This window comes from Mesorhizobium sp. WSM4884, assembly GCF_029625675.1.
GTDB lineage: Bacteria > Pseudomonadota > Alphaproteobacteria > Rhizobiales > Rhizobiaceae > Mesorhizobium.
In genome coordinates this window covers 454923-569170 of the sequence record NZ_JARTVO010000001.1, presented here as the reverse complement: position 1 = coordinate 569170, position 114248 = coordinate 454923, and the positions used below count along the sequence as shown (strand labels likewise).

General features: G+C 63.9%; 100 protein-coding genes, 3 tRNA genes and 2 pseudogenes (1 of these 105 only partly in view). 51 read left to right on the top strand and 54 right to left on the bottom strand.

Annotation, left to right across the window (positions count from 1 at the left end):
- The 5 genes from P9236_RS02600 to P9236_RS02580 form a co-directional block, all read right to left on the bottom strand.
- On the bottom strand, positions 1–271 hold the 5' portion of the coding sequence (locus P9236_RS02600; protein ID WP_278073059.1) for a ScpA family protein. The gene continues 530 nt to the left of window position 1, outside the view; 271 of the gene's 801 nt are visible here — the first part of the coding sequence; it begins with the start codon at positions 269–271; its stop codon lies off the left edge, out of view.
- 62 nt (positions 272–333) lie between these two features.
- Positions 334–1353 (bottom strand): beta-N-acetylhexosaminidase, encoded by a 1020-nt coding sequence (gene nagZ / locus P9236_RS02595; protein WP_278073027.1) that lies wholly within the window; start codon positions 1351–1353, stop codon positions 334–336.
- A gap of 133 nt (positions 1354–1486) precedes the next feature.
- Positions 1487–5101 (bottom strand): SPOR domain-containing protein, encoded by a 3615-nt coding sequence (locus P9236_RS02590; RefSeq protein ID WP_278073026.1) that lies wholly within the window; start codon positions 5099–5101, stop codon positions 1487–1489.
- A gap of 103 nt (positions 5102–5204) precedes the next feature.
- On the bottom strand, positions 5205–6962 hold the full coding sequence (gene argS, locus P9236_RS02585; RefSeq protein ID WP_278073025.1) for an arginine--tRNA ligase: 1758 nt from the start codon (positions 6960–6962) through the stop codon (positions 5205–5207).
- 61 nt (positions 6963–7023) lie between these two features.
- A complete protein-coding gene (locus P9236_RS02580) occupies positions 7024–8241 on the bottom strand; it encodes a deoxyguanosinetriphosphate triphosphohydrolase (protein WP_278073024.1) in 1218 nt (405 codons plus the stop codon).
- Positions 8242–8311: 70 nt separating this feature from the next.
- Between P9236_RS02580 and erpA the strand changes: the two genes are divergently transcribed.
- The 4 genes from erpA (at position 8312) to P9236_RS02560 (ending at position 10245) form a co-directional block, all read left to right on the top strand.
- A complete protein-coding gene (erpA, locus tag P9236_RS02575; RefSeq protein WP_278073023.1) occupies positions 8312–8659 on the top strand; it encodes an iron-sulfur cluster insertion protein ErpA in 348 nt (115 codons plus the stop codon).
- Between the two features lie 9 nt (positions 8660–8668).
- Entirely contained in the window at positions 8669–9061 is a 393-nt protein-coding gene (locus P9236_RS02570; protein WP_278073022.1) for a VOC family protein, read from the top strand.
- Between the two features lie 7 nt (positions 9062–9068).
- The gene (gene xth / locus P9236_RS02565; protein ID WP_278073021.1) at positions 9069–9863 is read left to right on the top strand and encodes an exodeoxyribonuclease III; all 795 of its coding nucleotides are present in this window, start codon (positions 9069–9071) and stop codon (positions 9861–9863) included.
- Between the two features lie 82 nt (positions 9864–9945).
- Positions 9946–10245, top strand: a complete 300-nt coding sequence (locus P9236_RS02560; RefSeq protein WP_278073020.1) for a hypothetical protein — start codon at positions 9946–9948, stop codon at positions 10243–10245.
- 43 nt (positions 10246–10288) lie between these two features.
- Here P9236_RS02560 and P9236_RS02555 read toward each other — a convergent pair whose 3' ends face one another.
- The 9 genes from P9236_RS02555 to P9236_RS02515 all read right to left on the bottom strand — a co-directional run bounded on the left by P9236_RS02555 (position 10289) and on the right by P9236_RS02515 (position 21604).
- A complete protein-coding gene (locus tag P9236_RS02555) occupies positions 10289–11116 on the bottom strand; it encodes a tetratricopeptide repeat protein (protein WP_278073019.1) in 828 nt (275 codons plus the stop codon).
- Positions 11103–12827 (bottom strand): dihydroxy-acid dehydratase, encoded by a 1725-nt coding sequence (gene ilvD / locus P9236_RS02550; protein WP_278073018.1) that lies wholly within the window; start codon positions 12825–12827, stop codon positions 11103–11105. Before ilvD ends, P9236_RS02555 begins: the two co-directional genes overlap by 14 nt.
- 289 nt (positions 12828–13116) lie before the next feature.
- Positions 13117–14346: an OmpP1/FadL family transporter gene (locus P9236_RS02545; RefSeq protein ID WP_278073017.1), complete on the bottom strand. Its 1230-nt coding sequence runs from the start codon at positions 14344–14346 to the stop codon at positions 13117–13119.
- A gap of 358 nt (positions 14347–14704) precedes the next feature.
- Positions 14705–17488 (bottom strand): valine--tRNA ligase, encoded by a 2784-nt coding sequence (locus P9236_RS02540; protein ID WP_278073016.1) that lies wholly within the window; start codon positions 17486–17488, stop codon positions 14705–14707.
- A gap of 179 nt (positions 17489–17667) precedes the next feature.
- Positions 17668–18501 carry a PopZ family protein gene (locus P9236_RS02535; protein WP_278073015.1) on the bottom strand — a complete coding sequence of 278 codons (834 nt, stop codon included), beginning with the start codon at positions 18499–18501 and terminating at the stop codon, positions 17668–17670.
- 237 nt (positions 18502–18738) lie between these two features.
- Positions 18739–20121, bottom strand: coding sequence for a TolC family outer membrane protein (locus P9236_RS02530; RefSeq protein ID WP_278073014.1), 1383 nt, complete (start codon positions 20119–20121; stop codon positions 18739–18741).
- Between the two features lie 185 nt (positions 20122–20306).
- A complete protein-coding gene (locus tag P9236_RS02525) occupies positions 20307–20981 on the bottom strand; it encodes a protein-L-isoaspartate O-methyltransferase (protein ID WP_278073013.1) in 675 nt (224 codons plus the stop codon).
- A 114-nt stretch (positions 20982–21095) separates the two neighbouring features.
- A tRNA-Cys gene (locus P9236_RS02520) sits at positions 21096–21169 on the bottom strand.
- A 174-nt stretch (positions 21170–21343) separates the two neighbouring features.
- Entirely contained in the window at positions 21344–21604 is a 261-nt protein-coding gene (locus P9236_RS02515) for a hypothetical protein (RefSeq protein WP_278073012.1), read from the bottom strand.
- Positions 21605–21810: 206 nt separating this feature from the next.
- Between P9236_RS02515 and P9236_RS02510 the strand changes: the two genes are divergently transcribed.
- Positions 21811–21885: transfer RNA gene (locus P9236_RS02510), tRNA-Asn, on the top strand.
- Between the two features lie 600 nt (positions 21886–22485).
- Here P9236_RS02510 and P9236_RS02505 read toward each other — a convergent pair.
- On the bottom strand, positions 22486–22809 hold the full coding sequence (locus tag P9236_RS02505) for a hypothetical protein (RefSeq protein ID WP_278073011.1): 324 nt from the start codon (positions 22807–22809) through the stop codon (positions 22486–22488).
- A 1975-nt stretch (positions 22810–24784) separates the two neighbouring features.
- Here P9236_RS02505 and P9236_RS02500 point away from each other — a divergent pair.
- Positions 24785–26521, top strand: coding sequence for a hypothetical protein (locus P9236_RS02500; RefSeq protein WP_278073010.1), 1737 nt, complete (start codon positions 24785–24787; stop codon positions 26519–26521).
- A 168-nt stretch (positions 26522–26689) separates the two neighbouring features.
- Here the strand turns inward: P9236_RS02500 and P9236_RS02495 are convergent, their stop codons facing one another.
- Complete coding sequence (locus tag P9236_RS02495; protein WP_278073009.1) at positions 26690–27292, bottom strand: hypothetical protein; 603 nt, start codon at positions 27290–27292, stop codon at positions 26690–26692.
- A gap of 288 nt (positions 27293–27580) precedes the next feature.
- Between P9236_RS02495 and P9236_RS02490 the strand changes: the two genes are divergently transcribed.
- Positions 27581–28012, top strand: coding sequence for a cupin domain-containing protein (locus P9236_RS02490; protein ID WP_278073008.1), 432 nt, complete (start codon positions 27581–27583; stop codon positions 28010–28012).
- Positions 28013–28076: 64 nt separating this feature from the next.
- Here P9236_RS02490 and P9236_RS02485 read toward each other — a convergent pair whose 3' ends face one another.
- Positions 28077–28532: a carboxymuconolactone decarboxylase family protein gene (locus P9236_RS02485; protein WP_278073007.1), complete on the bottom strand. Its 456-nt coding sequence runs from the start codon at positions 28530–28532 to the stop codon at positions 28077–28079.
- A gap of 234 nt (positions 28533–28766) precedes the next feature.
- Between P9236_RS02485 and P9236_RS02480 the strand changes: the two genes are divergently transcribed.
- The 3 genes from P9236_RS02480 (at position 28767) to P9236_RS02470 (ending at position 30597) form a co-directional block, all read left to right on the top strand.
- Positions 28767–29528: a copper homeostasis protein CutC gene (locus tag P9236_RS02480; RefSeq protein WP_278073006.1), complete on the top strand. Its 762-nt coding sequence runs from the start codon at positions 28767–28769 to the stop codon at positions 29526–29528.
- Positions 29528–30040 (top strand): GNAT family N-acetyltransferase, encoded by a 513-nt coding sequence (locus tag P9236_RS02475; RefSeq protein WP_278073005.1) that lies wholly within the window; start codon positions 29528–29530, stop codon positions 30038–30040. Before P9236_RS02480 ends, P9236_RS02475 begins: the two co-directional genes overlap by 1 nt.
- A 68-nt stretch (positions 30041–30108) precedes the next feature.
- Positions 30109–30597 carry an SRPBCC family protein gene (locus tag P9236_RS02470; protein WP_278073004.1) on the top strand — a complete coding sequence of 163 codons (489 nt, stop codon included), beginning with the start codon at positions 30109–30111 and terminating at the stop codon, positions 30595–30597.
- Positions 30598–30674: 77 nt separating this feature from the next.
- Here the strand turns inward: P9236_RS02470 and P9236_RS02465 are convergent, their stop codons facing one another.
- From P9236_RS02465 to P9236_RS02450, 4 genes are all read right to left on the bottom strand, one after another.
- Positions 30675–31697 carry an acyltransferase gene (locus P9236_RS02465; protein ID WP_278073003.1) on the bottom strand — a complete coding sequence of 341 codons (1023 nt, stop codon included), beginning with the start codon at positions 31695–31697 and terminating at the stop codon, positions 30675–30677.
- Between the two features lie 199 nt (positions 31698–31896).
- Entirely contained in the window at positions 31897–32694 is a 798-nt protein-coding gene (locus P9236_RS02460) for a xanthine dehydrogenase family protein subunit M (RefSeq protein WP_278073002.1), read from the bottom strand.
- A gap of 115 nt (positions 32695–32809) precedes the next feature.
- Positions 32810–35158 (bottom strand): xanthine dehydrogenase family protein molybdopterin-binding subunit, encoded by a 2349-nt coding sequence (locus tag P9236_RS02455; RefSeq protein ID WP_278073001.1) that lies wholly within the window; start codon positions 35156–35158, stop codon positions 32810–32812.
- Between the two features lie 112 nt (positions 35159–35270).
- On the bottom strand, positions 35271–35771 hold the full coding sequence (locus P9236_RS02450; RefSeq protein ID WP_278073000.1) for a (2Fe-2S)-binding protein: 501 nt from the start codon (positions 35769–35771) through the stop codon (positions 35271–35273).
- On the opposite strand from P9236_RS02450, the gene P9236_RS02445 reads away from it, so the two are divergent.
- Both P9236_RS02445 and P9236_RS02440 read left to right on the top strand, forming a co-directional pair.
- Entirely contained in the window at positions 35697–37223 is a 1527-nt protein-coding gene (locus P9236_RS02445; RefSeq protein WP_278072999.1) for an FIST signal transduction protein, read from the top strand. The genes P9236_RS02450 and P9236_RS02445 overlap by 75 nt on opposite strands.
- Positions 37224–37229: 6 nt before the next feature.
- Complete coding sequence (locus P9236_RS02440) at positions 37230–38570, top strand: hybrid sensor histidine kinase/response regulator (protein WP_278072998.1); 1341 nt, start codon at positions 37230–37232, stop codon at positions 38568–38570.
- 9 nt (positions 38571–38579) lie between these two features.
- Here the strand turns inward: P9236_RS02440 and P9236_RS02435 are convergent, their stop codons facing one another.
- Positions 38580–39263: a response regulator transcription factor gene (locus P9236_RS02435; protein WP_278072997.1), complete on the bottom strand. Its 684-nt coding sequence runs from the start codon at positions 39261–39263 to the stop codon at positions 38580–38582.
- A 206-nt stretch (positions 39264–39469) separates the two neighbouring features.
- On the opposite strand from P9236_RS02435, the gene P9236_RS02430 reads away from it, so the two are divergent.
- From P9236_RS02430 to P9236_RS02420, 3 genes are read left to right on the top strand one after another with little or no spacing between them, the layout of a single operon-like run.
- The gene (locus tag P9236_RS02430; RefSeq protein WP_278072996.1) at positions 39470–40168 is read left to right on the top strand and encodes a fumarylacetoacetate hydrolase family protein; all 699 of its coding nucleotides are present in this window, start codon (positions 39470–39472) and stop codon (positions 40166–40168) included.
- Positions 40169–40172: 4 nt separating this feature from the next.
- On the top strand, positions 40173–40823 hold the full coding sequence (gene maiA / locus P9236_RS02425; protein ID WP_278072995.1) for a maleylacetoacetate isomerase: 651 nt from the start codon (positions 40173–40175) through the stop codon (positions 40821–40823).
- Between the two features lie 12 nt (positions 40824–40835).
- Positions 40836–41876, top strand: coding sequence for a zinc-dependent alcohol dehydrogenase family protein (locus tag P9236_RS02420; protein WP_278072994.1), 1041 nt, complete (start codon positions 40836–40838; stop codon positions 41874–41876).
- A gap of 15 nt (positions 41877–41891) precedes the next feature.
- Here the strand turns inward: P9236_RS02420 and P9236_RS02415 are convergent, their stop codons facing one another.
- The gene (locus P9236_RS02415) at positions 41892–42788 is read right to left on the bottom strand and encodes a DMT family transporter (protein WP_278072993.1); all 897 of its coding nucleotides are present in this window, start codon (positions 42786–42788) and stop codon (positions 41892–41894) included.
- Between the two features lie 102 nt (positions 42789–42890).
- On the opposite strand from P9236_RS02415, the gene P9236_RS02410 reads away from it, so the two are divergent.
- Complete coding sequence (locus P9236_RS02410; protein ID WP_278072992.1) at positions 42891–44297, top strand: PLP-dependent aminotransferase family protein; 1407 nt, start codon at positions 42891–42893, stop codon at positions 44295–44297.
- Positions 44298–44327: 30 nt separating this feature from the next.
- Here P9236_RS02410 and P9236_RS02405 read toward each other — a convergent pair whose 3' ends face one another.
- From P9236_RS02405 to P9236_RS02395, 3 genes are all read right to left on the bottom strand, one after another.
- The gene (locus P9236_RS02405) at positions 44328–44825 is read right to left on the bottom strand and encodes a MaoC family dehydratase (protein WP_278072991.1); all 498 of its coding nucleotides are present in this window, start codon (positions 44823–44825) and stop codon (positions 44328–44330) included.
- 198 nt (positions 44826–45023) lie between these two features.
- Positions 45024–45452 carry a phasin family protein gene (locus P9236_RS02400; protein WP_278072990.1) on the bottom strand — a complete coding sequence of 143 codons (429 nt, stop codon included), beginning with the start codon at positions 45450–45452 and terminating at the stop codon, positions 45024–45026.
- A 68-nt stretch (positions 45453–45520) separates the two neighbouring features.
- Entirely contained in the window at positions 45521–46816 is a 1296-nt protein-coding gene (locus tag P9236_RS02395; RefSeq protein WP_278072989.1) for a DUF445 domain-containing protein, read from the bottom strand.
- A gap of 203 nt (positions 46817–47019) precedes the next feature.
- Here P9236_RS02395 and rirA point away from each other — a divergent pair, with 203 nt between their 5' ends.
- Entirely contained in the window at positions 47020–47481 is a 462-nt protein-coding gene (rirA, locus tag P9236_RS02390) for an iron-responsive transcriptional regulator RirA (RefSeq protein WP_278072988.1), read from the top strand.
- Between the two features lie 103 nt (positions 47482–47584).
- Here rirA and P9236_RS02385 read toward each other — a convergent pair whose 3' ends face one another.
- The 5 genes and pseudogenes from P9236_RS02385 to hemP all read right to left on the bottom strand — a co-directional run bounded on the left by P9236_RS02385 (position 47585) and on the right by hemP (position 50943).
- Complete coding sequence (locus tag P9236_RS02385) at positions 47585–48373, bottom strand: heme ABC transporter ATP-binding protein (RefSeq protein WP_278072987.1); 789 nt, start codon at positions 48371–48373, stop codon at positions 47585–47587.
- 7 nt (positions 48374–48380) lie between these two features.
- Complete coding sequence (locus P9236_RS02380; RefSeq protein WP_278072986.1) at positions 48381–49481, bottom strand: iron ABC transporter permease; 1101 nt, start codon at positions 49479–49481, stop codon at positions 48381–48383.
- Positions 49482–49487: 6 nt separating this feature from the next.
- Complete coding sequence (locus P9236_RS02375; RefSeq protein WP_278072985.1) at positions 49488–50381, bottom strand: hemin ABC transporter substrate-binding protein; 894 nt, start codon at positions 50379–50381, stop codon at positions 49488–49490.
- Positions 50382–50392: 11 nt separating this feature from the next.
- Positions 50393–50593: pseudogene (locus P9236_RS02370) on the bottom strand (ChuX/HutX family heme-like substrate-binding protein); the annotation flags it as partial.
- A 143-nt stretch (positions 50594–50736) separates the two neighbouring features.
- The gene (gene hemP, locus P9236_RS02365) at positions 50737–50943 is read right to left on the bottom strand and encodes a hemin uptake protein HemP (RefSeq protein ID WP_278072984.1); all 207 of its coding nucleotides are present in this window, start codon (positions 50941–50943) and stop codon (positions 50737–50739) included.
- Positions 50944–51193: 250 nt separating this feature from the next.
- Between hemP and P9236_RS02360 the strand changes: the two genes are divergently transcribed.
- From P9236_RS02360 to P9236_RS02345, 4 genes are read left to right on the top strand one after another with little or no spacing between them, the layout of a single operon-like run.
- The gene (locus P9236_RS02360) at positions 51194–53332 is read left to right on the top strand and encodes a TonB-dependent hemoglobin/transferrin/lactoferrin family receptor (RefSeq protein WP_278072983.1); all 2139 of its coding nucleotides are present in this window, start codon (positions 51194–51196) and stop codon (positions 53330–53332) included.
- A 6-nt stretch (positions 53333–53338) separates the two neighbouring features.
- Positions 53339–53803 (top strand): hypothetical protein, encoded by a 465-nt coding sequence (locus P9236_RS02355; RefSeq protein ID WP_278072982.1) that lies wholly within the window; start codon positions 53339–53341, stop codon positions 53801–53803.
- Between the two features lie 2 nt (positions 53804–53805).
- Positions 53806–54894, top strand: a complete 1089-nt coding sequence (locus P9236_RS02350) for a TonB family protein (RefSeq protein ID WP_278072981.1) — start codon at positions 53806–53808, stop codon at positions 54892–54894.
- Positions 54895–54951: 57 nt separating this feature from the next.
- The gene (locus tag P9236_RS02345; RefSeq protein WP_278072980.1) at positions 54952–55266 is read left to right on the top strand and encodes an antibiotic biosynthesis monooxygenase; all 315 of its coding nucleotides are present in this window, start codon (positions 54952–54954) and stop codon (positions 55264–55266) included.
- Positions 55267–55306: 40 nt separating this feature from the next.
- Here the strand turns inward: P9236_RS02345 and putA are convergent, their stop codons facing one another.
- On the bottom strand, positions 55307–58915 hold the full coding sequence (gene putA / locus P9236_RS02340; RefSeq protein ID WP_278072979.1) for a bifunctional proline dehydrogenase/L-glutamate gamma-semialdehyde dehydrogenase PutA: 3609 nt from the start codon (positions 58913–58915) through the stop codon (positions 55307–55309).
- Positions 58916–59079: 164 nt separating this feature from the next.
- Here putA and P9236_RS02335 point away from each other — a divergent pair, with 164 nt between their 5' ends.
- Positions 59080–59532, top strand: coding sequence for an Lrp/AsnC ligand binding domain-containing protein (locus P9236_RS02335; RefSeq protein ID WP_278072978.1), 453 nt, complete (start codon positions 59080–59082; stop codon positions 59530–59532).
- Here P9236_RS02335 and P9236_RS02330 read toward each other — a convergent pair.
- Positions 59533–60731 (bottom strand): annotated as a pseudogene (locus tag P9236_RS02330) (cytochrome c peroxidase). It lies immediately after the preceding gene.
- Positions 60732–60738: 7 nt separating this feature from the next.
- A complete protein-coding gene (locus P9236_RS02325; protein WP_278072976.1) occupies positions 60739–61182 on the bottom strand; it encodes a FixH family protein in 444 nt (147 codons plus the stop codon).
- 155 nt (positions 61183–61337) lie between these two features.
- Here P9236_RS02325 and P9236_RS02320 point away from each other — a divergent pair, with 155 nt between their 5' ends.
- Entirely contained in the window at positions 61338–62258 is a 921-nt protein-coding gene (locus P9236_RS02320) for a sugar kinase (RefSeq protein WP_278072975.1), read from the top strand.
- On the opposite strand, the gene P9236_RS02315 is transcribed toward P9236_RS02320, so the two are convergent.
- The 3 genes from P9236_RS02315 to P9236_RS02305 form a co-directional block, all read right to left on the bottom strand.
- Positions 62255–63283, bottom strand: coding sequence for an aldose epimerase family protein (locus tag P9236_RS02315; protein ID WP_278072974.1), 1029 nt, complete (start codon positions 63281–63283; stop codon positions 62255–62257). The two genes, P9236_RS02320 and P9236_RS02315, sit on opposite strands and share 4 nt — an antisense overlap.
- A 102-nt stretch (positions 63284–63385) precedes the next feature.
- The gene (locus tag P9236_RS02310) at positions 63386–64843 is read right to left on the bottom strand and encodes an NAD-dependent succinate-semialdehyde dehydrogenase (RefSeq protein WP_278072973.1); all 1458 of its coding nucleotides are present in this window, start codon (positions 64841–64843) and stop codon (positions 63386–63388) included.
- 162 nt (positions 64844–65005) lie between these two features.
- A complete protein-coding gene (locus tag P9236_RS02305) occupies positions 65006–65956 on the bottom strand; it encodes an AEC family transporter (protein WP_278073058.1) in 951 nt (316 codons plus the stop codon).
- Between the two features lie 164 nt (positions 65957–66120).
- On the opposite strand from P9236_RS02305, the gene P9236_RS02300 reads away from it, so the two are divergent.
- The gene (locus tag P9236_RS02300; protein WP_278072972.1) at positions 66121–66669 is read left to right on the top strand and encodes a histidine phosphatase family protein; all 549 of its coding nucleotides are present in this window, start codon (positions 66121–66123) and stop codon (positions 66667–66669) included.
- Here P9236_RS02300 and P9236_RS02295 read toward each other — a convergent pair.
- Positions 66666–67133, bottom strand: coding sequence for an SRPBCC family protein (locus P9236_RS02295; protein WP_278072971.1), 468 nt, complete (start codon positions 67131–67133; stop codon positions 66666–66668). The two genes, P9236_RS02300 and P9236_RS02295, sit on opposite strands and share 4 nt — an antisense overlap.
- Positions 67117–67398, bottom strand: coding sequence for a hypothetical protein (locus tag P9236_RS02290; RefSeq protein ID WP_278072970.1), 282 nt, complete (start codon positions 67396–67398; stop codon positions 67117–67119). Before P9236_RS02290 ends, P9236_RS02295 begins: the two co-directional genes overlap by 17 nt.
- A 287-nt stretch (positions 67399–67685) precedes the next feature.
- Between P9236_RS02290 and P9236_RS02285 the strand changes: the two genes are divergently transcribed.
- The 7 genes from P9236_RS02285 to P9236_RS02255 all read left to right on the top strand — a co-directional run bounded on the left by P9236_RS02285 (position 67686) and on the right by P9236_RS02255 (position 74451).
- A tRNA-Ile gene (locus tag P9236_RS02285) sits at positions 67686–67753 on the top strand.
- Between the two features lie 349 nt (positions 67754–68102).
- Positions 68103–69248, top strand: a complete 1146-nt coding sequence (locus P9236_RS02280; protein ID WP_278072969.1) for a slipin family protein — start codon at positions 68103–68105, stop codon at positions 69246–69248.
- 177 nt (positions 69249–69425) lie between these two features.
- A complete protein-coding gene (locus P9236_RS02275; protein WP_027167184.1) occupies positions 69426–69707 on the top strand; it encodes an acyl carrier protein in 282 nt (93 codons plus the stop codon).
- Between the two features lie 113 nt (positions 69708–69820).
- Positions 69821–71008 (top strand): beta-ketoacyl-ACP synthase, encoded by a 1188-nt coding sequence (locus P9236_RS02270; RefSeq protein WP_278072968.1) that lies wholly within the window; start codon positions 69821–69823, stop codon positions 71006–71008.
- A gap of 17 nt (positions 71009–71025) precedes the next feature.
- Positions 71026–72297: a beta-ketoacyl-ACP synthase gene (locus P9236_RS02265; RefSeq protein WP_278072967.1), complete on the top strand. Its 1272-nt coding sequence runs from the start codon at positions 71026–71028 to the stop codon at positions 72295–72297.
- Positions 72298–72438: 141 nt separating this feature from the next.
- Complete coding sequence (locus P9236_RS02260; protein WP_278072966.1) at positions 72439–73467, top strand: zinc-binding dehydrogenase; 1029 nt, start codon at positions 72439–72441, stop codon at positions 73465–73467.
- Positions 73468–73473: 6 nt separating this feature from the next.
- Positions 73474–74451, top strand: a complete 978-nt coding sequence (locus P9236_RS02255; RefSeq protein WP_278072965.1) for a lipid A biosynthesis lauroyl acyltransferase — start codon at positions 73474–73476, stop codon at positions 74449–74451.
- Positions 74452–74534: 83 nt separating this feature from the next.
- Here the strand turns inward: P9236_RS02255 and P9236_RS02250 are convergent, their stop codons facing one another.
- On the bottom strand, positions 74535–74966 hold the full coding sequence (locus P9236_RS02250; RefSeq protein WP_278072964.1) for a L,D-transpeptidase: 432 nt from the start codon (positions 74964–74966) through the stop codon (positions 74535–74537).
- Between the two features lie 272 nt (positions 74967–75238).
- On the opposite strand from P9236_RS02250, the gene P9236_RS02245 reads away from it, so the two are divergent.
- The 5 genes from P9236_RS02245 (at position 75239) to P9236_RS02225 (ending at position 81572) form a co-directional block, all read left to right on the top strand.
- A complete protein-coding gene (locus P9236_RS02245) occupies positions 75239–76516 on the top strand; it encodes an acetylornithine deacetylase/succinyl-diaminopimelate desuccinylase family protein (RefSeq protein WP_278072963.1) in 1278 nt (425 codons plus the stop codon).
- A gap of 116 nt (positions 76517–76632) precedes the next feature.
- A complete protein-coding gene (locus P9236_RS02240; protein WP_278072962.1) occupies positions 76633–78111 on the top strand; it encodes an ABC transporter substrate-binding protein in 1479 nt (492 codons plus the stop codon).
- 28 nt (positions 78112–78139) lie between these two features.
- The gene (locus P9236_RS02235) at positions 78140–79087 is read left to right on the top strand and encodes an ABC transporter permease (protein WP_278072961.1); all 948 of its coding nucleotides are present in this window, start codon (positions 78140–78142) and stop codon (positions 79085–79087) included.
- On the top strand, positions 79084–79953 hold the full coding sequence (locus P9236_RS02230) for an ABC transporter permease (RefSeq protein ID WP_278072960.1): 870 nt from the start codon (positions 79084–79086) through the stop codon (positions 79951–79953). Before P9236_RS02235 ends, P9236_RS02230 begins: the two co-directional genes overlap by 4 nt.
- Positions 79950–81572, top strand: a complete 1623-nt coding sequence (locus tag P9236_RS02225; RefSeq protein ID WP_278072959.1) for a dipeptide ABC transporter ATP-binding protein — start codon at positions 79950–79952, stop codon at positions 81570–81572. Before P9236_RS02230 ends, P9236_RS02225 begins: the two co-directional genes overlap by 4 nt.
- Before the next feature lie 74 nt (positions 81573–81646).
- Here the strand turns inward: P9236_RS02225 and P9236_RS02220 are convergent, their stop codons facing one another.
- Positions 81647–82078 (bottom strand): TerB family tellurite resistance protein, encoded by a 432-nt coding sequence (locus P9236_RS02220; protein WP_278072958.1) that lies wholly within the window; start codon positions 82076–82078, stop codon positions 81647–81649.
- 107 nt (positions 82079–82185) lie between these two features.
- Between P9236_RS02220 and P9236_RS02215 the strand changes: the two genes are divergently transcribed.
- From P9236_RS02215 to P9236_RS02200, 4 genes are all read left to right on the top strand, one after another.
- The gene (locus tag P9236_RS02215; RefSeq protein WP_278073057.1) at positions 82186–82971 is read left to right on the top strand and encodes a TSUP family transporter; all 786 of its coding nucleotides are present in this window, start codon (positions 82186–82188) and stop codon (positions 82969–82971) included.
- Positions 82972–83023: 52 nt separating this feature from the next.
- The gene (locus P9236_RS02210) at positions 83024–83194 is read left to right on the top strand and encodes a hypothetical protein (RefSeq protein WP_126093321.1); all 171 of its coding nucleotides are present in this window, start codon (positions 83024–83026) and stop codon (positions 83192–83194) included.
- 84 nt (positions 83195–83278) lie between these two features.
- A complete protein-coding gene (locus P9236_RS02205) occupies positions 83279–84112 on the top strand; it encodes a helix-turn-helix domain-containing protein (protein WP_278072957.1) in 834 nt (277 codons plus the stop codon).
- An 89-nt stretch (positions 84113–84201) separates the two neighbouring features.
- Entirely contained in the window at positions 84202–84621 is a 420-nt protein-coding gene (locus tag P9236_RS02200; RefSeq protein ID WP_278072956.1) for a VOC family protein, read from the top strand.
- Between the two features lie 265 nt (positions 84622–84886).
- Here P9236_RS02200 and P9236_RS02195 read toward each other — a convergent pair whose 3' ends face one another.
- Together P9236_RS02195 and P9236_RS02190 are read right to left on the bottom strand one after the other, a co-directional pair.
- Positions 84887–86359 carry a cobyric acid synthase gene (locus P9236_RS02195; RefSeq protein ID WP_278072955.1) on the bottom strand — a complete coding sequence of 491 codons (1473 nt, stop codon included), beginning with the start codon at positions 86357–86359 and terminating at the stop codon, positions 84887–84889.
- Positions 86359–86964 (bottom strand): dimethylsulfonioproprionate lyase family protein, encoded by a 606-nt coding sequence (locus tag P9236_RS02190; RefSeq protein ID WP_278072954.1) that lies wholly within the window; start codon positions 86962–86964, stop codon positions 86359–86361. Before P9236_RS02190 ends, P9236_RS02195 begins: the two co-directional genes overlap by 1 nt.
- Before the next feature lie 139 nt (positions 86965–87103).
- Here P9236_RS02190 and P9236_RS02185 point away from each other — a divergent pair, with 139 nt between their 5' ends.
- The 3 genes from P9236_RS02185 (at position 87104) to mmsB (ending at position 89613) form a co-directional block, all read left to right on the top strand.
- Complete coding sequence (locus P9236_RS02185; RefSeq protein ID WP_278072953.1) at positions 87104–88273, top strand: isobutyryl-CoA dehydrogenase; 1170 nt, start codon at positions 87104–87106, stop codon at positions 88271–88273.
- A 6-nt stretch (positions 88274–88279) separates the two neighbouring features.
- Positions 88280–88648, top strand: a complete 369-nt coding sequence (locus P9236_RS02180) for a four helix bundle protein (RefSeq protein WP_278072952.1) — start codon at positions 88280–88282, stop codon at positions 88646–88648.
- Positions 88649–88728: 80 nt separating this feature from the next.
- Positions 88729–89613: a 3-hydroxyisobutyrate dehydrogenase gene (gene mmsB, locus P9236_RS02175; protein WP_278072951.1), complete on the top strand. Its 885-nt coding sequence runs from the start codon at positions 88729–88731 to the stop codon at positions 89611–89613.
- A 336-nt stretch (positions 89614–89949) separates the two neighbouring features.
- Here mmsB and P9236_RS02170 read toward each other — a convergent pair whose 3' ends face one another.
- Entirely contained in the window at positions 89950–91329 is a 1380-nt protein-coding gene (locus P9236_RS02170; protein WP_278072950.1) for an aspartate aminotransferase family protein, read from the bottom strand.
- A gap of 206 nt (positions 91330–91535) precedes the next feature.
- A complete protein-coding gene (locus P9236_RS02165) occupies positions 91536–93605 on the bottom strand; it encodes a prolyl oligopeptidase family protein (RefSeq protein WP_278072949.1) in 2070 nt (689 codons plus the stop codon).
- Between the two features lie 212 nt (positions 93606–93817).
- Between P9236_RS02165 and P9236_RS02160 the strand changes: the two genes are divergently transcribed.
- The 5 genes from P9236_RS02160 to P9236_RS02140 all read left to right on the top strand — a co-directional run bounded on the left by P9236_RS02160 (position 93818) and on the right by P9236_RS02140 (position 101592).
- The gene (locus tag P9236_RS02160; RefSeq protein ID WP_278072948.1) at positions 93818–95395 is read left to right on the top strand and encodes a trimethylamine methyltransferase family protein; all 1578 of its coding nucleotides are present in this window, start codon (positions 93818–93820) and stop codon (positions 95393–95395) included.
- 139 nt (positions 95396–95534) lie between these two features.
- A complete protein-coding gene (locus P9236_RS02155) occupies positions 95535–96020 on the top strand; it encodes a DUF559 domain-containing protein (RefSeq protein ID WP_278072947.1) in 486 nt (161 codons plus the stop codon).
- On the top strand, positions 96017–98599 hold the full coding sequence (locus P9236_RS02150) for an FAD-dependent oxidoreductase (protein WP_278072946.1): 2583 nt from the start codon (positions 96017–96019) through the stop codon (positions 98597–98599). Before P9236_RS02155 ends, P9236_RS02150 begins: the two co-directional genes overlap by 4 nt.
- Before the next feature lie 113 nt (positions 98600–98712).
- On the top strand, positions 98713–100230 hold the full coding sequence (locus P9236_RS02145; RefSeq protein ID WP_278072945.1) for a glycosyltransferase family 39 protein: 1518 nt from the start codon (positions 98713–98715) through the stop codon (positions 100228–100230).
- 15 nt (positions 100231–100245) lie between these two features.
- Entirely contained in the window at positions 100246–101592 is a 1347-nt protein-coding gene (locus tag P9236_RS02140) for a Xaa-Pro peptidase family protein (RefSeq protein WP_278072944.1), read from the top strand.
- Here the strand turns inward: P9236_RS02140 and P9236_RS02135 are convergent.
- A complete protein-coding gene (locus P9236_RS02135; RefSeq protein ID WP_278072943.1) occupies positions 101554–102399 on the bottom strand; it encodes a PhnD/SsuA/transferrin family substrate-binding protein in 846 nt (281 codons plus the stop codon). The genes P9236_RS02140 and P9236_RS02135 overlap by 39 nt on opposite strands.
- A gap of 75 nt (positions 102400–102474) precedes the next feature.
- On the bottom strand, positions 102475–103485 hold the full coding sequence (locus P9236_RS02130) for a fatty acid desaturase (protein ID WP_278072942.1): 1011 nt from the start codon (positions 103483–103485) through the stop codon (positions 102475–102477).
- 229 nt (positions 103486–103714) lie between these two features.
- Between P9236_RS02130 and P9236_RS02125 the strand changes: the two genes are divergently transcribed.
- Entirely contained in the window at positions 103715–104572 is an 858-nt protein-coding gene (locus P9236_RS02125) for a helix-turn-helix transcriptional regulator (protein ID WP_278072941.1), read from the top strand.
- A gap of 116 nt (positions 104573–104688) precedes the next feature.
- Positions 104689–105711 carry a betaine--homocysteine S-methyltransferase gene (gene bmt, locus P9236_RS02120; RefSeq protein ID WP_278072940.1) on the top strand — a complete coding sequence of 341 codons (1023 nt, stop codon included), beginning with the start codon at positions 104689–104691 and terminating at the stop codon, positions 105709–105711.
- Positions 105712–105720: 9 nt separating this feature from the next.
- On the opposite strand, the gene P9236_RS02115 is transcribed toward bmt, so the two are convergent.
- Together P9236_RS02115 and P9236_RS02110 are read right to left on the bottom strand one after the other, a co-directional pair.
- Positions 105721–105999: a hypothetical protein gene (locus P9236_RS02115; RefSeq protein WP_278072939.1), complete on the bottom strand. Its 279-nt coding sequence runs from the start codon at positions 105997–105999 to the stop codon at positions 105721–105723.
- 189 nt (positions 106000–106188) lie between these two features.
- A complete protein-coding gene (locus tag P9236_RS02110; RefSeq protein WP_278072938.1) occupies positions 106189–106407 on the bottom strand; it encodes a hypothetical protein in 219 nt (72 codons plus the stop codon).
- Between the two features lie 166 nt (positions 106408–106573).
- On the opposite strand from P9236_RS02110, the gene P9236_RS02105 reads away from it, so the two are divergent.
- A complete protein-coding gene (locus P9236_RS02105) occupies positions 106574–108034 on the top strand; it encodes a winged helix-turn-helix domain-containing protein (protein WP_278072937.1) in 1461 nt (486 codons plus the stop codon).
- Positions 108035–108183: 149 nt separating this feature from the next.
- Here P9236_RS02105 and P9236_RS02100 read toward each other — a convergent pair whose 3' ends face one another.
- The 5 genes from P9236_RS02100 to P9236_RS02080 all read right to left on the bottom strand — a co-directional run bounded on the left by P9236_RS02100 (position 108184) and on the right by P9236_RS02080 (position 114245).
- On the bottom strand, positions 108184–110316 hold the full coding sequence (locus P9236_RS02100) for a VWA domain-containing protein (RefSeq protein WP_278072936.1): 2133 nt from the start codon (positions 110314–110316) through the stop codon (positions 108184–108186).
- A gap of 2 nt (positions 110317–110318) precedes the next feature.
- Positions 110319–110882, bottom strand: a complete 564-nt coding sequence (locus tag P9236_RS02095; protein WP_278072935.1) for an RNA polymerase sigma factor — start codon at positions 110880–110882, stop codon at positions 110319–110321.
- 178 nt (positions 110883–111060) lie between these two features.
- Entirely contained in the window at positions 111061–111789 is a 729-nt protein-coding gene (locus tag P9236_RS02090; RefSeq protein ID WP_278072934.1) for a dienelactone hydrolase family protein, read from the bottom strand.
- A 102-nt stretch (positions 111790–111891) separates the two neighbouring features.
- Entirely contained in the window at positions 111892–112581 is a 690-nt protein-coding gene (locus tag P9236_RS02085) for a hypothetical protein (RefSeq protein ID WP_278072933.1), read from the bottom strand.
- Positions 112582–112670: 89 nt separating this feature from the next.
- Positions 112671–114245: a trimethylamine methyltransferase family protein gene (locus P9236_RS02080; protein ID WP_278072932.1), complete on the bottom strand. Its 1575-nt coding sequence runs from the start codon at positions 114243–114245 to the stop codon at positions 112671–112673.
- Between the last annotated feature and the right edge of the window lie 3 nt (positions 114246–114248).

Genomic DNA, 114248 nt, shown 5'->3' with positions numbered 1-114248 from the left:
GGATCAAGAGCTTCGACTTGAGGAAGGCGAGCCATGCCGCCATCACCAGGTAGTCGGCGGCGAGCTCCAGTCTTAGCACCCTCACCTTCTCGATGAAGGCCAGATACTGCTCAGCCAAAGCCAGGATGGAAATGCGTGCCAGATCGACCTTCTGGTTGCGGGCAAGATGTAGCAGAAGATCGAGTGGGCCCTCGAAGCCGGCCACGTCGACCACCAGCGACGGATCGCCGGTCAGACGTGAATCGTCGTTCTCGGCCCACAGACGGTCCATCGGTGCGGCCTTCGCGGCCTTGCTGTCCAATGTCTCCGCCACTTGCCTTTCTTTCCTTCGGTTTAGGCCACCGCTTCGAAATAGGTGGCGAATTCCGCGCGTATCGCACCTTCGTCGGCGACGTCGCGGCTCTTGATATAGGTCAGCGCCCGCTCCGCTCTCGCCAGGGACTTGCCCTCGAGCGCCGTCGTGCGCGACGCGATCCCCGACATTTCCTCGAAAACGCCGTTGCAGTGAAGGACGAGATCGACGCCGGCCGCAAGGATCGCGGCCGCCTTTGTCGGGAAATCCCCAGAAAGTGCCTTCATCGACGTGTCGTCGCTCATCAAGAGCCCGTCGAAGCCGATCTCGCCGCGGATCACCTCGTTGACGACCTTGGCCGAGGTCGTTGCCGGATTGTCCGGGTCGACGGCGCTGTAGACGACATGCGCCGTCATCGCCATCGGCAGATGGTTGAGCGCCTTGAACGGGGCGAAATCATGTCCCCGCAATTCGGCAAGCGGCGTGTCGACCGTCGGCAGCGCGAAATGCGTATCGGCGAAGGCACGGCCGTGGCCGGGAATATGCTTCATGACCGGCAGGACGCCACCCGACATCAAGCCTTCGGCCGAAGCCCGGCCAAGCTCGATCACGGCCTCGGGCTCCTCGCCATAGGCACGCGCGCCGATGACGTCGGAGGCACCTTCGACCGGCACATCGAGCACCGGCAGGCAATCGGCGGTGATCCCGTGGCGCAGCAGATCGAAGGCATGCAGCCGCGCCAAGAGCCAGGCCGCGCGGCGGCCGGCCTCGCGGTCGTCGCGCCAAAGGGCGCCGAGCGCGCCGCCGGCGGGATAATTAGGCGCCAGCGGCGGACGCAGCCTCTGCACTCGGCCGCCTTCCTGATCGATGAAGACCGGAGCATCCGGACGCCCGACGCAGTCGCGCATCGAGGCGACCAGGTCGCGGATCTGCCCGGTCTCACCGATGTTGCGGGCAAACAGGATGAAGCCCCATGGCCGTTCATCGCGATAGAAGCGGATTTCCTCTTCAGTGAGGGATTTCCCGGCGCAGCCGAGGATCATGGATTTTGATTCGGTCATGGATGAAACCTTAAAGCTTTGGCCAAGCAAAGGGAATCACCCCTGCCCGACGGTGCCCGCAAGCCGTGAACCGTCCACAACGAAAAGCCGGCGCGACCTTGCGGCGGCGCCGGCTTTGAGATGTTCGAAACGGTCAGCGTGAGACGAAGCAGGTACCGCCGGCCGCCTTGTAGCTGGTGCACAGGTTGATCGCGTCATTGCGTGACTGCGCCGGAACGCGGACGCGGTAGAACGTGCCCTTGCCGGCGATCTCCGCCTTGACGATGTTGGCCTTGCGCCCGGAAAGCACGCTGCCGTAGCGACGCTGCAGGTCCTGATAGGTCGACTGGGCGCCTTCAACCGTCGGCTGCGAGGCGACCTGCATCGACCACGAGCCGCCGCCTGCAGCAGCAGGATCGATGGAGGCGACCTTGTCGGGCTTGACCTCGCCGACGATGTCGACCGGCTGGTCGGACGGGCGCGGCGGCGCCACCGGCACCTTCGCCGGCGTGTTGGTCGACTGAGCCTTGGCCTCAGCCTTCGGCGCGGCAGCGGGTTTCGCCGGCTTGGCGGTCTCGTCCTGACCGGAATCGACCTGATCGGCTGTCTGATCGGTCGCCGGCGTGACGGTTCCCGTCGGCTGGGCGTCGCCCTGCCCTGCCGGAGCCACGTGCTGCGGCACCGGATCGGCTGGTTCGGTCGCCGCGACTTTCGGCGCGACGGGAGCCGGATCCTCGTGCGGAACCAGCGAGCCGTCAGCCTTCACCATCATGGTCTTGACCTTGCGCGGCGCAACGGCGACGACATCGTTGTTGGTCCCTTTGTCGGCCTCCTGCAGCACCTGGGCGATGCGGTCCTCCGACTTCGGCGCCGGGACGACCGGCTGCGCGCTCTTGGGCGCACCCGCTTGCGCACCAACTGGCGCCACTGCGTTCGGAGCCGGCGCGACTGCGTCCGGAGCCGGTGCAACCACGTCCGGAGCCGGCGCAGCCGCGTTCGCATTGCCCGCTGCGTCCGTGCCCGGCGCGGCATCGGTGTCATCAGGCGAAAGGTCGACGATCCGGCTCTGCGGCGGCTCCTTGGACGCCACGTCGATCGGCTCCTCGACATTTGTCACCAGTTTCTGCTGCACCGGCTCGGCGGGCTTGGCCGCACCACCCTTGGCCACGGCGTCATAGACCTTGTTGTCCTGGTTCGGCACCACGGCGCCACCTGGATTTTCCGGCTTGACCTTGATCGGCGAATTGTCGGCCTTGACGATGACCGGTGCCTCGCCGCCGCCCTTGCCGCCGAAGGAGAAGGCAAGAGCACCTAGACCGCCGGCAATCACCGCGGCACCGACGAGCGCGGCCACCATGAAGCCGCGGCTGCGCGGCTTTGCGGCTTCGCGCTCGGCAAGGCCCGGCACGGTCATCGCCTCATCGAGCTCGGGATCGTAGTCGAGCTCGTCGACTGCAAAGTCGTCAGCCTGCGAAACCGGACGGCTGCCGGGCAAATCATCGGCATCGAACTCGCTCGCGGCCGCGGCATGGGACGCAGCCGCCGGAGCGGCGGTCGTCTCCGCACGCAACTCGCGACGATCGTAGCCGGTCTTGAATCCGGTATTGTAGGAATCGTCGTCATAACCCCGGCTCTGCACCGGAGCCGCTGCGATCTCGGTCGCGTTCATCTCGTTGAGCAGGCCCGCAAACTCGGCATCGAGATCATCATAGGCGGGTGCCGCCGGCTGATCTTCCTCGAAGCTGAGTTCCGGGATATCGAGATCGTCGGCCAGCGCCACGACGCGCTCCGGCACGTCGACTATCTCGACATCGGGCATTTCCTCCTGATGGCGAGGCTGCCGCGCCGAGGCTGGCTTGGCGTAAGCGGTGTAGTCCTTCGCCGGCTCGTCGCGATAGGCAGGCGCTGCCATCTGCGGCGACGAAGCGGGTTTGGCGTAGGCGGAATAGTCCTTCACCGGCTCGTCGCGATAGGCGGGATCCGCCATCTGCGGCGACGAAGCCGTTTGCGGTTGCGGCGCGAACGACGCTTGCGCCGGCGCGGCGACCGGCGTCACGCGGCTCCACGACCGGTCCGGCTCGGCGGGCGCGACCGGCGCGTCCTGCTCTATGCCCTTGGCGAAGGCGGCATCGAATGCCTCGTCGTCGAAATCGATGCTCGGCTCGGCATTCTGTTCGGCCGCCGTGTCTTCGAAGCCCTGCTGATCGAGTTCGCCGGCGAGCAGCCCATCGAGATCGGCAGGCCGGGCGGTCTGCTCGTCGCGCGCCGGCTCATGCTCATCGAGGTCCCAGTCGAGATCGTCGGCGACAGCAGCCTGCGGGCCGGCGTGGCTGGCCGGCTGCGGTGCCGGAGCGGGTTCCTTGACGACCGGAGCGGGGGCGGCCGGAACAGGCGCAACCGGGATAGGCCGCGCGGTCATGGCACCGAGCAGCGCGTTGAGCTCGTCTTCCAGGCTTCGCTCGGCAGAGGTTGCAACCGGCTTAGCCGGTTCGACTGCGGCGACCGACGGAACCGGGGCCGAGACGGCCGGAGCAGGATCCTCGAATGACGGCTCAGCCGCGGCGACGGATCCGGCAGCGGAAACTTCCGGCTTCTCGGCAAGAGCGTCACCGAAGTTGAGTTCGAAATCGTCTTCGAAGGCCTGATCGGTTGCGGTCTGGTGATCGGCGACCGGTTCAGGATTGGCGGCGGAGGCTTCCGGCTCCTCGGCAAGGGCGTCACGGAAGCTGAGCTCGAAATCGTCTTCGATGACCTGCTCCGCCGCTGCTTCGTGATCGGCAACGGGCTCGGGATCGGCGGCGAAACGCGCTGTCTCTACAGGTGCTTCGACGGCCTGCGGCTGATCGTTCGAGACAGCCTGCGGCTGCTCGTTCTCGACCGACAGTTCCCGTTGCAGGGTCAGGTCGTGCGGCTGATCGAAATCCATGTCGACATCGGCCACTTCCTGATCAAACTGAGCCTGATCGAAGTGGCTGTCGAAATCCTCGGCGGCGATCGGCTGGTCGGCGGCGTGAGCTTCGACCGGTTGAACGTCAGCGGACCCGGTCTGCTCGATCTTGCGATCATCGAACGCCAGCTCGTCCTCGAGCGACATCTGGACCGCGTTGTCGAAATCGGCATCGAATGCCGCCTCGGCCGCAGGCTCGACTGCCGCGACGGCGCCGTGGCCCGCATCGGCCTCGTGATGGCCGGACCGGAAGCCATCATCCAGCGAGGCTGCCATTTCCTGGTCGATGGAAAGGTCTTCCTCAAGAGGCGAAACCTCGTTCTCAAGAGGCGAAACCTCGTCCTCAAGCGGCGAAACCTCGTCCTCAAGCGGCGAGACTTCCAAGGAGCCCGCGACCGCCTTGTCGAAATCATCGTCGAAGTCAATGTCGGCGGCAGGCTCCGGCGCGCGGGGCGCGGCAAAGTGCGCGTGATCGGCCGCGTCGTCAAAGACGAAGTCCTGCTCGAAAGAAGCGGCAAGCTCGTCGCCAGTGAGAGCGGCGGTGGCGGCGTCGTAAGCCGGCTCGTGCTGGACCGCCTGTTGCGCGACCGGCGCGCTTTCCTCGGCAACGTCGAATTCGCCCATCAGCTCCTTTTCGAGGTCGATGTCGAAATCTGTGTCTTCCGCAGCCTGGTTTGCCGGCGCAGCCTTCGCGACCGCCGGCGTCTGTGGCCTGACCGGCTGACGCGGATCGAAACCCATGATCCGGGTTAGTTCCGCGAACGGATCGTCGTCAGCGATGCGGTTGTTTTCGGCTACTTTCAGCTGGGTTCTGTCTGCCATTATTGTTCCCAAACTCGCACACAGTCGGACGCCATGGACGTCGCGCAGGGTTGGCCCTTACCAGCGCAATGTGGGCAAAAGGTGACAGGTTTTTTAGTCAAACCTAACGCATTTCGGTAGGCGCATCAGCTCCTATCAGCGTCAGGCCGGAGGTCAAAACATCCGAAACAGCCTGCACCAGCCCTAGTCTGGCATACGTCAATTGTGGGTCGTTAACCTTAACAAAACGTAAGTCTGGGTTGTCGGTGCCCCGATTCCAGTGTGCGTGGAAGCTGGAAGCCAGATCGTAAAGGTAGAATGCCAGCCGGTGCGGCTCCAATGCAAGTGCCGCGGATTCGATTAGCCGTGGATATTCAGCCAGCTTCCGGATCAGGCCGATTTCGCCCTCATCCGTCAGCGACGCGACGGAGGCCACGAGCCGGTTTCGATCGAAATTCGCCTCGCCCAGTTGCTCGCTCGCCTGCCGGAACACAGAGTGGCAGCGCGCCGAGGCGTACTGCACGTAGAACACCGGATTGTCCTTGGACTGCTCGGTGACCTTGGCGAAGTCGAAATCGAGCGGCGCATCGTTCTTCCGGTAGAGCATCATGAAGCGGATCGGGTCGCGGCCGACCTCTTCCACCACGTCGCGCAGCGTGACGAAATCGCCCGACCGTTTCGACATCCTGACCGGTTCGCCGTCGCGGAACAGCTTCACCAGCTGGCAGAGCAGCACCGTGAGCTTCACCCTGTCGCCAGCGACCGCGCGCGCCAGCGCTTCCAGCCGCTTGACGTAGCCGCCATGGTCGGCGCCGAGCACATAGATCAGATCGACGAAGCCGCGCTCGACCTTGTCCTTGAGATAGGCGACGTCGGCCGCGAAATAGGTGAACGAGCCGTCCGACTTCACCAGAGCCCGGTCCATGTCGTCGCCGACGGCGGTCGAGCGGAACAGCGTCTGCTCGCGGTCCTCCCAATCGTCCGGCTTCTCGCCCTTGGGCGGCGGCAGCTTGCCCTTGTAGATATGCCCTTTGAGCGTCAGGTCGGCGATCGCCGCCCGGATCTTCTTGGCGTTGTCGGCATGCAGCGTGCGCTCGGAGAAGAACACGTCGTGATGCACGTTGAGCAGCGCCAGATCCTCGCGGATCATCGCCATCATCGCGTCGACGGTGCGGTCCTTGACGATCGGCAGCGCTTCCTCTTCCGGCATCTCCAGCAGTCCGAGGCCGAACTCCTCGGCCAGCGCCTGGCCGACAGGGACCAGATAGTCGCCTGGATAGAGACCGGCCGGGATCTCGCCGATGTTTTCGCCGAGCGCCTCGCGATAACGCAGCATGGCCGAGCGTCCAAGCACGTCGATCTGCGAGCCGGCGTCGTTGATGACATATTCTTTGGTTACGTCGTAACCGGCGAACGCCATCAGGTTGGCCAAAGTGTCGCCGACGACGGCGCCGCGGCAATGGCCGACATGCATCGGGCCGGTCGGGTTTGCCGAGACATATTCGACATTGGCCTTGCGGCCGCCGCCGACCTTCGAGCGTCCATAGTTGCGGCCCTCGCCGAGCAGCACCGCGAGATGCGTCTGCCAGAACCCATCCTTCAGCCTGAGGTTGACGAAGCCCGGGCCGGCGATGTCGGCCGACGCGATGTCGGCATCGGCGCGCAGGGCCTCGGCCAGCTTTTCCGCCAGCGCGCGCGGGTTCTGCCCGGTGGGCTTGGCCAGCACCATCGCCGCATTGGTGGCGAGGTCGCCATGGCTCGCATCGCGCGGCGGCTCGACCGCGATGCGCGACAGGTCCGGCGACACGCCATCCTTGTCTTTCAGATCAAGGGCTTCGACAGCTTTTACGATCCGCGCGTTGAAATCGGCGAAGATATTCATCGGGTGTGCTCTGGGCTTTAAGAGGCGACCGGCTGCTTGGCCGGCAAAATCGTGGCTCGCCCTAGCTCAAATCGGGCGTGTGGTCAAACAGACGCCTATGCTCCTTGAGCGCATAGGTGTCGGTCATGCCGGCCAGGAAATCGGCAACGCTGCGTGCCTTGATGCGATCCTGCGCCCTGTCGAGCCCTTCGCGCCATCCGTCGGGCATGGCGCGCGGGTCGGCGAAATAGGCATCGAACAGATCGCGGACGATCTGTTCGGCGTCCGTCCGCACGCGCATCACTTCGGAATGCCGGTAGAGATGCTTGTAGAGGAAGGCCTTCAGTTCCTTTTCGGCCGCGGCCATATCGGCCGAGAAGGTCACCATCGTCTCGCCCGCCGCCCGCACCGCATCGGCGCTGCCCGGCTTGAGGCGCTCGATATTGGCTGCGGCGGAAGCAATGACATCCTCCACCATCAAAGTGATCTGCCGGCGCATCAACTCGTGGCCGGTGCGAACGTCGTCTAGCTGCGGATAGCGGGCGCGCACGCCCTTCAGGATCGAGCCCGGCAGGCCGACGTCATCGAGCATTTCAAGCGTCAGGAAGCCGGAGCGCAGGCCGTCGTCTATGTCATGCGTGTTGTAGGCGATGTCGTCGGCGATCGCGGCGCACTGCGCCTCGATGCCGGCGAAGCGATCGAGCTCGAGGTCGTGCAGTTCGGAATAGTCGCGGATCGCCTGCGGCACCGGGCCTTTCAGTCCCTTCCCGCTTGCATCGGTGAGCGGCCCATTATGCTTGACCAACCCCTCCAGCGTCTCCCAGGTAAGGTTCAGCCCGTCGAAATCGGCATAGCGCCGCTCGAGCCTGGTGACGATGCGCAGCGACTGCGCATTGTGGTCGAAACCGCCCCAGGCGGCCATTTTCTCGTTCAGCGCCTCCTCGCCCGTATGGCCGAACGGCGTGTGGCCGAAATCGTGCACCAGGGCGACGGCTTCGGCGAGATCCTCGTCGCCGCGCAGCGCCCGCGCCAGGGCTCTCGCGATCTGCGCCACCTCGATCGAATGCGTCAGCCTGGTGCGATAGTGGTCGCCCTCATGCGCGACAAACACCTGCGTCTTGTGCTTCAGCCGGCGGAAAGCGGTGGAGTGGATGATGCGGTCGCGGTCGCGCTGGAACGGCGTGCGGGTCGGGCTTTCCGGTTCGTCGAACAGCCGGCCGCGCGAGCGCGCCGGATGGCTCGCATAGACGGCGCGCGGCCGGTAGCCGAATCCGATATCGCCGAGAGCATCCTTGCCCATTCACCCACCAGTTGACTTGCCCGCGCCCGCTTCATACCTATCATGGGAAACCGAAAGCAAGGTGACGCCGATGGGCGCGGATGCCAAGACTGCCATGAAGGTCGAGATGACCGAAGCGGCCGCGAAGCGGATCGCCAGGATCCTGTCCGGCGAGCCGGGCAAGACGGCGCTGCGCGTTTCCGTCGAAGGAGGCGGCTGCTCGGGCTTTTCCTACAAGTTCGATCTGGTCGACAGTCGCAACGACGACGACGTCGCCATCGAAAAGGATGGCGCGACGATCCTGATCGACGACCTCTCGCTGGTCTATATGGGCGGTTCGGTGATCGACTTCGTCGACGACCTGATGGGCCAGTCCTTCCAGATCAGGAACCCCAACGCCGTCGCCTCCTGCGGCTGCGGCACCAGCTTCTCCGTCTGACGAACTCCGATGCCTGCGATCGGCGCGGTCCGCCAGGTCGCGCTGTCGGCAGGGCGCGATCTCGATGCGACGCTGGCCTTTTGGCAGGGCGTGCTCGGCATGAGCGTGCATGCGCGTTACGATCCGCCGGGCATCGCTTTCATCATGGCCGGCGATGTGCGGCTGCTCTTCACCGACGGTATTCCGCCGGGCACCGTCTATCTCGACATCGCCTGTCTCGAGGCCTTCCACGCCGAGGCGAAAGCCGCCGGTATCCCTTTCACCGCTCCGCCCACGCTCGTGCACCGCGACACCGAAGGCCGCTTCGGTCCGGCGGGGGAAAGCGAATGGATGGCCTTTCTAAAGGACCCCGCAGGCAATACGATCGGCCTCGTCGAGCGCCTTGCGCCGGAAGAAGATTGAGGTCCGCATGAAGATCGTCACCTGGAACATCAACGGCGTCCGCGCCCGCATCGGCAATCTCACCCACTGGCTGACCGAGAGCGCGCCGGACATCGTCTGCCTGCAGGAGATCAAGACCCTCGACGATCAGTTCCCGCGCGCCGAGATCGAAGCGCTCGGCTACAATGTCGAGACCAACGGCCAGAAGAGCTTCAACGGCGTCGCCCTCCTGTCGAAGCTCCCCTTCGACGAGGTCAATCGCGGTCTGCCCGGAGACGATGCCGACGACCACGCGCGCTTCATCGAAGGCGTCTTCTCGACCGATAAAGGCGCCTTGCGCGTCGCCTCGCTCTATCTGCCGAACGGCAATCCGATCGATGACGAGCGGAAGTTTTCCTACAAGCTGTCGTGGATGGCGCGGTTGGAGCGCTGGGCGGAAGAGCGGCTGAGGCTCGAGGAAGCGCTGGTGCTGGCCGGCGACTACAATGTCATCCCCGAGCCCGCCGACGCCAGGTTCCCCGAAAACTGGCGGAACGACGCGCTGTTCCAGCCGCAGACGAGGCAGGCCTTCCGCCGCCTGAAGAATCTCGGCTTTACCGAGGCCGTGCGCGCCGTGACCGACTCGCCCGATGTCTACACCTTCTGGGACTATCAGGCCGGTGCCTGGCAGAAGAACAACGGCATTCGCATCGACCACCTCTTGCTGTCGCCCGAAGCCGCCAACCGCTTTTCCTCGGCCTCGGTCGAAAAACATGTGCGCGCCTGGGAAAAACCCTCCGACCATGTGCCGGTGGCGATCGATCTCGACTTGCAGCCGGCCTGAAAGCACCAGCTGCAGGCGGCTTTCGTAAGACCCCGATATCGCCACAAATTGCGCGTTTGATGCGCATTGTTGCGGGGGTTCGATGGCTGTCCGATTTGTCCTTTGCCTGGCCGGCCTTGCGCTGGCGTTTGCCGCGCCGGCGTCGGTGGCGGCCGCGCAGGCATGCCTTGCCAACGGCAAATCCTTCAAGGTCGGTGAGACGGCCTGCCTGACCGTTGCCGGCGAAAGTCACCTCGCGCGCTGCGACATGGTCCTCAACAACACGTCGTGGACGAAGGTCAAGGATGAGTGCCCAGGCGAGAGCCAGGCGCCGAAATTGCACCCGACCTCGATCTCGACGCCGGCGCCCAGCCTGATGCCGACGGAGCCGACCGAGAACTGAGGAGCTGCTGATCTCCCCTCTGAGGGGGGAGGTCTGGCCCCGCTTACTGGTCGCCGTTGTTGCCCTTTGTCAGGATGTCGTCGGCCAGCGAAATCGCCGTGCGGCGGTCGGCTTCGCCGGCGGCGGCGAAGGCCTCTTCCTGCATGCTGCGGATCCAGGGCTGATCGGCGGGCGGAGCACGCTCGAGTGCGGCCGTCATCATCGCCAGGCCGCGCACGACCTTGCCGCTCTGGAACAGCAGATTGCCGAGCGTCGCCTGCGCGCCGGCATGGCCTTTTTCAGCCGCCAGCTGCAGCCAGCGCCCGGCCTGCTTGACGCTGGCCTTCACGCCGCCCTCGCCCTTGAGGAACATCTGGCCGATCTCGAACTGCGCGTTCGGATTGCGGTAGTTGGCGGCGGCGCGCATGTAGTATTCCTGCGCGGCGACCTCGTTTTCCTCGACCGGGCTGCCCGGGATGCCTTTGCGTAGATAGTCGCCGAGCGCGACAAGGGCGTCCGAGACATAGCTTTCCTCCGGCGAGCCGGGCTCGACGTCCTGGTCGACGATCTCCGAGAAGAACTTGAAGGCCGCATAATCGTCGCGCGCCACGCCGTCGCCTTCGGCATACATGCGCGCAAGCTTCCAGGTGGCGCCGATCTGGCCGTTCTCGGCGGCATATTTATAGGCCTCGACCGCCTGGTCCTTGTGGCCATTCTTGTAGGCGGAGAAGCCGAACTGGAACACCGCCCACGGGCTCGACTGCGGCTTCACCCCGGTCTTGTCGTCGAACACCTTGTCGTCGAAGGCCATGGCCTGCCCGACGGCGCCCAAGATCGCTACCGCGACCAGTGCCGAAAGGACCGACGACCTCAACACCTCAAATGTCCGCATAGCAGTGTGTTTCTTTCGCACCGCCCGGATGGGTGACCGCGCCGTCGCGAGCCGACCCTACGGTCTGCGCATATTTCCAGATCGCGCCGGACTGATAGTCGGTCTCGCGCGCCTTCCATTCCTTTGCCCGTGCCGCGAGTTCCGCATCCGAAAGTGCCACCTCGATCGTGCCTTTCACGGCGTCGATCGAGATCACGTCGCCATCCTTGATGAGCCCGATCGGTCCGCCGACCGCCGCCTCCGGCCCGACATGGCCGATGCAGAAGCCGCGTGTGGCGCCTGAGAAGCGCCCGTCGGTGATCAACGCCACCTTGCCGCCCATGCCCTGGCCGTAGAGCGCTGCCGTCGTCGACAGCATCTCGCGCATGCCCGGCCCGCCGCGCGGCCCTTCATAGCGGATGACGAGAACCTCGCCTTCGCGGTAATTGCGCTGCGTGACCGCTTCGAAACACTCCTCTTCCGAATCGAAGCAGCGCGCCGGGCCTGAGAATTTCAGTTCCGACATGCCGGCGACCTTCACGATCGCGCCTTCGGGGGCAAGGTTGCCCTTCAAGCCCACGACGCCGCCCGTCTTGGTGATTGGCCGATTGGCGGGACGGACCACATCCTGGCTGTCATTCCAGGCAACGTGCTCCATATTTTCGGCCAAAGTGCGGCCGGTGACCGTCATGCAGTCGCCGTGCAGATAGCCGTGGTCGAGCAGCGTCTTCATCAGGAGCGGAATGCCGCCGGCTTCGAACATGTCCTTGGCGACATATTTGCCGCCGGGCTTGAGATCGGCGATGTAGGGCGTCTTCTCGAAGATCGCCGCCACGTCGAAAAGGTCGAATTTTATGCCGGCCTCATGCGCGATGGCCGGCAGGTGCAGCGCCGCGTTGGTCGAGCCGCCGGTGGCCGACACGACGGTCGCCGCGTTCTCCAGCGCCTTGCGGGTGACGATGTCGCGCGGCCGGATGTTCTTGGCGATCAGCTCCATCACCTTTTCGCCGGAAGCGAAATTGAAGCGGTCGCGCATTTCGTAGGGCGCCGGCGCGCCGCAGGAATAGGGCAAGGCAAGGCCGATCGCCTCGGCGACGGTCGCCATCGTGTTGGCGGTGAACTGGGCGCCGCAGGAACCCGCCGACGGACAGGCAGCCTGCTCGATCTCCAGCAGCTCGTCATCGCTGATCGTGCCGACCGAATGCTGGCCGACCGCCTCGAACACATCCTGCACGGTGATCTGCCGGCCGCGATAGCTGCCGGGCAGGATCGAGCCGCCATAGATGAAGATCGACGGCACATTGAGCCGCACCATCGCCATCATCATGCCGGGCAGCGACTTGTCGCAGCCGGCAAGCCCGACCAAAGCGTCATAGCAATGGCCGCGCATGGTGAGCTCGACCGAATCGGCGATGACCTCGCGCGACACCAGCGACGACTTCATGCCCTGGTGGCCCATGGCGATGCCGTCGGTGACGGTGATGGTGCAGAATTCGCGCGGCGTGCCGTTGGCGGCCGCCACGCCCTTCTTGACCACCTGCGCCTGGCGCATCAGCGAAATGTTGCAGGGCGCCGCCTCGTTCCAGCAACTGGCGACGCCGACCAGCGGCTGCGCGATCTCGGTCGCCGACAATCCCATTGCATAGAGGTACGAGCGATGCGGCGCGCGCGCCGGACCTTCGGTCACGTGGCGGCTGGGCAGCTTGGCCTTGGAGATCACCCTGGCGTCCATACTCGTCCTTGCCGCACACCCCGCGGCCGGTCCCATCGCCGCGCCAACCTGGCACGCATCCCGAGACCTATCCGGGTTGCTCCGGGTTTATGGCGGGAAATAGGCAGTTCCCTCGGCGAGACTTCTAGAGCGGGGGTTGTTCATAAACTGTTGCCAAAACGTCACAATCGTAAAGGGCGGTTGTGATGAGAATCTGCAACATAGGGTCGGCCAATCGGACATGACCATTGATTGCACAACGAAAAAAGGCTGGGCGATGCCCGGGCCTTTCTCGTGGAATTGCGAACGCTTAGAACTTGATCTTGACACCGCCCGAAATCGCCGTGACCAGATCGTTGCCGAAGTCATAGCTGACATCGGTGCCAGCCGTGTAACCGTTCTTGTCAGTCAGCGTGCCGGAGTGCCCGCTGGTCATGACACCGATCGCGCCAGCCAGACGAACTTCGATATTCGGCTTCGGCGTGTAGGCAACGCCGCCACCAAGCGTCCAGGTGTCGGTCTGCGAACCATAACCATGCGAGGTACCGCGGTCCCACGTGAGTTGACCAGCGGCGCTCCACTGATCATTGAACTTGTGACCGATGCCGCCGGAAACGGTCCAGCCGTCGCGATACATCAGGTCAAGCGAAGTTGGCCTGATGCTTGGATTCGTCACTCCGCTGTTACAAGCGAAGCCGAACGCCTTCGAGGCATCCGTACAAATCGGAACAATCTGCAGAACGCTCCAATTCACCCATTTGATCGAACCGAAGGCAAGCCAACCTGGCGCGATACCAGATTGCAGTTTCAGTTCCAGTGAATCCGGCATGGACTGGGTTGGAGCATAAATGTTGGTAACAACACCACCAACGTTCAGCGTCCCGTCGATATTGTCCAGCCTTACCTGAGAGTTGTAGACGAGGCTGGCGCGAAGAGCGATATCTGGGATCTCGTAAGCAATACCCGCGCGCCATCCCCAGCCGCTGCTGTCCAAATCCACGCGGCCAACGATTGTACCCAGAAGTGGGCTCGCATAGCTTTCCTTGAAGCCATAGACTTCCTGGTAGAACACGCCACCGATAAACCGAAGTTGGCCCTTGCCGGCATCCATTTTGTAGGAGCAGGTCGCGGCGTAGTTGTTACTCTTGATATCGGTTTCGATGTTTGAGTACGAGCCGTTCCAGATGCCGGGGGCAGTATGTGCACCCCAAGGTTGCGAATAATCGACCATGCAGTCGACGCCCTGGACGATTTGGGCTTTTGCGCCGATCCGCGGCACCCAATAGTTCTCGCTGTCGTCCGCCGTGCTGCCGACTGTGAGGCCAGCACCGCTGGTGTCGACCGCATTTTTGAGCTTGCGGTTCGGCATCACGTATGTCGCTTCCGCTTCCGTCGCGAACGGCGCCGGATCGAACAGCAGGTCGATGTCGTAGCCGCCGCGCTCCAGGCCGCCGGCTTGCGCCGGGTGCATCGCCGCGCCGACCAAAGCCAGCGAAAAGCACCCTATCCCCAGCAGCGCTTTAAGACGCAAAACGTTCATGGAAATCCCTCCCCGAAATACGCGGGATCAGCTAGAGCCAATTCGGGTTAACGGCGCAACTACGAATTCAAGAGTTGTACACGTACACCTTGACAGCACGCATTTTCGCCATCGTGCCCGGCCGCGAAATCGAGCCCAATCGCGGCTTGACAGGCATCGAATGGCAGAAAAAAGCTGCAAAAACCTTTCAATAAGGCCCAAAAACAAGCCATTTTGCGGGAAAAGGGGCCCATTGTTACATTATGGCAACAATGGGGCGCAAAGTTTCCGTTTACGTCAAAATTAACGCAACGGCATGGCTGTATCCACAGCGGGTGACGCTGGGAAAGCGGCCTTCCGGCGAGGGCGAATCTTGCCCTCAGCCGGCGTCGCGAACCCTGGTCAGGGCGACCGAAAGCTTCTCTTGCGCCTCGCGATATTCGGCAAGCTTTTCGCGCTCGGCCTCCACCACTTCTTCGGGCGCGTTGGCGACGAACTTCTCGTTCGAGAGCTTCTTGTGCAGGCGAGCGATCTCCTCGGTCACCTTCGCCAGTTCCTTCTGCAGGCGCGCAGCCTCGGCCGCAAGATCGATCAGGCTGCCGAGCGGCAGGCAGACGGTCGCTTCGTTGAGGACGATCTGAGCCGAGCCCTTGGGCGGCGTTCCCGCCAGCGATATGTTGCCGACGCGGGCCAGGCGTTTGATTGCCTGATCATGGCGTTCGAGCCTCTCGCGCGTCGTTGCGTTGGCGCCGATCACCGCCAAGGGCGCGATCGCCGCCGGCGGCACGTTCATTTCCGAGCGCACCGAGCGGATGCCGGAAACGAGGTCGACCAGCCAGTTGATGTCGGTGGCCGCGTCGTCGTCCTCGAAATCGGGCGACGGCCAGGTAGCATGGCAAAGCAGTGACTCCCGCTCCTTGCCCTCCCCCGACGTCTGCGCCCAGAGCTCCTCGGTCATGAACGGCATCATCGGGTGGAGCAGCTTGTAGATCTCGTCCAGCACGAAAGCGACGCAGGCCCGGCTTTCCGCCTTGGCGGCTTCGTCCGTGCCCGTGAACACCGGCTTCAGCAACTCCAGATACCAGTCACAGAACTGGTTCCAGACGAAGCGGTAAGCGGCGCCCGCCGCCTCGTTGAAGCGGTATGAGGTGATGCCCTCGGTGATCGCGCGCGCCGCCCGCGTCAGCTCGGTCAGGATCCAGCGGTTGACCGCGAGCTTGGCATCGTTCAGCCAGAAGTCGTCGTTCCTGGCGACCTCGTTCATTTCGGCGAAGCGTGTCGCGTTCCAGAGCTTGGTGCCGAAATTGCGATAGCCGGCGATGCGCGCCGGGTCGAGCTTCACGTCGCGTCCCTGCGCCGCCATCACGGTCAAGGTGAAGCGCAGCGCATCGGCGCCATACTCGTCGATCAGGTCGAGCGGGTCGATGACGTTGCCTTTCGACTTCGACATCTTCTGCCCGTTCTTGTCACGCACCAGCGCATGGACATAGACCGTGTGGAACGGTTCCTCGTCCATGAAGTGCAGGCCCATCATCATCATGCGGGCCACCCAGAAGAAGATGATGTCGAATCCGGTCACCAGCACGTCGGTCTGGTAGTAGGTCTTGAGCTCCGGCGTCTGGTCGGGCCAGCCGAGTGTGGAGAACGGCCACAGCGCCGAGGAGAACCAGGTGTCGAGAACATCCTCGTCACGCGTCAGTATCTCGCCCGGCTGGAAATTCTCCAGTCTGTCCTCGACCCAGGCCTTCCACGGCCCTTCCAGCGCCAGATAGTATTCGATCGCCGCGGCTAAAGCCTCTTCCTCGGTTTTCTCGACGAAGACGCGACCGTCCGGCCCGTACCAGGCTGGTATCTGGTGACCCCACCACAGCTGCCGCGAGATGCACCAGGGCTGGATGTTCTCCATCCAGTCGAAATAGGTCTTCTCCCAGTTCTTCGGCACGAAATTGGTCCGGCCCTCGCGCACCGAGGCGATCGCCGGCTTGGCGAGCTCGGCCGCGTTCACGTACCACTGGTCGGTCAGGAACGGTTCGATCGGCACGCCGCCGCGGTCGCCATGCGGCACCGTGTGGCGATGCGGCTCGACCTTGTCGAGGAAGCCGCCTGCTTCCATCAGTTCGACGATGTTCTTGCGCGCGGCGAAGCGGTCCAGCCCGTCGAGCTCATCCCAGACGGCCTGCCGCTCCGGCGTCACTTCAAGACCGGCGAGGAAGTCCTCGTTGTCCTTGAGCTTGACGGCGGCATCGACGGTCAGGATGTTGATCGCCGGCAGCTTGTGGCGCTTGCCGACCTCGAAATCGTTGAAGTCGTGCGCGGGCGTGATCTTGACCGCGCCTGAGCCTTTCTCCGGATCCGAATATTCATCGGCGACGATGGGGATGCGCCGGCCGACGATCGGCAGGATGACGTTCTTGCCGACCAGATCGCGAAACCGCTCGTCATCGGGATGCACGGCCACAGCGGTGTCGCCGAGCATGGTTTCGGGGCGGGTCGTCGCGACCGTGATGAAGGTCTTCGGGTTCTCGGGGTCGAACACCGCCCCCTCGACCGGATAGCGGAAATGCCACAAATTGCCGTTGACCTCGTGCTGCTCGACCTCGAGGTCGGAAATGGCCGTCAACAGCTTCGGATCCCAGTTCACAAGGCGCTTGTCCTTGTAGATCAGGCCCTCCTTGTAGAGCGTGACGAAGACCTCCAGAACCGCCTTGGACAGGCCCTCGTCCATGGTGAAGCGCTCCCGGCTCCAGTCGGCCGAGGCGCCGAGCCGCTTCAGCTGGTTGAAGATCGCGCCGCCGGATTCGGCCTTCCACTCCCAGACTTTTTCGATGAACTCCTCGCGCGTCAGGTCGCGGCGATGGATCTGCCTTTCCATCAGCTGGCGCTCGACCACCATCTGAGTGGCGATACCGGCATGGTCCATGCCGGGCTGCCAAAGCACGTTCTTGCCGCGCATGCGCTCGAAGCGCACCAGTATGTCCTGCAGCGTGTTGTTGAGCGCATGGCCCATATGCAGCGAGCCGGTGACGTTCGGCGGCGGGATGACGATGGTGAAGGCTTCCGCCCCTTCCTCCGCGCCGGCGCCGGCGCGGAACGCGTCGGTCTCTTCCCAGATTTTGGCGATCTTCGGCTCGACGGTCTTGGCGTCGTAGGTTTTATCAAGCATGGAGGAAGTCCGAACTGTCGGTAACAAGCGTCCGGTGTAAATCGGAAGCTCTTGGCCGAGTCAACCGCGAGAAGGATAGGCCTGCCTGGCCCAGATAGGCTTGCCGCGATCGACGGCAATCCCGCAGCCGCATTTCCCGCCCGACGGCGGCGCCTTTTACTTCCAACGGCCGGGCGAAATCACTGCGCGCCGCGCGCCACGCGCTCGATTTCCTCGCGCACGAGCCGTTCGACCAGCGTCGGCAGATTGTTGTCGAGCCAATCCTGCAGCATCGGCCGCAGCATCTCCTCGGCCATCTCGTCGAAGGTCTTCTTGCTGCGGCTGGCGAAGGCGTCGGAAAGCTCGCCGAATGCCGCCGCGACCTGACGGCCGGCATGCTCGGACAGGATCGCCGGCCGTGCCGGCGGCAAGTCGGTCGAGGACGGCCCGGAAACCTTACCGGGCGCTGCGGTTTCGGCCTTTGGCTCGGCAACATCCTCCTCATCGATCTCGACTTCGGGGATCTCGACTTCGGGCGCCACTTCCGGAGGACGGGTTGCCACCTTCGCCTTGACGGAGCTTCCGCCAACGGCAGCGATCTCGCGCCGCCAGTCGGCAACGATGGTATCCGCACTTTGCGGCACGCTCGCCGCCGCCCCTGCAACCGCCGGCGTGTCGGGCTCGGCGGTGATCCTGGCCCCGACTTCCGCCAGGGTGGTGGGTGCAGATGCGGTCTTCATCGGTTCGGAGCGCGTCTCGGCGCGCGCGGCCGCCGGATCGGACGCCGCAAGCTGGGCTTGAATCTCCGCAAGACTCACCGGCTTCCGGGGAGCGGATTCCGCGTTCAGCTCTGAACGGAAGGCGTCAACATCGGCGACCGGCGCCGCCGGCGTCGGCTGGAGGTCCTGGCGCACGTCACCGCCTTCGGCCGCCGGTTGCTTGCGGCCGGTGTCGCTGTCCTCGATGATCCTTCGGATGGAAGCGAGAATCTCTTCCATGGAAGGTTCGCGCTGTGCGCTGCTTGCCGTCGCCATCGTCACATCCGCCGCCCTTGTGACCCATTGCAGATTTCCATTCCGGCCGGCCGGAATTCGAATCAATGGCGACAGCGTAACCGACCGATCGTCATCCGAGAATCCCCAATCTGGGGAGACATTGGATTTCAACAGATTAGCCGCTTCCGGCGCCAGCAGCCGACAGGTTGGCTTTCAAATGCAAAAACGCCGCGCATCCATCGGATACGCGACGCTTTTGGAAGTTTACAGGAAGGATCAGCGGCCGTCCGGCGTGCGCAGCCCAATCCACTTGTCCTTGACGGCGTTGTAGTGCTCTTCCGGCTTGTACTTGGTGACCGCCAGACCGAGCCGGTCGACCGACAGGCGGCCGATCGCCGACAGGATCGCATAGCTCGCTACCACCACGTCGTGCTCCGAGCTCGCCTGATTGATCTTGGCCGTGATCACCGCGTTCTGCGCGTTGAGCACGTCGAGCGTGGTGCGCTGGCCGACATTGCGCTCCTCGATGACGCCGTTGAGCGCCAGTTGCGCGGCGGCGATCACCTGCCGGTTGGCGTCAACATTTTCGCGGGCAGCGGTGTACTGCGTCCACGCCGACGCCACAGCCTGGCGCACCTGGTCGCGGCTGACGTCGACTTCGATGCGCGCTTGGCTGAGCGATTCCTTGTTCTGCCGCACGATCGCCGAGGTCCGGCCGCCGGAATAGATCGGAATGGTCAGCGTGGCGCCGATATTGGCGGACGTCGAGCTGCCGTTGGGGTTGGTGAGGGAGGTAGGAACGGTGTGGCTGTAGTTGTCCGAAATGCCGGCGGAAGCCGAGACCTGCGGCAGCAGCGCGCCTTCCGCCGATTTCACCGAAAACGCCGCGGCGTCGACGAGATGTTCGGTGGCAAGGATGGCCGGATGCTCGGCAGCGGCGATGGTGAAGGCCGAATCGATGCTTCCCGGCAATAGCTTGCCAAGCGGCGCGGCAGCCTTGAGCTTGCCCGGCTCGTCGCCGACGATCTGGTGATAGGTCGCGGCACTGGCCAGAGCCGTCGCGCGGGCGCTGGCGAGCTGCGCCACCGCCGTCGCTCGCGAAGCGTCGGCCTGGGCGACGTCGGTGCGGGTTCCCTCGCCGACCTCGAAGCGCGACCGTGCGGCGCGCGCCTGCTCGGTCAGGAATTGCAGGTTCTGCTCGGTCAGTACCGCGATCTGGCGATCGCGGATCACGTCCATATAGGCGCTTGCCGCGTTGAACAGGATGTTCTCTTCGGTGTTGCGCAGGCTCTCGACCGAAGCCTTCACCTGCGATTCGGCGGCGGCGACGTTGTTCTTGGTCTGAAAGCCGTCGAACAGCAGCTGGTTGATTTGAATGCCGAAACTGCCGGTCGTTATTCTCCTGCTGGAACCAAATCCGTGCGTATTGGTGTAATCGATGCTGCCGGAACCGGTGACGGTCGGCCGGTAGCCCGACTTGGCGATGGCCACGCCTTCATCTGTGACGCGCACGCCGGCGCGGGCGGAATTCAGCTGGGAGTTGTATTGATAGGCCTTGGCGAGCGCGCCGGTGATGGTTTCTGCCGATGCGGCCAATGGCGAAAGCGCTGTCGCCGAAACGAGCATGGCTGTTAGAAAAGTCTTGCGTAGGGGCGGCACGTATTATCCCTCATTCGTTTTGCATGGGAACCACGCCACGCAGCCTCTCCTTTCGGGTCAGCCCGCGTCGCGTTGTTATCGTTCCCCCGCTGACCGCCCCCCGAAAATCCCCGGTCAGGCAAATCAGCAACGATTGTTCAAGCGCAAGCGATCATGACAGCGCCTTCGCCGCAAGGCAAAAACGCTTAAAATTCGAACGCATGGATACGTTCGAACCCCGGTAGTGGCTTAATTGCCGCATTGAAGGCGCGTCTTCCGGTTACAACCCCCCCAGCCTTGAAAAATAGCCGGGCCACGCCAGAGTTGCCCCGCCCTTCGACCACAACCAGCCGTCCATCCTCCGCGAGCTGGTCGAGCAATGCCGCCGGCACCTCCTCGACGCTGCCGCCGACGAAGATGACGTCATAGGGCGCCTTGGCGGCATGACCTTGCGGCAACGGCCCGATCACCACCGTCACGTTCTGGCAACCAAGTGTCGAAAGTGTCGACTTCGCGGCCTCCGCCAGCGCCGGATCGCTCTCCAATGCAACCACCGATTTCGCGATTCGGGAAAGCAGGGCGGCCGAATAGCCGGTACCGCAACCGACATCGAGCACGGAATCGCTATCGCTGATCTCAGCCAGCTGCAGGAGCTTGGCGAGCGGCGAGGGTTCCATCAGGTAGCGGGCGCCGCCGCCATTGACGCCGTCGGAAATACGGATGTCTTCGTCGATATAGGCCAGATCGCGTTGGCTGGCGCCGACAAAGACTTCGCGCGGCACGGAGAGCATCGCTTCGATCAGCGGCGCGCTGGTCACGTCGGTGGTGCGGATCTGGCCATCGACCATCCTCACGCGGCGTTCGGAGAAATCAGCGTTCATGTCCCAACCAACCCGCTCCCCGCGCCAATTCACCACCCGCGCCCGATCCAAGGTCCGCGAGCGAATTCGACCGGAACCTGACGCTCCGGCGCCACGGCGCCGGAGTCCGGGCATTGGAGGCCTCGCCCGGAATCGAACCGGGGTGCAAGGATTTGCAGTCCTCTGCGTAACCACTCCGCCACGAGGCCTTCCATGCTCCCGGCGTTCCGAGCGAACTCATTATGTTGGCGGTGGAAGGTCGTCAAGCACCGGCAGGTCATTCCCGGCGCTTTCCATGCGTCATCGCAGACAAGTGGTTGCCGATCGCTTGCGGCCGTCCTCGGCAGCGTCGCCGGAGCTTGATGCCGCCTCCTGGCAGGCTCTCAATCGGGCCGGCGGCGGCGTTCCCACCAGACGACGAAGCGCCGCCTGTGGCGACGCACCAGCGCGAATTCGTAGGATAGGACCAACAGGCCCAGCGGAATCATCCAGAAACCGAGAATCGGCAGAAAGCCCAGAATCCCGCCGACGGTGAGCAGCACGCCGATCGCGATCCGCAGTCCGCGCGAGCGCGGCATCGCGAACTCGCGGCCCAAGACCGTGATCCTCCGCGCCGGTGCATTGTCGTCGTCAGCTGCCGTCATTCAAACCAGATCCATCTGCGTCATCGGTACCAAAGGCAACAACCGGCCGCTTTGTTCCGTGCCAGTGTGAAGCCGTTCATATGTGGGCACGCCGAAACGATGCCACAAATGGCCGCACGAAAAACTGGAGAAAAATTGCGAATTGCTGCTTTGCAAAGCCGAAAGGTGTTTGCTATAGGCTGCGCCACTCACATCAGAGCCTCCGTTCCCCGGTAGCTCAGTGGTAGAGCAACCGGCTGTTAACCGGTTGGTCGCTGGTTCGAATCCGGCCCGGGGAGCCAACAATTCTCGATAATTTTGCTGGGAAGCCGATCCTGCCACTCTGCCGGCACGGTCACTCTTGGGGCGACAATCCGGGCTACATCGCATTGGCCTGAACTTCGCTTACAACCCACTTGTCATGCTCCCGGGCCCCGTATCATGTTCCCGGGCCTCGGCGAATTTTGCCTCCGCGGCCAGAAGCTCGGCCTCGAGCCACGGCAACTCCGGATTTCCGATGCTGACGGTGTGGCAATGGATGTCGGGATCGCCGCACGCGCGCTGAGGGTCGTCTGGCCATATTGTGTTGCTGGCCGAAAGGCATCGTCCGTATGGATGCGTCCCGGCCGTTCTTTGGATGTGTTCCGGTCACATTAGCGACAAAGTATAGAAGGAACTCGCCGGGCGAGACCCCAACTCCCTCAAGCCCGGCGAGCCTACTACCTGACCAGAGTACGCGATCAGGACCGGGATCAACCGGCAAGCTGTGCCGTGCAAGACAGATGCCAGGGATCTGTTCTGAAATGAGACGAGTGACCCTGCGTCAAGACTCAGCTATGGCTGCGCGTGCGCACTCCCTGGCCGGCGCCAGCGTTCAGGCAACCTCCACCGAGAGGCGCCGGTCATTTTTCGGCAGAGGTTTCTGGAGGACCTGTTTCTCTCTTCCTCTCCAGTTCCAATAGGATGCTGAATACCGAAGCAAAGGCCCCCGCATTGTTCGAGTCCTTGCTCCGTAGGTGGAAATACGGCAGAGCGAACGCCAAAATCATCGTGACGATGGTCGCTCCTGTCATGTGGCTGCTGCCGACAAGCCAGCAAAAAAACGCGACCACGCCACCGGCTATCGTCGCCCCAAGCGCACCTGCCAGCAAAGGATTGTATCTAGGCGGTGGCGCTACCGAGTCTGCCCAGCGCTTGGCCTCTAGGTAAATGCGCAGCGGATCCATACGACACTCCCCGATGTGGGCGAGTCTTAGCAATTTCTGATGAACCGGCTAAGGGCCATACGTGGCATTCGACCCTGCGACCGACGTCCCTGCCCGCTGATATCACGGTGGGACATTGGTCCGTGACGTCGCCGGAAATCGTTCCTTCGTTCGACTGCGGGCGTGGCACGGTTCTTGCGGTCGTAATTTCAGGCACGCCGGGAATTTAGGCACTGTTCCATATCAACACCGGCGTGTGCGAGGTTGGGACAATGACGAAGCGTAAGGTTCTGTTTGGCCTTCCCGCAGCATTTTTGGCCACGGCCCTCGGGATAGCCTTCTTTTCGTCCGAGACCGCATGGAGACTTGTGACAGCAATCCAATCCCATTCAGTCTTTTGTTCGAGCGGTCCTTCGCTCGCGACCGTATCGGCGTCGCGGATTTTGCCGCCATGTCCGCCGGCCGTCACAAGGTCATAGGGCGTTCGATGTGGACCTTGATCGCTCGCTTGGTATCGGCCTTTCGCGAATTCGTTGCACCAAGCTACCGGCCAGAACTTTACTACATGCGCGGCCCCGGGCCGGCCTCAGCGCGCCGCGCAATCTCGCGCTGAGCACGTGTCAGCCGCCGCTGTCCAACAGCGCCGAAGCCGCATTTGCCTAGTGGTTCGCAACCGGGTCACGTTAAGCGAGGCGTGCCTTCCGCGATCGCACCATACCTTTTCGAGGTAAGTTAGCCGATTTGCATATGCGGCGGACCTAATAGGCCGCCAGGCCGGCGCACACTTCAGGCAATCTCCCCAACGAGAGGCGCCGGCCACCCTTCCGAGTGTTTCGTTTCCGGACCAAAATGCTGGCACCGGTCTTGCATCGAAGAGATTGCCGGTGCTCCTCCCATCGGTCCTGATCGGGGATCAGGAAGTAACCTCTCGCCGGGCTTGAGGTGTTGGGGTTCCCTCGCCCGGCGAGTCTTCTTTTCAGCACATGGCGCCGACGAGGAACTAAGACGCCATGGGGAGAGATAGGCCCCTGAATGGACTCAGTCCCGCCGCGAAGAGCAGGCATCATGGCCGTTTCGCATGGCCGAAATGCTGCCGAGATGGTTGACCGCTAGGGTCCGTGACCTAGCTTACCCTCACGATGGACCATCCAGACTCCGAAATGGCGGCATGGCACGCACCGTGGGAGAGCTCTCGGGACATTGACGATGGCGAGGTGCGGGCCGGTTTCTCGGAGTTCTGCACGTCCTCGGCCGCCGACAATCGGCAGTCACGGCGTTTTCTAGTTTCGTTTCAGGCAAAAATAATCGGCGCGGGCCTCTGTCGGCGCATGTCCTATGCTGTGCGATGCAATGACGAATTCGCACGGCACTGGGAGCCCGAAGCAGCGACAGCTTCGAGGGCAGGCAGAAGCTTTAGCCAGCACCAAGGCGAGGACGCACACAAAGCCTCACGAAATTAAATTACACCGAAGACCGCACAGGCACTGCGATGTCAAATCATCTTGCCGGAATTTACGCAGATAACACGGATCTCGCCCTCCTGGGCGGGATGACGATATTTGTCTTGATAGGCGTCTGTCTCGTACTCCGCCGTATCCTCATCGCGATGCGACGGCGTCACGCGAAACCAAATGCGTATCTGAGCGAAAGCAGGATTACTCCCCTCGATGAGGCTTCTTGGGCTTGGGACCGCCCAGCCGACCTTGCAGCCAAGCCTGCTTCCCAGGCTGCCGTGCCCCCGGCCCCTGATGGCAGACCTCAGGATGATCTCGACGATCGGCAGTCCGGGTTGCGAAACGAGTATTTCGATTTCGACACGACGTCCGAGGCAGGCGAGAGCCCGCCTGGGGTGCAGCCCAATGCTTTCGCTTCGGCGACCAGCTTCGCTATGGCCCCGCCTCCCCGCGTTCACAGGCCGACGAGTGTCGCGTTGCGCCTGGGCGTTGCCGCAATCTGTCTGGCCGTGCCGCTCGGTTATGCGATGACGAGACAAAACTTGGTCGAGAACGTCTCCGTGATTTCGCAGGTCCTGGACCATCCCGATCCTTCGCGCCCCTCCGAGCTTCCGGCCAGTGCTGCGTTGGATATGCGTAACCCAGCCCAGGAAGATGGGCGCACGAATGTCGAATTGCCTGGACCGGAGCCTACGGCCGCCAAGGCACAAGTCGATGCAGCTCTTGCTCAGGCATCCGCTGCGAGGGAATTGGCCGGCCAGGAGCACCAGGCTGTGGAAGAAGAGCGCGCCAGGAGCGCCTCCCTGCAGAGCGCGCTCTTCGAGTCGCGCAAGCAGGTCGATGCGCTGAAGACAGGCATGGCAGCCGCCGGCAAAGCCAGCGAGGAGCGTTTGCGCAACGAACTCGCGGCAGCCCGCACGCTCGATGCATTGCGGCGAATTGCGCAAGACGCCCGCGCGCTGGCGGGCCAGACCCTCAACTACGTCTTTATACAAATGCCCGCTGCTCGCCTGGAGCGTCAGCAAACCGAACGGATGGCGCGCGATCTGTCGCAAGCGCGGGCGCAAATTGAACAGCTTGAGGCCAAGGCCGCTCAGGATCGCGCCAAGGCCGAGGCTTCGCAGGCGCAAGCGAGCGGAATGCTTGACGAGGAGCGCCGGAAATCGAAGGACCTTCGTAACGACATAGCCGAAATGGAGCTGTCCAAGGCCGCGGTCGCGGACACGGCCGAGCGGGAACGGACCGGTGCAGCCACAGCGCGGGAACAGGTTGAGCAAACTGCGGCTGAGACGGCGCAGGCCCTCGCACGAGAACGCGCTTCAACAGCCTCGCTCCGAGAGGACCTCAACAAAGCTCGCGTCGAGCGCGACGCGGCTGAACAGGAGCGAGCCAACGCTGTCTCAGCAACAGAGCGTGCCGAGCAGACTGCGGCCGAGGCGGCGCAGGTCCTGGCACGAGAACGTGCTTCAGCAGCCTCGACCCAGAAGGACCTCGACAAAGCCCGCCTGGAGCGCGACGCGGCTGACCAGGAGCGAGCCAAGGCTGTCTCAGCCAGAGAGCGTGCCGAGCAGACTGCGGCCGAGGCGGCGCAGGCCCTGGCACGAGAACGCGCCTCAGCGGTCTCGGCCCAGAAGGACCTCGACAAAGCCCGCCTCGAGCGCAACGCGGCTGACCAGGAGCGAGCCAAGGCTGTCTCAGCCAGAGAGCATGCCGAGCAGGCTGCAACCGAGACGGCGCAGGCTCTGGAGCGAGAACGCGCCTCAGCAGTCTCGGCCCATGAGGACCTCGACAAGGCCCGCCTCGAGCGCGACGCAGCTGTACAAGAACGAGCCAGCGCGGTCTCGGCGAGAGAGCATGCCGAGCAGGCAGCGACCGAGACGGCGCAGGCCCTGGAACACGACCGCGCTTCGGCGGTTTCGGCCCATGAGGACCTCGACAAAGCCCGCCTCGAGCGCGACGCAGCCCGAGATCTTTTGGGGCAGGCAGCCATCAGGCTCAAGCAGGCTCTGGACAACCAACGTGAAGCGACTGTTTCTCTCGCCCGCGAGCTGGCCGCAGTGCGCGCGGATAATGACAAGCTCAGGGCCGAAAGCCGCCAAGCACAGATTGATCCGCCGCTGAAGCCGCGCTCTGGCCGCGCATCGGCCGGCGCAGGCAAGGTGAAGGCTGTCAGCCAGAAGACTGCGCGCAACAAGGTTCGCAACTCGTCGCGGGTAATCCGCGTGCGTACCATCACGCTTCCGTTTTCCCTCCGGCCAAGCTACTCGACATTGGACTGAGTTCTAGACGACCGCGCGGGCCAACGGTGAAGGCTCTGATTCTTGAGATCCTTGAGATCATTGCGCACCTCTCGCAACAGCAGAGGCAGGAGAGATCAAGACGTGGTATCCCCCTGGAAAACAGCGGGATGAATTCGACTTCGTCGGTGAAGTGTCCTGCGCTATGCGCTACGTCAGCCCGATCACGCTGCCTTTCGCGTTCAATTCGCACCCGATCGGTGCCTGACGCGTCTCCACGCGGCCGTCGTGCACATAGTCGATGCTGACCTGAATCGGGGCCGAGATCGTATGTGAGCCCAACTGGTGCATGGAACCTGCGCTGCTGACGCGCACACTGGTCGCACCGAACGAGGCGGCGGCCTGCACGACCGCGTCATGACAGGCGCGAACGACTTTATCCGGGACGCCCGGCAGCACTTCGATTGGATGAACCGCTGGTGGAACTGTGCTGTCTTCGGGAGGCTGCAGGGCGAGCGGCAGGTCGAGCGAATGTCCGCCGCCTGCGGGCGGGTCGACAGTGGTAGCGGTGCTGATCCCGCCATCGCTCGGCGGTGGATCGTTCGACGGGAGACTGCTGTTATCGCCGACGGGATCGCCGGCAGGTCCTTTGTGCGGGCCGCTGTTGCCGCCTTCGTCATGATTGCCGCCAGCGTCATGACCTTCGCCGTCGCCTTGATGGTCGCCAACGTCATGCTCTCCGCCGCGCGGGCCGCCGGCTGCTGGCCCCGCGCAAGCCATCGCAATCGAGCAAGCGAATGCGAAATATGCCAAGCTGGATCGAGGGGATCGACGCACGGGAGCCTCCAAAGCTGCGTCGGCTCGGCCGTCCTTCCGCGACATGCGGTTAGAACGTCGCAACCGTCGCTCCCAAGCAATCCGCGACTACGGCGCCCACGGAATAACTAGGGGATGAATCCCGTGTATCAAGAACCTGGCGCGTGCGATGGCAGGCACCGCCAAGGATCACCAGAAGGGCTTGGGTACGATCTGATCATGCCGCCTCCCACTTGCGCGCGGATGACGTCTGCGCGATCTTGCCGACCATTTTGGGAGGAAATCGTGCGCAATATCCTGGCATCGGCGCTGCTCCTGGCGGCAGCGCTTTCTTCAAGCACCGCCAACGCGCTGGACAGTTCCGCAACACCTGTCGTCGTGACGCCACTGGCGTCCAAGACGACGACCGCTTCCGGCCAGTCGATCACGCTGCCGCAGAAGAATGTCGATGTTCAGGTTTCAGCCTATCAGATCGCGCCCGGCGCGACGCTCCCGGTCCACAAGCACCCCTTCCCGCGTTACGCCTATGTCGAGGCAGGCACGCTCAAGGTCACCAATGTCGAGACCGGCAGCAGCAACACGTACAAGACCGGCGATTTCATCGTCGAGATGATCGGGCAATGGCACCAGGCCACCAATATCGGCACCGATCCGGTGAAGCTCCTGGTGATCGACCAGGTCGAACAAGGCGCCAAGAATACGATCTTGAAGCAGTAGCCAGGCAACGGCTCGGCTGTCCGCGGTCGGGCGCCGCCCCAAGGCGGATGCCCGATCATCCATGTCAGCCCCAGGTTCCCACCGGCTGCCGGGTCGGCGCGTTCAGACGGTTGAAGGCGTTGATCAGCGCGATCTGGATCACCAGCGCGGCAAGCGCTTTGTCGTCATAGTGGCGAGCTGCCTCGTCCCAGACGTCGTCGGGCACGGCGTCCGAGCGGTCGGCCAATCGCGTCGCGGCCTCCGCCAGCGCCAGGGCCGCGCGCTCCGCGCCGGTGAAGTAGGGCGTTTCTCGCCAAGCGGATACGGCAAAGATCCGCTCGTCCTTCTCGCCGGCCTTCTTGAGCTCGCGCGCATGCATGTCGACGCAGACGCTGCAGGCGTTGATCTGGCTGGCGCGCAGATGGACGAGCTTGCGCGTCACATAGGGCAGCTCGGCGGCCTCGGTCGACTTGTCCAGCGCCAGCAGCGCCTGCAGGGCGCCGGGGATGAGCATCACCGGGTTCTTCAATCTGGCTTCCATGATCTTTCTCCTTTGGCCTCACGGCCGACGCTGTGCACCAGGTCCATCTACGGCGACTCCGGGCTTACTTATAACTTTGCAGTTATGAATTATCCATAACTAGACAGTTATTGGTTGTCAAGCGACGTCGAATGGACCCGGGAAGCGGAAAGCGATCGCTCGGGCTGGACCGATCGATGCGGCTTTCGCCGCAGTCGCCCCGATGCTAGGGCTGCGCTTCTCTTCAATGGATGGATGCCGGTGACCGACGCCCCAAAACCCCTGATCGAAATCTGCGTCGAAGGCATTGACGGACTGCTTGCCGCGCAGGCCGCCGGCGCCGACCGGGTCGAGCTCTGCGCCGGCCTGGTCGAAGGCGGCATCACACCGAGCCTCGGCACGGTGCGCGCCGCGCTCGAACGCGCGACCATCCCATTCCATGTCATCGTGCGTCCGCGCGGCGGCGATTTTCTCTACAGCGAGGCCGAATACCGGTCGATGCTCGCCGACGTTGAGGCCCTGCGCGACCTTGGCGTGGCGGGCGTCGTCGTTGGCTGCCTGACCGCCGACGGCGCCATCGACGAGGCGCGCATGAGCGAACTGGTGCGCGCTGCCGGCCCGCTCAACGTCACCTGCCATCGCGCCTTCGACATGACGCGTGATCCGGCCGAGGCACTCGAAGCGCTGATCCGCTGCAAGGTCGGCCGTGTGCTGACCAGCGGCCAGCGCGATACGGCGCTGGAAGGCGTCACCCTGCTGGCGCGGCTCGTTCGCCAGGCCGACAAACGCATCATCATCCTCGGTTGCGGCGCGCTGGCGCCCGACAACATAGGCGAAGTCGGCAAGCGAACCGGGTTGCGAGAAATGCATTTCGCCGCTCTCACCGACGTGCCGAGCGCCATGCGCTATCGCAATCCGCATGTCGGCATGGGCGGCAACGATCTCGATCGCGAATACCGCAATACGGTGACCGACGAGGCCCTGGTGGCGGCAACGATCGCGGCTGCGAGGGCCTGATGCCGGAACTGACTATGTCGCAGGATAGGCTGCCGATCGAACGCGTCTCCCCCGCCGACGAGGCCGCCATTCTCGTTCTCAACAACGAGCATGCCGCCGAATTGTCCTGGTTGGAGCCGGACCGGTTGTCGTTCCTGATCGGACAGGCATTCTACACGCGCCGCATCGGCGCGCTCGAAGCTTTCATCATGTGCTTCGATCAGGACGCCCGCTACGACAGCCCGAATTTTGTGTGGTTCCGCGAGCGCTATCGGCGCTTCGTCTATGTCGACCGGGTGGTGGTCGCCGCCGAAGCGCGCGGCCGCGGCCATGCGCGCCGCCTCTACGAGGATCTGTTCGAGCATGTCCGGCGCGCCAGCCACACGATCGTTACCTGCGAGGTCAATGCCGATCCGCCGAACCCTGCCTCGGATGCCTTCCACGCCGCGCTCGGCTTCGCCGAGGTGGGCGATGCCGTGATCCACGGTGGCAAGAAGTCGGTGCGCTACTACGCCAAACCCGTCGCCAGCTGAGCGGCTACTAGCCACCAAAACAAGCCGCAGCTAACGTAGTCGTTCCGCTGGCTTGAGGGCGCGACATCATGCCGAGCAACGTCTTCCGTTTCGACGAGAGCTGGAACATTCCGGAAGGGACGCCGCAGGAAGTGTGGGACGTTTTGTCCGACGCCGAATTGCTACCGCTCTGGTGGGGCGATGCCTACAAGGAAGTCGAGCCGCTGGACAAAAAAGGCAAGGGCGTCGTCGGATCGCGGGCGAGAGCCAGGGCGCGAGGCGCCCTGCCCTACGAGCTGAACTTCATCATCGAGGCCGCCGAGCTCGAGCCGGGCAGGCTGGTAGTGGTGAAGACCTTCGGCGATTTCGACGGCCTGTGGCGGGCCGAACTGTCGCCGTCCGGAACCGGCACGCATGTGAAGCTCACTTGGCAGGTTATCGTGGAAAGGCCGATCCTCAAACTCCTCGCGCCCCTGCTCAGGCCGGCCTTCGCCTGGAACCACCGCTGGACCACGCCGCGCGGCGAAGCCGGGCTTCGGCGCTATCTCGCCGCGCGGAAGAACGGCAAGGCGGCTTGACCTGGAGCATGATCCCGAAAGAGGGAATCCGGTTTTCGGAAACGATCCCGATTTATCGGGATGGATGGGCTCTAAACTCACCAATTGCGGTTGAGCCAGCCGCGGGCGGGTTTTTCGACGATGTAGTAGCTTGCCAGCGCGCAGGCGAAGACCGCGGCCAGCATCGGGATCGGTGTGACGTCCCGATCATAGACGAATTTGTAGAAGGGCTGCTGCCAGAGATAGAGCGAGTAGGACCACAGCCCCAGCATCACCATCGGCCGCGATGACAGCAATCCGGTCGGGTAGCCACCGGCGAAGTCGAGCGTGTTGACGGCGAGCGCGAGCAGCGGCACGCCCAGTAGATAATGCACGGGCGTCGGTACCGGATCGAGGAACAGCAGGACCGCGCCCGCGGCCGCCGCGAGCGCCACATGCTGATTCCTCAGGAATGCAGGCAGGCGGCCATCGGCCTTGAGCAGGCAGATCGCCGCCGAAAGCAGGATCGAGGCGATATGCACGTCGGTGCGCCAGTAGCTGGTCTCGTAGTCCATGCCGAAAAACCAGTAGGAGACAGCGCCGTTGGCCATCGCCAGCAGCGACAGCCCCACAAGCAGCCGCACGACGTTCGCACGGCCGGAAACCACCACGCTAATCAGCGCGAGCAGGATGTACGAATGCTCCTCGACGCAGAGCGACCAGATGTGGTCGAGCGCGCCGGCGCGGTTCACGAGAATGCCCGCGTAGTTATAGGTGAAGGTGAGCGCCGTCAGCGCCGCCTTCCATTTGAAGGCGATAAAGGTGCCGGCAAGGCCGGTCATGGCGGCAATCACGAACACGAGCAGCGCGGGATAGATGCGCGAGAAGCGGCGCTTGAAGAATTTCTTCAGCGGAAAGTGCTCGATGAACAGGATCTCGCCCATCAACCGGCCGCTGAGCACGAAGAAGAACTCGACACCCAGAACGCCGAGATTGATGCCGGGAACTGGAAAGAAGTGCCCGATCAGAACCAGCGCGATCGACAGTCCGCGCCAGCCGTCGAGACAAGCAAGCCTCGTCCGCGCCGCGTTGTCGACTATGGCCTGGGGCAGGACGACAGGCGCTGCGGAGATACCGGTCATGCCCGTCCCTCGCAACTCGAAGCGCCGGCATCGATAGCTGCACCCGGAACCGCTTGCCGTCGTATCTAATTTTCCATCGCGGGATAATCTTGTGCAAGTGCGAAGTCGCGAATTCTCAGGCAATTCCCGCCAAGTAGCCGCAAATATGAAAGAAAAAAGGGGCCGCGACGGCCCCTTCCTTCAGCCAGGCCGGGAGCGTTCAGGCGTTGGCCGCGGCCACCGCGCGCTTGGCCATCACCGCGATCAGATTGGCGCGATAGTCGGCGGAGGCGTGGATATCGCTCATCAGGCCCTTTGCCGGCACTTTGAGACCGCCGAGCGCCGAGGCGTCGAAATTCTTCGCCAGCGCCGCCTCGATTTCCTTGGAGCGGAAGACGCCGTCGTCGCCGGCGCCGGTCACCGCTGCCCTCACCCCGTCCTTGCCCTTGGTCACGAACACCCCGACGATCGCGTAGCGCGAGGCCGGGTTGCGGAATTTTTCGTATGCGGCCTTGGCGGGCGCGTTGAAGGTCACCGCCGTGATGATCTCGCCGTCCTTCAGCGCTGTTTCGAACAGACCCTTAAAGAACTTGTCGGCGGCGATCTCGCGCTTGTTGGTGACGATGGTCGCCCCCAGCGCCAGCAACGCCGCCGGATAGTCGGCCGCCGGATCGTTGTTGGCGATCGAGCCGCCGATCGTGCCCTTGTAGCGCACCGCCGGGTCGCCGATCAGCGAGGCCAACTGCGCGAGCGCCGGGCAGGCCTTCTTCAGCTTCTCGTCGGCAGAGACGTCGTAATGCGTCGTCGCAGCACCGATGGTGACCGTCTTGCCGGACACCTTGACGCCCTGCAGCTCTTTCAGCCTCGACACGTCGACAAGGTCGGAGGGCGCTGCAAGCCGCGTCTTCATGGCGGGGATCAGCGTCATGCCGCCGGAGAGCAGCTTGGCATCGCCGCTCTTCAACAGCTTGGCGGCGTCGGAGACCGAGGCGGCGCGATGGTAGTTGACTGAGTACATTTGTCTTCCTCCCTTCGGGAAAGAGCGAATAGGGAGTAGCGAATAGCGAATAGGACCCATCCCTTCGCATCGCGCCTTTCCTCTATTCGCTACTCCCTATTCGCTGTTCGCTCTTTCAGTGTTTCTTGGCGCGGATCGCCGACCACACGGTCGACGGCGACGCCGGCATGGCGATATCGACGACGCCGAGCGCATCTGTGATGGCGTTGATCACCGCCGGCGGCGAACCGATGGCGCCGGCCTCGCCGCAGCCTTTGACGCCGAGCGGATTGCCGGGACATGGCGTGTTCGAGGTCGAGACCTTGAACGACGGCAGGTCGCCGGCGCGCGGCATCGTGTAGTCCATGTAGCTTGCCGTCAAAAGCTGGCCGCTGGCGTCATAATGCGCTCCTTCGAGCAGCGCCTGGCCGACGCCCTGCGCGATGCCGCCATGCACCTGCCCCTCGACGATCATCGGATTGATGATGTTGCCGAAATCGTCGGCAGCGACGAACTGGACGATTTCCGTCAGGCCGGTTTCCGGATCGATCTCGACCTCGCAAATGTAGCAGCCGGCCGGGAAGGTGAAGTTGGACGGATCGTAGAAGGCCGTTTCCTTAAGACCCGGCTCCATGCCGGCGGGCAGGTTGTGGGCGGTATAGGAGGCAAGCGCCACCTGGAACCAGGGCAGGCTCTTGTCGGTGCCGGCGACCTTGACCTCGCCATTCTCGATGACGATGTCGCCTTCATCCGCCTCGAGCAGATGCGCCGCGATCTTCTTGGCCTTGGCCTCGACCTTGTCGAGCGCCTTGGCGACGGCCGACATGCCGACGGCGCCCGAACGCGAGCCGTAAGTGCCCATGCCCATCTGCACCTTGTCGGTGTCGCCATGGACGATCGAGATCGAATCGATCGGCACGCCGAAGCGCTGGTTGACCAGCTGCGCGAAGGTCGTCTCGTGGCCCTGGCCATGGCTGTGCGAGCCGGTCAGCACCTCGATCGTGCCGACCGCATTGACGCGCACTTCCGCCGATTCCCACAGACCGACGCCGGCGCCGAGCGAACCGACCGCCGCCGACGGCGCGAGGCCGCAAGCCTCGATGTAGCAGCTCATGCCGATGCCGCGCAGCTTGCCCTGCTTGGCGGCATCCGCCTTGCGCTTGGCGAAGCCGGCATAGTCGGCGGACTTCATCGCCGCGTCGAGAGAGGCTCCATAGTCGCCGGCGTCGTAGTTCATGATCACCGGCGTCTGGTGCGGGAACGATGTGATGAAGTTCTTGCGCCTCAACTCCGCCGGCGACACGCCGAGCTCGCGCGCGGCGGTCTCCATCATGCGCTCGAGGACATAGGTGGCCTCCGGCCGCCCCGCCCCGCGATAGGCGTCGACGGGTGCCGTGTTGGTGTAGACGGCGCGCACATTGGCGTGGATCGCCGGGATGTCGTACTGGCCCGACAGCAGCGTGGCATAGAGGTAGGTCGGCACGCAGGACGAGAACAGCGACATGTAGGCGCCGAGATTGGCTATTGTGTCGACCTTGAGGCCGGTGATCCGGTTGTCCTTGTCGAAACCCATCTCCACCGTCGAGACATGGTCGCGGCCATGCGCGTCGGAGAGGAAGCTTTCGGTGCGGTCGGCTACCCATTTGACTGGAACCCCAGTCTTCTTCGACGCCCAGAGACAGACGATCTCCTCCGGATAGATATAGATCTTGGAGCCGAAGCCGCCGCCTACGTCCGGCGCGATCACCCGAAGCTTGTTTTCCGGTGCGACATTGTAGAAGGCGCTCAGCACCAGCCGCGCGACATGTGGGTTCTGTGAGGTCGTCCAGCAGGTATAGTGGTCCTCGGCCTTGTCATAGTGGCCCAGAGCCGCGCGTGGTTCCATCGCGTTCGGCACCAGCCGGTTGTTGACGATCTTCATGCGCGTGACGTGGGCGGCCGACTTGATTGCGGCGTCCGTTGCCTTGCCGTCGCCGAGTTCCCAGTCGAAGATGAGGTTGTTCTCGGCCTCGGCGTGGACCTGTGGTGCGCCCTTTTCGAGCGCCTTGGTCGCCTCGACCACCGCCTTCAGTTCCTTGTAAGTGATTTCGACCGCTTCCGCGGCGTCGCGCGCCTGGCCCTTGGTATCGGCGATGACGATCACGACGGCGTCGCCGACATAGCGCACCTTGTCGACCGCGAGCGGCGACCAGGCGCCCATCTTCATCGGCGTGCCGTCCTTGGAGTGGATCATCCAGCCACAGATGAGATTGCCGATCCCGTCGGCCTTGAGCTCCTTGCCGGTCAGAACGCCGACGACGCCCGGCATCGCCTGCGCGTTCTTCACGTTGATCTTCTTGATCTCGGCATGCGCGTGCGGGCTTCGCACGAACACGGCATGCTTCATGCCGGGAACTACCATGTCGTCGACATAGCGGCCGCCACCGGTGATGAACCTCTTGTCTTCCTTGCGCGCCACGCGGGCGCCGACACCTTCGATACCCATTAGAAATTCCTCCGGAAGTCAGTGTGAATGGTGAATTGTGAAATGGTGAATGGTCGAAAGAGGAAGAGCCAGCAGCGGCTCCATTCACTATTCACCATTGACCATTCACCACCTAGGCCGCCTGCTTCGCCTTGCCCTTCGATCCCTTCGCCATCGCTTGCGATGCGGCGAGGATTGCCTTGACGATGTTGTGGTAGCCGGTGCAGCGGCAGATATTGCCGTCGAGCTCGGCGCGCACCGTGGCCTCGTCGAGGCCTTGCGGGTGGCGGGCGATCATGTCTGTCGCCGCCATGATCATGCCCGGCGTGCAGAAGCCGCATTGCAGACCGTGGTGCTCCTTGAAGGCTGCCTGCACCGGGTGCAGGTCGGCGCCGTTGGCCAGTCCCTCGATCGTCACGACGCTCGAACCCGAGGCCTGCGCCGCGAGCATCGTGCAGGACTTCACCGCCTTGCCGTCGACAATCACGACGCAGGCCCCGCATTGCGAGGTGTCGCAACCGACATGCGTCCCGGTGAGACCGAGATTCTCCCGCAAGAAATGAACCAGAAGCGTTCGGTCTTCGGCAACGCCGCTGACTCGCTTTCCGTTCACCATCAACGATATGTCCGACATGAATCCTCCCTAGGTATTACCTTGGTAGTCCCGGCGCGGGTTATTGCCCGGCTGCCCCGGCTATCCGCTATTCCTATACCGTATAATGCACCGGAAGAAGTGCCCCCAAAGCGCCACGCTGCGAGAATGCAGTTCGTCCGGAACTCCGCATATTGTACTTTCGGTCACGCAGCACGAGGCCCGCCCATTGCCAAAATGGCGGTTGAAGACAACAATGCCTTTCGACGCAAGCGCGCTGAACGCACACAAAAAAGCGTCGGAGGAAATGCAGGGAGGAAGTCGCTGGCCAGTTCACGGACGCGCTATGCTTGCGGCCTTTCGGCGCTCACCACGGATGAGCCCGACGCGAACGCGTTCGCCCGGATGGTCGCGACGGAGGCCGCGGCCATGGACGCCGGCTTTGCGCTGCTTTTCTTTTCCCAAAGCCTCGTCGATGCGGCCGCCCTGTCGGAAGCACTCAAAACACATGCACCCTCCCTTGACTACGCCGGCTGCTCGACCGCCGGTGAAATCACCCCTCAAGGCCTCGAGGAAGGCCACGTCCTAGCACTGCTGCTTCCTACCGCGTCCTTTTCTACGGCAAGCATCATGGTCGACAACCTCTCTTCGTCGAGCATGGACCGGATTACCGGCGAGGTTGCCGCGCTGAGACGTTCGTTGCGCGACCGTGTCGGGCACGGGCGGGCCAAGGACACTTTCGCGCTCTGCTTTATCGACGGGCTGTCCTATGCAGAGGAAGCGGTGACCTCGGCCATCCACTGGGGATTGGACGACATTCCGCTGATCGGCGGTTCGGCCGGCGATAACCTGAAATTCGAGACCACCAGTCTGATCTCGAACGGCAAGGTCGCTTCCGACAGCGCCATCGTCGTGCTGATCGCGACCGAGATTCCCTTCCACGTCTTCAAGACCGACAATTTCATTCCCACCGACGAGAAGCTGGTGGTCACTCAATCTGATCCCGACCACCGCATCGTGCGCGAATTCAACGCCACCAACGCCGCGGAGGAATATGCCGCCTCCGTCGGCATCATGCCGCAGATGCTGACGCCCTTAAGTTTTGCCTCGCACCCTGTCGTGGTGAAGGTGGGCGGCGAATATTACTGCCGCTCGATCCAGCGGATGCATGCCGATGGCTCGCTGTCCTTCTTCTGCGCCATTGACGACGGCGTCGTTCTGTCCATCGCCCAGCCCAAGAACATGGTCGAAGCGACGCGCGCCGCCTTGCTGGATGTCGAGCGCAAGCTCGGCGGTATCGACATGGTGCTTGGCTTCGACTGCGTGCTGCGCCGGCTCGACGCGCGCAACCGCCAGGTCTTCCGCGATATTTCCGAGCTCTACCGGACCAACAACGTCATCGGCTTCGGCACCTATGGCGAGCAGTACCGCTCGATGCATCTCAACCAGACCTTCACCGGCATCGCCTTTGGTGAGCGTCGGGCGGCCGAGTGAACCGCCATGCCGCTTCGCGATATCGACGACCTCGAGAAGCTGAAGAAGATCAACGCCGCTCTCGTCAGCCGCGTCGAACGCTCGATGGACCAGCAGGTCAACGCCTTCTCTTTATTCCAGACCGCGATCTCGCTGGAGAACCAGGTGCGCACCCGCACCGAGGAGTTGCATACGACGCTGCGCCGGCTCGAGCGGTCGAACATCGAGCTTAGCGCGGCAAAGGAAAACGCCGAGCTGGCGAATCTTTCCAAGACCAGGTTCCTCGCCGCTGCCAGCCACGACGTGCTGCAACCGCTCAACGCCGCGCACCTGTCGGTCTCGGCGCTCGCCGAAGTGCAGACCAGCGAGGAAGGCAAGAAACTGGTGCGGCAGGTGGAGCGCTCGCTGGAGACGATGGAAGACCTGCTGCGCACGCTGCTCGACATCTCCAAGCTCGACGCCGGCGTGGTGCAGCCGGAAATCGTCGACGTCAGCCTGGAGGCGCTGTTTTCCTCGCTGCGCTCGGATTTCCTGCCTGAGGCGCAGAACAAGGGCCTGTCGCTGAAATTCCGGCCGGTCAATGTCGTCGTGCGTTCCGACCGTACGTTGCTGCGCCGTATCCTGCAGAACATCCTCTCCAACGCGCTGCGCTACACCCGCTCCGGCGGCGTGCTGGTCGGCACCAGGCATCGAGGCGACATCATCCGCATCGACGTCGCCGACACCGGCTGCGGCATTCCCGACGACCAGCGCGAGGCGGTGTTCGAGGAATTCCATCGCGGCATCTCGACCCTTACCGAGGCAGGACTTGCGGGCGGGCTGGGCCTCGGCCTGGCGATCGTGCGCCGCATGGCGGCCGCGCTCGGCCACCCCGTCACCTTCTCCTCAAAGGTCGGGCGCGGCACGATCTTCCACATCGACGTGCCGGTCGGCATGAGCGCCGCAGCCGAGCCGGCCGCAGGCGCCGCCGACATGGAGCGGCCGCGCGGCTACGGCCTGTTCGGCACCAAGGTGCTGCTGGTCGAGAACGACACCGACGTGCTGAGCGCCATGACCTCGCTGCTCGAGCGCTGGCAGTGCCTGGTACGTGCCGCCACCTCGACCGACGACGCTCTCGACCTGATCGGCGATACCGACTGGGTGCCCGACATCGTCATCGCCGACCAGCATCTCGACGGTGGCGATCTCGGCACCGCAACCATCGCCGAAGTGCGCGACTATCTCGGGCGGCCCGTGCCGGCGCTGATCGTTACCGCCGACGGCTCGGAGCTCGTTGCCAAGGCCGCCCGCGCCGCAGGCATCGAGCTCATGCGCAAACCTCTGAAGCCCGCGCAACTGCGCGCGCTGTTGGCGCATTTGCTCGCTTAGAAACTACGTTCAAAACCCGGTCTGATCCCTGAACAGCTCCGCATTGTCCAGCTTCGACACCTCGATCACCGCCTGCGTGCGGCTGTAGACATTGAGCTTGCGCAAGATCTCCGAGACGTGTGCCTTGACCGTGGTCTCGCCCACCTGCAGCTCATAGGCGATCTGCTTGTTGAGCATGCCCTGGCGCAGCATCTGCAGAACCCTCAGTTGCTGCGGCGTCAGCGTCGCCAGCCGCTGCACCATGTCGGCGCGGTCGGTGCTGTCGGCGTCCGGCGACTGGCCTTCGTAATTTTCCGGCACATAGACCGCGCCGTCCATCACCGAGCGGATGGCGGCGGCGAGATCGCTTTTCCTTGCCGATTTCGGGATGAAACCCGCGGCGCCGTAGGAAAGCGCCTCGGAGATGATCTTGGGTTCCTCATAGCCCGAAACGATCACCACCGGCAGGCGCGGATAACGGGTCCTGAGCTGCAGCAGCCCTTCGAAGCCGTGCACGTCGGGCATGCTCAAGTCGAGCAGCGCCAAGTCGAATGGCTTTGCGTCGGCGAGAAGCTCGATCGCTTCGGTGATCGAGCGCGCCTCGACGGTGTCGACATCCGGATAGGCCATCTGCACGGCGCTATGCAGCGCCTCGCGAAACAGCGGATGGTCGTCAATGATCAGGAAGCGGGCGCGCTCGTTGACGGCGGTCATTGCATAAGTTCGGGCATTGGTTCGGTTTTGTCGGGCACAGGATAGTCCCCTGACCATGGTCAGCTTATTGGCAAATAGTATATCGCCCAACTACACGGCATTGTCACTGAAACGACAGGGCCGATGTGTTCGAGGTCATAGAGCCTTGCCCGCCCGTCGAAATCGGCCGAAGGTGCGGACGATTCATGCCAACACAGAGGCAGCCCGTGCCAGAATTCGTCCTTCCACCGCCAGCGATTGCTTCGGTTGCCGTCGCCGGCTCGGCGGAACGGTTTGCGGTGCGCCGCATCTTCTGCGTCGGCCGCAACTACGCGGCGCATGCGCGCGAGCTCGGCAATGACGAGCGCGACCCGCCTTTCTTCTTCACCAAGCCGGCCGACGCGGTGGTCGACAGCGGCGTCGAGATCCCCTACCCGCCTTTGACCGCCAATCTCCACCACGAGATCGAGCTGGTCGTGGCGATCGGCAAGGCTGGGTTTCGTATTGCCCGCGCCGAGGCGCTTGCCCATGTCTGGGGTTACGGCGTCGGCGTCGACTTGACCCGCCGCGACCTGCAGGACCAGGCGAAGAGGGCGGCTCGCCCCTGGGACTGGTCGAAGGCCTTCGACCTGTCCGCGCCCTGCGGTCCCCTGCTTCCGGTGGCGAAGTCGGGCCATCCCGAAAAGGGCCGCATCTGGCTCGCTGTCAACGGTGACGTGAAACAGGACGGCGACCTGGCTGAGTTGATCTGGCCGGTCGCCGATGTCGTCTCGATCTGCAGCGAGGCGGTCGAGCTTCGGCCAGGCGACCTGATCTTCACCGGCACGCCGGCCGGCGTCGGCGCGGTTCGGGCGGGCGACAGGATCACCGGCGGCGTCGACGGCATAGGCGCCATAGAGGTGGCCATCGGCCAGCCGAGACCCTGATTCGATGAGCGATCTCGTCCTTCATAACTACTACCGCTCCTCCACCTCCTACAGGGTGCGGATCGCGCTGGAGATGAAAGGGCTGAGCTACACCTATGTGCCGCACCATCTGCGCCATGGTGAACATCTCGAGCCCGCTTATCTCGCGGTCAACCCGCAAGGCCTGGTGCCGGCGCTGGTGCTGGACGACGGCACACTGTTGACCCAGTCGCTGGCGATCATCGAATATCTCGACGAGACTGTGCCCGAGCCGCCGCTGCTGCCCAAGGATGCGCTGGGGCGCGCCCGCGTCAGGATGCTGGCGCAGATGATTGCCTGCGACATCCATCCGGTGAACAATCTGCGTGTGCTGACCTCGTTGCGCAGCTTGTTCGGCGCCGGCGACGACGACGTCGTCAACTGGTTCCGGCACTGGGTGAACGAAGGCTTCCAGCCGCTTGAAAAGCTGCTGGCTTCGTCGCCTGAGACCGGCACATTCTGCCATGGCGAGACACCGGGGCTGGCCGACATCTGCCTTGCCGCCCAGGTCACCAACAACGCGCGCTTCGGCATCGACATGGCGCCCTACCCGGTGATCTCGCGCATCCACGCCGCCTGCATGGCGCTTCCCGCCTTCCAGAAGGCGGCACCGCAGAACCAGATCGATGCCGAATAACAAGGACCTCCCATGAAAGCTGTCGTCTTCGAAAAATTCGGCGAGGCGCCGACGATCCAAACCGTTCCCGACCCGAAGCCGGCAGCCGACGGCGTCGTCATCAAGGTCGAGGCGACCGGCCTCTGCCGCAGCGATTGGCACGGCTGGATGGGCCATGATGACGGCATCACCCTGCCCCATGTCCCGGGACATGAGCTGGCGGGCGTCGTCGTTGCCGCCGGCAAGCAGGTGAGCCGCTGGAAGGCCGGCGACCGTGTCACCGTGCCGTTCGCTGTCGGCTGCGGCCGCTGCTTCGAATGCACCTCGGGCAATCACCAGGTCTGCGAGCATCAGACCCAGCCTGGCTTCACCGGCTGGGGCTCGTTCGCCGAATATGTCGGCATCGAGCATGCCGACACCAATCTGGTGCGCCTTCCCGAGGAGATGGAATTCGCCACGGCCGCCAGCCTCGGCTGCCGTTTCGTCACCTCTTTCCGCGCCATCGTCGACCAGGGCCGGGTGACGCCCGGGGAATGGGTTGCGGTGCATGGCTGCGGCGGCGTCGGTCTCTCGGCGATCATGATCGCCAGCGCCATGGGCGCCAATGTCATCGCCATTGACCTCACCGACGAGAAGCTGGACTTCGCCAAAAAAATCGGCGCGGTGGCGACGATCAATGCCTCGACGACGCCGAACGTGGTCAAGGCGGTCAAGCAGATCACCAATGGCGGCGCGCATATGTCGATGGACGCGCTCGGCCATCCGACGACATGCGTCAACTCGATCGCCAATCTGCGCCGGCGCGGCCGCCACGTTCAAGTCGGGCTGATGCTGGGCGAGCATTCCCGCCCGCAGGTGCCGATGGACAAGGTGATCGCCTTCGAGCTCGAAATCCTCGGCAGCCACGGCATGCAGGCCTACCGCTATTCCGCGATGATGGAGATGATCCGCACCGGCAAACTGAAGCCGGAACTGCTGGTCGGCAAAAGGATCAGCCTCGAGGAGGCGCCGGCGGCGCTGATGGCGATGGGCGGCTTCGAGGGCATCGGCATCGGCGTGGTGACGAAGTTTTGAGTAGAAACAATGCCCTCATTGCTCGGCTGCGCGCAATTGCGGCGGACCCGGGTTCGCAAACTTCTTCGCCCCGAACACACACACCACCACTCCAAGCGTGACGACCACCATCAATAGGCTGACCTGCTCATGCAGCAGTGTTGCCGCCAGCGCCAGGCCGAAGAAGGGTTGCAAGAGCTGCAACTGCCCGACGGCGGCGATGCCGCCCTGCGCGAGACCGCGATACCAGAACACGAAGCCGATCAGCATGCTGAACAGCGAGACGTAAGCGAGACCGATCCACGCGCCGGAGCCAACGCTGGCGAAGGACGGCGGCAGCGTCGCTAAAGCCAGCGCCAGCATGACCGGCAGCGACAGCGCTAGCGCCCAGCAGATCACCTGCCAGCCGCCGAGCTTGCGCGACAGCGCCGCGCCCTCGGCGTAGCCCAGCCCGCAGGCGATGATGGCGGCGAGCATCAGGCCGTCGCCGACCGGCGATGCGGTCACGCCTTGCGACAAGGCAAAACCCGCGACGAGCGCGCTGCCCAGGCATGAAAACAACCAGAAGGCCGGGCGCGGACGGTCGCCGCCGCGCAGCACGCCGAAGATCGCAGTCGCCAGCGGCAGCAGGCCGACGAAGATAATGGAATGCGCCGCGGTGACGTGCTTCAACGCCAGCGCGGTCAGCAAGGGAAAGCCGACCACGACGCCCAGCGCGACGACTACGAGCGAAACCAGATCGCCTCGCGCCGGTCGCTTCTCGCGGAACAGGAACAGCATCGCGATCCCGAGCAGGCCGGCGATCGCGGCGCGGGCCGATGTCAGGAAGGTTGGGTCGAAATCCACCACCGCCACGCGCGTCGCCGGCAGCGAGCCGCTGAAGATCAGCACGCCGATGAAGCCGTTGAGCCAGCCGTTGAAACTCTTGTCCATCATCCGCTCCGTTTGCGCTTCCGTACCGGTGCGGCACATGGCATTGCCAGAGACAATGGGGTACAGTTTCACAAAACTGTAATGGTCCGCGGGGAAGTACAGATGGACGTATCCGGCCCAGATGCCAGTGGCGCCACTCTCGTCGAAACCGTCATGGCGACGATCCGCCAGCGGATCGCGGCGCGCACGCTGACACCGGGAGCCCGCCTGCCGTCGATACGGGCCATGGCCAAATCCATACAGGTTTCGAAGTCGACTGTGGTCGAAGCCTATGAGCGCCTCGCGGCGGAAGGCGCGATCCGTTCGCGGCCGGGCTCGGGTTTCTATGCTGCCGGCCAGCTTGCGCCATTATCGCTGGCCGAGATCGGCCCTCGGCTTGACCGCGCCGTCGACCCACTCTGGGTTTCCAGGCAATCGCTGGAAGTAGGTGAGATGCTGAAACCTGGCTGCGGCTGGCTGCCGGCGTCCTGGATGCCGCAGGCCGCCTTGCGCCGGGCTCTGCGCACCGCCGCCCGCGCGGACGACGTGGCGCTTGCCGATTACGGCACGCCGCTCGGCCTGCCGCCTTTACGCCAATTGCTGGCAAGGCGCATGGCCGGTCACGGCATCGAGGTTTCGCCCGACCAAATCATGTTGACCGATTGTGGCACCCAGGCGATCGATCTTCTGTGTCGTTTCCTGATCGAGCCCGGCGACGCGGTCCTGGTCGACGATCCCTGCTATTTCAACTTTCACGCGCTGTTGCGCGCCCACCAGGCCAAGGTCGTCGGCGTGCCTTACACACCTTCGGGACCGGATATCGAACTCTTCGCCGAGGCGCTCGCCGAGCATCGGCCACGCCTCTACATCACCAATTCCGGCATCCACAACCCGACGGGCGCGATCCTGTCGCCGGTCACCGCGCATCGACTCCTGAAGCTTTCCGACCAGGCGGACCTCACCATCGTCGAGGACGACATTTTCGCCGACTTCGAGCACAGCCCTGCCCCAAGGCTCGCGGCCTTCGACGGGCTGCAGCGCGTCGTCCAGATCGGTTCCTTCTCCAAGACGCTGTCGGCCTCGGTGCGCTGCGGCTTCATCGCAGCGCCACCCGACTGGATGGAAGGCCTGACCGATCTCAAGATCGCCACGACATTCGGCGGTGCGCGGCTCTCCGCCGAACTGGTGCTGACCCTGCTGAAGGACGGCAGCTACCGCAAGCATGTCGAGCAATTGCGCACCCGCCTGTCGCGCGCCATGGCCGAGACCGCCGGCCGGCTGAAGGCGATGGGCATCATGCCCTGGATCGACCAGCCTGCCGGCATGTTCCTCTGGTGCCGCCTCCCCGACGATATCGACGCCGCCGATGTCGCACGCCATGCGCTTTCGGCCAATGTCGTGCTGGCGCCCGGCAACGCCTTCAGCCTGTCGCACGCCGCCGGCCGCTTCATGCGCTTCAACGTTGCCCAGTGCGCCGACGAGCGTATTTTCAAGGTGCTTGGGAGGGCGATGGCGGCGTCCCGCAGCTAGGTTGCGTCGCGGGCCGGCCCAACCTGAATATCAGGTTGCCGCCCGTTTGCGGCGCTCATACATCATCACCAGCGTCTCGGCCGTCAGCGCCGGCTTCTGCTCGCCTTCGATCTCGACGGTGTTCGCGGCCTTCATCAGATACTGGCCGGGACCGCGGTCCTCCATGGAAAGCAGCGTCGTGCGCAGCCTGATGCGCGCGCCGGACTTCACCGGCGCCAGGAAACGCACCTTGTCGAAGCCATAGTTGAAGGCGGCCTGGGTATTTTCCGGCACGATGCCCATCTCGAGCGCCAATGCTCCGATGATCGACAGCGTCAGATAGCCATGCGCGATCGTGGCGCGGAACGGGCTTTGTCGTTTCGCACGCTCCGGATCGACATGGATCCACTGATGGTCGCCCGTGCATTCGGCGAACTGGTCGATTCGCTGCTGGTCGACCGTCGTCCAGTCCGACACCCCGATCTCCTGGCCGGCCATTGTCCGCAACTGTTCGAAGGTCGGCGGCGTTCTCGGCCGATTTTCCGTCATTCCTGCTTTCCTGGTGGCTTCTGCCAGTCTCCCGACCATGAACCGGCGGCTCCTGTCAATTCGCGGCGCGGCGATTTCACGCCTAGACGCGATTTCCCTCCTGGAGTTGACGGTTTTGCGGCAGGCAGGAAACGCGCAGTCCCGCGCTCCGGTTGTTCAACGCCCGAACCCGATTCGGAAATCCTGGAACCGGATGGCTCACTTGCCGTCGTAGCCTGCCCGGATTTCCGCCATCGCGTCCTTGATCCTGTCGCGCAGGATTTCGATCGATTCGGTGCCGGACTTCCGGACCAGGTCGGCGACCTCGCCGGCATTCTTCAGCGTTGTCTCGAAGGATTTCCTGGCGAAATCCACCTGCTTTGTCATCAACTCCTGCGGATTGCCCGGGGCCCGGTAATTCTGTGCCATCCGGGTGATTTCGCTGAGCGCTTCCTGCACCATTTCGTGCTGCCTCGACAGAACGGACGACGCGCCGGCGGCACTTGCCCTGGCCGACTTCTCCAGAGCCTCGAGATTCTTGCGGTGATGATCGAGGATTGCCTGAACGTCGACCTTGGGCAGCTTCAGGTCGCGGCCGAACCTGCCGAAGATGTCGAGGAAAGAGTCGGATTCCGGTCGTCGTGCCATTTCGTCGCCTCCCGATCTGCCGCGTTTTGCGGCGCCCGCTAGGGAGAATAGTGCGCGCCCGGCCCGCGTCAATTGAGGAGAAACAGCCGCTCTGCCGTATAGAGCACCAAACCGGCTAGGCCGCCGATCACCATGCCGTTGAAGCGGATATATTGCAGGTCCCTGCCGATGTTCATCTCGATCAGCCGTGTCAGCTGGGCCAGGTCCCAGCGCTTGACCTGGTCGGCGATGAATTTCGACACGCCGCTCTTCTGGCTTTCGACGAAGGAGGCGAGCGCGACGACGAAGCCCTGGTTCATGTCGGCCCTGATCTGCGCATCATCGGCCAGATGCCGGCCGACCTCGACGAACATGTTGGCAAGATGCTCGCGGACCATCGAATTGGGCGCGCTGGCATCCTGCTCGATGAACAGACGCAGGCTTGCCCACGTGTCGCCGGCCAGTGCCCTGACTTCCGGGCGGCCAAGGAAATCGCGCTTCAGCTTCTCGGCGCGCCTTGCATATTGCTTCGACGTCCGCAGCTGCTCGATGAACCCGAGCGCGAAACGGTCGAATTCGCCGCGCATCGGATGATCGGGATCGGCCCGTACCTCCTCCAGGAGCGATCCGGCTGACGCGACGATCTTCTTCAGGAGATAGGCGTCGGCACGAAACAGGTTGAACAGCGACGGCAGTTCCTCGCGGATCTTCTCGCGCATCGTCGCCAGGGCCTTCTCGTCGTTCAGGAAACGCCCGGCCACCCTGGTGAACTCGTCGAACAGCTTCTGATGACGACGGTCGTCGGTGAGCGCCGACAACAGGTCGGCGGCAAGCGGCGCCAGCGGCACCTTCTCGATCTGCTCCAGCATGCGGCTGGTGACGAAGTCGCGCAGCCCGGACTGCTCCACCGCGGCAAGTGTCTGCGGCACCAGCCGGGCGACGAACCGCGACAAGTCGGCGGCGCGTTCGGCATCGGCCAGCCAGTCGGCGACGAGAGCTGCAAAGTCGACCTCGGCGAGCTTTTCCCGCACCGGCTCCGGCGCGAGGAAATTGGCCTCGATGAAACGGCCGAGATTGTCGGCTATGCGGTGCTGGTTTTCCGGGATGATGGCGGTATGCGGGATCGGCAAGCCGAGCGGCCGCCTGAACAGCGCGACGACCGCATACCAATCAGCGAGCCCGCCTATGATCGCCGCCTCGGCAAAGGCGGCGACGAAGCCGAGCCAGGGATGATTGCCCTGGAAAGACTTGGCGAGCGCGAAGACGAGGACGCACAAAGCGAGCGCGGCCGCGGCGATGATCTTGATCCGCCGCAATGCCGAGAGCTTTGCCTGCGCATCGGTGTCGAATCGAACCGGCGCGAGGGCCGGAGCTGATCGTGACATGGAAAGGCCGTTTGCTATTTGCACCCGGACTTATCTAGTGCCTGCGCCGGCGAAACGCCCGCTCAAAAGCGTATCGGGCTGACCATGTGCACCGGCATGCACAAAAAGTTGACACGATTATTCAGCTATGTGGCGGTCCAGTCTGGAATTGTTCCAAACTATGGGCCATATTCGGCTCAAGCTAATATTTTCGCGAGGATACCATGCGGCTCACGCGCCAGACCAACTATGCGATGCGCATACTGATGTATTGCGCTGCGAACACCGACAGGCTGAGCCGTATCCCCGAGATCGCCGCCGCCTACTCGGTTTCGGAGCTGTTCCTGTTCAAGATCCTGCAGCCGCTGGTCGAAGCAGGCTTGGTCGAGACCGTGCGCGGCAGGAACGGCGGCGTGAGGCTCGGCCGCCCGGCCGAGCAGATCAGCCTGTTCGATGTGGTGCGCGTCACGGAAGAGAGCTTCGCCATGGCCGAATGCTTCGAGAACGACGCCGCCGAATGTCCGCTGGTTGACAGCTGCGCGTTGAATTCGGCGCTGCGTGAGGCGCTCAACGCTTTCTTCGCCGTTCTCTCCCGCTACACGATCGCCGACCTCGTCGCGGCGCGCCCGAACGTGCGCCACCTCCTTGGCATCGACCTGTTGGAGCAGCGCGCTCCGGCGGCGTAATCGAACCCTAGGCTCGTTTTCGAGGGCGCGGCCCACGGCTTCCCGAGCGCGCCGCCGTCCATGACTTCGTCATTCACAGGCGGAGCAAGGAGCGCAGCTACGCCTAAGCCGCCGATTGCGGCAGCACGAACGGCACGCTCGCCGAAGGCAGCACGCCGACCTTGAGGCGGCAGTCGAAGACCTTTTCGATCAATTCGTCGTTGAGCACGTCTTTCGGCGAACCGGCAGCCGCCACTTGGCCGCGATGCAGCACTAAGATGCGGTCGGCATACATTGCCGTCAGGTTGAGGTCGTGCAGGATCGCCACCACGCCGCCACCTCGCCGGGCGAAATCGCGCGCGATGTCCATGATGATGAGCTGGTGCTTGACGTCGAGGCTGGAAACCGGCTCGTCGAGAAAGAGATAGCGCGGCCTGCCCTCCAGCACCGGCGCCCAGACCTGGCATAGCACGCGCGCAAGCTGGACACGCTGCTGCTCGCCTCCGGAAAGCTCCTGGTAGAAGCGCCCGGCAAAACCATCGAGATCGACGCGCGCCAGCGCTCGCTCAGGCAGGCGCGCATCCTCGCCGGGCGGCACGCCCGAACGGCCTCCGATCAGGCCGAGGCGAACGATCTCACGCACGGTGAACGGAAAGGACAGACTGGTCGACTGCGGCAGTACGGCGCGCTGTGTCGCCGCCTCGACCGGTTTCATGGTCGATAGATCGCGGCCGTTGAGCGTGACGGTCCCGGCATGGGCGATCTCGCCCGTCAGCGCCTTGAGCAGCGTCGTCTTGCCCGACCCGTTCGGCCCGACGATTGCCGTCACCTCGCCCGGCCGCGCCGTGAAATCGACATGGGATGCGATGCGCTTGTTGCCGATCGCCACGGAGACGTCGCGTGCCTCGATCATGGACAGCTCACAAATCGACGATGCCGCGCTTGCGCAGCAGTATCCACAGGAAGAACGGCGCACCGGCCACTGCCGTGACGATGCCGATCGGCAGCTCGGCCGGAGCGACGATCGTGCGGGCGACCGCGTCGGCGAGCAGCAGCAGCGAGGCGCCGAGCAAGGCCGAGGCCGGCAAGAGGTAGCGGTTGTCGGGACCGATCGCGAGACGCAAGAGATGCGGCACGACGATGCCGATGAAGCCGATGCCGCCGCTGACGGCAACCGACGCGCCGACCGCCGCCGAAACCCCGACGATGGCCGTGTATTTCAGCCGCTGCACCGGGATGCCGAGATGGCCGGCGGTCGCCTCGCCTAGCGCCAGCGCGTTGAGGCCGCGCGACAGGAACGGCATCGCGGACAGTGCCAGTACGATTACCGGGCCGACGGTGCCGATCTTCGGCCATGTCGCGCCGGCGAGCGAGCCGAGTTGCCAGAAGGTCAGGTCGCGCAACTGCCGGTCGTCGGCCATGAAGATCAGGATACCGGTGAGCGCCATGGCAAGGGCGGCGATGGCGAGGCCCGCGAGCAGCATCGTGGCAACCGATGTCCGGCCCTGACGCGTCGCGATGGCGTAAAGCAATAGCGTCACCGCCAGGCCGCCGAAGAAAGCCGCCAGCGGCAAGGCGAGCGAGCCGAGGGCGAGCGTGACAGGTGCGAGCCAGGTCGTGCCGAGCACGATGATCGCTACCGCGCCAAGGCTCGATCCGGCAGAGACGCCGATCAGGCCGGGATCGGCAAGCGGATTGCGGAACAGGCCCTGCATTATCGCACCGGAAACGGCGAGAGCGGCGCCGACCAGCGCGCCAAGCAGGACGCGCGGCATGCGGATGTCGAAGACGATCAACTGATCGCGGGCGGCGAGCGCCGCATCGACTGGCACGGCTCCCGTGAGCCAGTCACGAATGACTCGGACGGCGGACGCGTCCGAAGCGCCCGAGGTCAGCGACAGGAACACGGATAGCGCAAGTGCAAGCGACAAAAGCAGGATGACGATCCTTGCCCGTGCCGATCGGTCGCCGGCGGATGCCATCGCCCCACCTGCCGGACCGGCAATCGACTGTTCGGCCATGGCCGCTCAGTCCGTGACCTGGTTGCCGTAGAGCGAGGCGGCAAGATCGTGGATGGCTTCGGCCGTGCGCGGCCCGAAACCCAGCAGATAGCCGCCGTCCATACTGATCACCTTGCGGGCGGCGCCCGCAGGCGTCGAGGCGATCGACGGGTTCGCGAACAACTCCTCCTCGGCGATCGGCGGCCCAGCGTTCTTCATGGTCAGTATCACATCCGGCCGGGCGGTGAGGATCGCCTCGTCCGACATCTGCTTGTAGCCGGAGAAGCCGTCGACCGCGTTGACCGCGCCGGCGAGCTTGATGATGCCGTCGCCGGCGGTGTCGCTGCCGGCGGCCAGGATCTTGCCGCCCTGCGTCGACAGCACGAACAGGATGCGCTTGCGCTCCTTGATCGAAGCCGTCTGCTTCTCGGCCGACTTCAGCTTCGCGTCCATCTCGGTCGCCAGTTTCTCGGCCTTGGCGTCGACGCCCAGCGCCTTGCCGACGATGCGGATCTTTTCGAGGATGCCTTCGTGGCTGTAGCGCTCGGGCACCTCGATGAAGGGCACGCTCGATTTCTTCAGCACGTCGACCGCTTCCTTCGGGCCGCTGCCATGCAGCGCCAGGATTCCGCTTGGATTGACCGAGAGCACGCCCTCCGGCGACAGCGCACGCATGTAGCCGACATTGGGCAGCTTGAGCGCGGCCCGCGGAAAGTAACTGGTCGAATCGCGGGCGACGAGATGGCCTTCCTCGCCAAGCGCGTAGACGATCTCGGTGATCGAGCCGCCGATCGAAGCGATCCGCGACGTATCCGAGAAGACGGCCGTGTTTTCACTGGCTCCGGCAGGCAGAGCGGTGAAAGCAAGCAGAACGCCAAGCAATGGCGCAAGCGCCGAGCGGAAACGGAAGACAACACACATCGGGCCTTGCCTCATGCAGCGGTCGGGCTGGGAATGCGGGGCAGGTTCTCGGCGAGGAAGCGCCAGTCTTCCCGCTCGTCCTCGCCTTCGTGTCGCTTGCCGAAGAACTGGACGATCATGCCGCCCTTGGCGTCATAGGTCTCGAGCGAGGTGACATGGCCGTCCTTGGTTGGCTTGCGCACCGCCCAGACTTCTTGGATGTGATCGGTCCTGGCCGCAAGATCACGCTCTCGCAGCTTCGGATTGTCTTCCCGCGCCCGCCGGATCTCGTCCGGCGACGGCTTCACGCGCTGGTCCATGTCGTCCACCTGCCAACTTCCTGTCTCTGCTCTATTTGGCCGCCCGCCGGCCGCGCTTACTTGTTGAGGATCAGCTTGCCTTGGCGGGTGATCTTGAGGCGGTAGAGCGCGCCGTGATGCTCGATGCCGATCTCATGCTCACCCTGGAACAGCATGTTGCTGGAGAGCGTGCGCACCACCATCGGCATGCGCTCGAAGCGCGTTGGCGTGTCGTCTGAACGGCGGACGCGATAGCGGAAGTCGTTGGGATTGTACGTGTTCATCTCGTTCGATCCTTTCCTGTGCCGGCCACCTGGCAGGCGCCTCGCAAAATGCCGATTCAATTCTTGACTCTAATAATCATGTTTACTAGTCGTGCATTATCGGACTAAATGAGTCAACATTTAAGACGCCGGATGTGATCAAAAATGCGAGCGAGCCCCGCGCCAGCCAGCATCGAGTCTGAAAATTTGGAGCTGGGGCATGGGGTTGGTGAATTGGGGACGGCCGACAGATCGGTCGATGGCGAAGGAAATGGCAGCGCTACTTGCCGGCGCTGCGGCAATCGCGCTCGCCATGCCGGCGGCCAAAGCGCAACAGGCCACGCAGCCGGCGGCTGACCAGCAGACGGATCAAGCAAAAAAGACTGACGAGAAGCCTGCAGGCGACTCGACCCTGCTCGACAAGATTCTGGTCATCAGCCGCACTGGCGAAACGGCGATCCAGTCGCTGGCATCGGCCAGCCATGTCGGTAGGGAACAGCTCGATCGCCGCATGGCGACGACCCCGAACGAAATGCTGCTCGGCGTTCCGGGAGTCACCGTCCAGGCCGACGCGCGGCGCGTCAGCTCCAGCATCAACATCCGCGGCCTGCAGGATTTCGGCCGCGTCGCGGTGATCGTCGACGGCGCCAGGCAGGACTTCCAGCGCTCCGACCACGGCACGCAGTCGACCTTCTATGTCGATCCCGAGCTCATCAAATCGGTCGACGTGATCCGCGGCCCGGTCGCCAATACCTATGGCTCCGGCGCCATCGGCGGCGTCGTCTTCTTCAGCACCAAGGATGCCGAGGATTTCCTCGAGCCGGAGGAAAGCTGGGCCGCCTCCGTTACCGGCCGCTATGAAAGCAATGGCAAGGGCTGGACCACCGGCGCCAGCGGCGCCTACCGCTTCAACGAGAACTGGGATGTTCTGGGCAACATCGTCTATCGCGACTACGGCGACTACAAGAATGGCGGCGGCGACACCGTGGCCGGCACCGGCTTCGATGTGCTGAGCGGTCTGCTCAAGACCACCATTCGTCCGAGCGAAAACAGCGAGCTGAAGCTCGGCTGGGTCGGTTCCAGCGACGGATGGACGGAGACCAGCAGCGGCGTTCCCGCCAACGATGTCGACCTCAAGTCGAACACCTTTACCGCCCGCTACAACATCACCGACGATGCCAAGAGCTGGCTCGATCTCCACATCAACACCTCCTTCAACAAGACGGTTCTCGATCTGACGACGCTCGTTCCGCAAAACCGGTTCGACCCCAGCACAGGTCTGCCCGTGGTGCTGCCCGCCGGCTCGCTGTCGACCTTCGATGTCGGAACGACCGGCATCGACATCTGGAATACGTCGCGCTTCGAGCCCGCCGGCATCGCGCATGAGCTGACCTATGGCGGCGACTGGGTGGGCGACGACGTCGAGACAGGCGGCACGGCCGGCGGCGACAGCTTCTACACGCCGTCGGGCAAGCGCAACGTCTCCGGCGCCTACATTCAGGACAAGCTGACCTGGGAATGGCTCGAGATCATCGCCGGGTTGCGCTACGACAACTACAGCCTGAAGGACTCCGACCACGAGACATCGGGTGACCGGCTGTCGCCGCGCATCACCGTCGGCGTCTCGCCCGTCGAAAGCGCCGGCCTCGCGGGTCTGCAGTTCTATGGCACCTATGCGGAAGGCTACCGCTCACCCTCACTGACAGAGACGCTGATCAGCGGCAATCACCCGGCCGGCGTCACCTTCCCGTTCCTGCCCAACCCCAATCTCAAGCCTGAAACCGGCAAGACCGTCGAGTTCGGTGTCAACTACAAGCAGAACGATATTCTCGAGGCAGGCGATGCGCTGCGGCTCAAGGCCGACTACTTCAACAACAATGTCGAGGACTATATCGACGGCGTCACGCTCTCGGCTTTCGATCCGACCAGCGGCTGCCCGTTCGGCCCGGGCATCCCGATCTGCTTCCAGTACCAGAATTTTGCCAAGGCCAAGATCAACGGCTTCGAGCTGGAAAGCGTCTACGACGCCGGCTGGGGCTTTGCCGGCCTCTCGGCCTCGATCATCAACGGCCACACCATCTCTTATGAAGGCGAGCGGGCCGACCTTGCCAGCCTCCCTTCCGCCCAGGTGACGGCACAGCTCGGCCTCCGTTTCCTCGAAGACAAGCTCACCGTCGGCGGCGAAGTGCAATACAACGGCAAGCCCAAGGGCAATCCAGTGGCCAAGGACTATACGCTGGCCAACGCCTTTGCCAGCTACCAGGCGACGGACAATCTCAAGGTCGACTTCCGTGCCGACAATCTGTTCGACGTCAAATACACCAACCCGCTCAACGGAAGCACGACCGCGGTTCTCTACGAACCCGGCGTCACGCTGAAGCTGGCGGCAACCATGCGCTTCGGAGGCTGACCGGACATGCCACGCTCAACGACATCGCTTCGTCTCTTGACCTCGGCGCTGGCGATGTCGCTCGGCCCGGCGCCGGCGTGGGCCCAGTCCACGCCGGCGCCGGCCTCGGTTCAGGCCCCAGTTCCGGCATTGAGCCTGGAGCTCAACACCGCGCAGCCCTCCGACAAGGGCTGCCGGCTGGCCTTCGTCGTCAACAACGCGCTCGGCGCCGACCTGTCGAAGGCGGCTTTCGAGATCGCGCTGTTCAACGAGGCCGGTGTCGTCGATCGCCTCACCGTGCTCGACTTCAAGGATCTGCCGGCCGGCAAGACGAAGGTCACGCGCTTCGACCTCGCCGGCGCTGATTGCGGAAAGATCGGCCGCGTGCTGATCAACAGCGCGACGGAATGCGTCGGCACCGGCGTCGACCCGGCGGCTTGCATGCGCGCTCTGAAAACCTCGACCAAGACTGGCATCGCTTTCGGTGTATAGAGATGGGACTGCATCTGGCCCTCCCGCAGGACACTATGGCATGGTCCGCTCCCGGCACGCTGCCATGGGCGGCAACCGATCTTGATTTGACAACTCCCTATCGCGCGCGGCAGGTCTCGGCGCTAGATATGCAGGACATCGATCACCCCTCCGGCGCAGGCAGCGAATTGGCGGTCACCCCGGCCGAGCAGCTTGTGCAGCCGCGGCAAACGGCCGGGCGGCGCAACTGGCCAGTGGCCATTGTCGCCTCCGGCCTGCTCCATGGCGCCGCGGCGGCGGCGTTTGTGATCGCGCCCGCCGCAATATTCGACTCTCAAGACGCGATCCAGGCCGAAGGCACCGACCAGTCAGGCGCCGACGCCCAGGGCAGCGCCTTGAATGACGCCGCGTCCGGCGCGGTGGATGTAACCTTGGTGCCGGATCCGCGGCCGGTGAAACCGCGGGCCGTCGAGCCCACTCCGCCAGCCGAAGCGCTGCAACCGGCAAGCGAACCGGTGACGTCTCAGCCCAAGCCGGAAGCCGTCAAAGTGCCAACCCCCACGCCGGATATCCTAGCGGCCGCCGCACCGCGCCAGGACGATCAGAGTGTTCCCTCGGACAGCGATCCGACGGCCGCGATCGAACCTCGAAGCGCCGAAGCGCGCCCCGCCGAGCCCGAGCAACCGCCGGTCCCGGCCGCAGCGCGAGCCGGATCGGCAGGGTCAGGCCAACCCGTTGAAACGCGCGGCACGGAAACAACGGATGGCGATGCGCGCGATGCGCCGGTCATCGCCAGCAGGGGCAAGATAAAGGCTGCCGCCGGCAACGCCCTGGAATCCCGCTACAGTGGCGAAATTCAAAAGAAGCTTGCCCGCGCCAACCGTCGCGTTTCGAAATCGGTGCAGGCCAAGGCTCGCAACAATGCCAGGGTGGTCTTCATCGTCGCGGCCGACGGCAGCATCAGCGACTTGCAGCTCGCCGAAAGCTCAGGGTCTGCCGAGCTCGATGAATTCGCCCTGACGCTGGTGCGCAAGCAAGCCCCCTTCCCTCCCATTCCACCCGAGACCGGAAGGTCAAGTTGGCTGTTCAAAGCACGGATCGGTCCGTTTTAAGGCCCACCGCCAAAGCCGTCTTGAACGTCAGGATTCATCCATTTCGAAAGGAAGCCAATGTACATCGCCCTGAACCGCTTCAAGGTCCAGAACGGCTCGGAAGAAGCCTTCGAGGACGTCTGGAAGAACCGCGACTCCAGCCTCTCCGACATGAAAGGTTTTCGGGAATTCCACCTGCTGCGCGGCCCGGTCAACGAGACCGAAGGCTACACGCTGTTTGCTTCGCACACGGTCTGGGCGAGCCAGGATGATTTTGTCGCCTGGACGAAGTCGGAGAATTTTCGCGCCGCCCACCGCAACGCCGGCACCTCGAAGGTGCACTATCTCGGTCATCCCCAGTTCGAGGGCTTTTCGGTCGTCGAAGGCGCCTGACCGCCGCTATCGCGGCAGCCATTGACAATCTTCACTGCCGCTATGCGGCCGCAAGCAGGCTGGCATTGCCGCCGGCCGCCGTCGTGTCGACGCAGACGGCGCGCTCATGGGCGTAGGTCGCCGGGTTGAGCACTTCGCTGACCAGCGGCACGATCGGCCCGGCGCGCTCGGCGATAACCTTGCGCACGATGCGCGCCGCTTCCGGCGTCCCGGAGAACGCCACGACGTCGACGCGCAGCGACCGTGCCTCGACCGGGTCGGGCCGGCCGTCGATCGCCGCGAGCGGCAGCCCCTTGCCGGTCAGCGCCGACAGCGCCGCAGGCGCGCCTGGCGCCACCGCCAGCACCGCGTTGCCGGCGGCCAGAGCCTGGATCGTCTGGGCGAGCAGCGTGTCGGCATCCGGCCCGAGGCAGAGCACACGCCCGCGCGGGGCCAGCGACAGCGTGTTGGCCTCGCCCGTCGGACCTGGCAGGTCGACCTGGCCGAAATCAAGGCCAGCCGCAGCGGTGATTGCCGCCGCGCCCTTGCCGCGCAGATGCTTTCGCAGGATCGCCACGCGATCCGGCCGCGTCGACCAGCCGCCAAGCGTCGGATCCGGCATATTGTCGGCGAGTTCGGTGGCGGTGACCTTATGGCCTTCGCCCACCTCCGCTCCGGCTTGCGGTCCCTTGCGGAAACGGCGCAGGTAATGTGGCCCGCCGGCTTTCGGCCCCGTGCCCGACAGCCCCTCGCCGCCGAAAGGCTGCGAGCCGACGACGGCGCCGATCTGGTTGCGGTTGACGTAGATGTTGCCGGCATGGATGCCGTCGACGAAATGCTGGACGCGGCCCTCGATGCGGGTATGCAGGCCGAAGGTCAGGCCATAGCCCTTGCGGTTGATGGCGGCAATCACCGCGTCGATGTCGTCGGCGTCGAAACTGGCGACATGCAGCACCGGGCCGAACACCTCGCGCTCCATCTCTTCGATGCCCTTGACGCGGAAGACATGCGGCGCGACGAAGCGGCCGCCCTTCGGCGCTTCCAGCTTGGCGATCAGCCGGCCCTCCAGCCCCTTCTTGGTGCAATAATCGCTGATCGAGGCCTGCGCCTCGTCGTCGATGACCGGGCCGACGTCGGTCGAGATCGCCCACGGATCGCCGACATTGAGCGCTTCCATCGCGCCCTTCAGCATTTCCAGCATCTTCTTCTCGACATCCTTCTGGACATAGAGCACGCGCAGCGCCGAGCAGCGCTGGCCGGCGCTCTGGAAGGCGGACGCTAGGATGTCTCGCACCGCCTGCTCGGGCAGTGCCGTGGAATCGACGATCATGGCGTTGAGCCCGCCGGTTTCGGCGATCAGCATGGCGTCGGGCGCCGCCGTCTCGGCCAGCTGTTTTTCGATCAGCTTGGCCACCTCGGTCGAGCCGGTGAAGCAGACACCGGCGATGCGCGGGTCGGCGGTGAGCGGCGCACCGACCGACGGACCGTCGCCCGGCAGAAGCTGGATGACGTCCTCCGGCACGCCGGCCTCGCGCAGCATCTCGATGGCGCGGAACGCAATCAGCGGCGTCTGCTCGGCGGGTTTGGCGATCACCGAATTGCCGGTGACCAGCGCCGCAGCGATCTGGCCGGTGAAGATCGCCAGTGGGAAATTCCACGGCGAGATGCAGACGATCGCGCCGCGCGCTTCGGTGCCAGCTTCGGCATTCGCCGCCTCGGCAGCGTAGTAGCGCAGGAAGTCGACCGCCTCTCGCACCTCGGCGACACCGTCGGCCAGCGACTTGCCAGCCTCGCGCGTTGCGAGCGCGAAGAACTCGGCGGCGTTGGCCTCGTAGAGATCGGCGGCGCGGTTGAGGATCGCGGCGCGCTCGGCAACCGGGCGTCTTGCCCAGGCCGGTTGCGCGTCGACGGCGATGCGGACGGCGGTCGACACCTGCTTGGCCGCCGCCTCATGCACGGTGCCGACGATTTCGTCGGGCTTGGCCGGATTGACGATCTGGCGCTGGTTGCCGTAGCCGGCGGCCCGCGTGACAGGCTTGGCATGCCAGCGGTCCGTACCGGAAAACTCTGCCCTCGCCCTGTCGATGGCTGCGAGCGTCACCGGATCGGTGATGTCGAATCCTTTGGAGTTGCGCCGGCCGGCGCCGAAGATTGCGGCGGGACGCGCGATCGCGGGATTGGCGGCGGGACCCTGCTTCTCGATGGCCTCGAGCGGATCCCGGGCGATCTCCTCCGGCTCGACCTCCTCGTCGGTCAACTGGTGCACGAAGGACGAGTTGGCGCCATTTTCCAAGAGCCGTCGCACCAGATAGGCGAGCAGGTCGGAATGCGCGCCGACCGGCGCATAGATGCGGCAGCGGGTACCTTCAGACTTGCGCACCGTCTCGTGCAGGGATTCGCCCATGCCGTGCAGGCGCTGGAACTCGAAGGAATCGCGGTCCTTCGCCATCGAGAGAATAGCCGCCACGGTATGCGCATTATGCGTGGCGAATTGCGGATAGATGCGGTCGGTCATTGACAGCAGTTTTCGCGCGCAGGCCAGATACGAGATGTCGGTGTTGGTCTTGCGCGTGAAGACGGGATAGCCGGCGAGCCCGAGCGTCTGCGCTCGCTTGATCTCGGTGTCCCAATAGGCGCCCTTCACCAGCCGCACCATGATGTTGCGGTCGTATTTCCTGGCGAGCGCGTAAAGCCAGTCGATGACGAAGGCCGCGCGCGGGCCATAGGCCTGAACGACGACGCCGAAACCGTCCCAGCCGGCAAGTTCCGGCTCGGCCAGCACACGTTCGATGACATCGAGCGACAGATCGAGCCGGTCGGCTTCTTCCGCGTCGATATTGAGGCCCATGCGCGAGTGTCGCGCCGCGAGCGCCAGCGACAAAAGCCGCTCGGCCATCACCGGCAGCATCTTGTCCTTCTGCGCCACCTCGTAGCGCGGATGCAGCGCGGAAAGCTTGACCGAAACGCCGTGATTGTAGCGGATGTCGGGTCCGTTCGAACCGGCGTCGAGCGAAGAAATCGCGTCGGCATAGGCCTTGTGATAGCGCAGCGCATCGGCCTCGGTGCGTGCCGCCTCACCCAGCATGTCGAAGGAATAGAGATAGCCCTTCTGTGTCATCGGTCGGCCGCGCCTGACGGCCTCGGCGATGGTGCGGCCGAGCACGAACTGCTCGCCCATCTCGCGCATCGCCGCCGCAACGGCCTTGCGGATGACCGGCTCGCCGAGCCTTCTCACCATGGCGCGCAGCGTGCCTTCGATGCCGCCCTCGCCTTCGTCGAGCACGCGGCCGGTCAGCATCAGCGCCCAGGTCGAGGCATTGACGAAGATGGAACTCGAGCTGCCCGAATGCGCCGACCAGTCATGCGGCGCGATCTTGTCGGCGATGAGATCGTCCATCGTCTCGGCGTCGGGCACGCGCAGCAGCGCTTCGGCCAGACACATCAGCGCCACGCCTTCCTTGGTCGATAGGCCGTAGGCCGAGAGGAAAACCTCCATCAACCGAGGATCCGATGAGCCGCGCACCGCGCGCACAAGATCGGCGGCGCGGGCCGAGATCGCCTTGCGCTTCTCTGACGAAAGCCCGGCTGCCGCGGAGAGGCGCTTCACCACCTCGTCTTCGTCGGGCAAATAGTTGGCGCGGATCTGCTGGCGGATGGCGTCGAGCGGCATGTCGGGTCCATGAGAGCAAGCGTTAGCGAGCGGTCTGGCGGTCGCCGGACCGATTGGCGCAAGCTAGCACAGCTGCAGACTCCAATCGGTCCAAAGAAATCGACAGAATAGTTCGATTGAACTATCATGAGGGTATATTTCCCACCATTTTGACCGCCAGATCGATGACCGAAGACCAATTGGACCGCATAGATCGCAACATCCTGGCCGCGCTCGGGCGCGATGGCAGGCTTTCCATGTCGGAACTGGCTTTGAAGGTCGGTCTGTCGAAGACGCCGGTGCAGGCGCGGGTGAAGCGGCTGGAGAAGGACGGCTATATCAGAGGCTACCGCGCCATCATCGACCGCGAGCGCATGGGCGAAGGCCATGTCGCCTTCGTGCAGGTGAAGCTTTCCGATACGCGCTCAGCCGCGCTCGACGGTTTCAACCGCGCGGTGCAAGGCGTGCCGGAAATCGAGCAATGCCACATGATGGCGTCGAGTTTCGATTATCTCCTGAAAGTCCGCACCACCGATATCGCCGCCTATCGCCGCGTGCTTGGCGAGCGCATCTCGGCCCTCCCCCACGTGGCGCAGACCTCGACCTTCGTGGCGATGGAGACGGTGAAGGACCGATAGCTACTCCGACAGGGTCTTGAGGAAGCCACCAGCGCCGCGCGCTCGTGGTCGGACAGGTCGAGCGGATGGACTTCCGAAACGCCCTCGACGGCAGCCGGCGCCCTCGAATAGTGCGCCACCACTTCGTCGAGCGATGAGAACTGCCCGGCATGCATGTAAGGCGCACGGGCGGCCGCGCCCCGCAGCGACGGCGTCTTATAGGCGCGCACCAGCTGCTGCCCATCCTTCACCATGAAACGCAGCTCGCGGCAGGCGCTGGCGTCCCCGTCACGGAACTTACCGAAGCAGTTGAACGGATCGGCCTGGACCTGAGCCACCGCATCGACCCGGCCGCGATCCGGCGGCAGATCCTTGACCGGCGGCACGCCGGTGTTGTGGAAAGCATTGTCGGTAAAGCGCGGCCCGTTGTGGCAGGTCACGCAGTTGGCTTTTCCGATGAACAGCTTCAGCCCGAGGATTTCTTCCGGCGAGAAAGCAGCATCACCCTGCGGCTTGGCGCCGGTCGCAAGATCGATGGCGAAGCGGTCGAAGCGCGTCTGCTCAGGCTCAATCGATCGCTCGAAAGCAGCGATCGCCTTGCCGATATTGGCGAAGACGCGGTTGACGTCCTCTTGCTCGCCGGCCGGCATGGCGTTCCACGCCGCCTTCTCCGCATCGGTGCCAAGCGGGCTGGCAGTGGCCGGCACAGTCGAGAGATCGGGCAGCGGCCCGAAGATGCGCTCGTAGCGCTCGCCGAACCGGTTCTTGATATAATGCGCGAAGGCGGCGCGGTTGCCGGCCTGCTCCAGCGGATTTTCGAGCGGCGTCAGGGCCTGCGCCCAAAGGCTGTCGCGCCGCCCGTCCCAGAAAAACCATGGATCGCGCGCCACGCCGGCCAGCGGCATGGTGCGCCGATTGGTTCGGCCGACGCCGACCGCTTGCGGCAGGTCGTCCTGGAACTGGCGGTCGATCTTGTGGCAGGTCGAGCAGGACACGGTGCCGTCGCGGCTCATGCCGACATCGAAGAACAATGTCGATCCGAGCGCGGCCGCGGCCGGAACGTCGGCATATTGGTTCGTGGTGTCCATTTTGAGCGCCGGCAGCGTGTTCAGCGCCAGCGAGGCGATGGTCTTCTTCTCGGCATCGCCGAACTCAGGCTTGCCGCAGCCGCCAAGCAAGGCGAGTGCGGCCAGGCTTGCGACACGGGCAAGACGCCTCATCGGCCACTCACAACACGATGTTGAAGACGACGGAATCGGAACCCGCCGCCGCCGAGATGGCGAAGCGCAGCTGCCACCAGCCGCTCATGGTGAATTTGACGCCGTCGATGCGGTAGCGTCCTTCGCCCAGATAGTCGGTCGCCTGCGGACTGGTCGGCAGGCCATGATTGTGCTGCGGCATGCCGCCCGAAATGGTGATCGCGGCACCTTCCACCGGGGCGCCGGCGGCGGTTTTCAGCGTCAGCAGCCAGGACTGCAGCTCGCCTTGCCGAATGACGCCGCGTTCCGGCTCGAAGCTGGCGACGAACAGGCCGCTCGCCGTCCTCTTCGAACGCGACGTGTCGGGACCTTGCGCCGAATGCGGCGCCGTCAGATAGACGACCGCCAGGATACCGACGAGCAAGGCAGCCAGACCGAGACCCGCAAGAATGTAACGCCATATCGATGCCAAACCGGTTCCTCTTCGGCTGATAACGTCGCGGGCTGGGTGCAGCATCCCGCCCCACCTGTGGGAAATCGCTTCTGGCGCAAAAAACGGCCCGAGCCAAGCATGGCGCTGCCGCTCGCAAAAAGCTACAGCACCAGAGTTTTAGGAGGACAAGCCGCATGGAAGCCAATGGTATCGCGTCGATCGGCGAGTGCATGCTGGAACTGTCGGGCCAGAGCGGCCCAAATTGGCGCATGGGTTTTGCCGGCGACACCTTCAACACGCTATGGGCGCTGCATGCGCTGAGCCCGGACCGGCCGGCGACCTATGTGTCGGCCTTCGGCGACGACCCTTTCTCGCGCGATCAGATCGGCTTCTTCGCACAAAACGGCATCGGCATCGGCAACAGTCCGGTCATTGCCGGCGCCAGGCCCGGGCTCTACGCCATCACGCTCACCGGAGCCGAACGCGCCTTCACCTATTGGCGAAGCGACGCAGCGGCGCGCCAGCTCGCCTCCGATCCGGCGGCACTCGCCAAAAGCCTTGAAAACCAGGCGCTTGTCTATTTTTCTGGAATCACCCTGGCAATTCTGGACGACGCGGCGCGCGAGACCCTGCTTGCGGCCATCGCAGCCGCCCGCTCGGCGGGCTCGCTCGTCGCCTTCGACCCAAACTACCGTCCCAGGCTCTGGTCGAGCCGTGAAACCGCGCAGGCTGCGATCCTGGGAGCGCTCGCCGTTGCCGATATTGCGCTGCCCACTTTTCCGGACGAGCAGATGCTGTTCGGCGACGAGACCCCGCAGGCGACCGCCGAGCGGCTCGGCAAGCGACTCGGCGAAGTCGTCGTCAAGAATGGCGAGCAGCCGGCATTGATTGCCGTGAACGGCGTCTCGGAAACAGTCGACGCCGTGCATGTCGCCACGCCCGTCGACACCACCGGCGCCGGCGATTCCTTCAACGGCGGCTATCTCGCCGCGCGCCTTGCCGGCCATGCGCCCGCCGACGCGGTTCGGCGCGCGCATCGCGTGGCTGCAGCCGTCGTTCAGGTGCGCGGCGCCCTGGCGCCCTTCGAGATTCTGAAAACAGCCTTTGAAGGTTAGACTGGCTGTGGCAGGCGGAACCTGTATTCCGTAACCTGACGGTAGATCTGGCCGGGCCATAATGTGGCCTGCGGGAAATAGGGCCTGTTCGGCGCATCCGGCCATGTCTGTGCTTCGAGGCAGAAACCGGAAAACGGCTTGTAGAGGCGGCCGTCCAGCCCAGGCGATGATGGCGCGACATACTGGCCGATATAGAGCTGCAGGCCAGGCTCGGTGGTCCAGACCTCCATCTCGACACCGGAACTGGCGCCCTGCACCCAGGCCGCCTGATGGAGCGGCCCACGACTGGAGGCGAGGCAGTAATTCAGGTCGTAGGGAAGCTGTTCGCCTTCCGTCTCCATGCGCAGCGGCCGCGCCTGGCGGAAGTCATAGGGCGTGCCGTCGACCGGCTTCACCGCGCCGGTCGGGATCATCTCGCTGTCGACCGGCGTATAGGCGCCGGCATTGAGCATCAGCCGGTGGTCGAGGATGTCGCCGGCGCCGCCGTCGTCGAGATTGAAGTAGGAGTGCTGCGCCAGGTTGCAGAGCGTCGGCTCCTCGCAGGTCGCGGTCAGCTCCATGCTGAGCGTGCCGGGGATCTTCAGGCGGTAGGTGCAGGTGACGTCCAGCGCGCCGGGAAAGCCCATCGTGCCGTCGGGATCATGCAGCGTCAGCGTCACGAAATCGCGGCCGTGCAGCGAGACCGTCCACGGCCGGTGGAAATAGCCTTCCGAGCCGCCATGCAGCGTGTGCTTGGCGAGAAAATTGCGGTCCGTCTGGTAGCGTTTGCCGGCGATGGTGAAGCGGCCGTCGCGGATGCGGTTGGCGAAGCGGCCGACCACGGCGCCGAAATAGGCGCGGTCGGTCTCATAGGGCTCGAACCGGTCGTAGCCCAGCACCAGCGGCGCATCGTGGCCGGTGAGCCGCAGGTCCTGGATGATCGCGCCGAGCCCGATGATGCTGGCGGTGAGGCCGCCGCCCCTGATGGTGAAGCGGCGAACGGCCTCGCCCGCTTGCGTCGTGCCGAAGACCTCGCCGTCCTTCATCGCAGTGCCCGAAACCTCGCTTCATGATCCGTGGATTTAGGCCGGCTGCGTCTCGTCCGGCAAGGGCAGGCCAATCCGCCTGCCCTGCTCCATGGATGGTTGTCAGAGGCCGAGGCCGCCGAAGCAGGCATATTTGGTGTCGAGATAGTCCTCGATGCCCTGATGCCCGCCTTCGCGGCCGAGACCGGATTCTTTGACGCCGCCGAACGGCGCCTCGGGCGTGGTGATCAGCCCTTCATTGACGCCGACCATGCCGTATTTCAGACCTTCCATCACCCGGAAGGCGCGGCCGAGATCGCCCGTGTAGAAATAGGAGGCGAGGCCGAACTCTGTGTCGTTGGCCAGAGCGATCGCCTCTTCCTCGGTCTCGAACTTGAACACCGGCGCGACCGGTCCGAAGATCTCTTCCTTCATGAAGCGCATCTTCGGCGTGGCTTCCGCAATCACCGTCGGCTGAAAGAACGAGCCGCCGAGCGCGTGGCGCTTGCCGCCGGCGACGATCTTGCCGCCCTTCGACGTCGCATCGGCAATCAGTTCCTCGACCTTCTCCACCGCTTTCTCGTCGATCAGCGGTCCCTGCTGCACGCCTTCCTCCAGGCCGGAGCCGACCTTCAGACTGTTGCTGGCGGCGGCGAGTTTTTCGACGAACTTGTCGTAGATGCCGGCCTGCACGAGGAAGCGGTTGGTGCAGACGCAGGTCTGGCCGGAATTGCGGTATTTGGCGGTGATGGCGCCGACGACCGCACGATCGACATCGGCGTCGTCGAAGACCAGGAACGGCGCATTGCCGCCGAGTTCCATCGACACTTTCTTGACCGTCGAGGCCGACTTCTGGATCAGGATCTTGCCGACTTCGGTCGAGCCGGTGAAGGTGATCTTCTTGACCAGCGGATTGGTGCAGAGCTCGTCGCCGATCTCGCCGGCCGAGCCGGTCAGGATGTTGATGACGCCCTTGGGGAAGCCGACCTCTTCGGCCAGAGCGCCCCAGGCGAGGCCCGAATAAGGTGTCTGCGAAGCCGGCTTGACCACGGTCGTGCAGCCGGCGGCAAGCGCTGGGCCGATCTTGCGGGCAAGCATCGAGGACGGGAAATTCCAGGGCGTGATGGCGGCGATGACGCCGACCGGCTCCTTGGTCACCAGGATGCGGCGGTCGCCCCACGGCGACGGCACGATGTCGCCATAGACACGCCGGCCTTCCTCGGCGAACCAGAGGATATAGCTCGCGGCCGAGCCGATCTCGCCTTTGGACTCGAACAGCGACTTGCCCTGCTCGATGGTGAGCAGCTCGGCCAGAACGTCCTGATTGTCCATCATGGCGTCATGCAGCTTGCGCAAGAGCTTCGAACGTTCGAGCGCGGTGGTCTTGCGCCAGGTCTTGAAGGCTTCCTCGGCGGCCTCGATGGCGCGGCGGGTTTCGGCCTTGCCGGCCTTCGGCACCGTACCGATCTTGAGGCCCGTGGCCGGGTTGTTGACGTCGATGGTCTGGCCGCTGTCGGCCTGCACCCATTCGCCGTTGATGAGATTGGCCTGGCGCATGAAATGGCTGGTTTTCTGAAGCATGGTCTGGCCTCCGTTCGGCGCGCTGATCGGCCGTTTTTCTGGATATTCGATGGGCGTGCGTGGCCGCACGCTGGCGCATTGCTCTTACCTAGGGAAAGCCCTGCAAGCAATCACAAGATGGCATATAGGGGTTGGGCCAGCAAAAGCGAGCGCCTGCCCCTGTCAGCCGAAGACGTGGACAACCACCGTCAGCCAGAAGGACGTGGTCAGCACCGCGCTCGCGGTGGCGATTGTCATCTGGTTCGAGGCCAGCGCCTGGCCGGTGCTGAACTGGACGGCGATGAGATAGGAATTGATGCCGGAGGGCAGCGCCGCCACCACCACCGCCACCTTTGCCGTCAGCGGCGGCAGGCCGAGCAGCCAGACCAGGAAGAGCGTCAAGGCCGGCATCAGGAAGAGTTTCAGTACCGACAGCGCGAGCGCCGGCCGGACGTTGCCGGAAATGCCGAAACGGCGCAGGCTGAGACCCATCGCGAACAGCGCAACCGGTCCGGCCGTATTGGCCAGCGCGTCGACCAGCCTCCCGATCAGCGCCGGCAGCGGCGCGCCGGTGAAGCGCCAGGCGAGCCCCGCCAGAATGCCGATGATCAGCGGATTGACAAACAGCCGCCTGAGAAAATTCCCGATAACGCGCAGTGGATGCACTTGCTCGTCGCCGCCGCGGCCGAACATCTCAAACAGCACGATCGAGGCCATCATCATGATCGGCAGGTGAACCGAGACCAGCAGCGACAGCACCTCGAAGCCGCTCCGACCGAAAATGCCGAGGATGAAGGGGGCGCCGAGCAGCACGACATTGGAATAAGCCGAGGAAACACCGCCGACGACGCCGGCACGGGCGTCCCGGCCGAAGACGCGTGTCGTGACCAGATGACCGGCGGTCCAGGTGACGGCGACCGCCGCAAAATAGGCGCCCCACAGCGACCACGGCGCCACGCCGTGGAAATCGGACTTCACCATCGTCTGGAACAACAGCAGCGGCATCGCCACGTTGACTGCGAATTCGGAAATGCCCTCGCCGCTTGCCGGCCTCAGATAACCGGCGAACCCGGCCAGATAGCCGAGCGCGACGAGGCTGAATACGAAGAGGACGGTTTCGGTGAGCGGGGTCATTTTCGGGGCGGGGACATTTTTCTCGTCATAGGCGAGCTCCGATCGCGGTGCAATCGGGGCCGCCTTCCCCATCCGCCGGGTCCTCAGCTTGTCTTTCGGCTCGCTTTGCGATTCCTATATGCCAACCGGACCCGGGGTCTCTCGGGCCGTCTCAAGGACTTCTGATGCTGCGACTTACCCTGGCGCTTTTCCTGCTTGCTGTTCCTACGCTCGCCCACGCGACCGACGCGGGCTGGGCGCTGCTGCGCGATGGCGGCCATGTCGTGCTGCTTCGCCATGCCTTCGTCACCGGCAATACCGACCCGGCGAATTTCGACATCGGCAATTGCGCCACCCAGCTCAACCTGTCGGAACGCGGCAAGCAGCAGTCAAGCCGCATCGGCGCCCTCTTCGCGGCGCGCGCTGCCCCGATCGAGCGCGTGCTCTCCAGCCGCTACTGCCGCTGCCTCGACACCGCCCGCATCGCTTTCGAGGCCGAACCGGAGCCATTCGCGCCGCTCGACCTGCTCAAGACCGATCCGGCTGAGAAAGCTGCCCAGCTGGAGGCGGTGATGAAGGAGATCCGCGGCTATTCCGGTTCCGACAATCTCGTGCTGGTCACGCATCTGGAAAACATCGAGGCGCTCACCGGGATTGCGCCGCGCGAGGGCGAAGCCGTGGTCGTGGCGCCGGAGGGCGACGGCCTCAAGGTGCTTGGCCGCGTCACGTTTTAGCTGGCCAGGTTGGCCGACGCATTCTTCAGCAGCCATGCGTCGATGCGGACCTTCCAGCCTTCGATCATGCGCTCGAACGCATCCTCCGTCAGCTCGAACAGATATGACCGTCCCGCCTCGTTCAACGCTGTGAGCGTATAGGCGATCGACACCTGTGTACCTCCGGTGCCGGCCTGGCGGCAGGCCACCTCGACAAAACCGAAACGCGAATCCGGCGTCACCCTGGCATAGCGTACTCGATGCGCCTCAGGCTCCCAATCCGTGCAGGCCCAGAGCGTGGTCTCGTCGCCATGGCTGGTCCGGAAGACCATGCCACGGCGCGTCTCCCCATCCTGCGGATGCAGAAACTCCGGATCCCAGCCGTCGACCCACAACGTTTCCCCGATCGGCGTGAACAACGGGAAGACGCGTTCGACCGGTCCGGCAAGGAAAATGCTGTGGCTGCGCTCAAGATGGTTCGTCATCGGCTTTCGCAATCGTTTCCACCAGGCGATGGCTGTCTGCCGCGCCGAGCTCCAGCCCGTAGATGCGCTTCAGCTGATCAATCGTTTCCAAGGTTTCTGGCGAGAACGGCGCCTGGCCTTCGAAAGCATGCAGCACGATGCCCTCGATGAGATCGCCAAGGCTGATGTCGCGATGCTCGGCGAGCGCCTTGAGTACCTTCACCAACCTCTTTTCCAGGCGAACCCCGGTCTGAACACGTTCTACAGTCATGGCCTTTCGTACCATGGTACATCGGTACATGCAATCGTTGCCGAAATGCAACAACCGAAAGAAGCCGCGAATCCGCCGCAACAATGCCGCTTGCGACAACCCGTCGCAGGGTCTAAAGGCGCGCTCCCGGTCACGAAAACCGAAACGAGCACAACGGTTGGAGCTTTCGCCTCCGCCCGCGCAGACGGCTTTGCCGCGTTGTGTACGGCGCCGTTTCGGAGTGTTGGGACTTGCGGGGTGTAGCTCATGGAGAGCGCCGGATTTGGGTCCGGAGGCAGGGTTCGATTCCCACACCCACGACACGGATAGCTCAATTGGTTAGAGCATCAGACTCATAATCTGACTGTCGAAGGTTCGAATCCTTCTCCAACGGCCTGAAAGGCCGACACCTTCAGGTGGTGTTATCCAAAACGGTCCGGGGACCGGAATGCGAGGACTTCATGAACGGCAGGACTTCGGCCCCGCCGGACGGCGATGTCCTGCGCCGTCGGCTCGCGGCCAGGCCGCGGTGACGATCAAGGCGCGGCAATCCCCGCAAAGGAGGCTACGGCCTTCGGCGCCCGCTTTGCCGCCCCGCGATCCGCTCCCGAAAGCCCGCCGCTTGGCGATGCCACCGGTCTCCGGATCATTCGTGCCGGGAGTTGAAACGAGAAACGAAAGGACGATCGACGCATGACGTGACGCCTCGCATGGGGCCATGCCCGACAGGAGTGAAGACAATGAAGACCATTCTCGAAAAGCTTCTTGGACGCCAGCGCGTCCTCGTGAAGGAAAACGAACGTGCAGTCGCCCTCTACAAGGGCGAGATCCAGGCTGTCCTGATGCCGGGCGAACATTGGCTCGCCAGCCGGCGCGGCAACCTGGAAGTCTCCAGGCATGACCTGAAGAACCCGGAATTCGTTTCCGCGTACGAGAAGGCATTGTTCGACAAGCTCCCGGATGTGGCCGCGCGTCACTTCACGGTCGTTCGCACCGGGCGCACCGACATTGCCGTCATCGAGCGCGACGGCGTCCTCCATGCCGTTCTCGTTCCGGACCGCAAGCTCGTGCTGTGGACGGATGCCGGCCCGTGGAAGGTGACATCCGTCGACACGGCGGCCGATCTGGCCGTCGATCCGGCCTTGATGCGCCGGATCGGCCAGGCCCGGAAGACGGAACACATGTTCCTGCATCCGGTCGTGGACGGCCAGGTCGGGCTGCTGTTCGTGGACGGCGTCTACACCCGCGCGCTTGCCGCGGGCGTGCACGCCTTCTGGAACGTCGGGCGCATGGTCCAGGTGAAGGTCGTCGACCTCAAGCGGCAGTCGCTTGATGTCGCCGGACAGGAAATGCTGACCAAGGATCGCGTGACGATCCGCGTCAACATCGCCGCCGAATACCGGGTTGTCGATCCAGTGACGGCGGTGAGCACGGTCAAGGACTTCTCGGAAGCCCTCTACCGCGCCCTGCAGTACGCCTTCCGCAAGACGCTTGGCGCGCTCACGCTCGACCAGATCCTCGACAAGAAGGTGACGGTCGACGAGGAGGCGGCGGCCAAGGTCCGGGCCGACATGGCCGCGATCGGCCTCGAGGTCAGCGATATCGCGCTCAAGGATGTCATCCTGCCGGGCGAGATGCGCGAAATCCTCAACCAGGTGGTTTCGGCCGAGAAGCAGGCCGAGGCCAACGTCATCCGCCGCCGCGAGGAGACGAACGCCACGCGTTCGCTGCTCAACACGGCCAAGGTGATGGCCGAGCACCCGGTGATGCTGCGGCTGAAGGAGCTCGAGGCTCTCGAAGCAATCGCCGGCAAGATTGAGCGCCTGACCGTCCACAACGGTACGGGCGGGCTGCTCAACGACCTGGTCAAGCTCCGCGAGAGCTGAGCTGACTTAAGGTTAACGGGAAGGGCCACCGGGCCGACCGGCGGCCCTTCTTGCGTTCCGAAAGCCGGCATCCCATCTGCGCGCCGTGCATTCGGCCTTTTCCTGCCCGGAAAAACCGATTAGACAGCGCCCAAACAAGATGCGGACAGATTCCGCCCGCAACCGAAGGAAGAGCCCTTGTCCACGACGTTCGAGAAAGTCGCCAAGATCATTGCCGACACCAGCGAGATCGATATCGACACCATCACGCCCGAAAGCCACACCATTGACGATCTCGGTATCGACAGCCTCGATTTCCTCGACATCGTCTTTGCCATCGACAAGGAATTCGGCATCAAGGTACCGCTCGAGAAGTGGACTCAGGAGGTCAATGACGGCAAGGCCTCGACCGACGATTACTTCGTCATGAAGAACCTTTGCGCCAAGATCGACGCGCTGGTCGCGGCCAAGGCCGCCTGAGACGGCCCGCGCGTGGTCTTGCTGTGCCCAGCGCATCACCCCGAAAATCGGCAACGATTTTCGGAAAGGATCATGCGCAAAATCGGAAGCAACCCGACCCACAACGGCCGCTTATGAATTCCCACGACGTCGTCATCACCGGCATCGGCCTTGTCTCCTCGCTGGGAGAAGGTCCGGACGCGCATTGGCAGAAGCTGACCCGGCCGGGTGTCGAGCCGGTGCTCGATGCGACCCGCTTCGCTCCCTACACCATCCACCCCCTGCCCGAGATCGACTGGAACCTGCAGATCGCCAAGCGCGGCGACCAGCGCCAGATGGAAACCTGGCAGCGGCTTGGCACCTATGTTGCCGGCCAGGCGCTGGACGATGCCGGCATCAAGGGCAATGACGAGCTCAGCACGACCATGGACATGGTGGTGGCGGCCGGCGGCGGCGAGCGCGACGAGGCTGTCGACGGCGCGATCCTGGCGGCTTCCGAGAGCCGCAACGACCGCGACGTGCTGCTCAACGAGAAGCTGACCACGGAATTGCGGCCGACGCTGTTCCTCGCCCAGCTTTCGAACCTGCTCGCCGGCAACATCTCGATCGTGCACAAGGTCACCGGCTCGTCCCGCACCTTCATGGGCGAGGAAGGCGCCGGCGTCTCGGCCGTCGAGACGGCCGCCGCGCGCATCCGTTCCGGCCAGTCGACGCATGTGCTGGTCGGCGGCGCGTTCCAGACCGAACATTCCGACATGCTGCTGGGCTATGAGCTCGCCGGCTATCTGCATCGCGGTCCCTGGAGGCCGGTCTGGCAGCGGCAGGGGGCGGAAGGCGGCGGCGTGGTCACCGGCTCGGGCGGCGCCTTCCTGGTGCTCGAACAGCGCGAGCACGCAATGAGCCGCGGTCGCAAGATCTACGCCGAGCTCGGTCCCGTGGTTTCCGGCCGGGCCAGGCGCCGGCGCGGCGAGCTGAATGCCGAAATCGCCGCGCTGCTCAAGCAGGCGGCTTTGCCCGATGGCGCGTTGCTGACCATTTCCGGCGCCTCGGGCGCCCATGCCGCCACGGCGGCCGAAAAGGCGACGCTCGACGCCAACCCGGCGCTTGCCGTGCGCGCCTTCTCGACGCTTACTGGCCACATGAAGGAAGCGCAGTTCCCCTTCGCCGTGGCGCTCGCCGCGCTCGCCGTCGATCGCAAGGCCGGTTATCCTGCCTTCGATGCCACCGCCGAGCGGCCATTCGAAGGCGCCCCCACGACCGTCCTTGCAACGGCGATCGGCTATCACCAATTCGAAGGCCTAGGGCTGATCAAAGCCGCTTAGAGCGAGGCAATAAAAACATGGCCAATCTCCGCGATCACATGGGCAGGCCGATCGTTGCCGTGACCGGCATCGGCGTCGTCACCTCGCTGGGCGTCGGCAAGACCGATAACTGGGCGGCGCTGACCTCAGGCAGATCCGGCATCCATCCGATCACCCGCTTTCCGGTCGATCACCTCAACACCCGCATCTCCGGCATGGTCGATTTTCTGCCGTCGAGCTCCAAGGGTGCGAGCCCCCTCACCTACGAGCTGGCCGAGACGGCGGCCCAGGAGGCGGTGTCGGAGGCAGGCCTCGATTCCGGCGATTTCGGCGGACCGCTGTTCCTCGCCTCACCGCCGGTCGAGCTCGATTGGGCCGACCGCTTCTCGCTCTACAATTCCGACAAGAAGGAAAGCGGTTCGGAGAGATTGCTGCGCGTGGCCCGCGCGTTGAAGGAGCTCGACATCTTCGAGACCACGCAGTTCGGCTCGATCGCCGACCGCCTGGCCGACCGCTTCGGCACGCGTGGCCTGCCGATCACGCTGTCGACCGCTTGCGCTTCGGGCGCTACCGCCATCCAGCTTGGCGTCGAGGCGATCCGGCGCGGCGAGTGCGACAAGGCGCTGTCGATCGGCGCCGACGGTTCAGCCACGGCCGAGGCGTTGATCCGCTTCTCGTTGCTCTCGGCGCTCTCCACCCACAACGCTATTCCCGAGAAAGCGTCAAAACCCTTCTCCAAGGATCGCGACGGCTTCGTCCTTGCCGAAGGCTCCGGCGCGCTGGTGCTGGAGTCGCTGGAGGCCGCCCTTGCCCGCGGCGCGGCCATCCTCGGCATCATGCGCGGCTGTGGCGAAAAGGCCGACGATTTCCATCGCACCCGTTCCAAACCCGACGCTTCGCCGGCGATCGCCGCGGTGCGCGCCGCCCTTGCCGATGCGGGCCTCAGCGAAGACGAGATCGACTACGTCAACGCGCACGGCACCTCGACGCCGGAAAACGACAAGATGGAGCATCTGTCGCTGTCGACCGTCTTCGGCGAGCGGATCGGCTCGATGCCGATCTCGTCCAACAAGTCGATGATCGGCCACACGCTATCGGCCGCCGGCGCGGTCGAGGCCGCATTCTCGCTGATGACGATGCGCGAAAGCGTCATTCCGCCGACGATCAATTACGACAATCCCGATCCCGCAATCGTGCTCGATGTCGTGCCGAACAGGAAGCGCAACGCCGAAGTCGGCACGGTCCTGTCGAATTCCTTCGGCTTCGGCGGCCAGAACACCTGCCTTGTCATGGCGCGGGAACCGGTCTAATGCATGTCGCCCAAAAGTGCGCAGCGGTTTTGGGAGAACGACATGCATCAAAACAAAGAGTTAAAGCGCGTCGCATGAATCCGTTTCTGCGCGACGCGCTTTAGCGGACGTTTTTCCGCTTCCACAGTACCGACAGGCCAAATGCGCGCATTGCAACTTATCGAGGACCGCCGCCTTGAAACGGTGGACCTGCCGCCTCCTCCGCCGCCATCGCTAGGCGAAGTGACGCTCCGCATAAGGGCGGTGGCGCTCAACCATATCGACGTCTGGGGCTGGCGCGGCATGGCCTTCGCCAAGCGCAAGCTGCCGCTGGTCGTCGGCGCCGAGGCCTCCGGTGAAGTCGAGGCGGTCGGACCAGGTGTCTCCAACCTTCTGCCGGGTCAGTTGGTGTCGATTTACGGCGCGCGCACCTGCGGGCTTTGCCGCGCCTGCCGGGAAGGCCGCGACAATCTCTGCGAGCATGTGTCCGGCGTCCACGGTTTTCATCTCGACGGCTTCGCTCAGGAAAAGATCAACCTGCCCGCCCGCCTCCTGGTGCCCGCGCCCCCTGGGGTCACCGAAATCGGCGCCGCCGTCGCGCCCGTCACCTTCGGCACGGTCGAGCACATGCTGTTCGACAACGCGAAGCTGGAACCGGGCGAGACCATCCTCGTCCATGCCGGCGGCTCGGGCATCGGCACCGCCGCCATCCAGCTGGCGAAGCGCATGGGCTGCACGGTCATCACCACGGTCGGCTCAAACGACAAGATCGACAAGGCGAAGGCGCTTGGCGCCGACCATGTCATCAACTACCGCGAGGACCGTTTCGAAGGCGTCGTGCGCAAGCTGACGAAGAAGAAGGGCGTCGATGTCGTGTTCGAGCATGTCGGCGCCGATACCTTTGCCGGCTCGATGCTGTCCTTGAAGCGCGGCGGGCGTCTCGTCACCTGCGGCTCGACGTCCGGCGTGTCGACGCAAGTCAACCTGATGCAGCTTTTCCAGCAGCAACTGAAACTGCTCGGCTCCTTCGGCTGCCGCATGGAGAACATGGCCGATGCGATGCAGAAGATGGCGGCCGGCCTTGTCGCCCCGGTCATCGATACGGAGGTCGGCTTCGACGACATCGACGCTGCGCTGAAGCGCATGGAAGGCCGCGACGTCTTCGGCAAGATCATCCTGCGCGTTTCCTAGGACAAGATGGTCGGCAAGGTGCTCAAGAAAGCCCGTCGGGACTTCATGTTCCGCTACGGCCGGCGGCTGCGCCAGATGGAGCACTGGCTGGTCGCGCGGCTTGCCATGACGATGATCGGCCTACTGCGGCTTTTGCCACCGGACAGCGCGCTCAACTTCGCCGACCGCGTCGCCCGCCGCATTGGGCCTCTGGTCGGGCGGCATAGGGTGGCGGTCAACAATCTGCGCCTCGCCTATCCGGAAAAGAGTGATGCCGAGATCGAGGCCATTGCGTCCGACATGTGGGGCAACATGGCTCGCCTGGCGGCCGAGTATATCTTCCTCGATGCTTTGTTCGACTTCGATCCTAACGCCATCGAGCCGGGCCGGGTCGAGGTCCGCGGCATCGACCATTTCGTCGCGATCGCCGGTGAGAAGAAGCCGCATATCCTGTTTACTGGACATCTCGGCAATTTCGAACTGCTGCCGGTGGCGGCCGCCACCTTCGGCATGAACATCACGGCGCTGTTTCGCCCGCCTAACAATCCATACCTCGCCGACTACATCCATTCGACACGCCGCTCGACGATGGGAGGCTTGCTGCCCTCCTCGACGGGGGCATCGTTCGCCCTTGCCTCCATTCTCGAAAACGGCGGCAATATCGGCGTGCTGGTCGATCAGAAATTCACGAACGGCGTCGAAACGACCTTCTTCGGCCGCCCCTGCCAAAGCAATCCGGTGCTGGGCATGCTCGCCCGCCACTATGACTGCGATGTCTATCCGGCCCGCTGCGTCAGGTTGCCGGGAAACCGGTTCCGCCTCGAGATCGAAGACAAGCTGACCCTGCCGCGCACCGAAGGCGGCATTGTCGACGTCCACGCCACCACCCAGCTGCTCGGCGACGTCGTCGAGCGCTGGGTGCGCGAGGATCCCGGACAGTGGATGTGGTTCCACAAGCGCTGGGAGATGAGCGGCCGCCGGCGCAAGCGCGGGCAGGCAAGATAGACAATTGCGTAAAAACAGATAGTTAGGGCAGTTCAGCGTTTCCGTGAAACGATGAACTCCCCTAACCGGCTGTCCAGACCGGATCAGTTGGTCACGACGATCCGCGTATTGCCGTAGCCGACTTCCCTAACCATCGCGTAGAAGGTCGCGGCGTTGGCCGTGTGCAGGCGCACGCAACCATGCGAGGCCGGCCGCCCGAGATATTTCACCGCGCCGGTGCCGTGGATGGCGTAGCCGCCGTGGAAGAACACTGAATACGGCATCGGCGAATTGTCGTACTTGCGCGAGTACCACATCCGCGCAGTCCATTGCGGCCGGTAGCTGCCGCGCGGCGTGAAGTAGCCCTTGCGCGCGGTCGATACGTTCCAGCGGTAGAGCACCTGGCCATATTTGCTGACGGTCATCGTCTGCGTGGAAACGTCGATGTTGGCGACCAGCGAGGCCGCCCGGCCGGCAAAAGATGTGCCAAGCAGCGCGGTTGCCAGCACGGCTGCCATGAGAACGGACTTCTTCATGCGATCAAACCCCTTCGATTGCCCCTTGCCATCACGTGGTTCTTTTCCATCATTTTGCCGGCAGGTGCGTTAAGTACCACACACTCGTTGACGAAACCGCCAATCCGGTGCGGCGAATTTGAATGATTTTCCCGCCATGGTTGCCAACACGGCACGCACTCTCGACGGTTTAACCTTTTGAGCCTGCCCGGATCATTGCTTGGCCGATTATTGTTTGACGGTGAGCGACAGGCGGCTTGCAAAACCGCGGCATTGCTTCTTCAATCCGTCGGATGAATGAACGACTCCTTCGGGCCGTCGACGACCGGGTCGACGACCTGGTCGCGCTTGCCGCCGACCTGATCCGCTTTCCGACCGTCAATCCCCCCGGCGAGGCCTACCGGCCGTGCGCCGAGTATCTTGGCGCGCGGCTGGAAAAGCTCGGCTTCGAGACCGAGTTCATTCGCGCCGAGGGCACGCCCGGCGACACCGACCGCTACCCGCGCGTCAATGTCGTCGCCCGTTTCGACGGCCGCTCGCCCGGTGGTTGCGTACACTTCAATTCGCATATCGACGTGGTCGAAGCGGGCGAAGGCTGGACCGTCGATCCCTTTGCCGGCCTGGTAAAGGACGGCCGGGTTTACGGCCGCGGCGCCTGCGACATGAAAGGCGGGCTCGCCGCCTCCGTCATCGCCGCGGAAGCGTTCATGGAGGTCTATCCCGACTTCTCCGGCGCCATCGAGATTTCAGGCACCGTCGACGAGGAGTCCGGCGGCTTCGGCGGCGTCGCGCATCTGGCGAAGCTGGGCTACTTCTCCAGGCCGAAGGTCGACCACGTCATCATTCCCGAGCCGCTCAACAAGGATCGCATCTGCCTTGGCCATCGCGGCGTCTGGTGGGCCGAGATCGAGACCAAGGGCGAGATCGCGCATGGCTCGATGCCGTTCCTCGGCGACAACGCCGTGCGCCATATGGGCGCCGTACTGCAGGCCTTCGAGGACGAGCTGTTCCCGGCGCTCGACCGCAAGATGACCCGCATGCCGGTGGTGCCAGAGGGCGCCCGGCGCTCGACCATGAACATCAATTCCATCCATGGCGGCCAGACCGAGGATTTCAGGCCGGGCCTGCCCTCGCCCAATGTTCCCGATTCCTGCCGGCTGACCATCGACCGCCGCTTCCTGCTCGAGGAGGAACTCGCCGCCGTCAAGGGCGAAGTCACGGGCATCCTCGAACGGCTGAAGCGCGAGCGGAAGAAGTTCGACTACGAGATCCGCGACCTGATGGAAGTTCTGCCGCTGATGACGGAGCGCGACGCACCGGTGGTGAAGGCTGTCGCACAAGGCATCATGGAGGTCTTCGACCGCGAGCCCGACTATGTGATTTCGCCCGGCACCTACGATCAGAAGCATGTCGCCCGCATCGGCCATATCTACGACTGCATCGCCTATGGCCCAGGCATTCTCGATCTTGCCCATCGGCCGGACGAATGGGTCGGCATCGCCGACATGGTGGAATCGGCCAAGGTGATGGCGATCGGCCTCAACGTGCTGCTGCGCGGTGCGACCGGTTGATCCGGAAAAACATTTCCCTTGGCGCGGCCCGGCAGCACGAAACGCAATTTACTCCCGGGCCAAATCACGCTTCTATCCGCTGGCTTGAGCATATTTTGAGCAATGGGAGTTCAGCGATGAAATTGTGGAAGACCATTTTTGCCGCAGCCGTGATGTCGTTTGCCGCCGCCACGTCGGCGTTTGCCGCGCGCACCGACCTCGTCATCGGCATTCCGCTCGAACCCCCGCATCTCGATCCGACCGCGGGCGCGGCCGCCGCGATCGACGAGGTGCTCTATGCCAACGTGTTCGAAGGCCTCACCCGCATTGGCCCCAACGGCGAGGTTCTGCCCGACCTCGCCGAAAGCTGGACCATCTCGGATGACGGCAAGACCTACGCCTTCAAGCTTCACACCGGCGTGAAGTTCCACGATGGCAGCGACTTCAGCGCCGACGACGTGAAATTCTCCCTAGACCGCGCTCGCGCCGACAATTCGGTCAACGCCCAGAAAGGGCTGTTCGCGCAGATCGACAAGGTCGACGTCGTCGATCCAGCCACCGTCAAGGTGACGTTGAAGAACCCGCAGGGCTCCTTCCTCTACAACATGGGCTGGGGCGACGCGGTGATCGTGTCGCCGAAATCCGCCGACACCAACAAGGAAAAGCCGATTGGGACCGGCCCCTTCAAGTTCCAGAACTGGGCCAAGGGCTCGTCGATCTCGCTGGTGAAGTCGGACAGCTACTGGGGCGCCCCCGTTGCGCTCGACAAGGTCGAGTTCCGCATCGTGCCTGACGCCGCCGCCGCCGTGCCGGCACTGCTTTCCGGCGACATCCAGGCCTTTCCCTTCTTCGATCCCGACAGCGTTTCCCAGGTCAAGGGCGATCCGCGTTTCAAGGTCGTGATCGGCTCCACCGAAGGCGAGACGATTCTTTCGATCAACAACAAGAAGCCGCCCTTCGACAAGCTGCAGGTCAGACAGGCGATCTCCTTCGCGCTCGACCGCAAGGCGATCATCGACGGCGCCTCGGCCGGTCTCGGCGTGCCGATCGGCTCGCATATGTCGCCGGCCAACAAGGACTATGTCGACCTCACCGGCCTCTATCCGCACAACGTCGACAAAGCCAAGGAACTGCTGAAGGAGGCCGGTCTCGAAAACGGCTTCAAGGCGACGCTGAAGCTGCCGCCGCCTTCCTATGCGCGGCTTGGCGGCGAGATCATTGCCTCCGAACTGCGCGAGGTCGGCATCGACCTGGAGATCATTCCGGTCGAATGGGCGCAATGGCTCGACCAGGTCTTCACCAAGAAGGACTACGACCTCACGATCGTGTCCCACACCGAGCCGAACGACATCGATATCTATTCCCGCAAGGACTATTACTTCAACTACGACAATCCGACCTTCGACAAGATCATCGCCGACCTCAACCTGACCTCCGACGAAGCCAAGCGCAAGGAACTGCTCGGCGAAGCGCAGAAGATCCTCGCCGACGACGCCGTGGTCGGCTTCCTCTACGAGCTGCCGAAGGTCGGGGTCTGGGACGCCAAGCTGCAGGGCCTGTGGGAGAACGCGCCGATCCAGGCCAACGACCTCACCAAGGTGAAGTGGGCGGATTGAGGCTGGCGCGATCGCCTGATCGCCTCCCATGACCGTCTACCTCGTAAAGCGCCTCATCATCGCGGCCATCACGCTGGTGCTGGCCTCGATGGTGGTCTTCGTGGTGATGGAAATCCTGCCCGGCGACCCCGCGCGCCTGATGCTGGGCTTCAACGCCGGCGCCGACCAGGTCGAGCTGCTGCGCAACCAGATGGGGCTGAACGCGCCGCTTGTCCTGCGTTACCTGCACTGGGCGGGCGGGCTGCTCAGCCTCGATTTCGGTCGCTCCTACACCTACTCGGTTCCCGTCATCGACCTTGTGCGTGAGCGCGTCGTCGTTTCCCTGCCGCTGGCGCTGGTCGCGCTGACGCTCTCGACCGTCATAGCCATTCCGGTCGGCGTGTTTTCGGCCAGCCGGCAGGGGGGGGCCGGCGACGCGCTTGCGATGGGCGCCGCGCAGCTCGGCGTCGCCGTGCCGAACTTTTGGTTCGCCCTGATGCTGATCTACCTCTTCGCCGTGTGGCTGCGGCTGGTGCCGGCCGGCGGCTTTCCCGGCTGGAGCGCCGGCATCTGGCCGGCGCTGAAGTCGCTGCTGCTGCCTGCCTTCGCGTTGGCCCTGCCGCAAGCGGCGATCCTCGCGCGGGTCGCCCGCTCGGCACTGATCGAGGTGCTCAGCGAAGACTATATCCGCACCGCCCGCGCCAAGGGCCTGCCCTACCGCGCCGTGCTCTGGCGCCACGCGCTGCGCAATGCCATGATACCGGTGCTCACCATCCTCGGCCTGCAATTCGCCTTCCTGCTCGCCGGCACCATCATCATCGAGAATGTCTTCTATCTGCCTGGTCTCGGCCGGCTGGTGTTCCAGGCCATCACCCAGCGCGACTTGATCGTCGTCGAGAGCGTCGTGATGCTCTTGGTCGCCGCCGTGATCGCCGTCAACCTGCTGGTCGACTTCTCCTATGCCGTCGTCGATCCGCGGCTTAGAGGCCGGCAATGACGACGCGCGTTGAGTTGCCCGAGGAAACCCTTGCCGGGGCTCTGGCCAAAGCCTTCCGCAACCGCTCGTTCCTTATCGGCTTCGCGATCACCCTGCTCGTCGCCGCGGTCGCGCTGCTGTCCTTCGGCTGGACGCCCTATGACGTGACCAAGCTGGTGATCGCCGACAAGACGCAGGCGCCGTCGCCGACGCACTGGTTCGGCACTGATCACTTCGGTCGCGACATCCTGTCGATGATCATGGTCGGCGCCCGCAACTCGATCGCCGTGGCGCTGGTGGCGGTCGGCATCGGCATGGGCGTCGGCGTGCCGCTCGGCGCTTTCGCCGCCGCGCGCGGCGGCATTGCCGACGAGGCGCTGATGCGCGTCAACGACCTCGTCTTCGCCTTCCCGGCGCTGCTTTCGGCGATCATGATCACCGCCATCTTCGGCCCCGGCGCCGTCAATGCCATCATCGCCATCGGCATCTTCAACATCCCGGTCTTCGCCCGCGTCGCTCGCGCGGGTGGCCTGGCGATCTGGCCGCGCGAGTTCATCCTTGCTGCGCGCGCCGCCGGCAAGGGCATGACGCATATCACCATCGAGCACATCCTGCCCAACATCGCGACGCTGCTGCTGGTCCAGGGCACGATCCAGTTTGCGCTCGGCATCCTTGCGGAAGCCGGCCTCTCCTACGTTGGTCTCGGCGCGCAGCCGCCGATGCCGAGCTGGGGGCGCATGCTGTTCGACGCCCAGACGCGCATGGTGACGGCGCCCTGGATGGCGATCTTTCCCGGCATGGCGATCGTCGTCACCGTGCTCGGGCTGAACCTGCTCGGCGACGGCATCGCCGACATCCTCGACCCGAAATCGCGGCGGCAGCGATGAGCCTGCTCGAGATCGAGAACCTGTCGCTGGCCATCGGCAAGACGCCGATCCTGAAGGAAGTCGGGCTCGCAATCGGGCCCGGCGAGGTGGTCGGCCTGGTCGGCGAATCCGGCTCCGGCAAGTCGATGACGGCGCTGACCATCATGCGCCTTCTGCCGCATCTGGCGCGCACCGACGGACGCGTCACTTTCGACGGCATCGACCTCCTGGCCGCGAGCGAGGACCAGATGTGCGCGCTGCGCGGCGACGACATCGGCATGGTCTTCCAAGAGCCGATGACGGCGCTCAATCCGGTCAAGACGATCGGCGAGCAGGTGGCCGAGGGTATTCGTTGGCACACCAAGGCTGGCCGCGCCGAGGCCGAGGAACATGCGCGAAAGATGCTCGACCGGGTCGGCCTGCCGGAAGCGAAATTCCCGCTGTCACGCTACCCGCACGAACTCTCCGGCGGCCAGCGCCAGCGCGTCGTCATTGCGATTGCCTGCGCGCTGAAGCCGAAACTTCTAATCGCCGACGAGCCGACGACGGCACTCGACGTGGTGCTGCAGGCGCAGATCCTGGACCTACTGCGCGATCTCGTGCGCGAAAACCGCATGGGCCTGCTGCTCATCTCGCACGACCTCGCGGTGGTGACCGAGATGGCCGATCGCCTGACCATCCTGCGGCAAGGCGAGGTGATGGAGGCCGGCGATACCGCGCGCACGCTGTCGGAGCAGTTCCACCCCTACACCCGCGAGTTGGCCCTGGCCTCCATGCACGTGCCGGCGCGGCCTAAGATCCATCTTGCCGGCTCGACCAAGCCGCTGCTCGAGGTCCAAGGCGTCAGCCGCGATTATCCGGGCCGACGCAAATCCTTGTTCCGACCAGCAGAGCCGGTCCGCGCCGTCGACAACGTCTCGCTGACCATCGAACCCGCCCAGTCTGTTGCGCTCGTCGGACGCTCCGGTTGCGGCAAATCCACGCTTGCCCGCATGATCCTGGCGCTGGACAGGCCGACGGCAGGGGCGATCCGCTTTCGCGGCGAGACCATCAGCGGTAAGGCGGAGGCGGCGCTGAAGCCGGCCCGGCGTGACATGCAGGTGGTTTTCCAGGACCCCTACGGCTCCTTCGACCCGCGCCAGAAGGTCGAGAAGCTGGTGGGCGAACCGCTGCACCTTCTGGAAAAGCAGCCGGCCAGAGCCGAGCGCCGCGAGATTGTCGCGAATGCGCTGCATGAGGTCGGGCTTGGCCCACGCGACATGGATAAGTACCCGCATGAATTCTCGGGCGGTCAGCGCCAGCGCCTGTCGATCGCCCGCGCCATCATCACCCGCCCAAAGCTGGTGGTGGCCGACGAGCCGGTCTCGGCGCTGGATGTCTCGATCCGCGCCCAGATCCTCGATCTTTTCGCCGAGCTCAACCAGAAACTCGGCATCGCCTATCTCTTCATCACCCACGACCTGACGGTTGCCCGCGCCATGTCGGATGAAGTGCTGGTCATGCATGAGGGCAAGATCGTCGAGCGCGGCCGGACCAGCGATGTGCTCGACAATCCTCGCTCTGAATCGGCTCGGGCGTTGGTCGCGGCGGCGCCAGACCTTCACCGCGCGATCGCGCGGCGCATGCATGAACAGGGTTGAGCAGCCGGTTTGCGCAACGCGACAGCGAACGCCGGACGCCGCGAAGCGGCGGGGACTCGGCCGGGCAGCCGCGCTCAGCCCTCCGGCTTGACCAGATCGACCGGGCTGATATCGAGTAGATCGAGCGTGCGGCGCAGAAGCTTGACCTCGCTCTCAGCGAGCTTGGCGTCGGCCTTGGCTATCTCGGCCATGTGGCGCGCAAGCAGCTTGCGCCGCTCGACGTCGAGGTCGCGGAACAGCGCGATCGCCTGCGAGCCGTTGGTCTCGTAGCCGTAGTCGTTGAGATATTCGATGACGCTGTCGATAGAGGATTCCTGAATACCGAAGGCTTCCCTGCAGATGCGCCGGAAGGCGATCATTTCGCTCTCGGAGACCGAGCCGTCGGCCAGGATCATGCGGAACAGCATCAAAAGCTCCGCCGACAGCACCGGATCGTCCGCCACCTTGCGCACGCCCGGGTCGCCGTCGAAGATCGAGCGTATCTGATCGAGCAGCGCCATCGCCATCAGCCTCCCTTTGCGATTCCGTCTGATTGTTAGCGTGGAATCGGTCTTGCGCAAACTGGGCAAGCGTGATGGAAGCTGCGGCTCCCTCCTCGCCCCGCCCCAGCCCGATGATCGACCTTACCCTGCAGTCCGTCTTCATACTGATCGCCGCCGCTTTCGCCGCGGGCTTTGTCGATTCGATCGCCGGCGGCGGCGGCTTGATCACGATTCCGGCGCTGCTTCTCGCGGGCTTCTCACCGGTCGCGGCACTCGGCACCAATAAGCTGCAGGGCATGTTCGGCTCCGGCTCGGCCACCATCCATTATGCCGCGAACGGTCAGGTCGATCTGCGTCGCCAACTCCCCTCCGCGCTGCTGGCGCTCGTCGGCGGCGCCATCGGCGCCCTGCTGGCGACGGTCGTGCCCGGCGACTTCCTGCGTGCCCTGTTGCCGGTCCTGCTGATCGCCATCGCTCTCTATTTTGCGTTCAAGCCCAACATGGGCGATGTCGATCGTGCCGAGCGCCTGTCTCCGTTTCTGTTCGGCCTGACGATCGTACCGGCGATCGGCTTCTATGACGGCCTGTTCGGCCCGGGGACGGGTTCGTTTCTCATGCTGGCCTTCGTCGCGCTCGCCGGTTACGGCGTGCTCAAGGCGACGGCGCACACCAAGCTGCTCAACTTCGCCTCCAACATAGGCGGCTTCGTCGTCTTCGCCGCTGTCGGCGTCGTTTACTGGAAGATCGGTCTGATGATGGGCGTGGCGCAGTTTCTCGGCGCACGCGTCGGCGCCAGCCTCGCCATCAGGATCGGCGCCAAACTGATCAAGCCGCTGCTGGTGATCGTATGTGTGGCGCTGGCGATCAAGCTGCTTGCCGACCCGGCCAACCCCCTACGCCAGCTAATTGGTGTGTGACGGTCCTGCTGGTAGAATTCGGGTGTTGCGAATCATGTTGGAGGGACCAGACATGAATCTCAGTGCGCCCACCCAGATCGTGTTCATTATTTCGTTGGTCATCGCCATCATCGGCCTTCTCGCCGCTCTTGGCCTTCTTGCGTTCATTCCTCTCGCGGCGGTGTGGATCATGCTCATCGCCTACATCGTGCTCGCCGCCGGCTGTCTGATGCGCGGCGCATAAGGACCCGCAGATCTCCTGCGACTAGAAGCGCCCGGTCCTGCCGGGCGCTTTTGATTCGGGAGCATGGTCTGCTAGGCTTGAGCCATGTCCGACGAGACAGAGCGCCATCGGCAGGACAATCGCTCTCCCGCCCTCCATTTCGAGATGGTCCGGCGTAAGCCCACCGCCGTGCTCGCGGGCATTGTCACCGATATCTGCGGCTATCGGGAGATATGGCCCGGCCATTTCCGCATCGTCGAATATGCCTCGCTTACCGTGCCGTTGGTGATCAGTTTTGCCGAGGCCTTCGCCATCGGACTCGGCCGCGATCCCGGCGACAACGATCGTTTCGCCAGCTTCGCCGCGGGCCTCTATGCCGGTCCTGTCGTGATCGAATCCTTCGGCGGCGCCTGCTGCGTTCAGGTCAATTTCACCCCGCTCGGCGCCAGGCAATTCTTCGGCCTGCCGATGAGCGAGCTCAAGGACCGCATGGTCGACCTCGACGATGCGCTGGGCTTCGAAGGCATCGCGTTGCGCGAACGGCTGGGCGAAGCACGGAACTGGGACGCGCGCTTTGCGATTGCCGAGGGATTCGTGACCAGCCGGCTTGCCGAGGCGAATCCGCTTTCGCCCGAAGTCGCGTGGGCCTACCGGACGGTCATCGCATCGGGCGGCCGCACCCGCATTTCGGCGCTCGCCGAAGAGATCGGCTGGAGCCGCAAGCATCGGGCGGCCAAATTCTCCGACGCGATCGGCATAGGCCCGAAGACATTGTCGCGCATCGTGCGCTTCAACCACGCGCTCTCGCTGTCGAAGCGGCAGGAAGACGACTGGGCCGGCATCGCCGCCGATTGCGGCTATGCCGACCAGGCGCACATGGTGCGCGAATTCCGCCAGCTCGCCGGCGAAACGCCGTCCACGCTCGCCACGCTGGCTTAGGCCGCCGAGGGGTAGGTAACATTTCTTCAAGACGCGGAAACCGCCCCAGGCGAGACTGGCTCTCATCAACCGACACAAGGGAGATTGTCATGTCCGCGGCAAACGAAGCACCCCGTATCTATCCTGCCCTGCGCTACAGGAACGCTGCCAAGATGATCGATTGGCTGTGCGAGGCCTTCGGCTTTGAAGTGCGCGCCCGCTACGGCGAGGGCGACCTCGTCCATCACGCCGAGCTGACCTTCGGTTCCTCGATGATCATGCTCGGCACGGCCCGCGACGACGACTACGGCAAGATGGTCGGCGAGCCGGGCGGTGGTGGCGGCAAGTCGATCTACATTGCCATAGACAGCGCCGACGCCGCCTATGCCAAGGCGAAAAAGGCGGGTGCGAAAATCATCCAGGAGCTGGTCGACCGCGACTACGGCAGCCGCGAGTTCATCTGCCTCGACCCGGAAGGCAATGTCTGGTCCTTCGGCACCTATTGGCCGAAGGCCGGGGAAAAGGGGTAGGACGTCTCGTTGACGTTGGCGATTGGCGAGGCGCCTGAACTCGTCATCCACGGGCGGAGCAGGAGCGAAGCTCCGTCGCGGAGACCCGAGGATCCATTCCGTGACCTCGGTCGAAGGGCGCAGCGGAGCAGAATTCTGCACGGCTGCAACGCCTCGACGTCACGGATGGATTCTATGGTCTGCGAGCGTCGCTTCGCTCCTTGCTCCGCCATCGAATGACGACTCGATGAGCGTTTCGCTGATCTCAGACGTGTTGGTGAGAGGCCTACCGCGCCAACGCAAAAATCGCATCACAGTCGAGATACGCTTCCAGCTCGGCCGCGACCTCATCCAGCGCCTTTTCGACCTCGGCGCGGTAGTCGACGCCGCCGCTTCTGACGCCAAGGCTCTCGAGATAAGCGGCGCGGAAGGCATTCGCCGAAAACAGCCCGTGCAGATAGGTGCCGATCACCTTGCCGTCGGCGGAGACCGCGCCGTCCTCGACGCCGTTGATGATCGCCGACGGCCGCGCCGTGTCCGGACCGGTGGTGCGGCCGAGATGGATTTCGTAGCCTTCGAGCGGCAGGCCGAACTGGACCGAACGGGCGCTTGAATTGCGCACCGTTTTTTCCGGCTCCATCACCGTCTCGATGTCAAGCAGGCCAAGGCCTTCCGCTTCGGTGACACTGCCTTCGATACCGTCTGGATCGCGCACCACGCGGCCGAGCATCTGATAGCCGCCACAGATGCCGACGACATGGCCACCGCGCTTGCGATGGGCGACGAGGTCACGATCCCAGCCATTCTCGCGGAATTTCAGGAGGTCGCCGATCGTCGACTTCGAGCCGGGTATGACCACCAGCCCGGCGTCCTCCGGCAGCTTCTTGCCCGGCGGTACGAACACCACCTCGACTTGCGGCTCGGCCTTGATCGGATCGAGATCGTCGAAATTGGCGATGCGCGCCAGCATCGGCACCGCCACCTTCAGCGCCCGCTTCTCGCCGGAGGCGAGGCGCTCGAGCACCACCGAATCCTCCGAAGGCAGGCGCGCGGCAGCCTTCAGCCACGGCACTACGCCAAAGCAACGCCACCCGGTGAATTTCTCGATCGCGCTTATGCCATCGTCGAACAGCGAGACATCGCCGCGGAACTTGTTGATGAGGTATCCGGCAATCATGCGCCGGTCTTCCTCCGGCAGGATCAGATGCGTACCGGCGACGGAGGCGATGACGCCGCCACGATCGATGTCGCCGACCAGAACCACCGGCACGTTGGCGCGCGTCGCAAAGCCCATATTGGCGATGTCGCGGCTCCTCAGATTGATCTCGGCCGGCGAGCCGGCGCCTTCGACGATGACCAGATCGGCGCCCTCGCCGACCTTCGCCCAGGAATCGAGCACTGCGTCCATCAGCCGTGCCTTCATCGCCTGATAGTCGCGCGCCCGCGCCTCGCCGAACACCTTGCCCTGCACCACCACTTGCGAGCCGATGTCGCTCTGCGGCTTGAGCAGCACAGGGTTCATGTGCACGGTCGGCCGGACCCCGCAGGCCAGCGCCTGCAGCCATTGCCCACGGCCGATCTCGCCGCCGGCATTGTTGTCGCCGGGGACATCGGCGACGGCGGCGTTGTTCGACATATTCTGCGGCTTGAACGGCCTGACCTTCAGGCCTCGCTTTTGGGCGGCACGACAGAGCCCCGCCACCAGCACAGTCTTTCCAACATCGGAGCCGGTGCCTTGCAGCATGATCGCTTTTGCCATCAGTTGCTGCCCTCCAAGCCGATCGTCGATTTCTGCGCCAGCGGTCCGCCACGCCAGATATAGAGCGCCATGAGCGGCTCCTTGCCCGTGCGCATGGCATGGCTGACGTTGGACGCGTGGTGAATGACCTCGCCGGCCGCACGAACGTGGAAGTCCCCCTCGCCCATGCGCCATTCGGTGCCGTCGGTCAGCGGAACATAGATCTCTTCGGCGATGTGGTGATGGTCGGGATAGACGATGCCGGGCCCCAGGATCAGCAGGCCGGCCGCGACCTCATCATTGACGAAGTGCCCGCGCGTGCCGAACACCTCCAGCCAACCGTAACTGTCGATGAAGGCTTGGCCGAAATCACTGGCCGTATAGGTCTGCCCCCAGCGCAGCTCGTCTCGATGATCGGCAACGAACCGCGCCAACGGCTTGCTGTGAGGCTGCGCAAGCTCGGCGATGCGATCGAGATAGCGAAGACAGCCGAGCGCGCGCGGTTCGAGCGTACGAGCCAGCATGTTCCAACTGATGCGCGCGACGGCGTCCGCGACCAGATCGCTGTCGACACCGGCCAGATAGAAGTGGAACCGCTCCAGCAACCGGTCGAAAATTGTCGGCACGCAAGGCTCCGTTGATCAATCCATGCACAGCCGGTCCGCAGGGGGCCGGGTTGCGCGGCGGCATCATTGGTCTAGATTGAACGCTGCGCAAAGCCAAAAACGACAGGCCACAAGGGCCTGAAACGACAGGGAGCACGCCATGGACGCGGCAGTCGATGCGGGCACTGGCCAATTCGAACTCACCGAGGAGCAGCGCGCCATCCAGGAGATGGCCGAGGCCTTCGCGGCCGACCGCGTCGCGCCGAACGCGCTCGATTGGGACCGGGCGAAGCACTTTCCCGCCGATGTGATCCGCGAGACCGGGCCGCTCGGCCTCGGCGGCATCTATATCAAGGACGATGTCGGCGGCTCGACGCTCGGCCGCCTCGATGCCGTGCTGATCTTCGAGGCGCTCGCCCGCGCCGATCCGGCCTTCTCCTCCTTCATTTCGATCCACAACATGGCGGCCTCGATGATCGACCGCTTCGGCAGCGACGAGCAGCGCCGGCGCTTCCTGCCGAAGCTGACCTCGATGGAATGGCTGGCAAGCTATTGCCTGACCGAGCCTGGCTCCGGTTCGGATGCCGCGGCGCTGAAGACGCGCGCGGTCAAGACCGGCGGCGACTATGTGCTCAATGGCGCCAAGCAGTTCATTTCCGGCGCCGGCGACAGCGACCTCTATGTCGTCATGGCGCGCACCGGCGGCGACGGGCCGAAAGGCATTTCGACCCTCGTCGTGCCCAAGGATGCGCCGGGCCTCTCCTTCGGCGCCAATGAACACAAGATGGGCTGGCACATGCAATCGACCCGCCAGGTCATCTTCGAGGATTGCAAGGTGCCCGCCGAGAACCTGCTTGCGACCGAAGGCGCGGGCTTCGGCATCGCTATGGCCGGGCTCGACGGCGGCCGGCTCAATATCGCCGCCTGTTCGCTGGGCGGCGCGCAGTCGGCGCTCGACAAGGCGCTCACCTACACCGCCGAGCGCAAGGCATTCGGATCGAAGATCAATCAGTTCCAGGCGCTGCAGTTCAGGCTGGCGGACATGGAGACCGAGTTGCAGGCCGCCCGCATCTTCCTCTATGCCGCCGCCTCGAAGCTCGACCGCAAGGCTCCGGACGCCGGCAAATGGTCCGCGATGGCCAAGCGCTTCGTCACCGATATCGGCTTCGACGTCGCCAATGACGCGCTGCAGCTGCATGGCGGTTATGGCTACCTGCACGACTACGGCATCGAGAAGCTGGTGCGGGACCTGCGCGTCCACCAGATCCTGGAAGGCACCAACGAGATCATGCGCGTCATCATCGCGCGGACGTTGATTGGTAGGCAGTAGGCAAAGATGACCGGCAAGATCAACTCGTACAAGGATTTGATCGTCTGGCAGCAGGCCATGGATTTGGCCGTCGCAACCTACTCCTTGACCAAGGTATGGCCAAAAGAGGAACTGTATGGACTGACCAGCCAAATCCGCCGCTCGGCCACATCTATCCCGGCAAACATTGCGGAAGGTTACGGCCGAGATAACACGGGCTCCTATCAGCAGTTTCTCAGGATAGCCCAAGGCTCTCTAAAGGAGCTCGAGACGCATCTCCAGATCGCTGAACGCATCGGCTTGGCCACTCGTGATGAGGTTCATCATATGCTCTCGGCCACAGAAGCTATCGGAAAAATGCTTCGCCAGCTTATTATCAAGCTAGCACCTGAATAGACCCCCCTACTGCCTACTGCCTACTGCCTACTGCCTACTGCCTACTGCCTACTGCCTACTGCCTAACTGGGAGCACCACTATGACCACCATCGCCTTCATCGGCCTCGGCAACATGGGCAATCCGATGGCCGCCAATTTGGTCAAGGCGGGACACACGGTGCTGGGTTTTGATCTCATTCCCGAGAACCTGACTGTGGCGAAAGAGCATGGCGTCACCGTCATGGCCAATGCCATCGCCGCGGTGAAAGACGCCGATGTGGCGATCACAATGCTGCCGGCCGGCAAGCATGTGCTGTCGGTTTACGAGGACATCGCGCCCAAGGCGAAGAAAGGCGCGCTGCTCATCGATTCCTCGACCATCGATGTCGAATCGGCGCGCAAGGCGCATGCGATTGCCGCCAGGCATGACCTGCCCTCGATCGACGCCCCGGTCTCCGGCGGCACCGGTGGCGCCGTCGCAGGCACGCTCACCTTCATGGCCGGCGGTTCCGACGCGGCTTTCGCCGCCGCCGAGCCGATCCTGAAGCCGATGGCCGGCCGCATCGTCCATTGCGGCGGCGACGGCGCCGGCCAGGCCGCCAAGATCTGCAACAACATGATCCTCGGCATCTCGATGATCGGTGTCGCTGAAGCCTTCGTGCTGGCCGAGAAGCTCGGCCTCTCGCACCAGGCGCTGTTCGACGTCGCCTCCACCTCTTCCGGTCAGTGCTGGTCGCTCACCACCTACTGCCCGGTGCCCGGCCCTGTTCCGGCATCTCCTGCAAACCGCGACTACAAGCCGGGCTTTGCCGCGGCGCTGATGCTGAAGGACCTGAAACTGTCGCAAGAAGCCGCGCAAAGTGCCGGCGCGGTGACGCCTCTGGGCGCCGAGGCGACGCAGCTATATGCGCTGTTCAACGCGCAAGGGAATGCCGGAGTCGATTTTTCCGGCATTATTAATTTCCTGCGCGGCGATAAAAGCTAAATCGCTGCTTTCAAAGGCTTATCAGCGGATTTTTTCGACACAAAGCCGGCAAATTTAGATTTGCTTAAGTTCTCGATAACTCACCGGTAACGATGTGCCTTTAAAACGGACTGCGAGGCGGACATCGCAACCGCCCGGCGCTCCGGATCAGGTCTCGCGTACCGGAGCCCGTAAGTTTCGCAAGTCTCTCGTAGCGAAGCGCCATGCGTATCTGGCAAAGCCGCGTTCCCGTTGGGGCGCGGTTTTTGCGTTTCCGGAATGTCCGTTCACCTCGTTATTCGGGGGCGAAGCTCCTTGCCTCGCCCCAGGATGATGACGGGACTGCGATTCGCCTGGTCAGCGTTTCCGCAGATCCGCCTCGGCAAGGTCGAGCGCCTTGGCGATGCGCTCGCAGGCCATGTCGATCGTGTCGCGCGTCCAGATCAGCGGCGGCGACAAGATCATGGTGTCGCCGGTGGCGCGCAGCATCATGCCTTGCGCAATCGCATGGTCGCGTACGACGACCGCGGCGCTGCCCGACGGCAGGTAGCGTTCCTTGGTCGCCTTGTCCCTGACGATCTCGATTGCGCCCATCAGGCCGATCGAGCGCACTTCGCCGACCAGCCTGTGGCCGGCGATGCGCTCCTGCAGCGCCTGCGCGAAATAGGGACCGGTGTCGGTCCTGACCCGGTCGACCAGTCCTTCCCGCTCGATGATCTCGAGATTCTTCAGCGCCACCGCGCAGGCCACCGGATGACCGGAATAGGTGTAGCCGTGATAGAACTCGCCGCCCTTCTCGACCAGCGTCCTGCTGATGCGGTCGCCGACCAGCAGCGCCGATAGCGGCTGGTAGCCGGAGGTCAGCGCCTTCGCCGTAGTGATGGTGTCGGGTTCCACATCGAAGGTCTGCGCCGCGAACCATTCGCCGGTGCGGCCATAGCCGGTAATCACTTCGTCGAGCATCAGCAGCACGTCGTATTTGCGGCAGATGCGCTGCACCTCCGGCCAGTAGCTCATCGGCGGGATTTTTACCCCGCCGGCACCCATCACCGGTTCGCCGATGAAGGCGGCGACCTTGTCGGCCCCGGCTTCGAGGATGGCGTCCTCTACCGCCTTGGCCGCGCGGATGCCGAAATCATGGTCGCTTTCGCCAGGCAGCGCGAGCTCATAGGCATAAGGCATCATCACATGGACGATGTTTGGCACCGCGCCGCCGAGCTGCTTGTGCATCGGCTCCATGCCGCCGAGCGAGGTGCCGGCGATGGTCGAGCCGTGGTAGGCCATCTTGCGCGAGATGATGCGGTTCTTCTCCGGCTTGCCTTCCAACGCCCAATAGTGGCGCACGAGCCGAAGCGCCGTGTCGTTCGCCTCCGAGCCGGACGAGCCGTAAAAGACTTGGCTGACATGCTTGGGCGCCAGCTCCGCCAGCTTCTTCGACAAAAGCACCGGCGTCGGCGTAGAGCATTTGAAGAAGGAGTTGTAATAAGGCAGCTCCTTCATCTGGGCGTAAGCGGCATCCGCCAGTTCGTCACGGCCATAGCCGATATTGACGCACCAAAGGCCCGCCATGCCGTCGAGGATCTCCGTTCCTTCGGAATCGTAGATGAACGGACCGTCGGCGCGGGTGATGATGCGCGAGCCGATCTCACGCAGTTCCTTGTGGTCGGTGAAGGGGTGAAGGTGATGCGCGGCATCGATTTGCTGAAGCTGCTTCAGCGAATAGTTCTGATAGGTCATGGATTTGGTCTTTCCTCTTGAATCAATCCGGCAGGAGCCGGGGCGGATTCGTCAGAGGAAACGGGGCGGCGAATAGCCGATGCGTGCGCACAGCCGCAAAAGCTCGGCACGCAGCGTTCGCGGCGACGGCGTTACCGCGACCCCGAAGGCGCCTGATGTGCTGAAGCGGATCATGGCGGCACATTAAGCTGCCCATGGCCATAAATTCAAGCTGCGCCAGCGAGCGCACGCTGTAGAAAAACATAGCGCATAGCCGTCTGTGCCGCTTGCGGCCGGCGGTCGCCGCGCCCGCCGTGACCGCCTTCGGTTTCTTCGAAGAACAGCGTCCTGCGGTGACCGGCTTCCTGCAACCGCGCCGCCATCTTGCGCGCGTGGCCGGGATGGACGCGGTCGTCGGCGGTTGATGTCATCAACAGCACTGGCGGATAGGCGGCATCGGCAGCGACATGCTGATAGGGCGAGTAGGCGCCGAGCCAGGCTACCTCCTCGGGCTTCGAGGGATCGCCATACTCGGCGATCCATGACGCGCCCGGCGGTAGTTCGGTATAACGCAGCATGTCGAGCAGCGGCACATCGATGATGACGGCGCCGAACAGCTCCGGCCGCTGCGTCAGCGATACGCCAGTCAGCAGGCCGCCATTCGAGCCGCCCTGGATGCCGAGTTGCGCCGCCGTGGTGATGCCGCGCCTGACCACATCCTCAGCCACCGCCGCGAAATCGTCGAAGGCGTTCTGGCGCTTGCCCTTGAGAGCGGCCTGATGCCAGGCCGGACCGAATTCGCCGCCGCCGCGGATATTGGCCTGCACATAGGCGTTGCCCTTGTCCAGCCAGAGCCTGCCGCGGATGCCGGCATAGCCTGGCAGGAGCGGCACTTCGAAGCCGCCATAGCCATAGAGCAGCGCCGGTGCCGGTCCCGTCTGGTCACGGCGCCGCACGACGAAATACGGGATCATCGTGCCGTCCTTCGAGCGCGCCTCGAACTGCTCCGAAACATAGGGCGAGGCATCGAACCGCGCCGGCTGTGCCTTCACGGTCGTCAGTGTCTCCCCGTTATCGTCCGACCAGATGATCGAACTCGGCGTCAGGAAGTCGGTGAAGGTGAACGAGACGCTTGCGCCGAAATGCTCGGCATGGCTGATGCCGACATTGCCGTTATCGGGCAGGCCGACCGGTTTCAGCGACCAGCCCTTGTCCGTGCGATCGCAAACGACGACCTTGCCGCGCACATTGTCCATCAGGTTGATGAACAGGCGGTCCTGCGTCCTCGCGAGGCCTGCGATGGATACGCGATGCTCCGGTTTGAGCAGCGTCTCGATCGGTTCGAACGTACCGGTTTCGATCCAGCGGTCGAAATCCACGGAGTACAGCCCGTCGGGCAGGCAGCGTGTGCCGTCAGGCGCCGTCCACGGGCTGCGCACGCCGAAAACGAGTTGTCCTTTGAAGATCGCCGTGTCGGTGGCGTCATCGGGCAGCGGGATGCGTCGGTTCTCGCCCGAAGCCAGCCGCAGAAAACTGTGCGAGGTGAAGAAGTCGATCGTTTTGCCAAGCAGCACATGCTTCTTGTCGCCGTCGAACTCCACGCCGCCGCCGACCGCGAGATGATGCTTCTCGCCTTCGAAGATCGGCGTTGCGTCCTCCAGCTTCGTCCCGCGCCGCCAGAGCTTGATCACACGCGGATAGCCTGACTGCGTTTTGTCGTCCTCCTCGAAAGCCGCCGAGACGATCACCGTGTCCTTGTCCAGCCAGGAAAAACCCGACTTCGACGCTGGCGCCCGAAAACCGTCCTCGACGAAGGATTTCGTCGAGATGTCGAACTCGCGCATCTCGCTGGCGTCGCCGCCATCCGGCGACATGGAGAGCAGGCAGAGATCGAAATCGGGGTAGAGCCGGCTCGCCCCGCCGAACACCCATTTCACGCCTTCCTTGGCCGAGAGCTGGTCGAAGTCGATGATCGTCTCCCACTCCGGCTTGGCGGTCTTGTAGGAAGCGACAGGCGCGCGGCGCCACAGACCAAGCGCATTGGTCTTGTCCTGCCAGAAATTATAGACATGGCCGGCGAGCGCCGATCCCACCGGAATATTGTCCTCGGCGGTCATCAGGTCGAGCGCGGTTTCGAACGCGCCCTGATAGGAAGGGTCGCCCTGCAATTCGGCGACCGTCACCGCATTCTGGCGATGAACCCAGTCGAGCGCTTCCTTGCCGTTGCGGTCCTCCAGCCACAGGAAGGGATCCTCGGCCGCCAGTTCGGGCTGGGTTTTGGTCATTGTGCTGGTCATGCGGGTCTCCGGCGTCTGGGCCCTGCCTACATCGCGTTCGCGGCGCCAACATTCAAGAGCAGCGTCGCCCGAACCTGGGTCCGCAGACCGGGGCGCCAGCCTTGCCGTTTCGTCATGTCGCTTCCCTCGCCCTAGTGGTCGCCGCCTCCTCACCGGCAACATTGCCGCCGGTCCATTATGCCGGCCGATTTCGTATTCTCACGAGGCTTCTCATGACCGCCGCCCTTCATCCCGCCGAACCGGCATTGGCAACAGATCGCGCCCGCCGCGGCGGCCGTGCGGGGAAGCGCGCTGGCGGATCGGCGGCCTTCGAGCAGCCTCCCTTTCGGCAGCTGAAGAACCCGCTGACGCCGACCAAGCTGGTCTCCGACGACGAGTTGGAATCGATCCACCTCGCCTCGCTGCGCGTTTTGAAGGAAATCGGCGTCGACGTGCTGCACGAGGAAGCCCGCCGCATCATGAAGGCGCATGGCGCCGACGTCAGCGAAGGCAGCGAGCGCGTCCGCTTCGACAGCGACATGATCCTGGAGCTGATTGCGCACTGCCCGCCGGAATTCACGTTGCATGCGCGCAATCCGGCGCACAATCTGCGTTTCGGCGGCAACAATGTCATCCTGTCGATGATGGCTTCGGCGCCCAATTGCTCCGACCTCGATCGCGGCCGGCGCCCCGGCAACCAGGCCGACTACCGCAACTTCCTGCGCCTGGCACAGATGCACAACATCCTGCATTGCACCGGCGGCTACCCGGTCGAGCCGATCGACATCCATCCGTCGGTCCGGCACCTCGAATGCATCCGCGACCTGGCGATGCTCACCGACAAGGTCTTCCATATCTATTCGCTCGGCAAGGAGCGCAATGTCGACGGCATCGAGATCACCCGCATCGCCCGCGGCATCAGCCGCGAGCAGCTGATGGAAGAGCCCTCGGTCTTCACCATCATCAACACCAATTCGCCGCTCAAGCTCGACGTGCCGATGATGGAAGGCATCATCCAGATGGCCAGCATGGGCCAGGCGGTGATCGTCACCCCGTTCACGCTTTCCGGCGCCATGGCGCCCGTCACCATCGCCGGGGCGCTGGTGCAGCAAAACGCCGAGGCGCTCTCCGGTATCGCCTTCTCGCAGATGGTGAGGAAGGGCGCACCGGTCGGCTATGGCGGCTTTACCTCGAATGTCGACATGAAATCCGGCGCGCCGGCCTTCGGCACGCCGGAATACATGAAGGCGCAGCTCGTCGGCGGCCAGCTCGCCCGCCGTTACAACATCCCCTATCGCACCTCGAACACCTGCGCGGCCAACACGGTCGACGCGCAGGCCGCCTATGAAAGCGTCTTCTCGTTGTGGGGCGCTATCCAGGGCGGCGGCAATCTGATGATGCATGGCGCCGGCTGGCTGGAAGGCGGCCTTCGCTGCTCCTACGAAAAGACCATTCTCGACATCGATCTTCTGCAGATGGTGGCGGAATTCCTCACCCCGCTCGACCTCTCCGAGGATGCTCTCGGCTTCGACGCCATCCAGTCGGTCGGACCGGGCGGTCATTTCTTCGGCACACAGCACACGCAGGAGCGCTACAAGACCGCCTTTTATTCGCCGATCGTGTCCGACTGGCGTAATTTCGAAACCTGGACCGAGGCCGGCTCGCCGACGGCGCTGGAGCGCACCAACAAGGTGTGGAAGGAGCGCCTTGCTTCCTACGAGGAGCCCTACATGGACCCTGCCATTCGCGAAGAGCTCAACGATTTCGTCGACAAGCGCCGCGCCGAAGGCGGCGCGCCGACCGACTTCTGATCCTCTGTGTTGGCTGATGAATAGTCGACCCCCACTCCGTCAAGCTGCGCTCGACACCTCTCCCCCGATCGACGGGGGAGAGGAAAGGCGCGAGGCGATTCCAGCTGGCGCCCTTCCTCTCCCTCCGGAGGGGGGAGAGGTGGCGCCGCGAAGCGGCGACGGAGTGGGGGAAGGCGCTGCTGAAACGCGAAGCCGCCGCAAACAAGGTACCACCCAGCGGGCAAGAAGCCTGCGTCAGACAGGCAATCAGGCCGAAGCGCTGCTTTGGCTTGAACTGAAGGCGCGCAAGCTCGGCGGCTACCGGTTCACTCGCCAATTTTCCATAGGCCCCTATTTCGCGGACTTCGCTTGCCGCGAAAAATGGCTGGTCGTTGAGGTCGATGGATCCCAACACGCCGACAGTTCCTATGACCGCCGCCGCGACGACTTCATGCGCGCGCAAGGTTATTCGATCCTGCGCCTTTGGAACCACGACGTTCTGAAGCACCGCCCTTCCATCTGTGAAACCATCCTTGCCGCGCTGGACGGCAGGCTGGCTGAAAACATCGTCGCCTCCGATCTGCGCCTTGTCTTTACGCCTCGCTCACTCGATTCAGTCTCTATAAAAACGGACCTATCTTCATGAAATCCCACGTAAAAGCGGTTGTTATCGGCGGCGGTGTCGTCGGCTGCTCGGTGCTTTACCACCTCGCCAAGGCCGGCTGGACCGACATCATGCTGATTGAGCGTTCGGAGCTGACCTCTGGCTCGTCCTGGCACGCGGCGGGCGGCTTCCATACGCTCAACGGCGACCCCAACGTCGCCAAGCTGCAGGCCTATACCGTCCAGCTCTATAAGGAGATCGAGGAGCTCTCCGGCCAGTCCTGCTCGCTGCATCTCACCGGCGGCGTTATGATGGCCGATACGCCGGAGCGCATGGACTTCCTGCGCCTTGCCCACGCCAAGGGCCGCTATCTCGGCATGGACACCGAGCTGATCACGCCTTCGGAGGCGAAGGCGATGTTCCCGCTGATGGACGAGAAGAATTTCGTCGGTGCCATGTGGGATCCGGTCGAAGGCCATCTCGACCCGTCCGGCACCACGCATGCCTATGCCAAGGCCGCGCGAAAACTCGGCGCCGAGATCGTGCTGCGCAACCGCGTCGTCGAGCTGACACAGGAGGTCGACGGCACCTGGAACGTCGTCACCGAGCAGGGCACGGTGAAGGCCGAGCATGTCGTCAACTGCGGCGGACTGTGGGCGCGCGAGATCGGCCGCATGGTCGGCGTCGAATTGCCGGTGCTGGCGATGGAGCACATGTACCTGCTCACCGAGCCGATGCCGGAGGTCGAGGAATTCAACAAGTCAACAGGCCGCGAGATGATCGGCGTGCTCGATTTCAAGGGCGAGATCTACACCCGCCAGGAGCGCAACGGCATTCTGCTCGGCACCTATGAAAAGGCCTGCAAGCCGTGGTCGCCGGTGAACACGCCGTGGGATTTCGGCCATGAATTGCTGCAGCCCGACATCGACCGCATCGCGCCGTCGCTGGAGATCGGCTTCAAGCATTTCCCCGGCATCGAGAAGGCCGGCATCAAGCAGATCATCAACGGCCCCTTCACCTTCGCGCTGGACGGCAACCCGCTGGTCGGTCCGGTCCAGGGCCTGACCAATTTCTGGTGCGCCTGCGCCGTCATGGCCGGCTTCAGCCAGGGCGGCGGCGTCGGCCTCGCGCTCTCCAATTGGATGGTGCATGGCGATCCGGGCTTCGACGTCTGGGGCATGGACGTCGCCCGCTTCGGCGAATGGGCGACGCTGCGCTACACCAACGCCAAGGTGCGCGAGAACTATTCGCGGCGCTTCTCGATCCGCTTTCCGAACGAGGAACTGCCTGCCGCCCGTCCGGCGCAGACGACCCCGCTCTACGACACCATGCTCGCCAACAACGCCGTCATGGGCGACTCGTGGGGGCTCGAAACCCCGCTCTGGTTCGCCCCTAAGGGCACCGAGCCGAAGGACATCGTCTCCTTCCACCGTTCGAACGATTTCGGCCCGATCGGCGAGGAGGTGCGCGCCACGCGCGAGAAGGTCGGCGTCACCGAGATCGCCAACTTCGCCAAATACGAGGTGTCGGGACCGGCAGCCGAGGATTTCCTCAACCGGCTGATGACCAACCGCATGCCGAAGACCGGCCGCATCGTGCTGACCCCGATGGTCAACGAATTCGGCAAGCTGATCGGCGACTTCACCATCGCCAAGGCCGGCCCAAGGAATGGAGAAGACCGCTTCATGATCTGGGGCTCGTCGGCCGCACAGAAATATCATATGCGCTGGTTCGAGAAATACCTGCCGAAGGACGGTTCGGTACGCATCCACCGCTTCGACCAGACGCTGGTCGGGCTGTCCATCGCCGGACCGAAATCACGCGACCTGTTGCAGAAGCTTGTCGATGTCGACGTCTCGACCAAGGCCTTCCGCTTCATGGATTTCCGCGAGATGGCGGTCGGCGGCGCGCCCTGCATGGTCAACCGCATCACCTATACCGGCGACTTGGGCTACGAGATCTGGATGGCGCCCGCCTACCAGCGTCTGGTCTACAAGGCGATCAAGGACGCCGGCGCCGAATTCGGCATCGTCGATTTCGGCATGCGCGCGCTCTTGTCGATGCGCCTGGAGAAGAACTTCCCGACCTGGTTCCGCGAGCTGCGCCCGATCTACGGACCGTTCGAAGGTTCGATGGACCGCTTCATCAAGCTGGAGAAGAACGACTTCATCGGCCGTGAGGCGTCAGCCAAAGAGCAGGCGCAGGGGCCGAAGCTGCGCCGCGTCTCCTTCATCGTCGATGCGGCGGACGCCGACGTGATGGGCGACGAGCCGATCTGGGCCAAGGTCGGCAAGGACTACGGCACGGTGGAAAAGCCGCATGGTTATGGCGCACCGCGCTTCGACGAGACCGGCAAGGAAGTGCGCGGCTCCAAGGCCGCCGAGGGCGCTTCGGCCGTGCGCGGCATTGTCGACGGCGAGTGGCGCGTCGTCGGCTGGGTCACCTCGGGCGGCTATGCGCATTACGTGCGGAAGTCGATGGCGCAGGGTTATGTGCCGGCCGCCCTTGCCGAAGACGAGAGCGCCGGTCTGTTCGAGATCGAGATCCTCGGCCACCGCCGCCCGGCCCGCATCAATGTGGAGCCGCCTTTCGACCCGAGCGGCGAGAAGATGCGCGCCTAGAGCAACTCCAGGAGTGTGCACGGTTTCGCCCTGAATGTACCGCTTTCGGATCGCGCCGGTGGCCGGCTATATAAACAACCGGCCACCAACGCATCAGTGAGAAGACGACCCCTTTGCGGCAGCTAGAGAAATGGACCGACTGGCTCTGCGATGAACGGGTCGGCCCATTCAGCGCCGCGATCGCGTTTGCTCTTGCATACTGCCTTGTCCAGATCGCGGTGATGACGCTCTCGTCCCACGTCGTGGGCACGGGCGTTGGCGTCGACGACGCCGAACAGTTGATGGCGATGCGTTTCCTGGCGGCCGGCTATGGCAGTTCGCAGCCGCCTTTATACACCTGGCTCGGCATCCTCACCGCATCGCTGGTCGGCACCGACATCCTCGCGCTCAAGATCGTCAAATACGCCATGCTGGCCGGTGGGTTGATCGCGTCCTTTGCAGCGGTGCGCCGCTTCGGCTACTCGAACCGCGCGGCCGCCGCGGCGATGTTCGGTCTGCTGCTTTTTCCTCAGATCGTGTGGGAGATGCAGCACGCCCTCACCCACTCGGTCGCCGTTTTCTCCTTTTCGTCGCTGCTGCTTCTGGCGGTGGTCGAGCTGCAGAAACGGCGTTCGACAGCCGCCTATGCGCTGCTTGGCCTGGCGACGGCAGCGGCGACGCTGTCGAAATACAATGTGGTGATCTTTCTCGCCGCGCTGTTCCTTGCGGCGCTGTCGCTTCGCGAGACGCGTGAGGCGATCTTCGATCGCCGTTTCCTGATCAGCGTGGTTGTGGCGATCCTTGCCTGCCTGCCGACATTCTACTGGAGCCTCACCCATCTGGGAGACTTGCTGGCGCACGGCGGGAGCTTCGATGGCTTTGGGGGCGGCCGCGCGGCGAAAACGGCATCTCTCGGCATTCTTGGCCTTGGCAACGCGATGCTCAACTTCGCTGGACTTCCGATCTCAATCTTTGCCCTCGCCTTCTTTCTGGCACGCAAGGAATCCGCACCACCACCCGTGGCGGCATCGTGGCCCGAAAAGTTGGTCTGGCGGGCGATTGGCCTCGCCCTGTTGCTCACGCTCGTCGTGGTTCTTGTCGGCGGCGTGACGCAATTTCGCGACCGCTGGATGCTCCCTATTTTTGTTCTGCTGCCTGTCGCCCTTGCCATGCAGCTCGACGCCATGGGCGACAGGGGTCGGAAGACGCAAGGCACGATCGTCTTCGTCGGCGCCGCCCTTGCCATTCTGGCGTTACCGGCAAGCTGGTACATGCATCTGAACGGGGGGGACAACCGTGGCCGTATCGTACGGATGGACTATCGTTCGCTTTACGACCAGATCACCGTCGATGGACCGGTAGACACGGTGGTCTCAAGCTGGTTCTGGGTCGGCAATCTGCGGCTGGTCGATCCAGATCTTGTCATACTCGACGACGAGATACCTGACTTCAGCCAGTCGATCCGCGAGCCGGCGGTGCTCGTCCTGGCTGATGACAGGGAGCCCGTCGGGGTCATCTTCGACAGGATCGCCAAGGCGGGCTACGTGATGGACACCATCCATCGGCGCATCGAGGTGCCGCAGCTGCTCGGAGGCACGCCGCGAACCCGTCAGGTGACGATCACCAGGCTTCACAAGATCGCGGTGCAATAGGCGTAGGGGGACCGCATGGACAAATTTCGCTTCGGCCGCCACCGCAAGATCATGCCCTTCGAACCGGGCTCCGTCAAAGCGCTGCGCGAGGCTTCCCGCGAGAAGGCTGCCGCGCTCAACCAACACGTCCTGGGCTATGGCGCACAGGCCGAAGCCGAATGGGCGGCCGCAGGCATTGCCGTTCCCGACCTGCCGGCGATGCGAAAATACCGGCTCGAGCGCATCCGCGCCGAGCTGAGGCGCCGCGACTATGCCGGCGCCTTGCTCTACGACCCGGTCAACATCCGCTACGCGACCGATACGACCAACATGCAGCTTTGGGTCGCGCACAACCCGACCCGCCACTGTTTCGTCGCCACCGAAGGCCCGGTGGTGCTGTTCGATTATTTCTCCTGTGAGCACTTGTCGGATCACGCCGGGGTCGTCGACGAGGTGCGACCGGCTGTGTCGTGGATGTATCTTTATAGCGGCGAGCTGACCGACAAGAAGGTTCGCCGCTGGGGAGCCGGCATCGCCGAACTCCTTGCCGAGCACGGCGGCGGCAATCGTCGCATCGCCGTCGACCACATCAACCCGGAAGGCGTCGACGAGCTTGCCCGCCGCGGCATCACGGTCGGCAACGGGGAGGCTGTGATGGAGAACGCGCGCCTGATCAAGTCGCCCGACGAAATCCTTGCCATGCGCCGAGCGATCGTCGCCTGTGAGGCAGCAATGGGCGAGATGGAAGCGGCGCTGAAGCCGGGTATTTCCGAGAACGAGTTGTGGGCGGAGCTCCATCGCGGCAACATCGCGCGCGGCGGTGAATGGATCGAAACCCGGCTGCTGTCGTCCGGGCCGCGCACCAATCCCTGGTTCCAGGAATGCTCGTCGCGCGTGATCGAGGATGGCGACCTCGTCGCCTTCGACACCGACCTCATCGGCCCCTATGGATTTTGCGCCGATCTTTCGCGCACCTGGCTATGTGGAGACGGGAGGCCATCGAACGAGCAGCGCGACCTGTTCCGCATCGCCGCCGACCAGATCGCGCACAACACCAGCCTATTGCGGCCGGGCATCTCGTTTCGCGATCTCGTCGAGCGTTCGGCGGTGCCGTCCGAAGACTGCTTCCCGACGCGCTACGGCGTGCTCTACCACGGCGTCGGGCTGGCGGACGAATATCCAACCTTGCCGCATGCCGTTGACTGGACGGACGACACGCCTGACGGCGTGCTCGAACCCGGCATGGTGCTTTGCGTGGAAAGCTACATCGGCAGGCTGGGTGGACGCGAGGGCGTGAAGATAGAGGAGCAGATCCTGATCACCGAGATCGGCAACGAAAAGCTCTCAGCCTATCCGCTCGACGAAAGGCTGCTTGGCGCCTGAACCTTCCAGGCCAAGCTCGGCGATGGCTTCGCGCATGGATGCGATGACATTCGCCGACGTAGTCCTCGCGGTGATGAACGGCAGGCCCTTGCGCCTTGCCGTCCAACCGACGACCTTGACATACTTCGCCGCCGGCTCGAAACGCTGCACCAACGCCCAGCTCTGGCAGTCGATGGCGGCGACGTCGGCCCTGCCCTCGGCGATGGCGACGATCGATGACCGGTGGCCGCCGCTTTCGCTGCGCGAGGCGAAGATGTCTAGAGTTTCGCCGACCGCCTCCAGGTCGCGGGTCAGCCCGAGCAGCCCGGACATGGAATCTGGGTTGTTGAAAATGAAGCGCTTGCCGCGGATGAGATCGAGCGGGATGATGGCCTTGCCATGCCCGGGCGAGGCAACCGACGACCCGCCATCGGCCAGCATCACCAGCGCGCTGGAATAGAGCTCGCCCTGCCCGCCCTCGAACTCGTCATAGCTTGGCTGTGCAATCACCTGCACATGCCCGGCCAAGCCGAGTTCCATTGGTCCCCAGCAGGTTTGCCCGAAGAGCAGCGCAGGGCTCAGCCAAAGCTGGTGAAAATCGAAATCGTCCGGGGGCAATGTCGCCGGGTCGGGCGCGATCAGTCTTCCGGTACCGTCGCGGATACCGCCTGGCACCGGCGGCAAATCGCGATTGCTGCGCGCCATTTTCTCCGGCGCGTCGATACCTCTCTGCCGGAAAGCGTCGCGGAGCCGCGCCCATTGCGCGTCGACCTCGCCACGCACCTCGGGCCAGTCATACATCGGCAAGGCCGCAACCAACTTGCTCATGATGAATAGCTTTCAATGACAGGCGGCCATCGGAGCCTGCGTTCCGCGAGAAAAAGCCGTCGCGGAAAGTCGAAATTACTCTTTGGGCGGCTCGGCCGGCACTGGAGCCGTTCCAAGTCCATTCACATTACGCGCCCTGATGCGCGGCTTGAAGGCACGGCCGGGCTCCGGTGTACGGCGCAGCACCGGGTGCACCACCGGCTCCTTGGCCTTGAAGGCGAAGGATTTGATCAGCGCGAAATAACTCGGATAGACATATCCGTTGTTCATCCGCAGCCATTCTTCGCGGCGATCGCGAAACATCTTCGGCAGCTTGTACCAAGCGACCGTCGGGCTCTTGTGATGCACGAAATGCAGGTTGTTGTTGAGGAACAGGAACGACAGCGGCGACCGCTCGACGATGATCGTGCGCCCCTCCGGATGTTCCGACCACTGGTGCTCGGCATAGGTGCGCACCGAGATCAGCGACTGGCCGAACCACACCGGCACCAGTATGTAGAGCCAGAGCGGGATGCCGAAGGCCAACGTCACGATCGGCACAACCACGACAAGGCCGACGGCATGCAGCAGCCAGGCGTTGCGGATCGTCTTGTCGCCGGCGGCAATCTGCCTGGCGTCGTCGATGAAGAAGCCGATCGACGACAGCCACGGGCCGAGAATGAAGCGGCCGACCATGGTGTTGTTGATCTTGAGCAGGAACTTCATCGCCGGCGGCAGTTCCTCATGCATCCAGAGCGCCTGGTAATAGCTTTCCGGATCGTCCAACGGATCGGTCAGCCGCTCGTCGGCATGATGGCGAAGGTGGATCGTCTTGAAGCGGCGGAACGGCCAGACGAAGCCGATCGGCAGGAAGACGAAGGCTTCGTTGATCCTGGCGTTGCGGGTCGGGTGGCCATGCGAAACCTCGTGCATGAGCGAGGACTGCAGGGCCAATATCACGGCCAGGACGGCGAGCGCCAGCAGCGGATGGGAAGGCCAAAGCAGGAAACCCGTGGCGAGCCAGGCGCCGTAACAGAAGAGTGCAAGGAATACGGTCGGCCATTCCACGGCCGGTTTGGTGCTACGTCTCTTGCTTATGCCAGTCATGCTATCGACCACTGCCTTCCAGTCGCCGGAACCAGTTCGATTCCTGACAACATTGTGTCAGGAGCCTTTCGTTGTCGCAACGCGACAAAGCGCACAAACTGTTGCGATTGCGCATTTTTAGCGGCAAATGTTATGGATTATAAACAAATTCGGAGATTCATTTACGCCTTCGCGGCAGCCTAATGCTGTGCTGGCGCAAATTTTTCCTCCCTCAGGCAGGAACTGCGGCATGGACAAGCGTGATCTGTCGACGATCTTCCGGGAACGTTTGAAATTGCTCTTGACACGCTCCGACTTGAACCAGTCGGCCTTCGCGACGGCTGTCGGCATCGACCGTTCGGCGCTGTCGCAACTGCTGTCAGGCGCCTCGACCCGCCTGCCTCGCGCCGAGACGCTTCTCAACATCGCCGCCGAGTTCAAGGTGTCGCTCGACTGGCTGCTGGGCCTGAGCCAGGACGAAGGCGTCACCGGCGAAATAAGAGAAAGCCTGGAGATCGAAGAGGCGCCGGACGGCTTCGACCGCACGCTGCTTGCCAAATGGCATGCCGAGGCGGCGGGCACGAAGATCCGCTACGTCCCGGCGGGTATTCCGGATCTCTTACGCACCGAGTCGCTGGTCGAGTACGAGGCGGGCATCGCCAATAAGAGCCGCGAGGCGCAGGCCGGCGAAACGCAGTATCGCATCGACTACAACAGGCGGCCCGAGACCGACATGGAAGTCTGCATGCCGCGCCATACGCTGGAGATCTTCGCGCGCGGCCTCGGCATATGGGACCGTTTTCCGGAAGCCGAGCGTCGCAGGCAATTGCTGCACATGGCAACGCTCCTCGACGACCTTTACCCGACCTTCCGGCTGTTTCTCTACGACGGCCGCATGCGCTATTCGATCCCCTACACGATCTTCGGTCCCTATCGCGCCGCGATCTATGTCGGCGACATGTATCTGGTGCTCAACGCCACCCAGCCGGTCCGCACCCTGACCAGCCATTTCGACAATCTGATCCGCGCCGCCAATGTCAACGCACATGAGGCGGCGAGCTTCACGCAGAGGCTGGCCGGTATGTCCTTCCCCTCGGGCTCTGTCTGAACGCTGCTACCGCGAAGGGTGGCCGCAAGGGTGCTGTCGCGACCTGCAAATTCATTGACTAGATATAAAGACTTCTTTATATCGTTATTCGAATTCAGAATACGAAAGCCAAAGCCATGACCGCGACCAATCCGATCGACGCACTGATTGCTGAAAAGGGCGTGCTTTTGGCCGACGGCGCCACCGGCACCAATTTGTTCGCGATGGGACTCGAGGCCGGCGAAGCGCCCGAGCTGCTCAACGAGACCTCGCCCGAAACGATCGCCACACTCCACCAGAATTTCGTCGACGCCGGTGCCGACATCATCCTGACCAATTCCTTCGGCGGCACCCGTCACCGGCTGAAGCTGCATCATGCCCAGGACCGGGTTGGCGAATTGAACAAGCGCGCCGCCGAAATCGCCCGCTCGGTCGCCGACAAGGCCGGCCGCAAGGTCATCGTCGCCGGCTCCGTCGGCCCGACCGGCGAGCTGCTGATGCCGCTCGGCGCTATGACCTATGAGGACGCGGTCGATGCCTTCGCCGAGCAGATCGAGGGCCTCAAGGCGGGCGGCGCCGAAGTCGCCTGGATCGAGACCATGTCGGCGCCGGTCGAGATCCGCGCCGCGGCCGAAGCGGCGATCCGCGTCGGCCTGCCCTATACCTACACCGGCTCCTTCGACACGGCCGGCCGCACCATGATGGGGCTGTTGCCGAAGGACATCCACGGCGTTGCCGATGGGCTGTCTCAGGCTCCGCTCGGCGTCGGTGCCAACTGCGGTGTCGGCGCGGCCGACATCCTGGCCTCGCTGCTCGACATGACCGACGCCAAGCCGGAAGCCACCGTGATCGTCAAGGGCAATTGCGGCATTCCGGAATTCCGCGGCAGCGAGATCCACTATTCCGGCACGCCCGAGCTGATGGCCGACTATGTCCGGCTGGCGGTCGACGCCGGCGCGAAAATCGTCGGCGGCTGCTGCGGCACCTCGTTCGCTCACCTCGCCGCCATGCGCAAGGCGCTCGACGGTCACACCAAGTCCGTGCGCCCGACCGTCGAGACCATCGTCGAGCGCATCGGTCCGATGCGCAACAAGATCGCCTCGGCCGGTTCGGCCGAGGCTGGCGAAGGCCGTCGCGAGCGCCGGCGCAGCCGCGCCTGACGCTCCTTTCTATTTGCTGTTTTCGTCGTAGCGCGACAGCGCCGTATTGAAGTCGGTTCCGGCGGTGTTGTTGCTGTCGGCGCCCATCGTCATCAACGTGCCGGACGCGCGCGGGTCGCTGATCTGCTCCAGCATCACGCGAAAGCGGTCGTTGTTCAGCGCGGAGAGCGCCGTGTTGCGGGCAGCATCGACATCGTTCCTGATACGCGCGGATTCAGCCGATGGTGCGGATGGCGCTCGCGCCTGAAGATTGCCCGCAGTCGACGACACGTTCCCCGTGATATGCAATTCCAGCCCCTCAAAGTCCTCTATCAGTTTCGACTAACAGAAGGTCATTGCGACGAGGTTCCGGAAAAGCCGCGCAATTTAACGATCGGCTAGGCCGGCAGGTCTGCCCTGACGCGAATGGCCCAAGCCAGATATCCCGCGCTGACCGGAAGCTCCCGCTGAACCACCACTCGGTGAGGACCGTGCAGGTCACCAGGCGGGATCTCGGCCTTCGAGATTGTCGTCCGGGGCGGCCGGCGCCTCGCGGCGAACACTCACGTAGGGGTCCACGTAGGCCAGTTTGAGCGCATCACCCATCAAGCTGGTCATGGCGCTGAGCGATGCGCCGATTGCAAGCCTTGGAAAACCTAGCCGCAGCAGATTGAGGCGTCGGCCGGCAGTCGGGGCGGTGATGGGGATGTCAGCCATGGTGTCTTCCGCAATGCTGAGAATGACACCGCTTGCCACTCAGGTCCTTGGTGCGGACCTGAAGAGTCCTGAACAGCCCTGAAGTTCGCCTTCAGGGTCATCTTCGATTATCTTCGCCGTGAGGGACGGTTCTTGGCCAATGGACTTGGAATTTGGGAAATATCGTTTGAAGCGCGCCGAACGGCAGCTGCTGGGGCCGAATGGGCCGACGGAGCTTTCGGCTCGCTCCTTCGACATCCTCGCCATGTTGCTCGATAAGCCGGATGAAGTGATCGGCAAGACCGAACTTCTCGCTACGGTCTGGCCGGGCCTGGTGGTGGAGGAAAACACGCTGCAGGTCCACATTTCGGCGCTTCGAAAGCTGCTGCCTGCCGAGATGATCGTGACCGTGCATGGGCGCGGTTATAAATATGCTGGCCCCAGGCCCTTCGTGGCGGCGGCGGAGGCTACGGCGCCGTCCAGACCGTCCATCGCCGTACTTCCCTTCGACAACATGAGCGGCGACCCGGAGCAAGACTATTTCAGCGACGGAATTACCGAAGACATCATCGCTGAGCTCGGCAAGTTCAAGGAATTCCTGGTTACCGCACGGAACTCCTCCCGTCAGTTCCGCGGCAAGGCGAATGATCTGGCTGAGGTGGCAAGGAAACTTGGCGTCCAGTACGTTGTCGAAGGCAGCGTGCGCAAGATCAACAATCGGGTGCGGATCACCGTGCAGCTGACCAATGCACCCGCGATGGCTCATGTCTGGGGCGAGCACTATGACAGGGAGCTCAACGATATTTTCGCCATCCAGGACGAAATCACCCACATGATCGCAGCCCGTCTGGCCCGCCAAGCCAGAACCGCGATTGCGTCGCGCGCCAGGGCCCGGCCGACCAACAATATGTCGGCCTATGAGATTTACCTGCGGGCGCTGCAATTGGCAGCCGTCTATGACACGGTGCTCGAAGCGGAACCTTTTCTGCGCCAGGCGGTAAAGCTCGATCCGCAGTTTGCCGCCGCCCACGCCATGCTGAGCTTTGTGGAGTCCATCAAGTACTATTGGGACTACAACAATCCCGGTCATTTGCATTCCGGACTAGAGATCGCCAGAACCGCATTGGGCCTTGATCCCGACGAAGCCTATGGGCATCTCGCCACCGGCTTCGCTCACTTGTACCTGCGCCAATTCAAGCAGGCTGAATTCAGCCTTGACCGGGCGGTTGCGCTCAATCCGAACGACCCGTTCATTCTCAGTATCCGCGCTATTTTCCTCAATCATACGAACAGGCCAGAGCAAGGGCTTGATGAAATAACCGAAGCCCAGCGCCGCGACCCATACGCCGTGGGATGGTATGACGACTTCCGTGGCGTCCTGCTGACGACGGCCGGGCGATATCGCGAGGCGGCGGCCTGCTACGCGAAAATGGCGACTGTAACACCGTGGTCGCTCATTCGTCTTATCATCTGCCATTCCGAACTCGGCGAAATCAAGCAAGCGCAAGACGTCCTGGCAAAGGTAAAGGCGCATTATCGCGGACTAAGCCTGGACGACATCGTAGATACGGAAGTGGACTTCTACGAGGATCCCGACGTGTGCAACCGTTATCGCGCAATCCTGCGGCGCGTCGACGAAGAGCAATAGGATTCGCCGGGCTGCGACCAGTTACGTGCAATAGCTGCCCAGCGAGGCATCGATACCTGCCTGCAGTTCGTTGCGTCATTCAGCTGCACTGCAGAATTTGTTCTGCTACAGGTGCAGGGCGGACCCGGCAAGCCGTCCGCCCTGCAAATTTAGGGCCTGGTTCCCAGTGACGAGGCCAAATGCACCAGCGACAGGAATTCGGCTCTATAGCCGAACGGATCGGCGCCTCTGGCCGCATTGGCGATCTCCAGGATTCGCTCGTAGCCGAAATTCGCCGTCTGGTCCTCGTCACGCAGTTTCTGCCCGAAGGCGGCGACCGCGACCGAGAAGCGCTGATCAGCGCCCGCCTCGTTGAAGGACGATACCTCGCTGGCGGCGGTCACCGGCGTGGTGATCAGCTTGGAGACGTCCTCGTTCGGCAGCTTGTAGCGGATCTTGACGAAGGCATATTCGTCCGCATTGGCGACGCCGCCATTGTCGACCTTCGCCTCGCCGTAGCGCAGCGGGTCGACCTGCTCGGCGCCGCTGCCCTTGGGCGTAATCTCATAGATCGCCGTCACCGAATGGCCGGAGCCGATGTCTCCGGCATCGACGCGGTCGTTGTTGAAATCCTCGCGCTTCAACGCGCGGGTCTCATAACCGACAAGGCGATATTCCGAGACCTTGGCCGGGTTGAACTCGATCTGGATCTTGACGTCCTTGGCGATGGTGAACAGCGTCGAGGATGCGTCCTCAACCAGCACCTTCTCGGCCTCGGCAAGCGTGTCGATATAGGCCGCCGTGCCATTGCCGTTCTGGGCGATGGTCTGCATCATCTGGTCGTTGAGATTGCCGCGGCCGAAGCCGAACACCGAGAGGAACACGCCGGTCTTGCGCTCCTTCTCGATCAGTTGCTTGAGATCGTCGTCATCGGTCTGGCCGACATTGAAATCGCCGTCCGTGGCGAGCATCACGCGGTTGACGCCGTCCTTGACGAAGGACTGCTGCGCAAGCTTGTAGGCCTCCTTGATGCCCGCCTCGCCGGCCGTCGATCCGCCGGGCTCGAGATTGTCGATAGCCGCAAGGATCTTCTGCTTCTCCGCCGCCTTGGTCGGCATCAGCACCGTGCCGGCATTGCCGGCATAGGTGACGATCGAGACGGTATCGTCGGGCTTAAGCCTGCCGACCAGCAGCCGGAAGGCGGACTTCAAGAGCGGCAGCTTGTCCGGCTCGTCCATCGAGCCCGACACGTCGATCAGGAACACCAGGTTGGCCTTGGGCGCTTCGGCCGGCTTCACGTCAAAACCCTTGATCGCGACATGCATCAGCTTGGTGCGCTGGTTCCAGGGCGTCGGCATGACGGTGACGGTCGAGTTGAACGGCGTCGCAGCCGAGTCCGGACCCTTCCAGTCATAGGGGAAGTAGTTGATCATCTCCTCGACGCGGACAGTGTCCGGGTCGGGCAGAATACCTTCCTTCAGCGAACGCCGGACAAAGGAATAGGAGGCGGTGTCGACATCGATCGAGAAGGTCGAGACCGGATCCTGGGCGGTTGCGTGCACCGGATTGGTCTTGAAGGTCTCGATGCGGTCGCGGTTTTCCTCCTGCGGCTGCATCTGGTCGGCCGGCATGGGCGAAGGCTGCGCCATCAACTTGGAATCGGCGACCGTGCCGGCAGGCATCCCGGCAGACCGCATGGTGGCTGCGGGTGCTTGCGCACTGGCGCGTCCGCCGGCTGCAAGCTGGCCGCTCTCCGCCGGCGGTGGTGCCGGCATAGCCTCCGGCGCAACCTCCTGCTTGAGCAGACTGTCCACCTCCGTCGCCGGCTTCGGCACCGCCGGCGCGATCTGCGCCTCATCCTTGAGGCGATCCTCGCTATCGCCGTCGGTCTTCTTCTTGGCGGGCGCGGCCGCCAGCGGTTCGTTGGTCGCCAGCCCATTGCTCGCAGGCTTCTGCGCCACCGGCTTGTCGGCCACCGTCTCGGTCACCTTGCCTTCGTTGCCGCCGATGACTGGCGGCTGCTCCTTCAACATCTCAAAAGCGGCATAGCCGGCAACAGGCAGCGCGACCAGCGCGGTGATGGCAGGCGTGGCAATGAGTTTCCGTTGCATGATCTCTCTCCAGAGCGTTCTTGCTCGCTCCGTGAGACGAAGACCTGCCGGCGTTTCTTGGGGGACGGTCGAAATATTTTCTTGGCCGTCGAAGGCGTGCATCGCTGCGGCGAAGGCACGCGCCTTCGCTTCGCCGTCGGGCGCCGGCACTGCCAGATCGCGCAGCCTTTCGAGTTCGTTGTCATCGACCATGGTCACACTTCCCCGGCTGAGCGCATCAGCACCTTCAGCCGTTTCTTCGCTTCATGGATGTGCCAGGAAACCGTCGCCTCCGAGATCGCCATCACGTCCGCCGCCGCAGCGTGGCTGATGCCCTCGCCATAGACGAGCAGAACCGCATCGCGCTGCTTATCGGGCAGCATGCGTACCGCTGCCCACAGCGCCTCGATCGGGTCCTGGCTTTCCGCCGAGCCCTCCCCCGCAATCAGCGCATAGGTGCCAAAGGCTTCGGTCTTGGCGGCGTCGCGGGCGCGCTTGCGCATCATGTCGCGCGACGCGTTCAGCGTCATGGCATAGAGCCATGTCGTGAAGGCGCCGTTGCCCTGATAGTCGCGGATCGCCCGGCCGAGCCGCATGCAGACATCCTGGGCGATGTCCTCGGCGTCGGCCTTCCGGCCGCACCAGCGATAGGCGGCGCGATAGACGAAGCCATAGTGCCTTTCGAGCAGTTTGCCGAAAGCCCCCCTGTCTCCGCCCCGCGCCCGCCCGATCAATTCGGCATCGGAGGCTTCGCTGTCGTCCAGCATCATCGCCGTCATTTGCCTGTTGGACGAAGGCTAATGGCCAATCCTTGGGGCGATGAAAAGATTTTTTTGGGGCGTGGGTTTCCTTCTCCTCGGTTCACGGGAGAAGGTGTCCGAAGGACGGATGAGGGGCAGCGCGAGCATTCGAAGGTTCGTGCTAGGCACGGCATCCCAGCAACAGGCGAACGAAACCTTATCCGAGCGTCTCGCCGAAAAACATCGTCAGCCGCTTCCAGTGCCTCTCCGCACCAGTCTCGTCATAGACGCTATGATCCGGCACGCACCAGCCATGGCCGACATCCACATAATTCTCGATCACATAATCGACCTCGGCGACCCTGAGCGCCTCGGCCAGCCGTGCCGATTGCTCCGGCGGGAAGCTGCGGTCAACGCCGGCGGTGCCGACATAGACGCGCGCTTTGATCGAAGCCGCCTTGCGGTATGGGCTGTCGGGCGCATCGCTTGCGAGATTGCCGCCATGGAAGCTCGCCGCCGCGACGATGCGGTCCGGATGGGTCGCTGCCGCGTTCAGCGCCCGTGCGCCGCCCATGCAATAGCCGACGACGCCGATTGTGCCGATACCTTCGGCGGACAATGCATCGAGAAAGGCCCCGCTGTCGCGTATAGTCATCTCCTGTGTTGTGCCCGAGACCAGCGCCATCAGCTTTGTCTTGGTTTCCTCCATCGTGAAAGCTGTCTTGGCATCGAACGGACCGTAGGGCGCCTTGCGATAGAAGAGATCGGGAACCAGTACGGCATAGCCATGTCCAGCGAACCGCTCTGCCATATGATCGAGCGCCGGGCGCGGCCCGAAGGCGTCCATATAGAGGATGAGGCCGGCCCTGGCCGCGGCTGCCGGTCGGAACAGTCCGGCCTTCGCCTTGCCGTCCTTGGTTTCGATCTCGATCTCTTGCTTTGCCATGATGCTCTCCGTCGGCTGTCGCGCGATAGATATCGGCTGTAGCCGCTCCGGCAAGACAATCCCGGAGCCCGCCGTTCAAGATTTCGTGCTGGCGGCCTTATCCTAAAGGCGTGCAAACGCCGCCATGTGAAAGGCCTGAACCTCCGGCGGATAGCGATAGCCCGTGCCGTAAGGACAGGCATTGCGGTCCAGGCAGCCGCCGGTGCGGCATGGCCCGCCCCGAAGTCCACGCACATGGCCAAGGCAGGCATCATGGGCAAAACCCTGCTCGGAATAGGCATCGACCGGACAGGATTTCATGCAGGGTTTGTCACTGCATGTGTCGCAAAGATGAATCGATTCGTGAGGTTCGGGGAGGAAAATCTCCTCCTCGACCAGCAGCGCGCCGCGATAGGCATGCCAGAGCCCGTATTCGGGATGCATGAGGATGCCGAGCGGCGAAGGCTTCAAGCCCTCCGCCCGCATCGCCCATTGCTGGAATGGCAGATAGGGCCGATCGGAGGGCGACACTGCGCGGGCGCCGAACTGTTGCGCGACCGCGCCGATCACTTCGCGCGACCACGTGTCTAGCGGATTGGCGATGGGTTGCGATTGCCCCTCGAGCCAGCGCTGGAAATGCGGCCAGGATGCGGCGCCCGCCTGCCCGACCAGCAGGACGGACTTGGCGGGCGCACCCGAAAGCCCGGCAGGCGCGGCTTCGTCGCTTGCGAAGCAGAAGCCGCCGCGAGGGATCAGGCCATGGGCGGCAAGCGCGGCCGCGACCCCTTCAATCGTGCCGCGCGAAAGAATCATCGCTTCCGGTCCGGGTCGGAGAACGCGCTCCGCCAGACTTCCTTGTGGATGATGTTGGCGACTTTAGCCCGGCCTGACTCGGGCTCCTTTCAAGTGAAGGCGTCGGCCATCGAGGCTTTCTTCTTGGCGATGAAGTCTTTCAGCGCCTCGTCGATCGCCGGATCGAGATGCGGAGCCTCGTAGCTTTCCAGCCAGCGGCGGGCAAGCTCGTTGGCGCGCTGCGGCGCGGTCTTCTCGCCTTCGGCAAGCCACTGCTCGTAGGAATTGTTATCGGCGATGTTGGACCGGTAGAAGGCGGTCTGGAAATTCGCCTGCGTATGGTCGCAGCCGAGGTAGTGGCTACCCGGACCGACTTGGCGGATGGCATCCATCGCCTGTCCGTTCTCCGACAGGTCGACGCCTTCGGAGAATTTTTGGGTCATGCCGAGTTGGTCGATGTCCATCATGAATTTTTCGTAGCAGGAGGCCAGACCGCCCTCGAGCCAGCCTGCCGAATGCAGCACGAAATTTGTGCCGGCAAGGATCGTCGAGTTCAGCGTGTTGGCGCTCTCATACGCCGCCTGCGCATCCGGTATCTTCGAGGCGCAGAGCGAGCCGCCGGTGCGGAACGGCAGGCCGAGCCGGCGGGCGAGCTGTGCCGCGCCGTAGGAGACCAGCGACGGCTCCGGCGTGCCGAAGGTCGGCGCGCCCGACTGCATCGAGATCGACGAGGCGAAGGTGCCGAACAGCACCGGCGCACCGGGCCTGATCAGCTGCGTGAATGAGGCGCCCGCCAGCACCTCGGCCAGGATCTGCGTCAGCGTTCCTGCGACCGTCACCGGGCTCATGGCGCCGGCCAGGATGAAGGGCGTGACGATGCAGGCCTGGTTGTGGCGCGAATAGACTTTCAGCGCGCCGAGCATCGTCTCGTCGAACACCATCGGCGAGTTAGCGTTGATCAGGCTGGTCAGCACGGTGTTGTTCTCGACGAAGTCGTCGCCGAACACGATCTTGGCCATCGCCACCGTGTCCTCGGCGCGTTCCGGCGCGGTCACCGAGCCCATGAACGGTTTGTCGGAGTAGCGGATGTGGCTGTAGACCATATCCAGGTGTCGTTTGTTGACCGGCACGTCCACCGGCTCGCACACCGTGCCGCCCGAGTGATGGATCGACGGCGCCATATAGGCGAGCTTCACGAAATTCTGGAAATCCTCGAGCGTCGCGTAACGGCGGTTGCCGTCGAGGTCACGCACGAAGGGCGGGCCGTAGACCGGCGCGAACACCGTCGCCTTGCCGCCGATTTGCACCGAGCGCTCGGGGTTGCGCGCATGCTGGGTGTAGATCGAGGGCGCGGTCTTCAAGAGCGAGCGGCAGAGCCCCTTGGGGAAATGCACGCGCTCGCCCTTGACGTCGGCGCCGGCCTCTTTCCACAGCGCAAGCGCCTCGGCGTCGTCGCGGAAGATGATGCCGATTTCTTCCAGCACGGTATCGGTGTTCTTCTCGATCAGCGCCAGGCCTTCCTCGTCGAGGACTTCGTAGACGTTGATCTTGCGCTTGATATAGGTGAGCTGGGTGCCCGGGCCGCCGCCGGCGCGTGCCGCGCGCCTGGCCGCCGCGCCGCCGCTGGCGCCGCGTCCGCGTCTTCCGCCCGATGCTTCCTGCTCGACTGACGCGTTATCGCTCATGAT

What these genes read in the sequence shown, in the direction of transcription:
- P9236_RS02445 (WP_278072999.1), top strand. Translation starts at nt 35,697, where the DNA reads ATGAACCAGAAGCGTTCGGTCTTCGGCAACGCCGCTGACTCGCTTTCC.
- P9236_RS02235 (WP_278072961.1), top strand. Translation starts at nt 78,140, where the DNA reads ATGACCGTCTACCTCGTAAAGCGCCTCATCATCGCGGCCATCACGCTG.
- P9236_RS02085 (WP_278072933.1), bottom strand. Translation starts at nt 112,581, where the DNA reads ATGATTCTTTCGCGCGGCACGATTGAAGGGGTCGCGGCCGCGCTTGCC.
- P9236_RS02225 (WP_278072959.1), top strand. Translation starts at nt 79,950, where the DNA reads ATGAGCCTGCTCGAGATCGAGAACCTGTCGCTGGCCATCGGCAAGACG.
- P9236_RS02435 (WP_278072997.1), bottom strand. Translation starts at nt 39,263, where the DNA reads ATGACCGCCGTCAACGAGCGCGCCCGCTTCCTGATCATTGACGACCAT.
- P9236_RS02245 (WP_278072963.1), top strand. Translation starts at nt 75,239, where the DNA reads ATGAATGAACGACTCCTTCGGGCCGTCGACGACCGGGTCGACGACCTG.
- P9236_RS02260 (WP_278072966.1), top strand. Translation starts at nt 72,439, where the DNA reads ATGCGCGCATTGCAACTTATCGAGGACCGCCGCCTTGAAACGGTGGAC.
- P9236_RS02385 (WP_278072987.1), bottom strand. Translation starts at nt 48,373, where the DNA reads ATGATCGAGGCACGCGACGTCTCCGTGGCGATCGGCAACAAGCGCATC.
- P9236_RS02460 (WP_278073002.1), bottom strand. Translation starts at nt 32,694, where the DNA reads ATGTACTCAGTCAACTACCATCGCGCCGCCTCGGTCTCCGACGCCGCC.
- P9236_RS02215 (WP_278073057.1), top strand. Translation starts at nt 82,186, where the DNA reads ATGATCGACCTTACCCTGCAGTCCGTCTTCATACTGATCGCCGCCGCT.
- P9236_RS02525 (WP_278073013.1), bottom strand. Translation starts at nt 20,981, where the DNA reads ATGAACGCTGATTTCTCCGAACGCCGCGTGAGGATGGTCGATGGCCAG.
- P9236_RS02195 (WP_278072955.1), bottom strand. Translation starts at nt 86,359, where the DNA reads ATGGCAAAAGCGATCATGCTGCAAGGCACCGGCTCCGATGTTGGAAAG.
- P9236_RS02580 (WP_278073024.1), bottom strand. Translation starts at nt 8,241, where the DNA reads ATGGGCAAGGATGCTCTCGGCGATATCGGATTCGGCTACCGGCCGCGC.
- P9236_RS02170 (WP_278072950.1), bottom strand. Translation starts at nt 91,329, where the DNA reads ATGACCTATCAGAACTATTCGCTGAAGCAGCTTCAGCAAATCGATGCC.
- P9236_RS02100 (WP_278072936.1), bottom strand. Translation starts at nt 110,316, where the DNA reads ATGGTCGATGACAACGAACTCGAAAGGCTGCGCGATCTGGCAGTGCCG.
- P9236_RS02185 (WP_278072953.1), top strand. Translation starts at nt 87,104, where the DNA reads ATGGACGCGGCAGTCGATGCGGGCACTGGCCAATTCGAACTCACCGAG.
- P9236_RS02300 (WP_278072972.1), top strand. Translation starts at nt 66,121, where the DNA reads ATGCTGCGACTTACCCTGGCGCTTTTCCTGCTTGCTGTTCCTACGCTC.
- P9236_RS02125 (WP_278072941.1), top strand. Translation starts at nt 103,715, where the DNA reads ATGGACAAGCGTGATCTGTCGACGATCTTCCGGGAACGTTTGAAATTG.
- P9236_RS02395 (WP_278072989.1), bottom strand. Translation starts at nt 46,816, where the DNA reads ATGTCACGATCAGCTCCGGCCCTCGCGCCGGTTCGATTCGACACCGAT.
- P9236_RS02475 (WP_278073005.1), top strand. Translation starts at nt 29,528, where the DNA reads ATGCCGGAACTGACTATGTCGCAGGATAGGCTGCCGATCGAACGCGTC.
- P9236_RS02455 (WP_278073001.1), bottom strand. Translation starts at nt 35,158, where the DNA reads ATGGGTATCGAAGGTGTCGGCGCCCGCGTGGCGCGCAAGGAAGACAAG.
- P9236_RS02505 (WP_278073011.1), bottom strand. Translation starts at nt 22,809, where the DNA reads ATGGATCCGCTGCGCATTTACCTAGAGGCCAAGCGCTGGGCAGACTCG.
- P9236_RS02295 (WP_278072971.1), bottom strand. Translation starts at nt 67,133, where the DNA reads ATGACGAACCATCTTGAGCGCAGCCACAGCATTTTCCTTGCCGGACCG.
- P9236_RS02320 (WP_278072975.1), top strand. Translation starts at nt 61,338, where the DNA reads ATGGAAGCCAATGGTATCGCGTCGATCGGCGAGTGCATGCTGGAACTG.
- P9236_RS02110 (WP_278072938.1), bottom strand. Translation starts at nt 106,407, where the DNA reads ATGGCTGACATCCCCATCACCGCCCCGACTGCCGGCCGACGCCTCAAT.
- P9236_RS02420 (WP_278072994.1), top strand. Translation starts at nt 40,836, where the DNA reads ATGAAAGCTGTCGTCTTCGAAAAATTCGGCGAGGCGCCGACGATCCAA.
- P9236_RS02315 (WP_278072974.1), bottom strand. Translation starts at nt 63,283, where the DNA reads ATGAAGGACGGCGAGGTCTTCGGCACGACGCAAGCGGGCGAGGCCGTT.
- P9236_RS02080 (WP_278072932.1), bottom strand. Translation starts at nt 114,245, where the DNA reads ATGAGCGATAACGCGTCAGTCGAGCAGGAAGCATCGGGCGGAAGACGC.
- hemP (WP_278072984.1), bottom strand. Translation starts at nt 50,943, where the DNA reads ATGAACACGTACAATCCCAACGACTTCCGCTATCGCGTCCGCCGTTCA.
- P9236_RS02440 (WP_278072998.1), top strand. Translation starts at nt 37,230, where the DNA reads ATGCCGCTTCGCGATATCGACGACCTCGAGAAGCTGAAGAAGATCAAC.
- erpA (WP_278073023.1), top strand. Translation starts at nt 8,312, where the DNA reads ATGGGCGCGGATGCCAAGACTGCCATGAAGGTCGAGATGACCGAAGCG.
- P9236_RS02450 (WP_278073000.1), bottom strand. Translation starts at nt 35,771, where the DNA reads ATGTCGGACATATCGTTGATGGTGAACGGAAAGCGAGTCAGCGGCGTT.
- P9236_RS02415 (WP_278072993.1), bottom strand. Translation starts at nt 42,788, where the DNA reads ATGGACAAGAGTTTCAACGGCTGGCTCAACGGCTTCATCGGCGTGCTG.
- P9236_RS02375 (WP_278072985.1), bottom strand. Translation starts at nt 50,381, where the DNA reads ATGTGTGTTGTCTTCCGTTTCCGCTCGGCGCTTGCGCCATTGCTTGGC.
- P9236_RS02135 (WP_278072943.1), bottom strand. Translation starts at nt 102,399, where the DNA reads ATGAGCAAGTTGGTTGCGGCCTTGCCGATGTATGACTGGCCCGAGGTG.
- P9236_RS02305 (WP_278073058.1), bottom strand. Translation starts at nt 65,956, where the DNA reads ATGACCCCGCTCACCGAAACCGTCCTCTTCGTATTCAGCCTCGTCGCG.
- P9236_RS02255 (WP_278072965.1), top strand. Translation starts at nt 73,474, where the DNA reads ATGGTCGGCAAGGTGCTCAAGAAAGCCCGTCGGGACTTCATGTTCCGC.
- P9236_RS02400 (WP_278072990.1), bottom strand. Translation starts at nt 45,452, where the DNA reads ATGGCACGACGACCGGAATCCGACTCTTTCCTCGACATCTTCGGCAGG.
- P9236_RS02265 (WP_278072967.1), top strand. Translation starts at nt 71,026, where the DNA reads ATGGCCAATCTCCGCGATCACATGGGCAGGCCGATCGTTGCCGTGACC.
- P9236_RS02570 (WP_278073022.1), top strand. Translation starts at nt 8,669, where the DNA reads ATGCCTGCGATCGGCGCGGTCCGCCAGGTCGCGCTGTCGGCAGGGCGC.
- maiA (WP_278072995.1), top strand. Translation starts at nt 40,173, where the DNA reads ATGAGCGATCTCGTCCTTCATAACTACTACCGCTCCTCCACCTCCTAC.
- P9236_RS02590 (WP_278073026.1), bottom strand. Translation starts at nt 5,101, where the DNA reads ATGGCAGACAGAACCCAGCTGAAAGTAGCCGAAAACAACCGCATCGCT.
- nagZ (WP_278073027.1), bottom strand. Translation starts at nt 1,353, where the DNA reads ATGACCGAATCAAAATCCATGATCCTCGGCTGCGCCGGGAAATCCCTC.
- rirA (WP_278072988.1), top strand. Translation starts at nt 47,020, where the DNA reads ATGCGGCTCACGCGCCAGACCAACTATGCGATGCGCATACTGATGTAT.
- P9236_RS02230 (WP_278072960.1), top strand. Translation starts at nt 79,084, where the DNA reads ATGACGACGCGCGTTGAGTTGCCCGAGGAAACCCTTGCCGGGGCTCTG.
- P9236_RS02200 (WP_278072956.1), top strand. Translation starts at nt 84,202, where the DNA reads ATGTCCGCGGCAAACGAAGCACCCCGTATCTATCCTGCCCTGCGCTAC.
- P9236_RS02210 (WP_126093321.1), top strand. Translation starts at nt 83,024, where the DNA reads ATGAATCTCAGTGCGCCCACCCAGATCGTGTTCATTATTTCGTTGGTC.
- P9236_RS02545 (WP_278073017.1), bottom strand. Translation starts at nt 14,346, where the DNA reads ATGAACGTTTTGCGTCTTAAAGCGCTGCTGGGGATAGGGTGCTTTTCG.
- P9236_RS02535 (WP_278073015.1), bottom strand. Translation starts at nt 18,501, where the DNA reads ATGGCGACGGCAAGCAGCGCACAGCGCGAACCTTCCATGGAAGAGATT.
- P9236_RS02310 (WP_278072973.1), bottom strand. Translation starts at nt 64,843, where the DNA reads ATGCTTCAGAAAACCAGCCATTTCATGCGCCAGGCCAATCTCATCAAC.
- P9236_RS02515 (WP_278073012.1), bottom strand. Translation starts at nt 21,604, where the DNA reads ATGACGGCAGCTGACGACGACAATGCACCGGCGCGGAGGATCACGGTC.
- P9236_RS02180 (WP_278072952.1), top strand. Translation starts at nt 88,280, where the DNA reads ATGACCGGCAAGATCAACTCGTACAAGGATTTGATCGTCTGGCAGCAG.
- P9236_RS02555 (WP_278073019.1), bottom strand. Translation starts at nt 11,116, where the DNA reads ATGCGGACATTTGAGGTGTTGAGGTCGTCGGTCCTTTCGGCACTGGTC.
- P9236_RS02350 (WP_278072981.1), top strand. Translation starts at nt 53,806, where the DNA reads ATGGGACTGCATCTGGCCCTCCCGCAGGACACTATGGCATGGTCCGCT.
- putA (WP_278072979.1), bottom strand. Translation starts at nt 58,915, where the DNA reads ATGCCGCTCGACGCCATCCGCCAGCAGATCCGCGCCAACTATTTGCCC.
- mmsB (WP_278072951.1), top strand. Translation starts at nt 88,729, where the DNA reads ATGACCACCATCGCCTTCATCGGCCTCGGCAACATGGGCAATCCGATG.
- P9236_RS02090 (WP_278072934.1), bottom strand. Translation starts at nt 111,789, where the DNA reads ATGGCAAAGCAAGAGATCGAGATCGAAACCAAGGACGGCAAGGCGAAG.
- P9236_RS02165 (WP_278072949.1), bottom strand. Translation starts at nt 93,605, where the DNA reads ATGACCAGCACAATGACCAAAACCCAGCCCGAACTGGCGGCCGAGGAT.
- P9236_RS02345 (WP_278072980.1), top strand. Translation starts at nt 54,952, where the DNA reads ATGTACATCGCCCTGAACCGCTTCAAGGTCCAGAACGGCTCGGAAGAA.
- P9236_RS02220 (WP_278072958.1), bottom strand. Translation starts at nt 82,078, where the DNA reads ATGGCGATGGCGCTGCTCGATCAGATACGCTCGATCTTCGACGGCGAC.
- P9236_RS02150 (WP_278072946.1), top strand. Translation starts at nt 96,017, where the DNA reads ATGAAATCCCACGTAAAAGCGGTTGTTATCGGCGGCGGTGTCGTCGGC.
- P9236_RS02355 (WP_278072982.1), top strand. Translation starts at nt 53,339, where the DNA reads ATGCCACGCTCAACGACATCGCTTCGTCTCTTGACCTCGGCGCTGGCG.
- P9236_RS02270 (WP_278072968.1), top strand. Translation starts at nt 69,821, where the DNA reads ATGAATTCCCACGACGTCGTCATCACCGGCATCGGCCTTGTCTCCTCG.
- P9236_RS02470 (WP_278073004.1), top strand. Translation starts at nt 30,109, where the DNA reads ATGCCGAGCAACGTCTTCCGTTTCGACGAGAGCTGGAACATTCCGGAA.
- argS (WP_278073025.1), bottom strand. Translation starts at nt 6,962, where the DNA reads ATGAATATCTTCGCCGATTTCAACGCGCGGATCGTAAAAGCTGTCGAA.
- xth (WP_278073021.1), top strand. Translation starts at nt 9,069, where the DNA reads ATGAAGATCGTCACCTGGAACATCAACGGCGTCCGCGCCCGCATCGGC.
- P9236_RS02240 (WP_278072962.1), top strand. Translation starts at nt 76,633, where the DNA reads ATGAAATTGTGGAAGACCATTTTTGCCGCAGCCGTGATGTCGTTTGCC.
- P9236_RS02480 (WP_278073006.1), top strand. Translation starts at nt 28,767, where the DNA reads ATGCCGGTGACCGACGCCCCAAAACCCCTGATCGAAATCTGCGTCGAA.
- P9236_RS02335 (WP_278072978.1), top strand. Translation starts at nt 59,080, where the DNA reads ATGACCGAAGACCAATTGGACCGCATAGATCGCAACATCCTGGCCGCG.
- P9236_RS02410 (WP_278072992.1), top strand. Translation starts at nt 42,891, where the DNA reads ATGGACGTATCCGGCCCAGATGCCAGTGGCGCCACTCTCGTCGAAACC.
- P9236_RS02250 (WP_278072964.1), bottom strand. Translation starts at nt 74,966, where the DNA reads ATGAAGAAGTCCGTTCTCATGGCAGCCGTGCTGGCAACCGCGCTGCTT.
- P9236_RS02130 (WP_278072942.1), bottom strand. Translation starts at nt 103,485, where the DNA reads ATGACTGGCATAAGCAAGAGACGTAGCACCAAACCGGCCGTGGAATGG.
- P9236_RS02280 (WP_278072969.1), top strand. Translation starts at nt 68,103, where the DNA reads ATGAAGACCATTCTCGAAAAGCTTCTTGGACGCCAGCGCGTCCTCGTG.
- P9236_RS02485 (WP_278073007.1), bottom strand. Translation starts at nt 28,532, where the DNA reads ATGGAAGCCAGATTGAAGAACCCGGTGATGCTCATCCCCGGCGCCCTG.
- P9236_RS02405 (WP_278072991.1), bottom strand. Translation starts at nt 44,825, where the DNA reads ATGACGGAAAATCGGCCGAGAACGCCGCCGACCTTCGAACAGTTGCGG.
- P9236_RS02560 (WP_278073020.1), top strand. Translation starts at nt 9,946, where the DNA reads ATGGCTGTCCGATTTGTCCTTTGCCTGGCCGGCCTTGCGCTGGCGTTT.
- P9236_RS02380 (WP_278072986.1), bottom strand. Translation starts at nt 49,481, where the DNA reads ATGGCCGAACAGTCGATTGCCGGTCCGGCAGGTGGGGCGATGGCATCC.
- P9236_RS02540 (WP_278073016.1), bottom strand. Translation starts at nt 17,488, where the DNA reads ATGCTTGATAAAACCTACGACGCCAAGACCGTCGAGCCGAAGATCGCC.
- P9236_RS02160 (WP_278072948.1), top strand. Translation starts at nt 93,818, where the DNA reads ATGACCGCCGCCCTTCATCCCGCCGAACCGGCATTGGCAACAGATCGC.
- P9236_RS02095 (WP_278072935.1), bottom strand. Translation starts at nt 110,882, where the DNA reads ATGACGGCGATGATGCTGGACGACAGCGAAGCCTCCGATGCCGAATTG.
- P9236_RS02465 (WP_278073003.1), bottom strand. Translation starts at nt 31,697, where the DNA reads ATGACCGGTATCTCCGCAGCGCCTGTCGTCCTGCCCCAGGCCATAGTC.
- P9236_RS02360 (WP_278072983.1), top strand. Translation starts at nt 51,194, where the DNA reads ATGGCAGCGCTACTTGCCGGCGCTGCGGCAATCGCGCTCGCCATGCCG.
- ilvD (WP_278073018.1), bottom strand. Translation starts at nt 12,827, where the DNA reads ATGGACGCCAGGGTGATCTCCAAGGCCAAGCTGCCCAGCCGCCACGTG.
- bmt (WP_278072940.1), top strand. Translation starts at nt 104,689, where the DNA reads ATGACCGCGACCAATCCGATCGACGCACTGATTGCTGAAAAGGGCGTG.
- P9236_RS02140 (WP_278072944.1), top strand. Translation starts at nt 100,246, where the DNA reads ATGGACAAATTTCGCTTCGGCCGCCACCGCAAGATCATGCCCTTCGAA.
- P9236_RS02205 (WP_278072957.1), top strand. Translation starts at nt 83,279, where the DNA reads ATGTCCGACGAGACAGAGCGCCATCGGCAGGACAATCGCTCTCCCGCC.
- P9236_RS02290 (WP_278072970.1), bottom strand. Translation starts at nt 67,398, where the DNA reads ATGGTACGAAAGGCCATGACTGTAGAACGTGTTCAGACCGGGGTTCGC.